A 111,194-nucleotide genomic window follows, 5' to 3' on the forward strand; every position below is an offset into this window, starting at 1 on the left:
AACATGGCCGCGGAGGTCCCGCATTGGGGCGGGGGTTCGCCGCCGCACCCCCCCCCCCCCGCCACCCCCCCCCCGGCGGGGGGGGGGCCCCCCCCCCCCCCCCCCGCTTCGCCGCACAAGGAGCACGATGAGCCCTCGCAAGGCCAACCTCGAATCGTTCATCTACCGCGGCAGCGACGGCTGGTGGCACGGTCGCGTCACGATGGATACCAAGAACGACGGCAGCCCCGACCGGCGCCACCGGCGCGCCAAAACCGAGGCCGAAGTCAAGCGCAAGGTCCGGGAACTGGAGAAGCTGCGCGACGAGGGGCGGGCCCCTGTCGCCGGGCGCAAACCCACCGTCGAACAGTGGATGACCACCTACCTGACCACCATCGCGAGCCTGAAACTCAAGCCTCGCTCCCTGGACGACTACTGGTCCAAGACCCGGAACGACATTGTCCCCGGGCTCGGACAGCACCGGATCGACAAGCTCCAGCCCGAGCACCTGGAACGCTGCTATGCCGAGTTGCTTCGCGCCGGCCATGCCCCGTCTCACGTCCTCAAGGTGCACCGCATCCTCTCCCGCGCCCTGAAGATCGCCCACCGCCGCCGGATGATCGTGGAGAACGTCGCCACCCTCGTCGACCCGCCCACTGTCGACGAGACCGAAGCCAACCCGTTCACCATGGAAGAGGCCAAAGCCTTCCTCCTCGCGGCGGCGAAGCGGCCGACCTTCATGCGCTGGCTCATCGGCGTCGGTATGGGCTTCCGCCAGGGGGAGAGCCTGGGACTCCGGTGGAAGTACGTGGACCTGGAAGCCGAGCTGTTCCACCCGCAGTGGCAGCTCCAGCGCCTCACCTGGCGCCACGGCTGCGCCGACCCGCACCTCTGCGGCGAACGCCTCCACCGCTTCGATCCCTGCCCGGCGGACTGCACCACGCACAAGACCTACAAGCGCGGCTGCCCGAAGCCGTGCCCGAAGGGCTGCGTACGCCACGCAAGCACCTGTCCGGACCGGAAGGGCGGCGGACTCGCCTTCACCCGGCCCAAGACCAAGAAGAGCCGCAACGCCGTCCCCATCCCCGCCCCCTTCATCCCCTATCTCCGCGACCACAAAGAGCAGCAGACCGCCTTACTGGTGGCGGCCGGGGAGGAGTGGCAGGACTTCGACGCGGTTTTCACGCGCCCGGACGGCCGGCCGATCGATCCCCGGGCCGACTGGGAGGAGTTCAAGGAACTGCTTGAAGAGGCCGGGATCAGCGATCGGCGGCTCTACGACGGCAGCCGCCACACCGCCGGCACGATCCTCAACGAATTGGGGGTGGACATGCCGACCATCATGGAGATCCTCCGCCACACCCAGATCAGCCAGACCCGCCGCTACGTGAAGGGGCGCTCAGCCCTCTCCAAGGACGCCATGCTCCGCATGGGCAACGCCTTCGCGCCGGGGGCTTCCACGGGCCCGTCTGAGACCAGAAGTGAGACCCCCGGCAGTCGCGCGGAGCGCTCACGGCGTCGCCGCCGCATCCGCTGAACCAAAGAAGCCCAGCTCAGAGAAGGTCTGAGCTGGGCTTCGGATGGAGCCGCCTTCGGGATTCGAACCCGAGACCTACGCATTACGAGTGCGTTGCTCTGGCCAACTGAGCTAAGGCGGCGCGCCCCGTCGCACTATGGTGCGATCAGCAGCGGAGCCAAGTCTACACAGTTTCCCGGGGTGCTCCGTACACGGTGTCCCCGGGGGCGTTTTCGCTGGTCAGGGGCGGCCGGGCGGGTCGGGGCCGTGGTGCGGGGGTCAGGTGCACTTCTTGTCGTCCGGGGGCGGGGTGCCCTCCAGGAGATACGTGTTGATCGCCGTGTCGACGCAGTCGCTGCCCCGGCCGTACGCCGTGTGCCCGTCTCCCTCGTAGGTGAGCAGGGTGCCGGAGGAGAGCTGGTCGGCGAGGGACTCGGACCACGTGTACGGGGTGGCCGGGTCGCGGGTGGTGCCGACGACGAGGATCGGGGCGGCCCCCTTCGCCTCCGTGGGGTGCGGGGTGCCGGTGGCCTTGGTGGGCCAGTACGCGCAGTTCAGGGAGGCCCAGGCGAAGCCGCGGCCGAAGACCGGGGACGCCTTCTCGAAGTCCGGGACCGCCTTCTGCACCGCGTCGGGGCCGTCGAAGGCGGGCGGCAGGTCAAGGCAGTTCACGGCGGCGTTGGCGAACATCAGGTTCGCGTACTTCCCGTCCGGCTCGCGCTCATAGTAGCTGTCGGCCAGGGACAGCAGACCGGAGCCGTCGCTGCGCTGCGCGCCCGCCAGCGCCTCACGGAGCTGCGGCCAGGCCGCCTCGTCGTACATGGCGGCGATCACCCCGGTGGTGGCCAGTGCCTCGCCCAGCTTCCGGTCGTCACCGGTCGGTACCGGGTTCGCGTCCAGGTCCTTGAACAGCTGCTTCAGGGCGGTCGCAGCGTCCGCGGGGGAGGTGGTGCCAAGCGGGCAGTCCGGCTGCTTCACGCAGTCGGCGGCGAACGACTGGAACGCCCCCTCGAACCCCGCCGTCTGGTCGCGGTTCATCTCGACGGCCTTGAGGGAGGGGTCCATCGCCCCGTCCAGCACGAGGCGTCCGGCCCGCTTCGGGAAGAGGTCCGCGTACGTGGCGCCGAGGAAGGTCCCGTACGACGCCCCGACGTAGTTCAGCTTCTCGTCGCCGAGGAGGGCCCGCAGGACGTCCATGTCGCGGGCCGTGTCGACGGTGGAGACGTGCGGGAGGATCTTCCCGCTCCGCTTCTCGCACCCGGCGGCGAACTTCTCGAACGCGGCCGTGAGCTTCCGGACCTCCGCCGCGTCGTCCGGAGTCTGGTCGACCTGGGTGTAGGCGTCCATCTCCTTGCCCGTGAGGCATTCGACGGGCTCGCTGCGGGCCACGCCGCGCGGGTCGATGGCCACCATGTCGTAGCGGGCCCGCACCGGAGCCGGGTAACCGAGGGCCGCGTACCCCTGGAGGTAGCCGATCGCGGAGCCGCCCGGGCCGCCCGGGTTCACCAGGAGCGAGCCGATCCGCTTGCCGGGCCCGGTGGCCTTCTTGCGGGAGACCGCGAGGTCGATGTCGCCATCATCCGGATGGTCGTAGTCGCGCGGCGCCTTCATCGTCGCGCACTCGAACCCCTCCACGCCGCAGTCGCGCCAGCTCAGCTTCTGCGTGTAGTACGACGAGAGCCCCTCGGGGGCCGCGGTCCCGGTGGCCGAAGCGTTCGGCGAGGAGCCGCTGCCGCTGCAGCCGGAGATGAGGAGGCCGGCAGTGCCGATCCCGATGCCGAAGGTGCGGAGCAGGCGCCTGGTTTCCATTCCGGGAGCGTATCCGGCAGGTGACGAGTCGTCCGATTCCCTGCTCATTCGGGTGAACAGGTACCCGCCGGCGGCCCCCGGTCCACGCCCACCCGCCCTCCCCGGGTGCGCCGCCGGTCAGCCCGCTCTCAGCGCCATCGTCATCGCCTCCACCGCCAGCAGCGGCGCCACATTGCGGTCCATCGCCTCCCGGCAGGCGATCACCGACTCGATCCTGCGCAGGGTCTGCGCGGGCGTGGAGGACTCCGCGAGCCGGTCGAGGGAGTCCTGCACGTCGGTGTTGGCGATCGCCAGCTTCGAACCGAGCTGGAGCGCCAGCACATCGCGGTAGAACCCGGTCAGCTCGGTCAGCGCCAGGTCCAGGCTGTCGCGCTGCGTACGCGTCTTGCGGCGCTTCTGCTTGTCCTCCAGCTCCTTCATCGCCCCCGCCGTGCCCCGGGGCATCCGACCGCCCGCCACCCCGCCGAGCGCCGCCTTGAGGTCCTCGGTCTCCTTGACGTCGACCTCCTCCGCCATCTGCTTGGCGTCCTCGGTGGCCGTGTCGATCAGCTCCTGGGCCGCCTTGAGGCAGCCGCCGACGTCGGCCACCCGCAGCGGAACCTTCAGCACGGCGGCCCGCCGCGCCCGCGCCCGCTCGTCCGTGGCGAGACGGCGGGCCCGCCCGATGTGCCCCTGGGTGGCGCGCGCCGCCGCGTGCGCCCGCTCGGGGTCGACGCCGTCGCGGCGGATCAGAACGTCCGCCACCGCCTCCACCGCCGGGGTGCTCAGGGTCAGGTGCCGACAGCGGGAGCGGATGGTGGGCAGGACGTCTTCGAGCGAAGGGGCGCACAGCATCCAGACCGTGCGCGGCGCGGGCTCCTCGACGGCCTTCAGCAGGACGTTGCCCGCGCCCTCGGTGAGGCGGTCGGCGTCCTCCAGGACGATGACCTGCCACCGCCCGACCGCCGGGGAGAGCTGGGCGCGGCGGACCAGGTCGCGGGTCTCCTTCACACCGATGGAGAGCAGGTCCGTACGGATGACCTCGACGTCGGCGTGCGTACCGATCAGGCTGGTGTGGCAGCCGTCGCAGAAACCGCAGCCCGGCGCGCCGCCCAGCGCCCGGTCCGGGCTCGTGCACTGGAGCGCGGCGGCGAAGGCGCGCGCCGCCGTGGACCGGCCGGAGCCGGGCGGCCCGGTGAACAGCCAGGCGTGCGTCATCTTGGAGCCCTGGTCCAGCGGCACCCCGTCCGATACGGCGGTGACCAGCGCGTCGGCGTCCTGGGCCGCGGCGGCGAGCTGTTCCCGCACCCGGTCCTGGCCGACCAGGTCGTCCCATACGGTCATGGGGCACCGCCCTTCCGGTGGTGTCGTGCGAAAGCCTGTGACGAGGGAGAGCCTGTGACGGGGGAGGCGGACCGTGCCGCTCCCCCTCCGATGCCCCGTCGGATTCCATTGTGGAGGACGCCGCTGACAACACCGGCCCGCCCGCCCCCGGAGGGACGGGCGGGCCGCACGGTCGCCGTGGGGCGGGTCAGCCGCGCGGACGGCGGCCCCGGCCCCCGCGGCCGTCGTCGTCCTGGCCGCCGAGGAGCTCGTCCGCGAGGGTCGGCAGATCGTCCAGCGGGGTCTCCTCCGCCCAGTCCGGGCGGGGGCGCTTGCGCGGGGACTGCTGCTGCCCGCCGACCGCCGGGGCGTTCGGGTCCTCGATCTGCGGCAGCTCGCGAGTGCGCTCGCTCTCGCTCTCCGCCGGGGGGGCCACCGGTTCCTCGTCCCGGAAGTAGCCCCGGGGCACCCGGTCGGAAGGCCGGTCGTCGCGTACCGGCGGCAGCACGGCCGTCTCGTCCGCCTCACGCACCGGCGGCCACGGGTCCGCCTGCCCCGGGTCCGGAACGCGCGGCAGCATCGCCGTCTCGTCGTCCCCGAGCCCGGAACCCGACCCCGTACCGGAACCGGTTCCGGAACCCGGGCCCCGGCCCGAACCGGAAGCGCGGTCGTCCTCCGGGCGGGCGGTCGGGACCGGCTGGGTGATCTCGTTCGGGTTCACGATCGGCGTGGGGACGGTGAGCTCGTTCTCCGGCACCGACGGCTCCGGCCCGGCCCCGGAGGGCGAGGACGGACGCGAGGACGCCTCCGTACGGGACGCCCGCTCCGCCTCAGCCCGTTCCGCCTCAACCCGCTCGGCCTCGGCCCGCGCCGCCACCGTGCGGGCGGCCGCCTCCTCCTCGGCCCGGCGACGGGCCTCCTCGGCGCGCAGCAGGGCTTCTTCGGCCTTCCGCTGCTTCTCCAGCCGCTCGGCCTCGGCCACCTTGCGGAGCCGGGCCTCCTCCTCGGCCCTCTGCCGCAGCCGCTCCTGTTCTGCCTCGCGGGCCCGTTCCTCGGCCTCCAGCCGGCGCCGGTCCTCCTCGGCGCGGCGGCGAGCCTCCTCGGCACGCTGCCGGGCCTCCTCGGCCTGGCGTTCGGCCTCGCGGCGGCGGGCCTCCTCCAGCTCGCGCTGCTTGCGCTCCTCCTCCTCGGCGCGCAGCCGGGCGAGCTGCTCCTGGCGCTCCTTCTCCAGGCGCTCCTCCTCGGCCTTGCGGGCGGCCTCTTCCTCGGCCTTGCGCCGCGCCTCCTCCTCGGCCTTGCGCCGGGCCTCCTCGATGGCCTCGATCTCGGCCTCGGAGAGCGGGAGGAGCTGGTCGAGCCGGTGGCGTACGACCGTGGTGATCGACTCCGGCTCCTGGCCGGCGTCCACCACCAGGTAGCGGGTCGGGTCGGCCGCGGCCAGGGTCAGGAACCCGGACCGCACCCGCTCGTGGAACTCCGCCGGCTCCGACTCCAGCCGGTCCGGCGCCTCCGTGAACCGCTCCCGCGCCGTCGCGGGGTCGACGTCCAGCAGCACCGTCAGGTGCGGTACGAGACCGCTCGTCGCCCACCGCGAGATCCGGGCGATCTCGGTCGGGGCGAGGTCCCGGCCCGCTCCCTGGTAGGCCACGGAGGAGTCGATGTAACGGTCGGAGATGACGATCGCGCCGCGTTCCAGCGCCGGGCGCACCACGGAGTCGACGTGCTCGGCGCGGTCGGCGGCGTACAGCAGGGCCTCGGCGCGGTTGGAGAGGCCGGCGGAGGAGACGTCGAGCAGGATCGACCGCAGCCGCTTGCCGATCGGGGTGGCCCCGGGCTCCCGGGTCACGACGACCTCGTGGCCCTTGGAGCGGATCCATTCGGCGAGCGCCTCGACCTGGGTGGACTTGCCCGCCCCGTCGCCGCCTTCCAGGACGAGGAAGAAGCCGGTGGCGGCGGGTGCGACCGCCGGGTCGTCGCCGCGCAGCGCCTCGCGCAGGTCCCGGCGCAGCGGCACGCCCGCCCGGTCGTCCGCCTTGGCGAGGACGAGCGCGGCGACGGGCAGCAGCAGCGCGCCGAGCAGCATCAGGGTGAAGGCGGCCCCGCCGTGGGCGAAGACGAAGTCCCCGGCGACCAGGCGGTGGCGCCCTGTCGCGGCGGCCAGCAGGGGGCCGGCGACCGCGCCGAGCGCGACGAGCACCCGGACGACGGCCTGGAGGTGCTCGGTGGTCCGGGCCTGCCGGAGCGCCTCGGTCTCCTGGTCGATCAGGGTGTGCCCGGTGTTCGCGGCGACTCCGGCGGAGTACCCCGCGAGCAGGGCGATGGCCAGCCCGGTCGCGGTGTCCGGCACCAGACCGAGCGCGAGGAGCGAGAGGCCGGTGACGGAGACGGCCAGCGCCAGCAGGCGGCGGCGCGACAGGGCCGGCAGCACCTGGCGGGCGGTGCGGATGCCGAGGGCGGTGCCGCCGGTCAGCCCGAGGATCAGCAACGCGAACGTGGCGGGTCCGCCGCCCAGGTCGTACGCGTGCAGGACGGAGACGGCGGCGGCCGCCGCGACGGCTCCGGCGACGGCGGCGCAGACCGCGACCAGCAGCGGGGTCGCGCCGGTGCGGCCCTTGTCGGGCCCGTTGCCGGTGGCGGGACGGCGCAGGCCCTCCAGCGGGGAACGCGGCCGGGGCGTCCGGTCGGCCGGGAACTCGAGGAAGTACAGGACGGAGATGGAGGCGGCGAAGAGGCCGGCCGCGACGTAGGACCCCAGGGCCGCCTGGTGGAAGGAGAACCACTCCAGGCCGGAGCCGAGGAGGTTGCCGATCAGCGTGGCGGCCAGCAGGACCACCGCGGCGGCGGGAACGGCGAGGAAGTTCGTCCGCAGCGAGAGGCGGCGCAGGGCGTCGAGGTGGTCGGGCAGGGGGCGCACGGCCGCGCCCTCGGGGGGCGGGCCCGGCAGCAGCGCCGGAGCGGCGCTCTCCTTGGCCACGGCCCACAGGCGCTCACCCGCGCCCGTCACGAAGACGGTGATGAGGACCATCATGAGCGCCTTGTCCGGCGTCCAGTCGATCCACAGCGGGGCGACGACCAGCAGCGCCAGGCGCAACCCGTCCACCCCGATCATCAGCCATCGTCGGTCCAGTTTTCCGCCGGGCCCCGTGAGGGACGTCAACGGCCCCAGGAGTACGGCTCCGAAGAGGAGGGTGGAAAGGATCCGGGCGCCGAAGACGGCGGCGACGGCGAAGGCCGCCCCGCGGTATCCGGCGCCGAATGAGCCCTCGAGGACCGCCGCTTGCAGCGACAGCAGCACCAGCACGAGAAGGGCGAGTGCATCGCCGATACCGCCGACGAGCTGGGCGCTCCACAACCGCTTCAGCGGGGGGATGCGCAACAGGGCCCGTACGGCGCGCTCGCGTGAGTCTGCGGCAAGTGTGTCGGAGGTGGGGCTCACGACCGTTGGCTGCTCGGCTCGCGTCATCCGCCCAGCCTATCGGCAGCGGTCCGGTGACTGTCGGCCCGTCCGAACATATGGCCGCAGACGCGTTCCGGCCACGCCCTCGCGAGCGCTTCCCGACCCCGTGCCGCCCGCCCGGGCCCGGCACTCCGCCTACTCGGTCCCGGCACTCCGCCCGCCCGGCGCTGGCACTCCCCCTGCCCGACCCCGGCCACTCCGCCCGCCCGGCCCCGACATTTCGGCGCGCGGTCTCCGGCGCCCGGCCCGCCCGGCCGCCGACGCACCACCGCCCGGCGCCGGGATCACGGGGATCGAGGCGCCGGGCGGCGGAGTGCGGTACGGGCGGCGCGGGGGTCAGTCGTCGGTCGGTGCGGAGGAGGCCGAAGCCGTCTTCTTCGCCGCCGTCGTCTTCTTGGCGGCCGTCTTGGTGGCGGTCGCCTTCTTGGCCGTCGTCGTCTTCTTCGCCGCGGTCTTCTTCGCGGCCGTGGTCTTGGCGGCCGTCGTCTTCTTCGCGGCGGTCTTCTTGGCCGTCGCCTTCTTCGCCGGGGCCTTCTTGGCCGTCTTCTTGGCGGGGCCCTTGGCGCGCTTCTCGGCGAGCAGCTCGTAACCGCGCTCCGGCGTGATCTCCTCGACGCTGTCGCCGGACCGCAGGGTCGCGTTGGTCTCGCCGTCGGTGACGTACGGGCCGAAGCGGCCGTCCTTCACCACGACCGGGGCACCGCTGACGGGGTCGGTGCCCAGCTCCTTCAGCGGCGGCTTGGCCGCGGCCCGCCCGCGCTGCTTGGGCTGCGCGTAGATCGCCAGCGCCTCTTCGAGGGTGATGTCGAAGAGCTGGTCCTCGGAGGTCAGCGACCGGGAGTCGGTGCCCTTCTTGAGGTACGGGCCGTAGCGGCCGTTCTGCGCGGTGATCTCGACGCCCTCGGCGTCGGTGCCGACGACGCGCGGCAGCGACATCAGCTTGAGCGCGTCGGCGAGGGTGACCGTCTCCAGGGACATGGACTTGAAGAGCGAGGCGGTCCGCGGCTTCACCGCGTTCTTGCCGGTCTTCGGCGTCCCCTCGGGCAGCACCTCGGTGACGTAGGGGCCGTAACGCCCGTCCTTGGCGATGATCTGGTGGCCGCTGACCGGGTCCGTGCCCAGCTCGAAGTCGCCGCTGGGCTTGGCCAGCAGCTCCTCGGCCAGCTCGACGGTCAGCTCGTCGGGAGCGAGGTCGTCGGGCACGTCGGCGCGCTGGTGGCCCTCGGCGTCCTTCTCACCTCGCTCGATGTACGGGCCGTAGCGGCCGACGCGGAGCTTGATGCCGTTGCCGACGGGGAAGGAGGAGATCTCCCGGGCGTCGATCGCGCCGAGGTCGGTGACCAGTTCCTTCAGGCCGCCGAGGTGGTCGCCGTCGCCGTTGCCCGCGTCGGAGGCGGAACCGGCGCCGGCCGGGTCGTCACCGGAACCGGACGCTCCGAAGTAGAAGCGCCTGAGCCACGGCACGGACTTGGCCTCGCCCCGCGCGATGCGGTCGAGGTCGTCCTCCATGCGGGCGGTGAAGTCGTAGTCGACGAGCCGGCCGAAGTGCTTCTCCAACAGGTTGACCACGGCGAACGAGAGGAAGGACGGGACGAGCGCCGTGCCCTTCTTGAACACGTACCCGCGGTCCAGGATGGTGCCGATGATCGAGGCGTACGTGGAGGGGCGGCCGATCTCGCGCTCCTCCAGCTCCTTGACCAGGGATGCCTCGGTGTACCGGGCCGGGGGCTTGGTGGCGTGGCCGTCGACCGTGATCTCCTCGGCGGAGAGCGCGTCGCCCTCGGCGACCTGCGGCAGTCGGCGCTCGCGGTCGTCCAGCTCGGCGTTGGGGTCGTCGGCGCCCTCGACGTACGCCTTCATGAAGCCGTGGAAGGTGATCGTCTTGCCGGACGCGGAGAACTCGGCGTCGCGCCCGTCGCTCGCCCGGCCGCCGATCTTGACGGTGACCGAGTTGCCGGTCGCGTCCTTCATCTGGGAGGCGACGGTCCGCTTCCAGATCAGCTCGTACAGCCGGAACTGGTCGCCGGTGAGACCGGTCTCGGCAGGGGTGCGGAAGCGGTCGCCGGAGGGGCGGATCGCCTCGTGCGCCTCCTGAGCGTTCTTGACCTTCCCGGCGTACGTACGCGGCTTGTCGGGAAGGTAGCCCGACCCGTACAGCTGCGTGACCTGCGCCCGCGCGGCGGCGATCGCGGTGTCGGAGAGCGTCGTGGAGTCCGTACGCATATAGGTGATGAAGCCGTTCTCGTACAGCTTCTGCGCCACCTGCATGGTCGCCTTGGCCCCGAAGCCCAGCTTGCGGCTCGCCTCCTGCTGGAGGGTCGTGGTCCGGAAGGGGGCGTAGGGGGAGCGGCGGTAGGGCTTCGACTCGACGGAGCGGACCGCGAAGGAGGAGTCGGCGAGCGCGGCGGCCAGCGCGCGGGCGTTCGCCTCGTCCAGGTGGAGGGTCTGGGCGGAGCCGGCCTTGAGCTGCCCGTCGGGGCCGAAGTCGCGGCCCTGGGCGATACGGCGGCCGTCGACCGCGCTGAGGCGGGCGGTGAGGTTCGAGGGGTCGGAGGCGTCACCGGTGCGGCCGGTGGCGAACTTTCCGGTCAGGTCCCAGTACTCGGCGGAGCGGAAGGCGATGCGCTCGCGCTCCCGCTCGACGACGAGCCGGGTGGCGACGGACTGGACGCGGCCCGCCGAGAGCTTCGGCATGACCTTCTTCCACAGGACCGGCGAGACCTCGTAGCCGTAGAGGCGGTCGAGGATGCGGCGGGTCTCCTGGGCGTCGACCATGCGCTGGTTGAGCTCGCGCGGGTTGGCGACGGCGGCCCGGATCGCCTCCTTGGTGATCTCGTGGAAGACCATCCGGTGGACCGGGACCTTGGGCTTGAGCACTTCCTGGAGGTGCCACGCGATGGCTTCGCCCTCGCGGTCCTCATCGGTGGCGAGGAAGAGTTCGTCGGACTCGGCCAGCAGCTGCTTGAGCTTCCTGACCTGGGCCTTCTTGTCGGCGTTGACGACGTAGACGGGCTGGAAGTCGTGTTCGACGTCCACCCCGAGGCGGCGTACCTCGCCGGTGTACTCGTCCGGGACCTCGGCCGCGCCGTTCGGGAGGTCGCGGATGTGCCCGACGCTCGCCTCGACGACGTATCCGGGGCCGAGATAGCCCTTGATCGTCTTCGCCTTGGCAGGCGACTCGACGATGACGAGTCGGCGGCCGCCCTGTGCGGTCTCGCTGGTCGGGGACAACTTCGCTCTTCTCTCCGGTCGACACTCGATGGGCATCCGGGCGGACGTCATGACGCCGCCGAGGTGCTGTCGCTGCGGAGTGTGACGGTACAACCCGCCCCCGTGTCAAACGGCAAAAGCCCGCAACGGCCACTCGAACGGTAACCCGACTTCCGCCATTCCTGCCGCCCGGACCGCCGGGTCCGTGGTGGCCGGGGCTCCGGCCTGGGGCTTTCGGGAGCGGGCGGGTTCTCCGCCGGGCGGCCCTCGGCCATCCCGGCGGGCGGCCGGTCGTCCGGGGCTGTACGCCACCGGGACAGGGGGTCAGACGAGCGTGAGGACCCACACGCCGAGGCCGAGGGAGACTACGCCGAAGATCGTGGTGAGTGCGGTGGAGGCGACGGGGCTCACATCGTGCGCCACCGGCGCGCGGTGCAGGGCTCGCGCCCCTGTCCAGACCAGGAGGGCGGCGCCGAACAGCGACAGGGCCGTGCCGGCGAAGAATGCTGAGACGCTCTCCATGTCGTACCCCTAGCCCGTCGTGCGGCCCGTCGCACGGCCTTTCGTGCGGTCCGCCGTGCGGCCTGTGGAGCGGCCTGCCGGGGCGAGCCGACCGGGGCGGGCCGGAGCGTCGGAGCCGGGCCTCGGCGGCCCGGCACGGGGAGGTTGTCACCCCGGGGCATCGCCCACACGAACCCGGGATGAACAGCACTCCCCCGCCGCCCGACGCAACCCCACCGGGCGCACGCACCGCACCGGGCGCACGCACCGCCCGGCCGCATGCGCCGCACCGTCCGCACGCGCCGGGGTGCACCGCACGGGGTGCATCGCACGGGGTGCACCGCAGCGGGCGGGCCCGGGGGAGGGCGGGGCGGCGGCAAGGGCCCCGGGGGCCGGGAGGGGCGGGGAGGACGAGGACGGGCCCGGCGGGGTGCCATGGTCGCAGTCCGGCGGGGTGCCAGGGGCGCGGCCCGGCGGGACGGGAACACGGATCGCGCCGGGGCCGGACCGCCCCGTGACCGGAATGTGCGGGCCGGGCGCGCCGCAACCCCCACGGCACACGAACACGCTGGCCGACAGGGGCAACGCACCTCGCACGGTGGTCAGAACCCACCGGTACCGGAAGGCACCGGACCCGCCCCGTCCGGCACCCGCCCGGAGAGCCGGGGCCGGCCGCCGGCACCCCCCGCGGTACGACGCCCGGCAGCCGTGCCCGGCCCACGGGGCCAGCCGGCCTGCTCCCCCGCGTCCCCCTCTCCGGCACGGGCTCACTGGGCCCGCCGCACGACGTCCGGTGCCGGGTCACTGAGTCCGCGTTACGACGTCCGACACCAGGCCGATGGCCCCGCCGCACGACATCCGACACCAGGCCGATGGCCCCGCCGCACGACATCCGGCGCCGGGTCACGCGTCCCAGCCCGCCCCGTCCGGCGCAGAGCCCCGTGCGCTCGTCACCGCCTCCGGCGCCGGGGTCACTCGCCCCGCGTCACCGCGTCCGGCGCCGGCTCCAGGAAGCCCTCCTCCACTAGCAGCCGGATCGCCTGCGGGGTGCGGTCGCGCAGGAGCACGGGGTCCTCGGCCATCAGCTGCGCGATGGCGTCCAGGATGCGTCCGGCGGGCAGCGAGCCGTCGCACACGCCCGCGAACCCGGCGGCCACCGCGTCCACCTTGGTCGCCCGCATCATGCCGCGGTGCTGGCGGAGCACCACATGCTCGGGGTCCTCCGCGCCCGGCAGTCCGACCTGCTCCTGCACGACCTCCCCGGCGAGGACGAAGTGGCCCGCGAGCAGCGCCGCGTCGTCCTGGTCGCGGAGGTAGTCCTGGCGGGCGAAGTGCTCCTGAACGGCCTGACCGAGCGGCTGTTGCACCGCGTGCGGCCACTCCTCGACGACGATCGAGGGGTTCCCGGCCGCCGCCGCGGCGGATTTGCGCAGGGTGATCCAGCCGAACCCGACGGCCGTGGTGCCCCGCTCCTCGAACTCGTCGAGCCACGCCTCGTACCGCTCGTCGTACTCGGCGGGGTCGCTGCGGTGGTCGCCGCTGTCCCGCAGCCACAGCTCGGCGTACTGCGTGACGTCCTGGACCTCGCGCTGGACGATCCAGGCGTCGCAGCCGTGCGGCACCCAGGAGCGGAGCCGGTCCTGCCACTCCTCGCCCTCCACGTGCTGCCAGTTGGCGAGGAACTGGGCGTACCCCCCCTCGTTCAGGTGAGCGCCCGCCTGCCGCACCAGCGTCCGGCACAGGTCGTCCCCGCCCATACCGCCGTCCCGGTAGGTGAGGCGGGCGCCGGGCGAGATGACGAAGGGCGGGTTGGAGACGATCAGGTCGAACGTCTCGGAGCCCACCGGCTCGAAGAGGGAGCCCTCGCGCAGGTCGGCGGGGGCGGCGCCGGACAGGGCGAGGGTGAGCCGGGTGAACTCCAGCGCACGGGGGTTGAGGTCGGTGGCGGTGACCCGGGTCGCGTACGGGGCGGCGTGCAGCGCCTGGATGCCGGAACCCGTTCCGAGGTCGAGCGCCGAGGCGACCGGCGTACGCACGGTGATCCCGGCGAGGGTGGTGGAGGCGCCGCCGACGCCCAGGACGACGCCTTCCTCACGCGAGCCGATCCCGCCCGCCCCGCCGACCGCGCAGCCGAGGTCGGACACGATGAACCAGTCCTCGCCGTCGGGTCCCCCGTACGGCCGTACGTCGACGCACGCCCGGACCTCCCCGTCCGCAGCGCCCTCGCGGGACACCCAGCCGTCCGCGACGCACACGGCCAGCGGCAGGGCCGCACGGGCCCGCTCCTCGGCGACGGGGCGCTGCAGAAGGAACAACCGCACCAGCGTGTCGAGCGGGTCGTCGCCCCGAGTGGCCCGCAGGGCGGGGACGGTCTCGCTGCGGGCGAGGGCGGCGTAGGCGGGCGCGCCGAGCCGGTCGAGGAGCCCGTCCGCGGTGAAGTCCGCGGCGAGCAGGGCCTCACGGAGGTCGGCGGCGTGGTCGGGGGCGGGAAGGCTGCTCTTACTCACCCCTCCATTGTGTCCGCTCCCACCGACAACGGCAGCGGCCCGGCCGCCCACCGGGCGCCCGGGCCGCGAGAGCGGTGCTCAGTCCTTCTTCCCGGAGGAGTCCTTGCCGGAGGAGTTCTTGTCGGAGGAGTCCTTCTCCGACGCGTCCTGGTCCGAGGAGTCCTTGCGTGTGGCGTCCTCGGCGTCGGGGGCCGCGCCTTCCGCGGACCCGTCACCGCCGGTCGCCCCGGAACCGGAGGGTCCGGTCGAGGCGGGCTGCTTCTGGCAGCCCTTCTGCTTCGACATCGCGACGCCGACCTTGCCGGACTCCAACTTCTTCATGGCCTGGTTACCGCCGGTGCTGATCCTCTCCAGCTCGTTGGCGATGGTCTTCAGCCCGTCGGAGAACTTGTGCTGGTCCTTGATGTCGACCGCCTCGACCTTGGTCTTCAGCTCGGCGTACTCCTTGGAAGAGGCGTTGAGCTCCTTCATCGCCGCCTTCTGCGTGGCCTCGCCGTCGTCGACCGGCGGCGGGCCGACCTCGCCCACGGCCGTGCCCAGCGCCTTGTACGCGTCGGACATCTGCTGGAAGGCGACCGAGTCGGTCTGCTGGACCTCGGCGGGCGGGTCGTTGTCCTGGGTCTTCTGCCCGATGGCGGCGTTGGCCTTGTCGATCTTCTGGAGTTGCGGCTGGGCCTGGGCACAGAACTTCTTGGCCCAGTCGTTGACCTTGTCGTCGCCGTCGTCGCCACAACCCGACAGCGTCAGTACGAGTACCGCACCGCCGGACAGCGCGGCTGCAAGCTTCTTGTTCACCGGTTTGGTCCCTTCCAAGGCTCTCGGCCCGGAACTTACACGCCGACGGTCCGGGGGCCGGGTGCCGGTCAACCGGTGTGCACCCTTTTGAAGCCATTTGCACCAAGCGAAATGAGGGGGACGCCACTCATACAGAAATGCGTACGCATGGACGGACACCCCTCCGAACGGGGGAAGGGAGCGGACCCGAAAGAAGGAAAGGCGGGCAGGGCGGTCCCCAGGGGTGGACGGCACGTCAGCACGCACCGTCCGCCACCTCCTTGACCTCCTGTCACACCGGTACGGAACCGTCGGCTCCCCTGCACGCACGGATGCGCGTACGAACGTGCGCGGGCAGACGTGTACGAACGCGGTTACGGATCACGGGGCCACCGCGGGTCCGGGTGTGGAAGGCGACGGCCCGCCGCCCGGGGCGTCGTCGTCTCCCACGGTGACGCCCCGCCGCTTGGATACGTACACCGCGCCGACGATGACCCCGATGGCGACGGCGGCCACCAGCGCCCGGACCCAGGGGTTCGCGTCCGTGCCATAGCTGAACTGGACGATCGCGGGGGCGATGAGCAGGGCGACCAGGTTCATCACTTTGAGGAGCGGGTTGATCGCCGGGCCCGCCGTGTCCTTGAACGGATCGCCGACCGTATCGCCGATGACGGTCGCGGCATGGGCCTCGCTCCCCTTGCCGCCGTGGTGGCCGTCCTCCACGAGCTTCTTGGCGTTGTCCCAGGCGCCGCCGGAGTTGGCGAGGAACACCGCCATCAGCGTGCCGGTGCCGATCGCGCCCGCGAGGTACGAGCCGAGCGCGCCGACACCGAGGGTGAAGCCGACCGCGATCGGCGCCAGTACCGCGAGGAGCCCGGGCGTGGCCAGTTCACGCAGGGCGTCACGGGTGCAGATGTCCACGACGCGGCCGTACTCCGGCTTCTCCGAGTAGTCCATGATCCCGGGGTGCTCGCGGAACTGCCGCCTGACCTCATGGACCACGGACCCGGCGGACCGGGACACCGCGTTGATGGCCAGTCCGGAAAAGAGGAAGACGACCGCCGCGCCCAGGATCAGGCCGACGAGGTTGTTGGGCTGGGAGATGTCCAGGCTCAGCCCCAGCTCACCCGCCCCGGCCCCCACGTCCGCGACGGCGGTGGCGATGGCGTCCCGGTAGGAGCCGAAGAGCGCCGCCGCCGCCAGGACGGCGGTGGCGATGGCGATGCCCTTGGTGATGGCCTTGGTCGTGTTGCCGACCGCGTCCAGGTCGGTGAGGACCTGGGCGCCGGCCCCCGTGACGTCCCCGGACATCTCCGCGATGCCCTGGGCGTTGTCGGAGACCGGCCCGAAGGTGTCCATGGCCACGATGACGCCCACCGTGGTCAGCAGCCCCGTACCCGCCAGCGCGACCGCGAAGAGCGCCAGCATGATCGACGTACCGCCCAGCAGGAACGCCCCGTAGACCCCGAGGCCGATCAGCAGCGCCGTGTAGACCGCCGACTCCAGTCCGATGGAGATGCCCGCCAGCACCACGGTGGCCGGGCCGGTGAGCGAGGACTTCCCGATGTCCCGGACGGGACGGCGATCGGTCTCGGTGAAGTAGCCGGTGAGCTGCTGGATGAGCGCGGCCAGGACGATGCCGATGGCCACCGCCACCAGGGCGAAGACCCGTGGATCGCCGCCGTGCGCGGTGATCGCCCCGTCGGTGACCCCGTCCAGCTCGGCGTACGAGGAGGGCAGGTAACCGAAGGCGGCCACGGCCACCAGGGCGAGCGAGATCGCGGCGGAGATGAAGAAGCCTCGGTTGATCGCCGTCATCCCGCCGCGGTCGGAGCGGCGCGGGGCGACCGCGAAGATGCCGATCATCGCGGTGACGACGCCGATCGCCGGGACCATCAGGGGGAAGGCGAGACCGGAGTCGCCGAAGGCGGCCGTGCCCAGGATGAGGGCGGCGACGAGCGTCACGGCGTACGACTCGAAGAGGTCGGCGGCCATGCCCGCGCAGTCGCCGACGTTGTCGCCCACGTTGTCGGCGATGGTGGCGGCGTTGCGGGGATCGTCCTCCGGGATCCCCTGCTCCACCTTGCCCACCAGGTCGGCGCCCACGTCCGCGGCCTTGGTGAAGATGCCGCCGCCGACCCTCATGAACATGGCGATGAGCGCCGCACCGAGGCCGAACCCCTCCAGCACCTTGGGAGCGTCGGCGGCGTAGACGAGCACCACGCAGGACGCCCCGAGCAACCCGAGTCCCACCGTGAACATTCCGACCACGCCGCCGGTACGAAAAGCGATCTTCATCGCTTTGTGCGAGACGGCGGTGAGATCCTTTTCCGCTTCGCCTTCCACCGGGGTCGCCTCACGCGCCGCTGCCGCCACACGCACATTGCTCCGCACGGCGAGCCGCATACCGATGTATCCGGTCGCCGCCGAGAAAAGCGCGCCCACCAGGAAGAAGAGGGAACGCCCCAGCCGCTGCGACCAGGTGTCGGCCGGCAACAGGAACAACAGGAAGAACACGACGACGGAGAAGACGCCGACCGTACGCAGTTGTCGGGCCAGATAGGCGTTCGCGCCCTCCTGGACCGCCGCGGCGATCTCCTTCATGCGCTCGGTGCCCTCCCCGGCTGCCAGAACCTGGCGTACGAGCAGCTGGGCCACGACCAGCGCGGCGACGGCGACCACCGCCACCGCGATCACGATCAGCCGGTTGCCGTCGGTGAGTACCGCCGCGAGAGAGGCCGGCCGGTCGGAAAACACGGATTCTTGCGCCAGTGCCGCCGTGGGGGTGATGAGGAACTCCGCCATACGTCCTCCTTGATGCTCAAAGCTCAAGTCGTGGACGGATTGTAGGGAGCGGAACCCGATCAAAACAGTGGGTGGGAGGAGAATTGACCGCACTCCCCCCGACGCCGAAAGATCAACGGAAGGATTCACCTCGAATGCAGTAATACGGTAGAAGCATTACGCGCACGATCCTCATAAAAAACGACCCTGTTCAGCCACCCCGAAGGCCACAGAAACCTCGTCCCCTACGCGGCGCCCAGGGCGGGGCCCGGGGAGTCGAGGCCCGGGTGCCGGGTGCCGGGGCCGGAGGCCCGGAGGCCCGGAGGCCCGGCCGACATTCCACCCGGGGGAAGGGGCCGCCGGGTCGGGGCCGGGGTGCCGGAACGCCGGGGCAAGGGAACCCGGGGCACGGGAAGCCGGGGCACCGGAACGGCGAAGAATCCGGGAAACCGCAGGGCTGCGGGGACCTCAGGTGGTCGTCGTCGCCCGGAGCCGTGGGGACCACGCCGTCTTCGGCCGCACACGGGCCTCGGAACCGGGTCCGGGCCACCGCGGCTACGACGCGGTGGCTCAGGAGGCCGGCCCCCCACGGGAAGTCAGGGCCCCGGCGCTGCCACCGTGGGCATCACCGCGGGCCACAGGGGTGCGCGGCCAAACCAGCGCTCCACGGCGGGCCCTCTGTCCACGGCGCGTGGCTCCGGGGCCGGCCCTCAGGTCGGTAGCGTGGCGTCAGCGGTGGGCCAGCTCATGCGGATCACTCCGCCGCCCGCGCCTGAGCGGACCTCCATGTCGTCGACGAGGCCGCTGATGACCGCGAGGCCCATCTCGTCCTCGCCCTCGCCGTCCGTCTCGGGTCCGGGCCGGTCCAAGCCCTCCTCGGGGCCGACGGGCTCCGCACCGGGCCCGGGGACGCTGTCCCCGACCTCGATGGAGAACGCCTTCTCCTCCTCGGTCAACGCCACGCTGACCGGCTCGGTGATGCCGTGACTGCGATGCAACCCGACCGCGCGGCTGCACGCCTCGCCGACCGCGAGTCTGACCTCGTCGAGCACCGCCTCGTCCACACCGGCCCTGCGCGCCACGGCGGCCGCCACCAGGCGGGCCGTCCTGACATGTTCAGGCTGGGCGCTGAAACGGAGTTCAACGGTGGCCATGCCATCCCCCCTCGAAGGTTCTCGGGCGTACGACTCAGGGGCCCCGGGCGTGTCGCCCGGCACCCCTGCTCTCCTCCTCCGGAAGCCGACAAAGCCGACAGCCGACCCGAAGGTCGACCGCCTGCCCGTCACGGCCCACGCGCTGCCGCTGCCGGTCCGTTCACTGCCTGCCGGCCGGCCCGCGGGCCGGCCCGCTCCGACCTCAGTCGGTGGCGGCGACAGCCTCGTCGACCGTGGTGTGAATCGGGAACACCTTGGTCAGGCCCGTGATCCGGAAGATCTTGAGAATGCGCTCCTGGTTGCAGACCAGGCGCAGCGAGCCCTCATGAGCCCGGACACGCTTCAGGCCGCCCACGAGCACGCCGAGGCCGGTGGAGTCGAGAAAGTCGACGCCTTCCATGTCGACAACCAGGTGGTAGCTGCCGTCATTCACCAACTCGACCAACTGCTCGCGCAGCTTGGGCGCGGTATACACATCAATCTCGCCACCGACCTCGACGACCGTACGGTCGCCACCAGGTCCGGACACATTGCGAGTCGACAGGGACAGGTCCACGGATCCTCCAGCACCTTGCTATCGAGCGGTCGCCCCTCGGTCTCCCCGACGGAGGCCAGGGGACGGATCGCCAGCCGCGATGGCATTCAATCACTTACCAGCAGCCATGCACGACGCCTTGGGACCATTGTCCGTCACGCCAGTGACACACTCGGTGCCGATGGCCAAGAATCATCGTCCCGGACGACCACCCGAGAGTGGGGACTCGCGCCCCTCTCCCACCATGATCCTCGACCGGCTCGCCGCAGGGGCGGGCCGGGCCGCGCGCATCACTCATACGGAGCACCTGCCCCCGAGACCGGGAACCCATGCCATCTGGCCGGATCGCATCCGGCCAGAAGTGATCTCCGCAATCGAGAAGGCCGGGATCGCCCATCCGTGGGCGCACCAGGCGGCCGCCGCCGAACATGCGCTGGACGGCGCGTCCGTGGTGATCGCCACCGGTACGGCGTCCGGAAAGTCCCTCGCGTACCTCGCGCCGGTCCTCAGCACCCTGCTGGGCGGCTCCGAGGCCCCGAACGGCCGCGGGGCCACCGCCCTGTACCTCGCTCCCACCAAGGCCCTGGCGGCCGACCAGCGCCGCTCGGTGAAAGCGCTCGCCGCCCCGCTCGGCAACGCGTTCCGGCCCGCGGTCTACGACGGCGACACCCCGGTCGAGGAACGCGAGTGGGTCCGCCAGTACGCGAACTACGTCCTGACCAACCCCGACATGCTGCACAGGGGAATCCTGCCCTCCCATCCCCGCTGGGCGGCCTTCCTGCGGGCCCTGCGGTTCGTCGTGATCGACGAATGCCACACCTACCGGGGCGTCTTCGGCTCCCACGTCGCCCAGGTCCTGCGTCGCCTGCGCCGCCTGTGCGCCCGCTACGGAGCCGATCCGGTCTTCCTGCTGGCCTCGGCCACGGCGGCGGACCCCGCGGTCGCAGCCGGTCGCCTGACGGGCCTGCCGGTCGTCGAGGTCTCCGACGACGCCTCTCCGCGCGGCGAACTGGTCTTCGCCCTCTGGGAGCCCCCGCTGACCGAACTGCACGGCGAGAAGGGCGCCCCTGTACGCCGTACCGCGACGGCCGAGACCGCCGACCTCCTCACCGACCTCACCCGGCAGGGCGTCCGCTCGGTCGCCTTCGTACGCTCCCGGCGCGGCGCGGAACTGATCTCGGTGATCGCCAAGGAACGGCTCGCGGAGATCGACCGCTCGCTGCCGAACCGGGTCGCCGCCTACCGCGGGGGTTACCTCCCCGAGGAGCGCCGGGCCCTGGAGCGGGCGCTGCACTCCGGCGAGCTCCTCGGTCTGGCGGCCACCACCGCCCTGGAACTCGGCATCGACGTCTCCGGCCTCGATTCGGTCGTCATCTGCGGCTATCCGGGCACGCGCGCCTCCCTCTGGCAGCAGGCGGGCCGGGCCGGCCGTTCGGGTCAAGGCGCCCTGGCCGTCCTCGTCGCCCGGGACGACCCGCTGGACACGTACCTGGTCCACCACCCCGAGGCGTTGTTCCGGCAGCCCGTCGAGTCGACGGTGCTGGACCCGGACAACCCCTACGTCCTGGCCCCCCACCTCTGCGCGGCCGCCGCCGAGCTGCCCCTCACCGAGCCCGACATCGCGCTCTTCGGTCCGGCGGCACCCGAGCTGTTGCCACAGTTGGAGGCCGCGAAACTACTGCGCAAGCGCCCGTCGGGCTGGCACTGGACCCGCCGCGAACGGGCCGCCGACCTCGCCGACATCCGGGGCGGGGGCGGCCGGCCGGTCCAGATCGTCGAAGAGGGCACCGGCCGCCTGCTCGGCACCGTCGACGCGGCCGCCGCCCACACGGCGGTTCACGAGGGCGCAGTCCACCTCCACCAGGGCCGCACCCACCTGGTCCGCAAACTGGACCTGGAGGACTCCGTGGCCCTGGTCGAACAGGCCGACCCGCCCTACTCGACGGACGCCCGCGACACCACGGCCATCACCGTCCTGGAGACCGACACCGAGATCCCCTGGGGTCAGGGACGGCTCTGCTACGGCTCCGTCGAGGTCACCAACCAGGTCGTCTCCTTCCTCCGCCGGAAACTGATCACCGGGGAGGTCCTGGGCGAGACCAAACTCGACCTGCCTCCCCGCACCCTGCGCACCCGCGCCGTCTGGTGGACGGTCACCGAGGACCAGCTCGACGCGGCCCGGATCAACCCGGAGATCCTCGGCGGCGCGCTCCACGCCGCCGAACACGCGTCGATCGGCCTGCTGCCCCTCTTCGCCACCTGCGACCGCTGGGACATCGGCGGCGTCTCCGTGCCGCTGCACCCGGACACTCTGCTGCCGACGGTCTTCGTGTACGACGGCCACCCGGGCGGCGCCGGATTCGCCGAGCGGGCCTTCCACACCGCCCGCACCTGGCTGACGGCGACCCGGGAGGCCATCGCGTCCTGCGAGTGCGACGCGGGGTGCCCCTCCTGCATCCAGTCCCCCAAGTGCGGCAACGGCAACGAGCCCCTGCACAAACGGGGAGCCGTCCGCCTGCTCACCGAACTCCTCCGGTCCGCGCCCTCTGCTCCGGAACCGGAGGGAGCGTCCGACCCGAAGGCCGACCCGCCCGGCACCCCGCCGTAGGAGAGGCCCCGTCGGCAACGGGCGGGGCACACCAGCCCGCCTCCCGCCGCCCTCAAAGGCTCACCCGCCCCCGACCTGCGTACCCGCCCCGTCTCCATCACCCTCCTCAAGGGGTCGCGCGTCCCCGCCCGGCGTATCCGTGTCGTCGCCCCGCGACCCCTCGCCCACACTCGGGCCGGCCCCAGCCCCAGCCCCCGTCTCAGCCCCAGCCCCCGCCCTCGTCCCGGTCCCCGTCCCAGGGCCGCCCGGGCCGGCCCGTGCTCTGACGGCGGGTGTATACGGGCCGAACCGCGCACGGGCGGTCACATCGGCGATCTCTCCGTCCACCGCGCAGCGGGCGAGTTCGCCGCCCTGCGCCAAGGCCACTCTCCGGGCAGCCTCACATGCCACCACTCCTCCCTCCAGCGCCCGGTCCGCCGCCGCGAGCGCCGCCAGGTCGGCTGCTCCGCCCGCCCGGTGTCGGGCAGCCACGGCTTGCCCCAAGGCGAGCACGAGGGCGAACACAGTGCACAGCACGGTGGCGGTGACGGCAACCCACACCGTCGCCACTCCCCGGTCCACCCCCGGAGCCATCACCCGGACTCCAGCCCGCTCCACGCCCGAAGCCGCGCCACGGCCCACCCGGCCCGCGCCCGAGACCACTCCGCCGCCCGTCCCCCGGCCCACGCCCGAAGCCACCGGCCGGCCCCCGTCCTGAACCGCGCCCCTGCCCCGCTCCTCGGGCGACCTGCGCAAGGGCCCGCCCGGCCATCGGCTCAGGCGCCGCCTCCCCTTCCTTCTCGCCCTCATGGGGCCGCGCCTCCCACCACGTCCTCGGCCAGAGCGGCGGCCTCGGCACTCAGCGTCAAAGCCAGCGCCCCCGGCCCCGGGGTCGGTGCCTCCACCCGGACCCGCCACATGTCGCCCGCCCGCCCCACCTCCACCCGGGCGCCGCGGGGCGCGGCATCACGCACCGCCCCCACCACCGCCTCCTCCGGCTCCGAACGGGCCGCGGCTCGCGCCCCCGCCCGCGCCGCGTCCACGCACCGGATCTGGTCGGAGGCCGCCACGAGCGCCCAGAGCAGCGCCAGGGCGAAGGCCACCAGCACCGGGATCACCACGGCCGCCTCCGCCGTCACCGCCCCCCGGTCCCCGCCGATCAGAGGCCGATCCCGGCGCGCGCCCCGGCGGGCCCCCGGGAGAAGGTCCCGGAAGAGAAACCGGCCCCGGCACCGGAAGGGAAACCGGCGCGTCCGTCCGGACAAGGCCGCCGTGCAGGGCTCGGAGCGGGTCTCAGAACTTCGCATCGAGCGCGTCCTCGACCAGGGACTGCAGTGCCGACAACACCGGCCCGCTGTTCACCACCTTGTAGAGCACCGCCGCGAACGCGCACGCCGCGATGGTTCCCACCGCGTACTCGGAGGTGGTCATCCCCCGATCGGACCGGCCGAACCGGCCCGCCCACCGCGCGGGCCACGGTGCCGAGCGGCCCTGCGTACCTGTGAACAGCCGTCCCCGGCACAGTGCGTGGACGGCCAAGCCCCAGAACGTCGTTTTCATTTCGTCCCCCGATGAGCATCGATGGTGAGCGGGCGTCCGAACGGAACGCCCGTGAGTGGCATGGAGAATCCATGAGCGAGGCGGAACGCCCGTGCTCGACAGCCGAAGTGAAGGGCGGAGAGAACTCCGCCGACCGTGAACCGCGTACGGTCTCACCGGCCTGGGCCCTCGCCCGAGAGCAGGCCGCCGGCCAGGCCGATGATCACCGGTGCCACCCCGACCGCCAGGAAGGCGGGGAGGAAGCAGAGACCGACCGGGGCGGTGATCAGCACCCCGGCTCGTTGCGCCCGCGCGACCGCCGCGGCTGATCGCTCGGCGCGCATCGACTCGGCGAGCCTGGCGACCGGCTCCGCGGCCGGAGCGCCCGTCGAACCCGCCCGGTACAGACAGCGGGCCAGCGGACCGGCGCCCGGCATCTCCGCGAACCGTCCCCACGCCTCGGCCGGTTCACCGCCGAGACGGATCTCGGCAGCCGTGCGGGCGAGCCCGTCACCGACCGGGCCCCCGATCGCCGCACCCACCTCCTCGGCCGCTTCGCCAGGGCCGGCTCCGACCGCGATACAGGCGGCCAGAAGATCCGCAGCCAGAGGGAGCTGCCCGGCGAACACGGCCCGATCCGGCCCGGTGCCCTCAGGACCGCGCCGGAGCCGGGCCCGCTGCCACCGCCACGCCCCGTACGCGGCAGCCGAACCAGCGACGCATCCCAGCACACCGCCGACCAGAATCCATCCGGCCAACCAGGCTCCCGTCGGAGCCGCCCACCGGCGGGCCGGGCCCGAAGACCCCGATCCAACGGCCGGTCGGAGCCGTGCGGCCACCCTGCTCGCCCCCGACCTGCCGGGGTGCGTCCTCGCATCCACCCCCGACAGCAGCACTCCTCGACAGCGAACCGCTCGCCTCCGGTACCGGGCAGCGGTCATGGCCGCCAGCTGCCCCGCCAGGCCCAGCAACGCCACCACCGTCCCCAGGCTGTGGAGAACTCCTCCGCCCGACGCGCTCACGTCGCCTCCCCTCCGCGCACGATGCGGCAGGCCCAGTACAGTCCGGCCGCCTCCAGCGAGGCGCCCACCGCCAGGCACGCCAGCCCCGCCGGGGTGTGGAGCAGGACGCGCAAGGGCTCGGCTCCGAGCGCCGCTCCGAGCCCCAGCCCCGCCACCGGGAGCAGCGCCAGGACCACGACGGTCGACCACGCGCCCGCCAGCTGCGCGCGCAACTCCTCCCGCCTGCGCCGCTCGCCCCGCAGCGTCGCCTCCAGCCGCTCCAACCCTGCCGCCAGCCCGGCCCCGCCGTCGACGGCCACACGCCAGCACGCGGCCATGCCGGAAAGCCCTCCCAGCCCCGGCCCCTTCGCAGCCTTCCGCAACGCACCCGGCACATCGCCGCCGAACCGCGCCGCCGCCAGCACCTCGTCCTCCGCCTTCCCCAGCCGACCGCCGGAACCGGCGGTCCCCAGGGGCGCGCCGCCCTCCGCCGGGCCCTCGCACAACGCGATCAGCAACGCCTGCACCGGCTCACGGCCGGCGCGCAACTCTCCGACCACGGCCCCGCACAACGCCGCCACCGCGGCCTCCCCCCGCTCCGCCTCCTGGGCTCCGGCCCGTCTCCGCAGCCATCGGCGCACCAGCGGGACCGCCATGACTCCCGCGACCAACGGGAGCACCGAACTCCCCACCACAGCGAGCAGCACGGCAGCCGGAACGCACCACCACTCCCGGCGTCCCCGGGCCGCCTCCCCCATCTGCTCCCAGGTCCTGAGCAGCCGGGGCCACCGCCCTGCCGGCCGCTGCGGGCGGGCATCGGCGAACAGCACCCGCGCCCGCCTCGCCCCGGGATCCCGCACCATCGCGAGCCAGGTCGCCGAACCGGCGCAGAGCGCCACCGTGTGGGCCGCGTACACGGACGTCGCCGCCGTCACAGCGCACCCCCGACCAGCGCCCGCAGCCGTTCCCAGCCCCGCTCCGGTACGAAGCCACCGGACCCCCAGCTCAGGGCCGGAACGGTGAAGGCCAGCCCTGCCGCGTCCCGCTCCACCACATGCACCTCGGCGACCCGCCGCTGCCCCGAGCGGTCCCGCACGAGATGCACGACCACCGAGAGAGCCGCCGCCAACTGGCTGTGCAGGGCGACCCGGTCGAGACCGGCCGCGGTGCCCAGCGCCTCCAGCCGGGCCGGGACATGCTCCGCCGCGTTCGCGTGGACGGTGCCACACCCTCCTTCGTGTCCGGTGTTCAGCGCAGCCAGCAATTCCGTGACTTCAGCGCCGCGCACCTCTCCGACCACCAGGCGGTCGGGCCGCATGCGCAGCGCCTGCCGCACCAGGTCCCGCAGCGTCACCCGGCCCGCGCCCTCCTGGTTGGCCGGGCGGGATTCCAGACGGACCACGTGCGGGTGGTCGGGTCGGAGTTCGGCGGAGTCCTCGGCGAGCACGATCCGTTCGTTCCCACCGACCGCGCCGAGCAGGCTGGCGAGAAGCGTCGTCTTGCCCGCTCCCGTGCCGCCGCTGATCACGTAGGAGACCCGCGCTTCCACGAGTGCTCGCAGAATCCGGTCACCGCCCGGCGGTACCGTGCCCGCGTCCACCAGTTCCGTGAGCGAGAAGGCCCTCGGCCGCACCACACGCAGGGAGAGGCAGGCCGAGCCGACGGAGACCGGGGGCAGCACGGCGTGCATCCGGGTGCCGTCGGGCAGCCGGGCGTCCACCCAGGGCCGCGCGTCGTCCAACCGCCTGCCTGCCACCGCGGCAAGACGCTGGGCCAGCCTCCGGACCGCCGCCGCGTCCGAGAACGTGACGGCCGTCAGCTGAAGCCCTCTGCCCCGGTCCACCCACACCCGGTCCGGTGCCGACACCAGCACGTCCGTCACTTCGGGGTCCGCGAGCAACGGCTCCAGCACCCCCGTTCCTACGAGCTCGCCGCGCAGCTCCGCCGCGGCTCCGAGCACCTCGGCATCCCCCAGCAGCCGTCCCTGCGCCCGTAGGGCGGCGGCCACCCCGGCCGGGGTCGGAGCGGTGCCGCTGCGGGCCAGCCGTTGGCGTACGGCATCGAGCAGTTCGTCCGTCATGCCGTCGCTCCCCCGGGCGGGCCGGCGAGGGAGCCGGTGCCGACCGCTGCCTCCGCCTGTCTCCAGAAGGCCGAACAGAACCGGGCCAGAGGGCCCCTCCCGCTGCCACCGGGCGGGGTTCCGTCGTCCTGGGAAGCCAGAAGGCCCGGCTCCCGGGGAAGCTCGCCGACGAACGGGAGACCGATGGCCTGGGCGACCCACTGCCCGTCCAGCCCTGCCGCGTACGGCCCCCGAGGGACCACTCGCAGGTCGTCCAGCACCATGCGGGTCGTGGCCGCGACGCGTTTGGCCGCGGCGACCGCGCGCAGTTCGCCCGGCACCACGAGCAGACCGAGATCGATTTGGGCCAAGGCTTCCGCGACCCCCTCGTCGACCCGGCGCGGGAGGTCCACCACCACTGCTCCGCCGAGTCGGCGCGCGGCGGCGAGCACCGCCCGCATCGCCTGCGGCGGGATTGCCACCTCGTCGTCACGACCCCAGCTCAGCACCCGCAGCCCGTGGAGCGCGGGCAGCGAGTCCTCCAGGGCGCCACCGCCGAGACGCCCCTTCGATTGGGCGAAATCCGGCCACCGCATGCCCTCGACACGCTCACCGCCGAGCAGGACGTCGATGCCGCCGCCCAACGGATCGGCGTCGATCAGCATCGCCCTCCGGCCGGACCTCGCAGCACTGACGGCAAGGGCGCAGGCCAGCGTGGACGCCCCGGCTCCGCCCCGGCCGCCCATCACTCCCACGGTGAGCGCGGGCTTCTCCGCGCCTTCGGCGGCGTTGGCGATCTGGTCGACGAGCCAGCCTTCGGAATCAGGCAGCCGCAGCACGTATTCGGCCCCGATCTCCACCGCCCGGCGCCACACCTCCGGGTCGTCCTGGCCCCGCCCGACCAGCATCACCCCCTTCCTGCGGCCGGCTCCGCGGCACCGCGCGGCGGCATCGTCCCCGACCAGCACCATCGGAGCCCGCTCCCAGCCGCCACGACGCCCCAGCGGCCCGTGATGGACCTCCGGCTCGGCTCCGGCCGCCGCGCACAGCCGCAGCAGGTCGTCGAGCAGCTCCACGTCCTCCGTCACGATCAGCGGGCCTCCGCGCCGCCGCTCGACGACCGCCGCTCCGTCTCCTGCGAGGGATCCAGCCACGATCTCCGCCCCCTTCTCACTGCCCCATCAGTGCGGTTCGCGGTGTTCTCGGAGCGTTTCCGAGGTGCGCGTTCCGGCCGCCGCGGACTTCGCGGGTGGAATCAACGTGGGGCACGACGGAAAAAGATGTGGATCTTGATGAAAAACTGTGGACAACCTCGGGCTTGTGAATAACTCCGTAACCCGAACCAGCGACTTCCGCAGCGCATCACTTCGGCTACACACTGTGACGAGACGAGTCGCACGACACCCGACTCGCAGAAACAGGCCGAGGACGGCCGGAAGGGAGATCGAGGTGGTTTCCACCCCGCAAAACGCGTCCGGACATGCGACGACCCCCGCCGGGGGGGAGAGCGGGGGTCGTCTCCACGGCCGACTCGGGGGGGGAGGAGTCGGGCCGGGTTAGACACGGTCGCGAACGATCCGTGACTTCCATGGTGTACCCGAGGGCCTTCTCAGGCAAACCCACGCGCCGGAGTTTACGCCGAATGGTGGCCCCCTATGCTCAGCGTTGTGGAAAACTGCTTCTCGCCGCGCACAGCAGCCTTCTTTGACCTGGACAAGACGGTCATTGCGAAGTCTTCGACGCTGACCTTCAGCAAGTCCTTCTACCAAGGCGGACTGATCAACCGCCGCGCCGTACTACGTACCGCGTACACCCAGTTCGTGTTCATGGCCGGGGGCGCCGACCACGAGCAGATGGAGAAGATGCGCGCCTACCTCTCCGCACTCTGCAAAGGGTGGAATGTCCAGCAGGTCAGGGAGATCGTCGCCGAGACCCTGCACGACCTGATCGACCCGATCATCTACGACGAGGCCGCCACCCTCATCGAGGAACACCACACGGCGGGGCGTGATGTGGTCATCGTCTCGACCTCGGGCGCCGAAGTCGTGGAGCCCATCGGCGAACTGCTCGGAGCGGACCGCGTCGTCGCCACACGCATGGTCGTCGGCGACGACGGCTGCTTCACGGGCGAGATCGAGTACTACGCCTACGGACCGACCAAGGCCGAGGCCGTGAAGGCCCTCGCGGAATCGGAGGGGTACGACCTTTCGCGCTGTTACGCCTACAGCGACTCGGTGACCGACGTGCCGATGCTGGAGTCGGTCGGACACCCGCACGCGGTCAACCCCGACCGCTCCTTGCGCCGCGAAGCGACCCTTCGCGAGTGGCCGATTCTCGTCTTCGACCGCCCGGTCCGACTCAAGCAGCGCCTGCCCGCTTTCTCCATGCCGCCCCGACCCGCTCTCGTGGCGGCGGCAGCGGTCGGCGCGGCAGCGGTCACCGCTGGACTGGTCTGGTATGCCAGCCGTCGGCGCACCACCGCTTCCGCACTGCCCGGATAGGCACGACGAGCACGAGGAGACGGAGCCGGATGCAGCGAGGGCGGCGGGGACGACAGGGGCCCGCCGCGCATCGGCCATCCAGTCCGATTCGCCCTTGATTGAGCATAAAAGTAAAGAAGTGCGGCCAGGGGTTTCCCTCCCCAGCGTCCTGGAGTACAAAGGAGCTAACGGCCCGCGAGACCAAGGACGTCCGTGAGGATGACCTGTTACGCATGACGGCCCCACGGACCGCGCACGGAAGCCGAGCACCCACGCGACGTCGACCCGTCGATTACGGGCCAGCCGCACCAGGTGACGGGCAAAGCACCCGACCTGATGGGCGAACTCACGAGGACGCTTGGTAACTCGGCAGACGTGCCAGCGGCGGTACCGGACTCCGGTACCGCCGCAACTCCTCCCGCCGCCCCGGCCCGGTTCCGCCCTTCTTCGACCGGCCCGCCAGCCAGGCGGCCCGGGTCATCATCCCCGCAGGCGGCCCCGCCCCTCGCCCTCCACGACAGTCGGCCTCAGCGGCAGTCGATCCCAGCGGACGGCTCTCACCCATCCGGCCCGTCCGACGCCCACCCGTCCGACGCCCGCCCATCCCCCCCGGCCCGCCCGGAAACAGCCTCTCCGGCTCCCACCGCTCAGCGGCCCCGCAGGAGGACACCCGCCCCGGAGGCCTCACGGGAAGGCGCGCCACGGAGAGGCCCGTCGGGAGGACACGCACCCAGGAGGGAGCACGCGCCCCGGGAGAAGCACACCGCGATCGAGGGCGACGCGCCTTCACGGCGGCGGGGAGCCTCAAGCGGCTCAGGCAGCGCCGCGCTGCAGCGCCTCACAGACGGCGGTGGACTCGCGCACGCCGAGCTCGACCGAACGTCCGCAGTGGGCGATCCAGGAGGCCATGCCCTCCGGCGTTCCGGCCGTGTAACCCTCGAACGCCGCCACATAGGCCGCCCGGCCCTGTTCCGCGTGGCCCACCTCGGCCGGACAGATCGACTTGGGGTCCAGGCCGCTGCCGATCAGCACGATGCGCTCGGCCGTCCGGGCCACCAGACCGTTGTGCGAGCCGAACGGACGCAGCGCCAGCAGCTCACCGTGCACCACGGCGGCCGTGACCAGGGCGGGGGCGCTGCCGCCCGCGATGATCAGCCGCGAGAGTCCTTCAAGTCGCCCGGCGACCTCTTCGGCACCGGGAAGCGGCGCCTCGATCAACGGCTCGTCGACCGGTTCGCCCGCCAGCCGAGGGCGCCCCACCGCGTCGTCGGGGGTCGCCCCGCCGGCCGCCACCAGATGCAACCGGGCCAGTACCCGCAGCGGGGACTGCCGCCAGATGGAGAGGAGTTGCCCCGCCTCCGCGGTGAGCCGCAGAGCGGCGCCGACCACCCGCGCCTCGTCCTCACCGCTGAAATCGGTGCGGCGACGGACCTCTTCGAGGTTCCAGTCGGCACCGGCCAGCGCCGCCGACCCGCGGGAGCCCCGCAGTGCGGCCTCGGCCGTGACCTCGTTGCTGCGGCGCCGCATGACGCGATGGCCGTAGACCCGGTCGACGGACTTGCGCACGGAGTCCACGGCATCGGGCACGCCGGGCAGGGAACCGAGCGCGGCAAGCGGGTCTGAGGCAGTCGTACTCATAAGGAGCGAGGCTACGCGCCCGCCTCGTCCGGATGACGCCCAAGTGGCCTTCTTCACGAACCGCGACAGCACAACGCGACGGAACCACTACCCTAGGTGAACATGAAGATCGCTTTCGTCGGGAAGGGCGGCAGCGGAAAGACCACGCTGTCCTCGCTCTTCATCCGCCACCTCGCCGCCAACGAAGCCCACGTGATCGCCGTGGACGCCGACATCAACCAACACCTGGGGGCCGCACTCGGTCTGGACGACGCGGAGGCCGCCGCGCTTCCGGCCATGGGCGCCCATCTCCCCCTCATCAAGGACTACCTGCGGGGCTCCAACCCCCGTATCGCCTCCGCCGAGACGATGATCAAGACGACGCCTCCCGGAGAGGGCTCCCGGCTGCTGCGGGTCCGCGAGGACAACCCGATCTTCGATGCCTGCGCACGCACGGTACGGCTGGACGACGGGGACGTCCGGCTGATGGCGACGGGCCCCTTCACGGAGTCCGACCTCGGGGTGGCCTGCTACCACTCCAAGGTCGGGGCTGTGGAGCTCTGCCTCAACCACCTGGTCGACGGGCCGGAGGAGTACGTGGTGGTCGACATGACGGCGGGCTCGGACTCGTTCGCGTCGGGGATGTTCACACGCTTCGACATGACGTTCCTGGTCGCGGAGCCGACCCGCAAGGGAGTGTCGGTCTACCGCCAGTACAAGGAGTACGCACGCGACTTCGGCGTCGCCCTGAAGGTCGTCGGGAACAAGGTGCAGGGGCCGGACGACCTGGAGTTCCTGCGCGCGGAGGTCGGCGACGACCTGCTGATCGGATTCGGTCACTCCGACTGGGTTCGAGCGATGGAGAAGGGGCGGCCGTCCAGGTTCGAACTGCTGGAGGCCGACAATCGCATGGCTCTGCAGACGTTGCAGGACACCGCCGAGGACTCCTACGAGCTGCGCGACTGGGAGCGCTACACCCGCCAGATGGTGCACTTCCACCTGAAGAACGCCGAAAGCTGGGGCAACGAGAAGACCGGCGCCGATCTGGCCGCCCAGGTCGACCCCGCCTTCGTCCTCGACGAGCGGCGCGCCGAAGTGGGGGCGGCCGCACCCGCCTGACGCGCCGCGGTCGGGCGGAACCCTCGATCACGTGCCCGTGTTCGCCGGCCACCTCTCCTTCCCGGTGACCGGCGAACACCGCGGTGCGTCAGCCCTCACTCCGGCCGAGCGCTCCCGTCGCCCGTTCCGCGCGCTCCGGAGACTTCGCTTCTGCCGCCCCTCCGCGCACCCGGGGACCTACTTCTCCGTGTCCTTCCCCGTCTTCTCCGGGGCATCCGCTCCGGCCTTGTTCCCGGCCTTGCTCCCGGCCTTCTGGGGCGCCGGCCGGTTATCGAGGAAGGACTGCCAGCCGGCCTTGGGGGCCTCGCCCACGCCGAGCTCGGCGAGTTTGGCCAGCGTCTTCGGGTCCTGGGCGTCCAGCCAGTCGGCGAGCTGCCGGAAGGACACGCAACGCACGCCCTCCTTCGGGCACACCTTCGCGATGGTCTCCTCGATGGCGCGCATGTAGGTGCCGCCGTTCCAGGATTCGAAGTGGTTGCCGATGATCAGGGGAGCCCGGTTGCCGTTGTAGGAGCGGTCGAAGGCCTGGAGCAGGCCGTCCCGCATCTGGTTGCCCCAGAACTCGTGCTGGGAGGGGTCTCCCTGGGTGGCCGTGCCGGACTGGTTGACCATGAAGTTGTAGTCCATCGAGAGGGTCTCGAAGGCGCGTCCGGGCATCGGGACGAGCTGGAGCGGAATGTCCCAGACGCCGCCCTTCTTCTTGGGCCAGACCTGGTTCCCGACGCCGCTGGAGTCATAGCGGAAGCCCATGGTCCGCGCTGCGGCGATCATGTTCTTCTGGCCTTCGAGGCAGGGAGTGCGGGCGCCGACCAGTTCCTTGTCGTAGTCGAAGGGGAGCGGGTCTTCGCCCTTCAGCTCCGGAGCGTTGGTCTTCCAGCCCTTGACGAAAGCTTTCGCCTGGCTGATCTCGCTCTTCCACTCCTCGACGGACCAGGTCCCGACCCCACCGTCCTTGCCGCAGAAGTGCCCGTTGAAGTGGGTACCGATCTCGTTGCCGTCCTTCCAGGCGGCACGGACCTCGGCGAGGGTGGCGCGGATGCCCTCGGTGTCGTTGAAGCCGATGTCGGAACGGCCCGGCGCGTGCTGGGGCGGGTTGTAGAGGTCCTTCTTCTCCTCCGGCAGCAGGTACACGCCGCTGAGGAAGTACGTCATCTTGGCGTTGTACTTCTTGCCCACCTCGCGGAAGTGCGAGAAGAGCTTCTGACTGTCCTCCCCGGCGCCGTCCCAGGAGAACACCACGAACTGGGGGGGCTTCTCTCCGGGGGCCAGGCGCTGGACGGCCGGCATGTTCGGCTGGACGCCCGTGTGGGCGGTGGACCCGTCCCCGATGAGTTTGACGGCGCCCTTCGGGGCTGCCGGGGGGTTCTCCTTCGCGCCGTGGGCGCCCTGCTCCGTGTCGTTCGCCCCGGAACCTCCGGAGCAGCCCGCGAGAACGGCGACCAAGGCCGTGGACATGACGCCCAAGGCGATCCTCTTCGTGGCGGCCATCATCCGCCCACCCTCTTCCTTGCAGGTTATTTGCGTTGAAGTGCCGACACGGCGCGGCCAAATTCGCACGCGGTTCCGTACAGCAAGGGCGACATACCGAATGAAAAACTGCTTATTCACCAATAAGAGTTACCGGCTGGCCCGAACGCTTCAGCGCCGCCCCATCCGGGGCCCCCACCCAGGTCCCCCGACCCCCGAGCCGAACCACCCCGCCCGGAGCCCCCATCCGGGGCCCCGCCCCCAAGCCGAACCGCCCCGCCCCGCCCGGCCCCCGAGCCGAACCGCCCGGACGCATTCCGCCTGAACCCGGCGCCCGCCGGGCCCGTGCAACCAGAGGACCGACCGACGGAACCGCCGCCGGACAGAACCACCGACCATCGCCCGCCCCGCCCCGCGCCGTTCCGGGGCCCGAGCTCCCGGCACCCCCTGCGGGGCCACCCGGCACGCCCCACCAGGGCGAAATCGCCGTGCCCCACGCGTCGACCGGCGGCCCTCGCGCGCGGGGCGGGATCATGGCTCCATACACGAAGACACAGGTCTAAACCAATTCCCGGCAGACACTTGTCACCCGGCCTCGCGCCTGATGAGCTATGCCCCGGGACACAACGGACACCCTGGGACTGGGAGAAGTCGTGAGCAACGAAAGCCTGGCCAACCTGCTGCGGGAAGAGCGGAAGTTCGCTCCGCCTGCCGAACTGGCCGCCAACGCCAACGTCACCGCAGAGGCGTACGAGCAGGCCGAGGCGGACCGGCTGGGCTTCTGGGCCGAGCAGGCGCGCCGCCTGACCTGGGCCACCGAACCGACCGAGACCCTCGACTGGAGCAATCCGCCCTTCGCGAAGTGGTTCGCGGACGGCGAGTTGAACGTCGCGTACAACTGCGTGGACCGCCACGTGGAGGCCGGCAACGGCGACCGGGTCGCCATCCACTTCGAGGGCGAGCCGGGCGACAGCCGGGCCATCACCTACGCGGAGCTGAAGGACGAGGTCTCCCGCGCCGCCAACGCGCTGACCGAGCTGGGCGTCGGCCAGGGCGACCGGGTCGCGGTCTACCTCCCGATGATCCCCGAGGCCGCCATCACGATGCTGGCCTGCGCCCGTATCGGCGCCGCGCACTCCGTGGTCTTCGGAGGCTTCTCGGCCGACGCCATCGCCGCCCGCATCAAGGATGCCGACGCCAAGGTCGTCATCACGGCCGACGGCGGCTACCGCCGCGGCAAGCCGTCCGCGCTCAAGCCCGCCGTGGACGACGCCGTCTCCCGGTTCGACACCGTCGAGCACGTCCTCGTCGTCCGCCGTACCGGCCAGGACACCGCGTGGACCGAGGGCCGCGACGTCTGGTGGCACGAGATCATCGGCCGCCAGTCCGCCGAGCACACCCCCCAGGCGTTCGAGGCCGAGCAGCCGCTCTTCATCCTCTACACCTCGGGGACTACGGGTAAGCCGAAGGGCATCCTGCACACCTCCGGCGGCTACCTCACCCAGGCGGCCTACACCCACCACGCGGTCTTCGACCTGAAGCCCGAGGCCGACGTCTACTGGTGCACCGCCGACATCGGCTGGGTGACCGGGCACTCGTACATCGTCTACGGGCCGCTGGCCAACGGCGCGACGCAGGTCATGTACGAGGGCACGCCGGACACCCCGCACCAGGGCCGGTTCTGGGAGATCGTGCAGAAGTACGGCGTCACGATCCTCTACACCGCGCCCACCGCGATCCGTACGTTCATGAAGTGGGGCGACGACATCCCCGCCAAGTTCGACCTGAGCAGCCTCCGCGTCCTCGGTTCGGTCGGTGAGCCGATCAACCCCGAGGCGTGGATGTGGTACCGGAAGAACATCGGCGCCGACAAGTGCCCCATCGTGGACACCTGGTGGCAGACCGAGACCGGCGCCATGATGATCTCGCCGCTGCCCGGTGTGACCGAGACGAAGCCGGGAAGCGCCCAGCGCGCACTGCCGGGCATCGCCGCCACCGTCGTGGACGACGAGGCCAACGAGGTGCCGAACGGCGGAGGCGGCTACCTCGTCCTCACCGAGCCGTGGCCGTCCATGCTCCGCACCATCTGGGGCGACGACCAGCGCTTCATCGACACCTACTGGTCACGCTTCCAGGGCACGTACTTCGCGGGCGACGGCGCCAAGAAGGACGAGGACGGCGACGTCTGGCTGCTGGGCCGGGTCGACGACGTCATGCTCGTCTCCGGCCACAACATCTCGACCACCGAGGTCGAGTCGGCGCTCGTCTCCCACCCTTCGGTCGCCGAGGCCGCCGTGGTCGGCGCGGCCGACGAGACGACCGGCCAGGCCATCGTGGCGTTCGTCATCCTGCGCGGCACGGCGACCGCCTCGGACGAACTGGTCGCGGACCTGCGCAACCACGTCGGCGCGACGCTCGGTCCGATCGCCAAGCCCAAGCGGGTGCTGCCGGTCGCCGAGCTCCCGAAGACCCGGTCCGGCAAGATCATGCGCCGCCTCCTCCGCGACGTCGCGGAGAACCGCGAACTGGGCGACGTCACGACGCTGACCGACTCCTCGGTGATGGACCTCATCACCACTCAGCTCCCGTCCTCGTCGTCCGAGGACTGATCCGAGGACTGATACGGCCCCGTACCGACGTACGGACGCATGGGCAGGGCTCCGATGGGCATCCGGCGACGCGCCGGGTGCCCATCGGGCATTTACTCTGAAGATCGCCCCACCCGAAGATCACCTCATACGGCCCCGCTCCGCACGCCCCCGGTAGAGTGGACGCTTCATCGACAATTTCAGAGAACATCTCCACAGGGGCGCCGGGAAGTCTGGTCGGCACGCCGATCAGTGCTGCCCACAGCCGTCCCGACCCGGAGGTCTCTCTCGTGGCTCCGCCCCACCCGCCCACGGCCGCCCCCACGCCCCCCACCCCGTCCGGCCCCACGCCACCGCCCCGCCGGTCCCTGCTCGGCAGGCTCTCGCTCCCCGAGCGGAACTACGTGGCGGAGGCGCTCCGCACCGAGACGGTCGGGGGAATACTCCTGCTGGTGGCGGCGGTCGCCGCCCTCGTCTGGGCGAACGCCTTCGGCGGCTCGTACGAGACCGTCAGCCACTTCCACTTCGGCCCCGGCGCCCTCGGCCTGGACCTCTCCGTGGCGCACTGGGCGGCGGACGGACTGCTCGCCGTCTTCTTCTTCGTCGCCGGGGTCGAGCTCAAGCGCGAGCTGGTCGCGGGCGAACTCCGCGATCCGAAGGCCGCGGCCCTCCCCGTGGTGGCGGCCCTGTGCGGCATGGCGGTGCCCGCCCTCGTCTACGCCGTCACCGCGGCCGCCGGCGGGGGGACGCTGGACGGCTGGGCGGTCCCCACGGCCACCGACATCGCCTTCGCCCTCGCCGTCCTCGCCGTGATCGGTACCTCCCTGCCGTCCGCGCTGCGGGCCTTCCTGCTCACCCTGGCCGTCGTGGACGACCTCTTCGCGATCCTGATCATCGCGGTGTTCTTCACCTCGGACCTGAACTTCCTGGCCCTCGGCGGAGCCGTCCTCGGCCTGGTCGTCTTCCACCTCCTGCTCCGCTTCGGAGTCCGGGGCTGGTACGTCTACGTTCCGCTCGCCCTGGTCGTCTGGGGCCTGATGTACAACAGCGGCATCCACGCCACCATCGCCGGTGTCGCGATGGGCCTGATGCTGCGCTGCTCCCGGCGCGAGGGCGAGCAGCACTCCCCCGGCGAGCACATCGAGCACCTGGTCCGCCCCTTGTCCGCCGGGATCGCCGTCCCGTTGTTCGCCCTGTTCTCGGCCGGGGTCGCGCTGAACGGCGAGGCGCTGGCGGGCGTCTTCACCCGGCCCGAGACGCTCGGCGTCGTCCTCGGCCTCGTGGTCGGCAAGACCGTCGGCATCTTCGGCGGCACCTACCTGGCCGCCCGCTTCACCAAGGCGGAGCTGAACAAGGACCTGGCCTGGGCCGACGTCTTCGCCGTGGCCTCGCTCGCCGGCATCGGGTTCACCGTCTCGCTGCTCATCGGCGAGCTCGCCTTCGAGGGCGACCCGGAGATGATCAACGAGATCAAGGCCGCCGTCCTGCTCGGCTCCCTCATCGCGGCCACGTTCGCCGGTGTGCTGCTGAGGATCCGGGTACGCAAGTACCGTGCGCTGTACGAGGCCGAGGAGCTGGACGAGGACGCGTCCGGGGTACCGGACGTCTACGAGCAGGGCGACCCGGAGTACCACCTGCGGATGGCCGCCATCCACGAGCGCAAGGCGGCCGAACACCGCCGTATCGCCGAAGAGCGGGCGGGGGCAGCGCGCACCGAGCCGAACAGTCCGGCATGATCTGACATCGGATGTGTCGAAGACGGAGAGGGAGTCAGGGATGAGCGACCCCGGCAACTACGCGGGCAGCACCGACCGCAGTATCGGGCAGCTGGTCGCCGAGGCGACGGCCGAGATGTCCGCGCTGGTGCACGACGAGATCGCCCTGGCCAAGGCGGAGGTCCGGCAGGACGTCAAGCGCGGCGCGATCGGCAGCGCGGCGTTCGTCGCCGCGGGCGTGCTGCTGCTCTTCACGATGCCGATGCTGAGCTTCGCGGCCGCCTACGGGATCCACAACCTGGGGCTGGGGCTGGCCTGGTCCTTCCTGATCGTGGCCGGCGCCTTCATCCTCCTGGCCGCTCTGATCGGCTTCATCGGCCTGCGGAAGTTCAAGAAGATCAAGCCGCCGGAGAAGTCCATCGCCTCCGCGAAGCAGACCGCCGCCGTCCTCCAGAAGGCCAAGCCGCACCCGCGTCCGTCCGTGGAGGCCGCCGCGATCATCGAGCGCTCCGGCAGTTCATTGGCGAAGAAGGGCATCGAGAGCGGCGCCGGTCAGGACAGGGCCTCCGCTGTGGCACGCTCGTCCACATGACGGTTCCCGATTCCAGCGCCTTCCGCCCGACGGGCCCCGTGGACCCGGAAGGCCGGGCCGCCCCGGCCGCCCGGCCCGCCGCCGACGGGGCGGCCCCCGTCGACCAGGCGGATCCGAACGGCACGGCCCCCCGGGACGAACCGGTCGCGCCCCCCGTGGGCCGGGCCGCCGCCGGGGGCCCGGTGCGGCTCGAAGGCCCCTGGACCCACCGCGACGTGGCCGCCAACGGCGCGCGCTTCCACATCGCCGAGGCGGGCGAAGGCCCGCTCGTGCTCCTGCTGCACGGCTTCCCGCAGTTCTGGTGGACCTGGCGCCACCAGCTGACCGCGCTCGCCGACGCGGGTTTCCGGGCGGTCGCGATGGACCTGCGCGGCGTGGGCGGCAGCGACCGCACACCGCGCGGTTACGACCCCGCCAACCTGGCCCTCGACGTCACCGGGGTGATCCGCTCCCTCGGCGAGCCCGACGCGGCCCTGGTCGGCCACGACCTCGGCGGCTACCTCGCCTGGACGGCCGCCGTGATGCGGCCCAAACTGGTCCGCCGGCTCGCCGTCTCCTCCATGCCGCACCCGCGCCGCTGGCGCTCCTCGATGCTGTCCGACTTCGCCCAATCGCGGGCCGGATCGTACGTATGGGGCTTCCAGCGCCCGTGGGTGCCGGAGCGTCAGCTCCAGGCGGACGAGGCCGCCCTGGTCGGAAACCTCATCCAGGAGTGGGCGGGCCCCCGCACCCCGGACTTCCCCGACGAGGAGACCCTGGGCGTCTACCGGCGGGCCATGAGCATCCCCTCCACCGCCCACTGCTCGATCGAGCCGTACCGCTGGATGGTGCGGTCGATGGCGCGTCCCGACGGGATCCAGTTCAACCGGCGGATGAAACGACCGATCCGGGTGCCCACGCTGCACCTGCACGGTTCGCTCGACCCGGCGGTCCGCACGCGTAGTTCGGCGGGGTCCGGACAGTTCGTCGAGGCGCCCTACCGTTGGCGACTTTTCGACGGTGTCGGCCACTTCCCGCACGAGGAGGACCCGATCGGCTTCTCCACCGAACTCATCAACTGGCTCAAGGACCCCGAGCCCGACCGGTAGCCGTGGGGCCGGGGCGGGCCCAGGTGTCCGACGGTTCGCCAATTGCCTGCCGCATAGGCCGATTGGCTGACTCGCACGCGATTACCGACCTTGGGTCACGGGCAGACGTCGGGGTATGGGCTGGACGCACGACTTCACCGACGAAGCACGCAACCGCCGCTCCACCGCGTCAGCCGGTGCGAGCACGCATGAGGGGGGCGGCCCTCGCGGCCGGGTGCACCACGTGCATGACGTTCACCGTTCCCGTCTCGGGATCTCGCGCATTCTCCGCCGCCGGGCCCGCTGGGTCTCGGCACGACTCCGCCACCCCCGCAGCTGACCCGCACCGCCGCCCTCCCCGACACGTCGGAGGGCGGCGGCGGGTCGGCGCGGAGCTAGAGGGCGCAGCCCTGGCTGTCGACCTGCTGGTCGGCCGAGCGGCCGATCTCGATGTCCTCGCGGATCTCGTCGGCCGTCAGCGCGTAGCCGGTGTCCGGGTCGTCGAGCGACTTGGCGAACACCACGCCGTACACCTTCCCGTCCGGAGTGAGCAGCGGACCGCCCGAGTTGCCCTGGCGCACCGTCGCGTAGAGCGAGTACACATCGCGGCGGACCGTGCCCCGGTGGTAGATGTCGGGGCCGTCGGCGTCGATGCGGGCGCGGACGCGGGCCGAGCGCACGTCGTAGGCGCCGTTCTCGGGGAACCCCGCGACGATCGCGCTGTCACCGGTCTCCGCGTCGTCGTCAGGACCGGTGAACCGCAGCGGCGTGGCCCGCAGATCGGGGACGTCCAGGACGGCGATGTCGCGCTGCCAGTCGTAGAGGACGACCTTCGCGTCGTACAGCCGGCCTTCGCCGCCGATCTGGACGGTGGGTTCCTCCACGCCGCCGACCACGTGGGCGTTGGTCATCACCCGGCGCTCGGAGAAGACGAAGCCGGTCCCTTCGAGGACCTTGCCGCAGCTCGGGGCGGTGCCCACGACCTTGACGATCGACTTCTTGGCGCGCGCGGCCACCGGGCTGCCCACCAGAGCCGGGTCCGGGGCCTTGACCTCGGTGATCGGTTCGTCGGCGAACGGGCTGAAGACCTGCGGGAAGCCGTTCTGCGCGAGGACCGAGGAGAAGTCCTGGAACCAGGTGGGCGCCTGCTTCGGCATCACCCGGTCGACCCCGAGCAGCACCGAGGAGGTGCGGACCTCCTTGCCGAGGGTCGGCAGGGAGGTGCCCGCCAGCAGCAGGCCGATCATCCAGGCCACCAACAGCATCGCCACCACGTTGACCAGGGCGCCGCCGGTGGCGTCCAGGGCGCGCGCGGGCGACCACGTGATGTACCGGCGGAGTTTGTTGCCCAGGTGGGTGGTGAACGCCTGGCCGATCGAGGCGCAGACGATCACGACCACGACCGCGCCGATGGCGACCGCCGTGGAGACCTCGGCGTCCTCGGTCACCCGGTCCCAGATGACCGGCAGCAGGTAGACGGCGACGAGGCCGCCCCCGAGAAAGCCGATCACCGACAGGATGCCGACGACGAAACCCTGGCGGTAGCCGATGACCGCGAACCACACGGCAGCCAGCAGCAGCAGGATGTCCAGCACGTTCACCGTCTATAGCCTCGCAGTTTCGTCACCTGGCCCGTCGGGGGTGACGGGGTCCGGGCCGGGCCCGGAGCAGCGCAACAGGACAGCCAGCGTGTCATGCGCGCCAGTCGAGCGGCACCTGTCTGGCCCTGTCCCAGGGGCGTTCCCAGCCCGCGTAGTGCAGGATGCGGTCGATCACTCCGGCCGTGAAGCCCCAGACCAGGGCCGATTCGACCAGGAACGCCGGGCCGCTGTGCCCGCTCGGATGGAGGGCCGTGGCCCGGTTGGCGGGGTCCGTGAGATCCGCCACGGGGACCGTGAAGACCCGGGCCGTCTCGGCCGGATCGACCACCCCGACCGGGCTGGGCGTACGCCACCAGCCGAGCACGGGCGTCACGACGAAGCTGCTGACCGGGATGTACAGCCGGGGCAGCACGCCGAAGATCTGTACGCCCCGGGGGTCGAGCCCGGTCTCCTCCTCGGCCTCGCGCAGCGCCGCGCGCAGGGGCCCGATGGTGGCCTGGTCGCCGTCCTCGGGGTCCAGGGCGCCGCCGGGGAAGGACGGCTGGCCGGGATGCGAGCGCAGGGTCCCGGCACGTTCCATGAGCAGCAGCTCCGGTCCGCGCTCCCCCTCGCCGAACAGGATCAGGACGGCCGACTGCCGGCCCGCCCCGCTCTCGGGCGGCAGGAAGCTGCTGAGCTGCTGCGGCCGGACGGTGCGGGCGGCGTCGGCGACGGGGACGAGCCAGCCGGGCAGGCCGTCGGTGGTGACGGCCGCGGGCAGGCCGGGAACGCGTCCCTCGCCTCCGGCGCGGTCCGGCCCCTCTCCGGGGCCGTTCCCTGCCTGCGCCGTGCCGTGTGTGTACGTGTGCGTCATAGGCACCCCCGTCGATTCACAACGCGTGTCATCGGCCATTTCGTTCCGGCCGTCCCGTCCTGCGGGGTGGAAGTCGGCTGCCGTGCGCGGGGATCGCCCTCATCCGGCCCCCAGCGGAGGCGCGGGCTTGCCCGGGTAGTCGGCGGGCGGGCTGAGCCGCTGGCCCGGGTGGCCGCCCATCTCGTACTTCAACAGCTTCCGGGCCTTCTCCGGATCGGTCTCGCCCTCTCCGTACGAAGGGCAGAGCGGTGCGATGGGGCAGGCCCCGCAGGCGGGCTTGCGGGCGTGGCAGACCCGGCGGCCGTGGAAGATGACGCGGTGCGAGAGCATCGTCCACTCGCTCTTGGGGAAGATGCCGGCGACCACCGCCTCGACCTTCACCGGGTCCTCCTCGTCCGTCCATTTCCAGCGCCGCACCAGACGGCCGAAGTGCGTGTCGACGGTGATCCCGGGGACGCCGAAAGCGTTGCCGAGGACGACGTTGGCGGTCTTGCGGCCGACGCCGGGCAGCTTGACGAGGTCGTCGAGGCGTCCCGGGACCTCGCCGCCGAACTCGTCCCTCAGAGCGGCCGAGAGGCCCAGCAGCGACTTGGTCTTGGCCCGGAAGAACCCGGTGGGCCGGATGAGCTCCTCCATCTCCTCCGGCACGGCCGCCGCCATGTCCTCGGGCGTCGGGTAGGCGGCGAAGAGGGCGGGGGTGGTCTGGTTGACCCGCAGGTCGGTGGTCTGGGCGGAGAGGACCGTGGCCACGAGGAGCTCGAAGGGGTTGCGGAAGTCCAGCTCGGGGTGGGCGTACGGGTAGACCTCGGCGAGTTCGCGGTTGATCCGGCGCGCCCGGCGGACCATCGCGAGACGGGACTCGGCCTTCGGGGCCCTGGCGGCGGCGGCCCTGGGACCGGAGGGGGCCTTCGCCCCGGTGGCGGCCGTCCTGGCGGGCGCCACGGCGTCGGCGGCGGGCGCCGGGACGGGTTCGGCGGACTTGCCGGACTTGCCGGACTTCGACGATGACACTGCGGACCTCCTGGCCGACTTCCGGACCGGCTTCCCCGGCTCTCCGGAGGAACCGGTCGCCCCTCCCGGGGAGCCATTCGCGGCATACTTCGGGCGTGGCCGGGTCTGTTCGCCCACAGCGGAACCGGTGCCCTTCACCACCCGGTCGGCCCCCTCGGCACGTTTTCTCCCCGGCGTTCTGGACACCCGGCCAGCCTAGGGCCCGGCACCGACAACCACGGCTGTCCTGGGATTTCCATCCCCGATCGGACCCCTGCCGTAGGTTCCATGACGTCCGTGCGTCAAACTGGTTTGTGATTGATCGCACTGTTTTACCGTCCGGCATGATGGGGACCACGGTTTCCGGAACAGGCCGACAAGGAGAGAACTCGTGGACGACGTTCTGCGGCGCGCCCCGCTTTTCGCGGCGCTCGATGACGAGCAGGCCGCGGAGCTCCGCGCCTCGATGAGTGAGGTGACCCTCGCCCGCGGAGACGCGCTGTTCCACGAGGGCGACCAGGGCGACCGCCTGTACGTGGTCACCGAGGGCAAGGTGAAGCTCCACCGCACCTCGCCCGACGGGCGCGAGAACATGCTGGCCGTGCTCGGCCCCGGCGAGCTGATCGGGGAGCTGTCGCTCTTCGACCCGGGCCCGCGTACGGCGACCGCCTCCGCGCTGACCGAGGTCAAGCTCCTCGGACTCGGCCACGGCGACCTGCAGCCCTGGCTGAACGTCCGGCCCGAGGTGGCCACCGCGTTGCTGCGCGCGGTCGCCCGGCGGCTGCGCAAGACCAACGACCAGATGTCCGACCTGGTCTTCTCCGACGTGCCGGGCCGTGTCGCCCGCGCCCTCCTGGACCTGTCGCGCCGCTTCGGCGTCCAGTCCGAGGAAGGCATCCACGTGGTGCACGACCTCACCCAGGAGGAGCTGGCCCAGCTGGTCGGCGCCTCCCGCGAGACGGTCAACAAGGCGCTGGCGGACTTCGCGGGCCGCGGCTGGCTGCGCCTGGAGGCCCGCGCGGTCATCCTGCTGGACGTGGAGCGGCTGGCGAAGCGCTCCCGCTGACGCCCGCCTCCGCACGGAGCCGACGCTCCGTGGAACGCGACGCGAAGGGCCCCGCCGACCGGTACGCGCTCCGGTCGGCGGGGCCCTTCGCGCCGGCGCCCGGCAGGCGGCAAGCGGCAGTGTGACGACAGGACCTAGATGAGCCCGTGCTCGGTGAGGTACTCCAGCTGCGCCCGTACCGACAGCTCGGCGGCGGGCCACAGGGAGCGGTCCACGTCCGCGTAGACCGCGGCCACCACCTCGGACACCGTACGGTGCCCGGCCTCCACCGCCGTCTCCACCTGGGCGAGCCGGTGCGCGCGGTGGGCCAGGTAGAACTCCACCGCCCCCTGCGCGTCCTCCAGCACCGGGCCGTGGCCCGGCAGCACCGTGTGGACGCCGTCGTCGACGGTCAGCGACCGCAGCCGCCTGAGCGAGTCCAGGTAGTCGCCGAGCCGCCCGTCCGGGTGCGCGACCATCGTCGTACCGCGGCCGAGGATCGTGTCGCCCGTCAGCACCGCCCGGTCGGCGGGCAGATGGAACGAGAGCGAATCCGCGGTGTGCCCCGGTGTCGGCACCACGCGCAGCTCCAGGCCGCCCGTGGTGATCACGTCGCCCGCCGCGAGGCCCTCGTCGCCCAGCCGCAGCGCCGCGTCCAGGGCCCGCACCCTCGTGCCCGTCAGCTCGGCGAACCGGCCCGCGCCCTCCGCGTGGTCGGGGTGCCCGTGGGTGAGCAGCGTGAGGCCCACGCGCCGCCCGCCCCGCTCCACCGCGTCGACCACGGCCCGCAGGTGCACGTCGTCGAGCGGCCCGGGGTCGATGACGACCGCGAGAGCGGAGTCGGGCTCGGCCACGATCCAGGTGTTCGTCCCGTCGAGGGTCATCGCGGACGGGTTGGGGGCGAGGACGTTGACGGCACGGGCGGTGGCGGGGCCGGAGGCCACCGCTCCGCGCGGCTGTCCGGGCAGGGCGGCCGCGTCGGTCACTTCCCGCCACCCCCCGGCCCCGCCGCCGGCATGTGCCGGGTGAACTCGTCGTACCCCGGCCAGCTCAGCACCAGCTCACCGTCCTCCAGACGGGCCCGCGCGAGGACCGGGGCCATGTCCTGCTCCCCTGCCGCCCGGAGCGCCTCGGCAGCCGTCCGGTACGGCGTGAGGGCCCGCAGCGTGGTCACGGTGGGCGGCATCATCAGCAGTTCGCCCGCGTCGTAGCGGCGAGCGGCTTCGGCGGGGGCGATCCACTCCGTGCGGTCGGCCTCGGTGGACACGTCGCGGGTGCGCTGCCCCTCGGGGAGCGCGGCGACGAAGAACCAGGTGTCGTAGCGGCGCGGTTCGAACTCCGGGGTGATCCAGCGCGCCCAGGCGCCCAGCAGGTCCGAGCGCAGCACCAGGCCGCGCCGCTCCAGGAAGTCCGCGAAGGACAGGTCCCGGGCGACCAGCGCCTTGCGGTCGGCCTCCCAACCGTCCCCGGTCGTGTCGCCGACCACGGCCCCGGGGGCCGGCCCGGCGAGCAGGACGCCCGCCTCCTCGAACGTCTCGCGCACCGCCGCGCAGACGACGGCCTGCGCCTCGGCGGCCGTCGCCACGCCGAGCCGGGCGGCCCACTGCTCCAACGGGGGCCCGGCCCACCCGATCAGCCGGTCGTCGTCGCGCGGATCGACGCCGCCGCCCGGATAGGCGTACATGCCCCCGGCGAACGCCATGGAGGTCCGCCGGCGCAGCATGTGCACGAGGGGGCCCGTCGCGGCACCGCCCGCACCGCCCTCCGTACCCGCGTCGCGCAGCAGCATCACGGTGGCGGCCCGCCGAGGGGCGACGGCCGTCAGCTCACCGGCGGCGAGGGCTCTGATCCGGTCGGGCCATTCCGGGGGGTACCACTGACCTTGGGACATGGCCGGAGGCTATCCGGAACCGCGCCGATGTTCGAGAGGCTCCCGGAAGACGGCGGCGCCCCGGCGCGCCCCGTGCCCGCGCCTCCCCTCCCGTACGCCCGTGCCGGACTCCGCACCCCCGTACACGCGCGATCCCGCCCGGTCGTGGGACCGGGCGGGATCGGCAGGAGGTGCGAACGGGGACTCAGGCGTCGACGAGCTCCACCTGGACCTCGACCTCGACCGGGGCGTCCAGCGGCAGCACGGCGACGCCCACGGCGCTGCGGGCGTGCACGCCCTTGTCGCCCAGGACCTCGCCCAGCAGCTCGCTGGCACCGTTGATCACGGCGGGGTGGCCGGTGAAGTCGGTGGCCGAGGCGACGAAGCCCACGACCTTCACGACGCGCTTGATCCGGTCCAGGTCGCCGGCGACCGACTTCACGGCCGCCAGGGCGTTGAGCGCGCAGGTCTTCGCGAGCTCCTTCGCCTCGTCCGGCGTGACCTCGGCGCCGACCTTGCCGGTGACGGCGAGCTTGCCGTCCACCATCGGCAGCTGGCCGGAGGTGTACACGTACACCCCGCTCTGCACGGCCGGCTGGTACGAGGCCAGCGGCGGCACGACGGCGGGCAGGGTCAGGCCGAGCTCGGCGATGCGCGCTTCGACGGCGCCCGCCACTACGCCTTCTCCCGCTTCAGGTAGGCCACGAGCTGCTCGGGGTTGTTCGGGCCGGGAACGACCTGGACCAGCTCCCAGCCGTCCTCGCCCCAGGTGTCCAGAATCTGCTTGGTCGCGTGCACGAGAAGGGGCACGGTCGCGTATTCCCACTTGGTCATGGGCCCGACTGTAACGCCTGGCACGTACGGTCCCGTGCGTAGGCCGGGGCCTGACTGGTTAGGCTCGAATACGTGAGCAGGTTCCAGGTCGTCAGTGGCAAGGGCGGCACCGGTAAGACCACGGTCGCCGCCGCCCTCGCGCTCGCCCTCGCGACCGAGGGCAGGCGCACCCTCCTCGTCGAGGTCGAGGGCAGGCAGGGCATCGCCCAGCTCTTCGGTTCCGGCGCGCTCCCCTACGAGGAGCGCAAGATCGCCGTCGCGCCGGGCGGCGGGGAGGTGTACGCGCTGGCGATCGACGCCGAGCTCGCCCTCCTCGACTACCTCCAGATGTTCTACAAGCTCGGCGGCGCGGGCCGGGCCCTGAAGAAGCTCGGCGCGATCGACTTCGCCACCACCATCGCGCCCGGCGTCCGGGACGTGCTGCTGACCGGCAAGGCGTGCGAAGCCGTACGCCGCAAGGACAGACAGGGCCGCTTCGTCTACGACCACGTGATCATGGACGCCCCGCCGACCGGCCGGATCACCCGCTTCCTGAACGTCAACGACGAGGTCGCCGGGCTGGCGAAGATCGGCCCGATACACAACCAGGCGCAGGCGGTGATGCGGGTCCTGAAGTCCCCGCAGACCGCGGTGCACCTGGTCACGCTCCTGGAGGAGATGCCGGTCCAGGAGACCGCGGACGGCATCGCCGAGCTGCGCGCCGCCGAACTGCCTGTGGGCAGCGTCTTCGTGAACATGGTCCGCCCGCACCTGCTGGACGAGGACGCCCTGCGCACCGCCGCGGGCGGCCGCCGCGGGGAGATCGCCAAGGCGCTGACCCGGGCCGGAGTGACCCGTTCCGCCGCCCTCGTGCGTCCCCTGGTCGAGCAGGCGGCCGAGCACGCCGAGCGGGTCGGCCTGGAGCGGGAGCAGCGCGCGGTGCTGGCCGGACTCGGCCTGCCGACGGCCGAACTGCCCCTGATCGGCGACGGGGTGGACCTCGGCGCGCTGCACGACCTGGCCACGGAGCTCCGCAAGCAGGGCGCGGGGGAAGAGGGGGACGCATGAGGGCGGACACATCCGGTACGGAGACGGCGGGCGCGGGGCTGGCCGGTCCGGCCCCGGACACCGGCGCCGGCACGCCCCTCGACGTCGACGCGCTGCTGGACGACCCGGGCATCCGGATCGTCGTGTGCTGCGGTTCCGGCGGGGTCGGCAAGACCACGACGGCCGCCGCCCTCGGCGTACGGGCCGCCGAACGCGGCCGGAAGGCCGTCGTCCTCACCATCGATCCGGCCCGCCGGCTCGCCCAGTCGATGGGCATCGACCAGCTGGACAACGTCCCCCGGCAGGTCGACGGCATCACGGGCGACGGCGAACTGCACGCCATGATGCTCGACATGAAGCGGACCTTCGACGAGACCGTCGAGGCGCACGCGGACGCCGAGCGGGCCCGGGCCATCCTGGAGAACCCCTTCTACCAGTCCCTGTCGGCCGGGTTCGCCGGTACGCAGGAGTACATGGCGATGGAGAAGCTGGGGCAGCTGCGGGCGCGCGACGAGTGGGACCTGATCATCGTCGACACCCCGCCCTCGCGCTCCGCGCTGGACTTCCTGGACGCGCCGAAACGCCTGGGGTCCTTCCTGGACGGGAAGTTCATCCGGCTGCTGATGGCGCCCGCGAAGGTGGGCGGCCGGGCCGGGATGAAGTTCCTCAACGTCGGGATGTCGATGATGAGCGGGACGCTGGGCAAGCTGCTCGGCGGTCAGTTCCTGCGGGACGTCCAGACGTTCGTCGCCGCGATGGACACCATGTTCGGCGGCTTCCGCAGCCGCGCGGACGCCACGTACAAGCTGCTCCAGGCCCCCGGCACGGCCTTCCTCGTGGTGGCGACGCCGGAGCGGGACGCGCTGCGCGAGGCCGCCTACTTCGTGGAGCGGCTGGCCGCCGAGGACATGCCGCTGGCCGGTCTGGTCCTCAACCGCGTGCACGGCAGCGAGGCCGCGCGGCTCTCGTCCGAGCAGGCGCTGGCCGCCGCGGAAAATCTTGACGTCGCCCGCATTGTGGATCAGGAGGCCGGGAAAGCTGGCCTTGGCGACCGGGAAGCCCCCGACCCGGCCCCCGCCGCCTCCGGACCGACCGAGCCGCCCCTCTCCCCCGAGGCCGAGCAGGCGTCCGGCCCCGAGCCCGCACCCGAGCACCAGGACACGACGGACACACCCGACGAGATCGACACAGCCGGCGAGACCGACGCCGCCGGCGAGAGCGCCGGCACCGGCTCCGGCATCGGCATCGAGGAACTGACGGCCGGGCTGCTGCGCCTGCACGCCGAGCGCATGCAGGTCGTCGCCCGCGAGGACCGCACCCGCGACCGCTTCACCGCGCTCCACCCCGAGGTGGCGGTGACGGCCGTGGCGGCGCTGCCCGGCGACGTACACGACCTCGACGGCCTCCGGGCCATCGGCGACCGCCTCGCGGGCGGTTCCGCCCCGGCTCCGGCCGGAGCGGCGTAGCAGCGACCGGTGCGTCCGGGCACGGACGGGGCTCCGGCGCGCCGCCGGTGCACGGCCCGCGGACGGCCCGCGCACGGGCCGGACTCGGCGGCGGCGTCCGCGCTCGCCCGCACGCGTCGTGGACCGGGCCCGCGGCTACCCCACCGCGGCGTACGTCTCGTGCAGCTCCTCGTCCTCCAGCCCGATGACTCCGGGCAGGATGCCGGTGGACCGCTCGTACTCGCTGCGCGCGGTCTCCAGCAGTCGGCGCCAGGACGTGACGGTCGGCCGACGGCGCAGCAGCGCGCGGCGCTCCCGCTCCGTCATGCCGCCCCACACGCCGAACTCGACGCGGTTGTCCAGCGCATCGGCCAGGCACTCGGTCCGCACCGGGCATCCGGTGCACACCGCCTTGGCTCTGTTCTGCGCTGCCCCTTGTACGAACAGTTCATCCGGATCGGTAGTGCGGCAGGCTGCCTGCGCACTCCAGTCGGTTACCCAGCCCATGCCGGCGCCGTCCTCTCCCGAATCGAGGCTCCCCCACGGCGGTAGCGGCATATTCACCGCTGCCAGTTGTGGACGTTACGGAAGGTGGGGACAGCACAACACCCCCTTCGGGCCCAATCTTGAATGGTCCGAACGGACTATGCGTATGCGGCAGATCACCCAGGGGAGTGAGCGAAGGACATGCGCGACTAACCCTGCGAAAAACGGACAGTGTACTCAAGTCGCAAAGGACTTCTTCTGGCATACGGGGCGTTTCGGGAGCGCCTCGGTGCCACAACGAAGGGCCATGCAGGGCAATGCGGTTGCTCATCGGTCAGGAGAAGAATGACCAGAAGATGCGCATGGGACGGCAGGGGACTTGATACGTAACCGGACTGCTGTGACAGTTGAGAGCAGCTTAGGCCAACGCCTGCCCGTCTGTCCGGCGAATGCGAACGTAGCCGCCGCACGTCCGCGTGCCCGCGCCGCACACAGGGGCCGCGAGGCGAGGGGCACGCTCCCCGGACGCCGAGGAACCGCAGGCGCGGACGGACCACCCGGCACCGCCCACCGCCACCCCGCGAGGGGCCGCGAAGGGTTCGTCGGCGGTCGGGGGACGGCCGACCGGCCCATCCGGATGTCACGGTCTGGTACGCGAACGCTCCGAGAGGCCCCTGCTCCTACGACACGTTCATCACAACTGGTTAGGCTGCCCCCATGCCAAAAAAGCGCTCGGGCGGGGGTCTCACCACGACCCAGCAGGCCGCCAAGTTCCTCGGTGTCGCCGCGCTCTCCGGAGCTGTCCTGGCAGGCATCGCGCTGCCCGCAGCCGGAGCGCTGGGGCTCGCCGCGAAGGGGACGGTCGAAGGCTTCGACGAGATCCCCTCCAACCTCAAGACGCCGCCGCTCAGCCAGCGGACCACGATCCAGGACCGCGACGGCGGCACCATCGCCACGGTCTACTCCCGTGACCGCACGGTCGTCCCGCTCAAGGACATCTCGCCGTACATGCAGGACGCGATCATCGCGATCGAGGACTCCCGCTTCTACGAGCACGGCGCGGTCGACCTCAAGGGCATCCTGCGGGCGATGAACCGCAACGTACAGGCGGGCGGGACCGCGCAGGGCGCGTCGACCCTCACCCAGCAGTACGTGAAGAACGTCTTCGTCGAGGAGGCGGGCGACGACCCGGAGAAGGTCGCACAGGCCACACAGCAGACGCTCGGCCGCAAGGTCCGCGAACTGAAGTACGCGATCCAGGTCGAGGAGGAGCTCGGCAAGAAGAAGATCCTGGAGAACTACCTCAACATCACGTTCTTCGGGCAGCAGGCGTACGGCGTCGAAGCCGCCTCCCAGCGCTACTTCTCCAAGCGCGCCAAGGACCTCAAGCTGGAGGAGGCCGCCCTGCTCGCCGGCCTCGTCCAGTCGCCGAGCCGCTACGACCCGGTCAACGACACGGAGGAGGCGACCAAGCGCCGCAACACCGTGCTGGCACGGATGGCCGCGGTCGACAGCATCTCGCGGACCGAGGCCGACAAGGCCATGGCGACGCCCATCGAGCTGAAGGTCTCCCGGCCGAAGAACGGCTGCATCACCGCCGTCAGCGGCTCCGGCTTCTTCTGCGACTACGTCCGCAAGACGATCCTCACCGACCCCGCCTTCGGCAAGACCGAGGAGGACCGGGCCAAGCTCTGGAACCTCGGCGGCCTGACCATCCGGACCACGCTGGACCCGCGCGCGCAGAAGGCCGCCAACGAGGCCGCCACCGCGAAGGTCAACAAGACCGACAAGTTCGCGGCGTCCGTGGTGCAGGTCCAGCCGGGCAGCGGCAAGATCCTCTCGATGGGCCAGTCCCGCCCGTACGGCCTGGACCAGAAGCAGAACGAGACCGTGCTGAACCTCGCCGTCAGCAACAAGATGGGCGGCAGCACCTACGGCTTCCAGGTCGGCTCGACGTTCAAGCCGTTCACCGCGGCGGCGGCACTGGAGAAGGGCATCAGCCCGGCGACGTCGTTCTCGACGGACTGGAAGATGACGCTCAAGGAGCGGGACTTCCGCAACTGCTCCGGCTCCCCGGCCGGCTACGCGGACTGGCCCCTGCAGAACGAGCTGGAGTCCGAGAAGGGCACCTGGGACATGACCAGCGCGCTCGGCAAGTCCATCAACACCTACTTCGCGCTGCTGGAGCAGAAGGCCGGCCTCTGCGAGACCGTCGAGATGGCCAAGAAGCTCGGGTACGAGCGCGGTGACGGCAAGAAGGTCGGGGAGTACCCGTCGATCACCCTCGGCGGTGAGGTGAGCACGCCGCTCTCCATGGCCGGCGCGTACGCCGCGTTCGCCAACCGGGGCACGTACTGCACGCCGATCGCCATCGAGTCCATCAAGGACCCGCAGGGCAAGAAGGTCCCGGTGCCGAAGACGTCCTGCTCGCGCGCGATGAGCGAGCGGACCGCGGACACCATCAACCAGATGCTCAAGGGCGTCGTGGAGGACGGCACCGGTACGCAGGCCGGACTCAGCGACCGGGACAACGCCGGCAAGACCGGTACGACCAACGACCGCAAGGACGCCTGGTTCGTCGGGTACACCCCGAACCTCTCCACCGCGGTGTGGGTCGGTGACGACATCGGCGAGAAGAGCTCGATGTTCGGCGTCACCATCGGCGGCCAGTACTACGACAAGGTCTGCGGTGGCTGCCTGCCCGGCCCGATCTGGCGCATCGCGATGACCGGCGCGCTGGACGCCTCCGAGACCCCGGGCTTCAACCCGGTCTCCGTGCCTCGCGGCAAGGAGAAGGAGGACAAGGAGAAGGGCGACCGGAACCCCGGCCGCGGCCGGGGCGACGAGGACCGCGAGGACCGCAAGCCCGGTGACGACGGCAACCGGTTCCCCGGCATCGAGCTCCCGGACGGCGTGATCGGCGGACCGGGCGGCGGGCCCGGCGGCGGCCGGGGCGGCGGCCACGAGGGCCCCTGACCCGTAGGAACGGCGAAGCGGAGAGAGGGCGGGCGCCCCGGTCACGACCGGGGCGCCCGCCCTCTCTCCGTGCCCGGCGACGGCGCTTTCCGGTCTCCGGGCGGCCTCCGGCGGCGGGGCTCTCTTCCCTCCGGCAGCGAGGCCCGGACAGGACCGGCGGCGGCGGCGGTTCAGCCGACGGGCTGCGCTCCACCACCTGCTCAACCGGCGAGAGGTTCCTCATCCGGGGCTCAGCCGACGAGAGGGTTCTCCGTCACGACTCAGCCGCCGAGAGGGCGCTCCACCACCTGCTCAGCCGGCGAGGCGCCGCTTCACCGTGTCCTCAGCCGGCGAGGCGCCGCTTCACCGCGGCGGCGACCCGGCCGCCCTCGGCGAGCCCGGCCACCTTCGGGTTGACGATCTTCATGACGGCGCCCATCGCGCGCGGCCCCTCGGCCCCGGCGGCCTTCGCCTCCTCGACGGCGGAGGCCACGATCGCGTTCAGCTCGTCGTCGGTGAGCTGCTTGGGCAGGTAGCCGTCGAGGAGAAGGCCCTCCGCCTTCTCCCGCTCGGCCTGCTCGGTCCGACCGCCCTGGGCGAACGCCTCGGCCGCCTCACGGCGCTTCTTCGCCTCCTTGGCGATCACCTTCTGCACCTCGTCGTCGGAGAGCTCGCGCGCCGACGTGCCGCTGACCTCTTCCTTGGTGATCGCGGTAAGGGTGAGCCGAAGGGTGGACGAGGTCAGCTCGTCGCGCGCCTTCATGGCGGCGTGGAGGTCTTCCTTGAGCTTGGACTTGAGCGTGGTCATGCCGTGATTGTGACAGGTGCGGGCCCCGGACCGCCCACCGGTTTTCCCGGCCGCACGGCCCGGTCTGCGACGATGGGCACATGCGCGCACGCTACGGAGTCCCCCTGAAAGTCACGGCAGTCGGCGCGGCGGTCGGCGCCGCCGGACTGGCCTACGCCGCCGGGTTCGAGGCCCGCTCGTTCCGCCTGCGGCGGGTCACCATTCCGGTGCTCCCGCACGGGGCACGCCCGCTGCGCGTGCTCCAGGTCTCCGACATCCACATGGTGAGCGGTCAGCGCAAGAAGCGCGCCTGGTTGCAGTCGCTCGCCGGACTGCGTCCCGACTTCGTGGTGAACACCGGCGACAACCTCTCGGACCCGGACGCCGTACCGGAGCTGCTGGACGCGCTGGGCCCGCTGATGGAGTTCCCGGGGGTGTACGTCTTCGGCTCCAACGACTACTACGGCCCGAAGCTGCGCAACCCGGCCCGCTACCTCCTGGAGAAGGCCCAGGGCAAGCACGGCCTGAACGGCAACGCCCCCGCGGTCGGCGTCGTCCACAACCCGTGGGAGCCGATGCGCGACGCCTTCGACGAGGCGGGCTGGCTGAACCTGTCGAACACCCGGGGCCGGCTCAAGCTCGACGGCATGGAGCTGGCGTTCACCGGCCTGGACGACCCGCACATCAAGCGGGACCGGTACGCGGAGGTCCAGGGCGGCCCCACGAGCGGCGCCGACCTCTCCATCGGCGTGGTCCACGCCCCGTACCTGCGCTCCCTGGACGCCTTCACGGCCGACGGCTACCCCCTGATCCTCGCGGGCCACACGCACGGCGGCCAGCTGTGCATCCCGTTCTACGGGGCGCTGGTCACCAACTGCGACCTGGACACGGACCGGGTGAAGGGCCTGTCGAGCCACACGGTCGGCGACCGCCGCGCCTACCTCCACGTCTCCGCCGGCTGCGGCACCAACCGCTACACCCCGGTCCGCTTCGCCTGCCCCCCGGAAGCCACCCTGCTGACGCTCACGCCGAGGGCCTGAGCCCGGGGAAGGGACCGATGTGCGGGGCGTACGGGGGCCCCGGACACCGGGCGTGCGCGAGGCCGGGCAAAACCGGATTTCGCCTCCGGCCGCAGGTGGGCTAAAGTAATCGATGTCGCCGGGAGTCCGGTGGACATCGGGGTGTAGCGCAGCTTGGCAGCGCGCTTCGTTCGGGACGAAGAGGTCGTGGGTTCAAATCCCGCCACCCCGACAGCTGAAGTACCAGGTCAGGGGCCTGATCCACTGAGTGGATCAGGCCCCTGAGTGGTTTCCGGGGTCGGTTTGGGAGCCACTGGGGAGCCAGGAACGGGAGGCGGTTCCCCGGCGGTTCCCAGACGGATGCGGGGAGGGCCACCGCGGAGCGGGGCTGCTATGCCCGAGGCCGCACATGCCCTGCGCTTGGAGCGCTCGAACTAAGCCGCCAGGCGGGCGAGGGTCCGAGTGAATAGTCTCGCCATGGTTGCCGGTCGGCTGCCGGGGCCGACCCCGCTCACCGGGCGGGCTGACTATGGGGGGACTGCGCCGCTCTATGACGCAGGCAGGGCCGACCTGGCCCTGTGAGCGGTATCCAGCAGGGCGTGTCGCGCCCAGTCGGCAACAGATCAGCTGTCAGTGCGCCGGTATGCCACGGGCCTCCCACTCACCTTCACGATGACACCGGCGTCGGCGAGCTCTCGGAGCACCTGGCGTGCCCGCTTCTTCCCGGTCGCCACACCAGTTGGACGGTACCCCGCTCCGAACAGGGCCGCCAAGGCGCGTTCAGCGTCCCAGGCCCCATGGAGGGCGTGGATGGCCTCGCTGAGAATTTCAGCGTGCGTCTGCGTGCTGCTCATATGCCCTTCGAGGCTGCCTGCCAACTCGCCTTACCGTAAGCGCCAGATGGGCAAAGAGGGCGTCCCGACTGCACACTCGTTCGCCACCGTACGAGCGATTGTGGGACCCCCGCCGTCACTGTACGTTTCCGCGTATGGATCGGCTTGGCTCGGAGGGGGCGGGATGCCTGGATACGGCCGTGCAGACAGCGAGTGGGACGTGCTCGTAGACGCCGGACGGGGATTCCTCGTCGAGCGCGCGAAACTTGGCAAGCTCACCTCCTACACGGAGCTCAGCGTCACCCTGGCCAAGCGAACCGGTTGCCGCGCCTTCGACTTCGGGCGGGCTGATGAGCGCGCGGCCGTGGGACATCTGCTCGGATTGATCGTGGAACGGGATCAGGAGATCGCTCCTTCCGACCCTCCTGTCATGCTCTCGGCACTGGTGAACTACCTGGGTGCCAACGACGCCGGATCCGGTTTCTACCAGCTGGCCAAAGACCTCCGGCTTCTGCCTATGAGTGCATCCGCAGACGAGAAGTTCGAGTTCTGGATTACGCAGGTGAAACGGCTCTACGAACGCCATGGGGCGAGTCCGGCCGTAACCTGAGGACTACGGGCCAGTGCAGCAGGTGAGCAGAGCGGCACCCACGTATCCCCCCGCCCTGGTTGAGTCCGAGCCGACATGAACCGGCTGGGCGCTTCCGCGCCCGTACCGTCGGACGAAGCCGCAGTCGGTACGGGCGCCGAAGACGCAGTCAGGCGTCGGATCCGCCGAAGCGCTCCCGGTAGGACTCCAGGTCCTCCTCCGTGATCTTCGCGAAGAGGACCGGCGGGACGGTGAACGGCGTGCCGGCGGGGACGGCGGCCAGGGACTTCGCCTCTTCGGGCGCCACCCAGGTCGCGGTGTCGGCGGTCAGGGCGAAGGCGCCCCGCATGGCGGCGGCCGAGGCCGGGATGAAGGGCTCGGAGACGATCGCGTAGAGGTGGATGAGGTTCATCGCGGTGCGCAGGGTCAGGGCCGCGCCGTCCGGGTTCGTCTTGATCTCCAGCCAGGGGGCCTTCTCCTCCAGGTAGGAGTTGCCCGCCGACCACAGGGCCCTCAGGGCCGCCGCCGCCTTGCGGTACTGGAGGGCGTCCATGTGCTGCTCGTACTCGGCGAGGAGGCGGGCGATCTCCTCGCCCAGGCGCGTCTCCGTCTCGCCCGCCGCGTTGCCTGCGGGGACCTCGTCGCCGAAGCGCTTGCGGGAGAAGGACAGGACGCGGTTGACGAAGTTGCCGAGGGTGTCGGCCAGGTCCTTGTTGACCGTGGCGGCGAAGTGCTCCCAGGTGAAGGAGGAGTCGTCGGACTCGGGGGCGTTGGCGATCAGGAAGTAGCGCCAGTAGTCGGCGGGGAGCGTCTCCAGCGCGGCGTCGGTGAAGATGCCCCTCTTCTGGGAGGTGGAGAACTTGCCGCCGTAGTACGTCAGCCAGTTGAAGCCCTTGACGACGTCGACCTTCTTCCACGGTTCGCGCACGCCCAGCTCGGTGGCGGGGAACATCACCGTGTGGAACGGGACGTTGTCCTTCGCCATGAACTGCGTGTAGCGGACGGTGTCGTCGGCCTCGTACCACCACGACTTCCAGTCGCGGGTCTCGCCGGCCGGGGCCGCGTCCGCCCACTCCTTCGTCGCGCCGATGTACTCGATCGGGGCGTCGAACCACACGTAGAAGACCTTGCCCTCGGCCGCCAGCTCCGGCCAGGTGTCCGCCGGGACCGGGACGCCCCAGTCGAGGTCGCGGGTGATCGACCGGTCGAGCAGGCCCTCGGTCAGCCACTTGCGGGCGATGGAGGAGGACAGATGCGGCCAGTCCGCCTCGTGCCGGGCCACCCACGCCTCGACCTCGTGCTGGAGCTTCGACTGGAGCAGGAAGAGGTGCTTCGTCTCGCGGATCTCCAGCTCCGTGGAGCCGCTGATCGCCGAGCGCGGGTCCAGCAGGTCCGTGGGGTCCAGGACGCGGGTGCAGTTCTCGCACTGGTCGCCGCGCGCCTTGTCGTAACCGCAGTGCGGGCAGGTGCCCTCGACGTACCGGTCGGGGAGGAAACGGCCGTCGACCGGGGAGTACACCTGGCTGATCGCCCGTTCCTCGATGAACCCGTTCTCCCACAGCTTCCGCGCGAAGTGCTGCGTGATCTCGACGTTCTGCTGCGAGGAACTGCGGCCGAAGTAGTCGAAGGCCAGTCGGAAACCGTCGTACACGGCCTTCTGGTCACCGTGCGCCTGCGCGCAGAACTCCGCCACCGAGACCCCGGCCGCCTTGGCCGCCAGCTCGGCCGGTGTGCCGTGCTCGTCGGTCGCGCAGATGTACAGGACGTCGTGACCGCGCTGGCGGAGGTACCGGGAGTACACGTCCGCCGGAAGCATCGACCCCACCATGTTGCCCAGGTGCTTGATCCCGTTGATGTAGGGAAGCGCGCTGGTTACCAGGTGTCGAGCCATCCTCGGATGCTCCATTCGTACGTGTGCGGCGCCGGCGGCCGTGTCGTGGCAGGTCCGGCCGGTGTGTGCAGTCGGCGGCTGCCGTACGCGGGCGCGCGCAACTGCGGAACGCGGCCATCGTAGGGCACCTCCCCACCGTGACGGCGAGCCGTTTACCCCCGGCCGTCCGCGGGCCGGGCGGTCGTACCGGCCCGGCTTCCCCTGCGCACCACCTTCATGGACGAGGGCAGGGCGTCGGCGCCGGAGACCGTCACTCCCCTGGGCACGTAGATCCTGCGCAGCGGCAGTACGGGGGCCATCGGCGCCACGTCCAGGTGGGGCAGGGGGGTCTCGACGGTCAGGGTGCGCAGCTGCGGCAGTTCGCGCAGCCACCGCCACGAGGTGCCGATGTCCGCGGTCAGCCAGAGGTCGGTGATCCGCCTCCTGCGGCAGCCGTTGAGGAAGTCGACGGCCGTGAAGTCGCCGACGATCTGGATGCCGGCGCGTCCTCCGTAGCTGCTGAGCGCGTGCAGTTCGGGCAGGTTGGAGACGGGGAAGTAGAGGTCGTCCTCGTCGAGGTGGGCGATGACCTCCTCGCCGTAGACATCGGTGTCGAAGCGGCTCCAGGCCCGTACGAGTTCGCGGCGCACCCGGAGGTCGTAGTGGCCGCGGTAGCGGGCGAGGACGTCGATGGCCGCGTCGGTCGCGATGCGGGTCGCGGCGAGCACCGTGTAGTGGGCCTCGTCGGCGGCCTCCTCCACGGCCTCGTCCGCCGCCCTCTCCTCGTCCGAGCGGTCGTCGACGGCGGCCTCCTCGATCTGCCGCTTCCTCTCCCACCACTCCTTGCCCGGCGGCTCGTCCGGGGGGTGCGGAAGCAGGTCCAGTACCACCGGGCCGACCTCGACCAGCGCTCGGGCCTGGTCCGGCGTACGGGGCGGGATCAGGGCACCCGCGTACTCCTGCACCTCCGCGCGGACCTCGGGGTCGAGCTCTGTGGCGTGTTCGAGGCAGGCGGCGGCGAGGAGGTGCAGCCGGTTCATCCCGTGCGGTGTGACGTCGGTCCGCCGGACGAGGCCGGTCAGGAGCCGGGTGCGCTCGGTCGGGCGGGAGTGGGCGACGGCCATTCTGATGACGTCCTCCCACTGGTCCAGATGCGCGTGGGCGATGAGGAAGTCGAAGTCGAGCCCTTCTACGGCGGCCTTGGCGCCGAGGTAGTCCTGGAAGGTCCGGTGGATGAAGTCCATCGAGTGGACGCTCGGTTCCCGCAGCAGGCCGCTGCGGATGAGGAGGTGCCGGTAGATCTCCTCCGCCGTGCCCTGCTCCTCCACCTTCGGCATGGTGGGCAGGGTCTGGGCGAGGAGGCCCACCGCGTCGGCGCGGTCCATCTCGGAGCGGCCGTTGCGGATCATCCAGTAGGCCAGCTTCTGGATCAGCTGGATGTGGTGCGCCTCGCCGATGCGGATCGAGCCCGGTTTGTAGACGCCGCGTTCACGGTCGCGCCGGAAGAGCAGCATCGAGAGCGCCGCGTCGTAGATCTCCTTGCGGCCCTCGGGGAGGTAGCCGCGGCGGTCCTGGTGCAGTGCGCAGATCAGGCCGCACATCAAGGGGTTGGTGGCGAGTCGGCCGAGGTCCTGCTTGGCCCGTACGGCGCGTAACAGTTCGCGGGCGTACTGGTCGCTGATCCCGGCCGCCGTGTGCCAGCGGTTCACGAAAGCGGCGATGTTGTCCCTGCTCATCGGTGCGAGGTCCGCTTCGGCGAAGTCGTCCCCGCTCAGCCAGTTCTCCTGGACGGCGGAGGGCCGCGAGGTGACGAGCCAGCGGTTCTCCGGATAGGCGCTGATCAGTTCCTGGAGCCAGCGGCGGGCATCGTTGCGGTCGTCCTCCGGGATCTCGTCGATGCCGTCGATGAGGATGAGACCGCGGCCGGCCCGCAACACCCGGTCGAACCAGCCCACCGGCTGCAGCGCGGCGATCGGGCAGTCCACCGCCGACAGGAACTCGTCGGGAGCCGGCAGTCGGGCGCCGCCCCGGGTGAGCGTGCGCAGGGGCAGGACGAACGGCACCAGCCCGTAGAGATCCAGCTGTTCCCGCCGCGTCGTGGAGACCGCCAGCCACTGGACGAGCGTCGTCTTGCCGGAGCCGGCCACACCGCGCAGCAGGACCCGGTCCCGCGCGGTCAGCACCTGGTCGGCGGAGAGCCGGGTGGGGGCGGCCCCGGTGGCATCGCCCACCGCGTCGAGGCTGAGGTAGGCGACATCCAGCCGCCAGTTCTCCGGCCCCTGGGACAGGTCGAGGCCGAAGATGCTCAACTTGCCGTGCTTGTCCGTGATGTAGCGCGCGTACCGCTCCTCGAAAGGTCCGTCCGCGGGGGACGGTTCCCGGGTGATGAGCAAGTCGATCTTGCGCGTCAGGTCCTCGATGCTTCGGCTCTGCTCCACCAGGGTGCGCGGCACGAACGCCGAGCGCTGGGTGAAGAAGTTCAGGATGTGCAGGCACGCGGTGTTCAGCACGTTCGCATGCAGTTCGACGGCGTCGGCCGACAGTCCCCGCACGGCCGCCCGGCTCATCGACCTCAGCCTCCGGGCCAGGTCCATGTGACCGAGTTTCACGGCCTGTACGTCATCCATGTCGAGGGTGCCCATGGCCCGCAGCGACGAAGCGACGGCGTTGGTGACGGCTCGGACCTCGAAGCTGGGCAGCCGCTCCTCGGTGCCGGTCGACTGGACGGCGCGCTCGACCAGCTCCCCGGCTATCCGGTGCAGCGCGTTGTCGGAGAGCGTCCGCTGCTCCCCGCGGAAGGACACGAGCCGGGAGACCCGGACCGGTTTGTCGACCAGTTCCGCCCCTGGCCCCGGGTTCAGGAACAGCTTCTTGATCAGCGGGGTCACGACGCTGGACGCGAGGCGCGCCCCGATAACCGCGGGTTCCATCTGCTCTCCGAGTGGTGACGCGCGGCGCTCTCGGCCGCCCGGGCCGTCAGGATATGACGATCCGTTGATCAGTGATTACCCTCCGCGGGAAGTCGTGGGCGGGGGCACGGCGGCGGCCGGGTGCCCGCTCACATCGGCGGCCCCGACGGGGCGGTGGGTCCGGGCGTCCCCGTGCCTCGCGCACCCCGCCCCCTGTCAGCCCGCCCCCGAGGACAGCGAGTTGACCCGTAAGGATGAATCCACTGCCCTTCCGACGCCCGAGACCGCCCCTCCCGGGCCGGGAAACGCCACCCTCCCGGCCTCGCCGAGGCGCACGGGATTTCCTCCAACTCACCTGCAAGAACACGCAGTTGAGGGTTTATCTACGCGCGGAGCATGAGTCACCGAACGATCATTCGGGCATATCAGACGACTTCTCGCAGAGGCATTACCCGCTGGTACCGCCAGCTGCTAGAAACTGCATCGCTCCCCCCGAACCCCGTTTCTCCTCACGGCTCACCCCCTCATCCCCCACACCTCGAAGGGCCTGCAGCCATGTCAGTACGCAGAATCCGGGCTTCCCTCATCACGCTCGCCCTCGCCGCCGCGGCCGCTCTCGGGGCCGCCGGGCCGGCCGCCGCGAACGAATCGGCCGCCGCGGGCGGCTATGTCGCACTCGGTGACTCCTACTCCTCGGGCGTCGGCGCCGGGGACTACCTGTCGGGCAGCGGCGACTGCCGGCGCAGCACGAACGCCTACCCCTATCTGTGGCAGGCGGCGAACTCCCCCGCCTCCTTCGACTTCGTCGCCTGCTCGGGAGCGACGACCTCGTCCGTGGCGAGCCGCCAGCTCGGCGCGCTCGACGCGTCCACGACGTTGGTGAGCGTCACCGCCGGAGGCAACGACGTCGGATTCGCCGCCGTCATGCAGGACTGCGTCCTCGGCAGCGAGGCCACCTGCGTCAACAGCGTGGACAACGCCGTGTCGCAGATGAACGGCTCCCTCCCCGGCAGCCTCGACACGCTCTACGACGGCATCCGGGCCCGGGCCCCTCAGGCCCAGGTCGTGGTCCTCGGCTACCCCCGCTTCTACCAGCTCTCCGGCCGCTGCGTCGCCGGGCTCACCGAGGGCGAACGGAGGGCGATCAACAACGCGTCGGACGTGCTGAACGGCGTCATCGCCAAGCGGTCCGCCGACGCCGGGTTCACCTTCTCCAGCGTGGTGGACGAGTTCACCGGGCACGAACTGTGCTCGGGCGACGCCTGGCTGCACAGCGTCACCGTCCCGGTCCACAACTCGTACCACCCCAAGGCGGCGGGGCAGTCGGGCGGCTACCTGCCCGCCTTCCGCTCGGCGGTGTAGGGCCGATCGCACACGGAGAGGCGGTTCGCCGGGCACCCGGTGGGCCGCCTCTCTCAGTGCCGCTCGACCAGGTGCTCGCGGCCGGCCGGGGGCTCGTACGACTCGGGCCAGAAATCCGTCACTCCGGTGATCAGCCCTTCCTCGTCGAACGTGAAGAAGTGGATGGCGTCCAACTCCTGGGACGGCCCGCCCCCCTGCTCCGCCGTCACGGTGAACCCGGTCCGGGCGGCGGCCTGCCGACCCTCCGCGTCGGTGACGATCCGCTCGACCCGGACGTGCCAGTCGCCCGGATACTCCCGGTTGAACCGCACATACCGCTCCCTGCCGCTGATCCGCTCCCGCGTCTGCGGCAGTTCGTACACCACCTCCTCGGCCAGGGTCGCCCCGAACGCGTCCCAGTCGCGCGCCTCGGCCGCCGTCCAGTACGCCTCCACCACCCCGCGCAACGCGGCCGTCGTCGGCCTCGGCACCGTGCTGGAGACCGCTCCCGCCGTCGCCCCGGAAGCCGTCGCGGGCAGGGCTCCGCCCACCGATCCACCTGTCATGTCGGTCATGAGGACGAGTGTGGCCCCCGCCACTGACAACCGGCCGGAGCAGGCCCGGGCGGCGGATCGCCCTCAGCCGTCAGCCCTGGTGCTCCACCGGGCGCGATGCCTTGATCGAGTACATCAGCGGGATGCGCGGCCGCCCCGCCGGGTAGCGGTAGTGGCCGTCCGGATGGCGTTCCAGCGCGTCGAACCGCTGGAAGAGCGAGGAGTCGTGCTCGTGGAGGAACTCGATCCGCAACCCGGCCGAGGCCAGCGCCGTCACCACCCGGCCCACCGGGTGCTGCCACTCGACGCTGCGGTTGTGCACCGTCGGCGCGTCGGCGTCGGCGTACGTGCCCGGCGTCTCGTCCACCCAGGCGTCCCGGCTGAAGTAGTCGTCGGTGACCACCGAACCGGTCTCGGCGTCCATCGCGTCGGTCAGCGGGTGGAACTCCGCGACGTAGAGGAACCCGCCGGGGGCGACCAGTGAGGCGGCGGTCTCGGCCCAGCGCTGGACGTCGGGCAGCCAGTTGAGCGCGCCGAGGCCCGTGTAGACGATGTCGTACGCGGAGTCGGGCACGGCGGACGGCGCGTCGTACACGTCGGCCGCGACGAACGCCGCCCGGTCCGGCCCCAGGCCCAGCTCCTCCGCGAGGCCCCGGGCGGTCTCGACGGCGGGCTCGGAGAAGTCGAGGCCCACCACCTGCCTCGCGCCGTGCCGCGCCCAGGACAGGGTGTCCACGCCTATATGGCACTGGAGGTGCAGCAGCGTCCTGCCCGTGACGTCGCCGACCTCGGCCAGCTCGAAGGCGCGCAACGCGTCCCGGCCCGCCCGGAACGCGTCCAGGCCGTAGAAGTCGCTCGCCACGTGGATCGGCACACGCTCGTCCCAGCGCGCACGGTTGGCGGCGCGCCAGTCGTCAGGAGTCGGGGAGTACATGAGCCGAAAGCTACCCACAGGGCCGACGGGAGGCGACTGGTTATCCACAGCCTGCGGAATATCAGCTGACCTGTGGAGGAGTGGGCGAAGAGGTTATCCACAGGGCGCCCCGCCGGGGTGGCCGATCGGGTTGGATGGAGGGCATGAGCGAAACACAGAACGCCTCGACCACGCCGGAGTGGGAGCAGCGGTTCCGCGCGCCCCGGGTGTCCCTGCCCGACTGGGCCGAGGACGCGCCTGACCGCTCTCTCTTCGTGTCGAACGCCACCGGGACCTACGAGCTGTACGCGTGGGACCGGGCGAGCGGGCGGCAGCGCCAGGTGACCGACCGGCCCAACGGGACCACCGACGGGGTGCTGACGCCGGACGGGGAAGCGATCTGGTGGTTCAGCGACACCGACGGCGACGAGTTCGGCGTGTGGATGCGCCAGCCGTTCGGCGGCGGGGAGGACGAGCCGGCCGTGCCGGGTCTCGCTCCTTCCTACCCGGCGGGCCTGGCCCTCGGGCGCGACGGGTCGGCGGTGGTCGGGCGGTCGACGGACGAGGACGGCACCACCGTCCACCTGGTGCGCGAGCCGGGCGGCGAACCGGTGGAGATCTACCGGCACCGGGAGTCCGCCGGGGTCGGGGACCTCTCCCACGACGGCACCCTGATCGCGCTGGAGCACACCGAGCACGGCGACGCGATGCACTCCGCGCTGCGGGTGGTGCGGCCGGACGGCTCCACGGTGGCCGAGCTGGACGACACCGAGGGCGGCACCAAGGAGCTGGGGCTCTCCGTGCTGGGCTTCGCCCCGGTGGCCGGGGACGCCCGGCTCCTCGTCGGGCACCAGCGCCGGGGCCGCTGGGAGCCGATGATCTGGGACCCGGTCGCGGGCACGGAGACCGCGCTGCCGATCGACCTGCCGGGCGATGTGGGCGCCGAGTGGTATCCGGACGGCTCCGCGCTCCTCATCGAGCACGCATTCGAAGCCCGCAGCGAGCTGTGGCGGTACGAGCCCGGGGCGGCGGAGCCCGTACGGGTGGAGACCCCCGCCGGCACGGTGTCGAGCGCCACCGCCCGTCCCGACGGCACGGTGGAGTACCTGTGGTCCTCGGCCGCCCTGCCGCCCGTGGTGCGGTCCACGAGCGGAGCCGTGGTCCTGGACCCGCCCGGCGCGAAGGCCCCGCCGTCCGTGCCCGTCGAGGACGTGTGGGTGGACGGGCCGGGCGGTCGCATCCACGCCCTCGTGCAGCGGCCCGCGGCCGGGGAGGGCCCCTTCCCCACGGTCTTCGAGATCCACGGCGGGCCGACCTGGCACGACAGCGACGCCTTCGCCTCCGGTCCGGCCGCCTGGGTGGACCACGGCTTCGCGGTCGTCCGGGTCAACTACCGGGGTTCCACGGGGTACGGCCGCGCCTGGACGGACGCGTTGAAGCACCGGGTCGGCCTGATCGAGCTGGAGGACATCGCGGCCGTGCGGGAGTGGTCGGTGGCGTCCGGGCTCGCGGACCCGGAGCGGCTGGTGCTGGCGGGCGGCTCCTGGGGCGGCTATCTCACCCTGCTCGGGCTCGGCACCCAGCCCGACTCCTGGGCGCTGGGGCTGGCCGCGGTGCCGGTCGCGGACTACGTCACGGCGTACCACGACGAGATGGAGGCGCTGAAGGCGATGGACCGCACGCTGCTGGGCGGCACGCCGGAGGAGGTCCCGGAGCGGTTCGAGGCGTCGTCCCCGCTGACGTACGTCGACGCGGTGCGCGCCCCGGTCTACATCTCGGCGGGCGTCAACGATCCGCGCTGCCCCATCCGTCAGGTGGAGAACTACGTGGACCGGCTGGCGGCGCGCGGCGCGGTACACGAGGTCTACCGGTACGACGCCGGGCACGGCTCACTGGTGGTGGAGGAGCGGATCAAGCAGGTGCGGCTGGAGCTGGAGTTCGCCCTGAAACACCTGGGAGGAGGCGCGGGGGCCGGTGCGGCGGGGTGAGCCCCGGCCGGGCGGGCCGGGCACGGGGGCCCGGCTCGGTGGGCGGGCGGCGCTCCCGTGCGGCGGGGCCGGGGGCGGTGAGCGGGGGTTCTCGGGGCCTCGGGCGGGCGTAAGAGGCGGATAAAGGGCGGGCCCCGCTCCGGGGACCCGGGGCGGGGGACCGTACCTTTGAGGGGTGTACCGGTTCCTGCTGACCCCGCGATGGTGGGGGATCAACCTCTTCGTCGTGCTGGCCATCCCGTTCTGCGTGTTCATGGGCACCTGGCAGCTCGGCCGCTTCGAGGACCGCGTGCAGTCGCACGAGCAGGCGGAGAAGCAGCCCGACCCCGGCACCCGGGCCGCGAAACCCCTGGACGAGCTGCTGCCCGTCGACAAGGTGACGTCCGGCCGGCCGGCCGTCGCCACCGGCACGTACGCCGACCAGTTCCTGGTGCCCGGCCGGGAACTCGACGACCGCCAGGGCTTCTACGTCCTGAACATGCTGCGTACGGACAGCGGCAAGGCCCTGCCGGTGGTACGGGGCTGGCTGCCCGGCTCCGCGGGCGACACCCGGGTGCCCGCCGCGCCCCAGGGCGAGGTCACGGTTACCGGGGACCTCCAGGCATCCGAGAACGCCCGCAGCAACGGCGTCGACGTCCGGGGCGGCCTTCCCCGGGGCCAGCTCGGCATGATCAGTGCCGCGACGCTGGTGAACCTCGTCCCGTACGACGTCTACGACGCCTGGGTGACCCTCACCGAGCCCGAGGCGGGCGGTACGGGCGGGGCGATGAAGCCGGTGCCCGCGGCGGCCCCGGAGGGCAGCGGCCTCGATCTGAAGGCTTTCCAGAACCTGGGGTACACGGGCGAGTGGTTCGTCTTCGCCGGGTTCGTGCTCTTCATGTGGTTCCGGTTGGTGCGGAGGGAGGCCGAAGCCACGCGGGACCTCGCCCTCGGCCTCGTCCCGGAGGGATCGGAAGGCCCGGGCACACCGGCCTCGCAGGGCCCGGGCGCCTCGCATGGCCCGGAAGTCGCGGAGGGCTCGGAAGGCCCGGACGCCTCGCGCGGGCCGGATGCCTCGCGAGCCTCGGAGGGCTCGGAGGGCTCGGAAAGCGCGGGGGTCTCGCGGGCCTCGGACCGCGCGGCGGTCACTGACATGTCGCAGACCCCGGACGACGCACCGGCCCCAGAGGGCGCGGAAGCCGCTTCGGGCCGCACAGGGCGCTGACGTCTGCTCCTGGGCTGAACGGGACGAGCGCGGGGCCCTGAACCGCACCGCCGGGCCCGGGAGCCGGACCGCCGGGCCCGGGAGCCGGACCGCCGGGCCCGGGAGCCGGGGCGGGGCTCGGGCCGGGGGCTGCGGTGGCCGGGGGCGGCGCGGGGCGCTGAACGGGTCCGGCTACGACGTGGCGAGGACGCCGGTTCGGTAGATCGTGCCCGAGCAGGCGTTGGGGATGGTGGTCTCCGCCGTGGGCGCCCCCGCCTCCGGGGTGTGCGTCACGGCGATGCTGCCGTCCGCCGTACCGCCGTCCTCGGTCAGGGACTGGGCCGCGTCACCCGACTGGTCCGTACCGTCGCCGACCGATCCCCCCGCGCCGTCCGTCGACGGGGTCGGGCTCGGGGTGGGGCCCGTGGTGGGACAGGTGTCGGCCGGCACCCAGGCGAACCGCACCTCGTACGCCATGGCCGGCTTCAGCAGCACCGTGCCCGGTTCCTGCGAAGGATCGGGCAGGCCGGGGGCCGCGTCGCCCGCCGCGTGCTGGACCACGCCGATCTTGAGCGGGTCCGCCGCGCCGAGGGCGGTGAAGCCCACCGTGCCGTTGCTGCTGACGGTGCAGTCCTTGCCGGACACGTTGGCGATCTTGAACCTGCCGTAGACCGTGCCGTCCGCCCCCGGGGCGTCCGTGCCGGCGGACGCGACGCCGAGCTGGCTCGGTTCGCAGACGGGCAGCGCCGCGATGTCCACGTCGGCCGGGTCGGGCTTCCGGCCCGTCGCCGTGGCATCGGGATCCCTGCCCTCGCCCTGGGTGGGGCTGGGGTCCGGGTCGGCCTCGTCGGTAGGGCCCTCGCTCCGGCGGTCGGTGGGTTCCACGGTCTGCCGTCCGGGCGCATCGGACCCGCTCTCGTCCCCGTTGCCGCCCTGGGCCTGCTCGCCGTGGCCGGCGATGGCGGGACGGGCGGTGGACGCGACGTCCGAGGTCGCGACGTGGAGGAAGGCGGGGACGGCGGTGCCGATCAGCAGCACCGCTGCGGCCGCCCCCACGACGGCCTGCCGCCGCCTGGCCCGGCGGGCGGGGACGGCGCGGTGGAGGTGGTCGAGGGTTCCGTCGGAGGGTTCGAGGTCCCGGACCGCCCCGTGCAGCAGGCGGCGCAGGGCGACCTCGTCCAGTTCCTCGGACGCCGTGGATCTGGGGTCGCCGGACCGGTCGGCTGCTCGGTCGGCGGCGAAGAGGCTGGTCAGCGTGGCGAAAACGTCGTCCCCTTCGTCGCCGGGGGCCGCTCCGTCCCCGGCTTCGGCGGCCTCGCCCGCCGAAGGGCCGGTGTCCGCGGCAGGGGCCGTGCCTCCATCCCCGCTCCGCTCGGCCGCCTCCCCCCGCGCGCTCGGCTTCCGCGCGTCCTCGGGTCGGGCCCGCCCCTCGGGGACCTCGCCCGCCGTGGGGGCGTCGGCGTGGTCGCCCGCCGCCGGATTCTTGTCTGCCACGCGGTCGTCGGCGTGGTCGCCCGCCGCCGGGTTCTCGCCCGCCGCGGGGCCGTCCGCGTGGTCGCCTGTCGCGGGGTGCTCGTCTGCCGCTGGTTCCCCGGGCTCCTCGGGGCCCTCCCCCCCGGGGCCGTCCACCGCGTCCCCGGTCCCGCGCGCGGGCGGTTCCGGTTCCGGGGCACCGCCCGGCCCGGGCGGCACGCTTCCCCCGTGCGGGTGGTCCGGATCGGTGTGCGGAGTCTTCTCCGGCCCGTGGTTCACAATTCCGTTTCCCGTCGGGTCGTTCTCGTGCCTGCGCTCGGGGCCTCCGGGGCCCCCGGAGCCCTCAGGGCTCTGTTCGCGACGCTGTTCCGGCCCGCTCACGTCTGGGCCTCCATCACCACGCGCAGGGCCGCTATGCCCCGGGAACCGTACGCCTTCACCGACCCCAGCGAGATGCCGAGCACCTCGGCGACCTGGGCCTCCGTCATGTCCGCGAAGTAGCGCAGCACCAGCACTTCCCGCTGGCGCCGCTGGAGCCCCTTCATCGCCTTGATCAGCGCGTCCCGCTCCAGCTGGTCGTACGCGCCCTCCTCCGCGCTCGCCATGTCCGGCATCGGCTTGGAGAGCAGCTTCAGCCCGAGGATGCGTCGCCGCAGGGCGGAGCGCGAGAGGTTGACGACGGTCTGACGGAGGTACGCGAGGGTCTTCTCCGGTTCGCGCACCCGGCTGCGCGCGGAGTGCACGCGGATGAACGCCTCCTGCACCACGTCCTCGCACGACGCGGTGTCGTCCAGCAGCAGGGCCGCGAGACCGAGCAGGGAGCGGTAGTGGGCGCGGTAGGTCTCGGTGAGATGGTCGACCGTGGTTCCAGCTGCCACCGCCTCGTCAGCACCCTCGCGCTGCGCGGGCAACGACGCGGGGCGCGCGGCGGGCATGGGCGCGATCACCGGCATGCCGCCGGGTGCGCGGGGCCGCCGGAGCGGACGCACCGAAGCGCCCCGCAACGGACCCACCACTGTGATGTCGAGAACCTCTGCCACGCCTGTTGGACACGCTGCCCCCCGTCAGGGTTGTACGCGGACCACGCCACGTTCGACGCTGTGCGAGATGCCCTCATACGTACCTGCTCTTCCCCAAATGCCCCGTCATCGCGTCCGGCCACGCACAAAGTGACCGCAGAGACGCAGCCCGGCCGAGGTGCGGTTGCAGAGGGCCGGGAGATCATCGTCGGATACGACAACGTCCCAGCTCAAGAGGTTCAGACCAGCGAATTGCTCATAGGGCGTTCACAGATCCTACAAAAGAAGTTCGATCAACTCCGGGGAAATTCGGCGGCGATCGATTCGGCGATCTGAGCCACGTTCAAAGCCGCCCCTTTTCGGAGATTGTCCCCGCAAAGGAACATTTCCAGGGCATGCGGGTCGTCCATGGACCGCCGGACGCGGCCCACCCAGGTGGGGTCGGTGCCGACCACGTCGGACGGGGTGGGGAAGTCCCCGGACGCCGGGTTGTCGAACAGCACCACGCCGGGAGCGGTCGCCAGGATCTCGTGCGCCTTGTCGACGGAGACCTCGTTCTCGAAGCGGGCGTGGACGGACATCGAGTGCGTGGCGACGACGGGGACGTACACACAGGTCGCGGTGGCCTTCAGCTCCGGCAGGCCCAGCACCTTGCGGCACTCCTCGCGGAGGGAGACCTCCTCGGTGGACCAGCCGTCCCCGGCGTCCGTCCCGGCCCAGGGCACCACGTTCAGGGCGACGGGGGCGGCGAACGGGCCCGGCGCGCCGCCGGTGCCGACCGCGCCGCCCGTGATGTCCCCCAGGGCCCGGCGTACGTCGCCGGGCTGGGTGCCCAGCTCCGTACCGGCCACCAGCGACAGCTGCTCGCGCAGGGCCGCGACGCCGTCCCGGCCCGCGCCGCTGACCGCCTGGTAGGAGGAGACGATCAGCTCGCGCAGCCCGAACTCGGCGTGCAGCGCGCCGACCGCGACGATCAGCGACAGCGTGGTGCAGTTCGGGGACGCGACGATGCCGCGCGGCCTCAGCCGCGCGGCATGGGGGTTGATCTCGGGGACGACCAGCGGCACATCGGCGTCGAGCCGGAAGGCCGCCGAGTCGTCGACGACGACGACGCCCCGGGCGGCGGCGATCGGGGCCCAGTGGGCGGACACCTCGTCCGGTACCAGGAAGAGCGCCACGTCGATGCCGTCGAACACGTCCTCGCTCAGCGCGAGGACCTCGCTCTCCTCACCGCGCACGGCCAGCTTGCGGCCGGCCGAGCGCGGTGAGGCGACGAGTCTGACCTCGCCCCAGACGTCCGCGTGCTGCGAGAGGATCCGGAGCATGACACCGCCGATCGCCCCGGTCGCACCGACGACCGCGAGCGAAGGGCGGTGTCCGGTCATCGGCCGGTGCCTCCGTAGACGACGGCCTCGTCGGAGTCGCTGTCGAGCCCGAAGGCGGTGTGCACGGCGCGCACGGCCTCGTTGACGGCGTCGGCACGGGTGACCACCGAGATGCGGATCTCGGAGGTCGAGATCAGCTCGATGTTGACGCCCGCGTCGGAGAGCGCTTCGAAGAAGCCGGCGGTGACGCCCGGGTTGGTCTTCATGCCCGCGCCGACCAGGGAGATCTTGGCGATCTGGTCGTCGTAGCGGAGCGAGTCGAAGCCGATGGCGCCCCTGGTCCGCTCCAGGGCGTCGATGGCCTTGCGACCCTCGGCCTTGGGGAGGGTGAAGGAGATGTCCGTCAGGCCGGTCGTCGCGGCGGAGACGTTCTGCACCACCATGTCGATGTTGACCTCGGCGTCCGCGATGGCACGGAAGATCGCGGCCGCCTCACCCGGCTTGTCCGGTACGCCGACGACGGTGACCTTGGCCTCCGAGACGTCGTGGGCGACTCCGGAGATGATCGCGTGCTCCACCTTCTGGTCCCCTTGCGGCTCGTTGCTGACCCAGGTGCCGCGCAGTCCGGAGAAGGACGAGCGGACGTGGATCGGAATGTTGTAACGGCGTGCGTACTCGACGCAGCGGTGCAGCAGCACCTTGGAGCCGGACGCGGCCAGCTCCAGCATGTCCTCGAAGGAGATCCAGTCGATCTTCTTCGCCTTCTTCACGACCCGGGGGTCCGCGGTGAAGACGCCGTCGACGTCGGTGTAGATCTCGCAGACCTCGGCGTCCAGCGCGGCGGCCAGCGCGACGGCGGTCGTGTCCGATCCGCCGCGGCCGAGGGTGGTGATGTTCTTGCCCTCCTGGCTCACGCCCTGGAACCCGGCGACGATGGCGATGTTGCCCTCGTCGATCGAGGTCCGGATGCGGCCCGGAGTCACGTCGATGATGCGCGCTTTGTTGTGGACCGAGTCGGTGATGACGCCGGCCTGGCTGCCCGTGAACGACTGGGCCTCGTGACCCAGGTTCTTGATCGCCATCGCCAGGAGGGCCATGGAGATCCGCTCACCCGCGGTCAGCAGCATGTCGAATTCCCGGCCGGTAGGCATCGGGGACACCTGCTCGGCGAGATCTATCAACTCGTCCGTCGTGTCGCCCATCGCGGACACCACGACAACCACCTGGTTGCCGTTCCTCTTGGCGTCGACGACTCGCTTGGCAACCCGCTTGATGCCCTCGGCATCGGCTACGGAGGAGCCTCCGTACTTCTGCACGACAAGGCCCACGTGCGCTCCTCGCTCAGTCATTACTGCGGTCGGCTCAGTCTAACGAGCAGCCCGGAATCGACCCGTCCATACCAGATGATGAGATGTCCCGCTCATCACCCGGTACGGCGTGTCGTCCCGAACCGCTCGTAGAGGGCTGTTGCCCAGCCGGACCACCGCCACTCCCGTTTGTGTCCCAGCCCACACGATCGGGGGCGGCCGGGCGAGTCGAAGCGGTCAGTCGGGGTACGCGGTGGGGTCGGCGTACGCGGGCGTACGCAGGCGCACGCGATGGGGTCGGGGTGCCCGGTGCGGTCGGGGCGCGCCCTCAGTCGGCGTACTCCTTGAGCTTCTCGGTGTGGAGCGCGAAGCCGACCGGCTCCGGCAGCTCGACGACCGCGCCGAAGGGCCGGGTGGTGGCGGAGCGGTACGTGCCCTTCTCCGGCTCGGTGAAGACGGTGACCGAACACGCCTCACGGTCGACGAGGAGGTAGACGGGGATACCCGCCGCCGCGTAACCGTCGGGCTTCTCGACCCGGTCGCGCCGGTTGGTGTCGGCGTCGCGGGAGGTGACTTCCACGGTCATCAGGACACCCTCGGGGGCCGCCCACTCCCCCGCGCCCGCGAAGTGCTCGTCGGGCGCGAGAACGCCGTCCGGGCGGGCGCGGCCCTTGCGGTACGCCTCGACGGAGACGCCTTGTTCGGGGTAGAGCCACAGCTCCGGCCGATGCTGCATGCAAAGCTTCTGCAGCCACTTGACGATCTCCGCGTGATTCCCGTTCGGCACGGGCTTGACCTGAACCGTTCCGTGGAGGAACTCCAGTCGCACCAGTTCGGGGGCCCGGCGGGCGAGTTCCTCGAACTCCTCGGTGCTCATCTGGGGCTGGGCGGTGGTCCTGGGGGTCATGACGTCGCCTCCTCGCCTCCATGGTGCCCCGACCGGCAGCTCACGCACGCTCATCGACGCGGCCTCGGGGCCGGGAGGACCGGGCGGACGGCGGCCGAGCGGAGTTCGGCCATGCGGGCGGCGACGTCGACCTCGGAGCGCGGCCGGGCCAGGAACGTGTCCGGTACGTCGCCGGTCAGGCCCAGCGCCTCGTCGCGGGCGATCGCCGCGCGGCAGTCGGCACAGACGCCGTGGTCCAGCGTGGTCGTCGTCTCGTCCTCGTCGCAGAACAGGCACACCATCACGATCGCGGTGATGCGCTCGCTCTGCGGGTCGTTCTCCGGTACGGGGGTGGGCATCGGCGGCATCTTGGTCTCCAGTCGCTTGCGGAGGAAGTGCCCGGCGGAGTGCACGGGCGTCGGCAGACCCGAGGTCAGGGCCCGGACGATCTGTTCGCGGCCGGCGCCGCGCGCCAGCCACTCCCCGACCAGGTGTTCCAGCTCCACGCATTCACCGTCGGAGAGCTGGAGCCGGGGTTCCCGGCCGCCGAGCCCGGCGAGGAGGGCGTACGCCTCCGAGCGCGGGGCGCGCACGCCGGGCTCCGGTTCGGCGCCCGGCCGCGCGCCCGGCACCGCAGCGGGTTCCGCGTTCGGCTCGGTGGCGGCGGGGGCGGCGGGGGCGGCGGATGCACCGGAGGGCGCGGAGCCGGGCGCGGGCGCGGCAGCGGCAGTGGGTGCGGGCGCGGCAGCGGGGGCGGGGGCGGGCGCGGCAGCGGGGGCCGGAGGCTGCCCCGGGGCGTCCACGCCTCGGACGAACCGCACGTGGGCGGCCCACCAGTCGGCGTCGCGGGCGGTGCGGGAGAAGTACGTACGGGTCACCCAGCGCCTCTGGCCGTCGGCCAGGGCGATGTGCATCCTGACGCGGCGGAGGTGCCCGAGCCGGGTCAGCCGGTCCAACCCGCTGCGGCACGCCTGCTGCCCGTAGTCCGGCAGCTCCTCGGCCAGCACCTTGTAGCCGATCGCCGCGCCTTCGGGAAGCCGGTCGATGTACCCGGCGAGGGCCGCCTCACGCGGCTCCAGCCCGGCGAAGTCGTCGGCGCGGCGGGGCGCTTGGTCGGGGGCGTCGCGCTTTCCGTACCCGGCTTTCGCCATGGGATGGGCGGGCGCGCGCAGTACGGCACTAAGGTTGGCGGTAGCCATGGGGATCCAGCCTTTCTAGCAGGCGGTCTCTTACGGTCAGACCCCGGTCGGTGTTGCGAGCACCACCGGGGTTGTCCGTTTTATGGATAGTGGGTTGCTGGTCGTGAACCTAGAGCGCGCCTACGCTCCGGCGCAACTCGGTCACTTGCCGTCATGGGCGATCGAATTCGTGCAGGTCGGCGAGGGGTTCGGAACCTGGCGGGGAAGGGAGGGCGGGTGGGTTGAACCCCACCACCCATTCCTCAGAAGAGGGCTCGGAGCTTGGGGCTCGCGGCTCGGAGCTCGGGGCTTGAGCTTCGGGCGGGCCTGCGGATATGACACCGGATCGGCCCGCCGTCGCCCTCCTCCCTCCCCCCCTGGTGGTGCGTCATCCCGCCGTCAGGGTCTGCGCGTCGAGCACCTGGGTGTTCTGCCCGGCGGCGATACGCCAGACGCCGTCGTCCTTGGCCAGTACGTAGGTCGGAGTGCCGGGGAGCGCCTCGGGGTGGTCGGACATGAGCCCGGAGGGGTCCTCCTGGCCGTGGAAGACCTCGTCCAGGAAGCGGCCGTCGTGGCGGGAGACCGGGCGCTGGCGGATCTTGACCGCCGCGATGTCGGGGCGGATGAAGAGGATCAGGTCCACCGTGTACGTGGCCGTCGCCGGGGAGCCCGCCTGCGGAGGCAGCACCGTGCGGGTGAACGCGCTGATCTCCGGCAGGCCGGTCAGCCTCTTCCCGTGGGCCGTGGTCCAGACGGCGTCCTCGCGGAAACCGTCCAGGAAGTCATCGGGCAGCGCGTTCTGCTGGGCGTGCTCGACCCGCGCGACGAACGCGACGATGGCGTCGACGTCCTCCTGCGGGGCCGGTACGCCGATGACGGTGGGGGCCGGAGCCGGGATCGAAACCGGGGCCGGAGTCGGAGTCGAAACCGGGGACGGGGACGGGGACGGGGACGGGGTCAGGGTGCTCATGCGGAAACTCCTCGGTCGGGCGGCCGTCGCGTCGGCCGTTCACCAGGACCGTGACCCCTCAAGCACGGTTGAGGTCAACCGGCCGAACTCTCGCCCAACGTGCTTGATCTCAAGGCTGGTTGGGGTTCTAGCGTTCCCCTCGTCGAACAGACGGCGACCGGACGGAGGAGTGCTCAACGATGATCGTGGTGACCGGTGCGACCGGGAACGTCGGCCGCGAGCTGGTACGGCAGCTGGACGCGGAAGGCCGCGGGGCCGACGTGCGGGTGCTGAGCCGTGACGCGGCACGGGCCAAGGCGGTGACGCCCGAGGGGGTGGAAGTGGTGGAAGGCGATCTCGGGCGGGCCGCCTCGCTGGAATCCGCGCTGGGAGGGGCGCGTTCGCTGTTCCTCGTCACGGGCGTCGGCGATGACATCGGGGCCCTGGACGCCGCCCGGGACGCGGGCGTGGAGCATGTGGTGCTGGTCTCCTCCATCACCGTCGCGACCCATCCGCACCTCGGACCGGCCCGAACCCATCGCACCGTCGAGCACCGTCTGCGGGAGAGCGGGATGGCGTGGACCGTCCTGCGGCCCACCCAGTTCGCCTCCAACACCCTCTGGTGGGCGGAGTCCGTACGCGAGGAGTCCGCGGTCCGCGTGCCCTACCCGGACACCGGGCTGCCGGCCGTCCACCCCGCCGACATCGCCTCGGTGGCCCGCGCGGCCCTGACCGGGCCGGACCACCGGGGGCGGACCTATCCGCTCACCGGTCCGGGGCCGATCACGCCCCGGCAGCAGATCGGTGAGCTGGGGCGGGTGCTGGGACGGGAGGTGGCCTGCATCGGGATCACCCGGGAGGAGGCCTACGGGCCGATGGCCGCGTCGATGGGGGACGAGGTGGCGAACAGCCTCCTCGACCTGATGGGCGGCGACGTCAACGACGAGCTGCTGGCCGTCCACGACACCGTGGCCCGGGTCACCGGCTCGCCGGCCCGCACCTACCGCCGCTGGGCCGAGGAGAACGCCGACGCGTTCCGCTGACCGCCCGCCCGTCCCGGGAGGGGCCGGGGCGGGGCGCGTCCCTACTTCACCGGCCGCAGCCCCAGGGGGCCCGCGATCTCCTGGAGCATCACGCGGCCCGCCTCCTCCGCGAGGTCGTCGTCGCCCGGGTCCTGGTCGGTGTCCAGACCGTCCAGTTCCGCCAGGGGCTGGCCGAGGCGGATGTGGGCGACCAGGGACTGGAGGGCGCGCAGGGCGGCGGAGGCGGTGGAGCCCCAGTTGGAGAAGTACGAGAACTGCCACCACCACAGCGCCTCGGCGGTGCGGCCGGCCTCGTAGTGCGCGAGGCCGTGGCCGAGGTCGGTGACCAGGTCGGCCAGGTCGTCGGAGATCCGGTGCGGGACCGGGGCCTTGCGGGGCTCGTACGGGTCGAAGACCTCGGAGTAGACGTCGATCGGCTCCAGCAGCGCCGCGAACCGCTCGCGCAGGCCGTCCGCCTCGGGCTCCGCCCCGAGGTCCGGCTCGTAGCGCTCGTCGGGCAGGACGTCCTCGTACGCTCCGAGACGACCGCCCGCGAGCAGGAGCTGCGAGACCTGGAGCAGCAGGACCGGGACGGCCTCCTCCGGCTCCTCGACCTTGGACACCTCCGTGACCGCGACGATGAACGTCTTGATCTGGTCCGCGATCTGGACGGCGAAGTCGCCCGGGTCCTGCGTGACGGAGTTCAGCGTGGCGTCAGACATCGAGGGGACCTCCCGTGGGCGCGGTCACAGACGGTGAAGCAAACGACGATGAAGAGGACGGCGAAGCGGGCGCCGAGACGGACGGCGGAGAGGGCAGCGCGGCGGACGGCGGAGAGGGCAGCGCGGCGGACGGCTGCGCGTGCGGGGGCCGGGAGGGTACGGCGGAGGCGTCAGACATCCAGCAGCCGCCTCCCCTCGAAAGCCCGCCCCAGGGTGACCTCGTCGGCGTACTCCAGATCGCCGCCGACCGGCAGGCCGCTGGCCAGCCGGGTCACCTTCAGCCCCATCGGCTTGACCATCCGCGCCAGGTACGTCGCGGTGGCCTCGCCCTCCAGGTTGGGGTCGGTGGCGAGGATCAGCTCCGTGATGGAGCCGTCCGCGAGCCGCGCCAGCAGCTCACGGATGCGCAGGTCGTCGGGGCCGACGCCCTCGATGGGGCTGATCGCCCCGCCCAGGACGTGATAGCGGCCGCGGAACTCCCGCGTCCGCTCGATCGCCACGACGTCCTTGGGCTCCTCGACCACGCAGATGACGGTCTGGTCGCGGCGCGCGTCCCGGCAGATCCCGCACTGCTCCTGCTGCGCGACGTTGCCGCACACGGAGCAGAACCGGACCTTGTCCTTGACCTCCAGCAGGGCGTGCGCGAGGCGGCGCACGTCCGTGGGCTCGGCCTGGAGGATGTGGAAGGCGATCCGCTGCGCGCTCTTGGGGCCGACGCCGGGCAGCCTGCCCAGTTCGTCGATGAGCTCCTGAACCACGCCTTCGTACAACGGAACGCCTCTCTTCGCTTCCTGCTCCGTACCGTAGTGGGTACGGGTCGGTACCAGTAGGCCCCGGCGGGGCCGCCCGGCTCCGGTGGGGTCAGAACGGCAGACCCGGGATGCCGCCCCCGCCGCCCAGGCCCTGCGCCAGCGGTCCGAGCTTCTCCTGCTGGAGCGCCTGCGCGTTCTCGTTGGCCGCCTGGACGGCCGCGACGACGAGGTCGGCGAGCGTCTCGGTGTCCTCCGGGTCCACCGCCTTCGGATCGATCACCAGGGAACGGAGCTCGCCGGAACCGGTCACGGTGGCCCGCACGAGACCACCGCCCGCCTGTCCGTCGACCTCGGCCCCGGCCAGCTCCTCCTGGGCCGCGGCGAGATCCTGCTGCATCTTCTGGGCCTGCTGGAGCAGCTGCTGCATGTTGGGCTGACCACCACCGGGAATCACGGTCACTCCTGGCAATTCGACGACGAATGTTTCGGTAAGCCGAGCCTACGTGCTCCCCGGGAACGGCGCTCCACCCGCCGGGGAGCAACTCTTTCGGGTGAGATTCGCGGACCGGTGTGAGCGCTCCTATACCTGACCAGCGTCCCCGCACAGGCGGTAATCCCGTGATTTCGACCCCATGGCCCACCATTCGGCGGTAGGAAGGGCATACACATCGACACGCGAGCGTGCCTGTGCGGTGACGCAGAGTTACCCCTCACAGGTTTCAGAAGTTCTCGGTCACGCGGACCGCTCCGCCCCCTCCGGGCCCGGCCAGGTCCGGGGCCGGCCGGGTCCGGCCCCGGCTCCGGGGCCGGGAAGCCCCACGCGTCCGTCCGTCCGTCAGAGTGCAGAGGAGTGCCCCGGTGAGTCAGCCGGATCAGCAGCCCGAGGGGCCGCCCCGCAAGGAGTCCGACGCGGGATCCGGTGAAAACGGAGTTGCGCGTTCCGTGGCCGCTTCCGGCCCCCCCGCCCGGGAAGGCGAGGACGGCCGCACCGGTGGCCGCGCCGGAGGGCGGGACCTGACCGGGCGACCGTTCCCCCTCGGCGACTGGGGCGAGCCGGCCGAGCGGCTCGACGAGCTCTACCGCTGGGTCGAGGCGGGCGCGCTGGAGACCGCCGACTGGTATCTGAAGGACCGCGTCTGGAAGCGGCGGGCCGCCCGGGGGCTGCGGACGGGCACGGCCGCCGGGGTGGTCGCCGGGGCCGCGCTGCCGCTGCTCGACCTGACCGGGACGCTGAGCGGTTCGGCGGGCTGGGGCTACCTGTCGCTGCTGCTGGGGGCCGCCTGCATGGCCTGCGACCGGTACTTCGGCCTCACCTCCGGCTGGATAAGGAACCTCGCCACGGCCCAGGCGGTGCAGCGGCGGCTCCAGGTGCTCCAGTTCGACTGGGCGTCGGAGTGCGTACGGGAGGTGCTGGGGCCGACCGAGGGCACGGCCAGCGAGGCGACCGAGCGGTGCCTGGGGGTGCTGCGGAGGTTCTCCGAGGACGTGACCGACCTGGTGCGGTCGGAGACGGCGGACTGGATGGTGGAGTTCCGGGCCGGGCCCGCGCCGATGGGCATGCAGGCCCTGGCCTCGGGGAGCACCGGAGGGCGGGGGGAGCCGGGGGCGGCGCCGGGGCGCTTCTCCATGCCGTCGGTGGCGGCCCGGCCGAACATGCCGCGGCAGCGGCCGCCGGAGTCGCCCCGGTGAGGGCCGCCGGGGCGGGGGACGGGGCTGCGGGGGCGCCGCCCCGCGGGCCCGCGCCCCTCCCCCGTCGGGCGGGCCGGGGTTCGACGCCCCGGGCCCGCCGGACGGGCCGGAGCTCGACGCCCCGGCCCACGGGCCTCAGCTGAAGATGATCATCGAGCCCTGCGCCAGGCTGCGGGTCGCCGCCGCGTGGAGGCCGAGCCAGACGTGGCGTTCGCGGGCGAACGGGCTGTCGTCGTAGGGGATCGGGGCCGCCGGCTCCTCCAGGGCGGTGGGCCCGGAGGGGGGCTGCGGGGCGGCCGGGGGGTTGGCCGGGTCGATGCCGATGGCCGGGGCGACGAACTCCAGCTCCCGCAGCAGCCCGTGGGCGGAGCCCAGCGGTCCGCCGCCCGCCAGGAGCGCGTCGTCGGAGAGCGGGGCCGGGAAGTCCACCGGCACGTACGCCCCGGCGTGGTCGTAGTGCCAGACCAGGTGCGACTGCTGGGCGCCCTGCTCGAACATCTCCAGCAGCCGCTCGTACTCACCGTCCAGGCCGTCGACGGGGGTGACCGCGAGGCCGCTCAGCTGGAGCAGGTAGGCACGGCGCAGGAAGTGCAGCGCGTCGTAGTCGAAGCCCGCCACGGGGGCGACGTCCCCGTTGAGGCCCGGCATGTAGGCGTAGACGGGGACGGGCGGCAGCCCGGCGTCGTTCAGCGCCTTGTCGTAGAGGGCGATCTCTTCGGCGAACGGATTGTCGGGGCTGTGGCACAGCACGTCGACGAGGGGGACCAGCCACAGGTCACAGGCCACGAAGTCTCGCTCTCCCACGGTTTCGGCGATCGTCGGAACAGCCTAATGCGGGGCGAACCTCACGCACAGTGCCCCGGCGCCCCGGGCGGCTCCGCCTCGGCCTCCCGGGCCTCCTGCGCCTCCAGGCGCTCCGCCCAGGCCAGCGCGTGGCCGTAGTACGCGTGCATCCCGGCCCGGACCCCCTCGCGGTCGCCCCGGCCGATGGCCTCGACCAGCTCCTCGTGGCCGAACCACAGCACGTCCTCGTCCCCGCCGTCGCGGCGCAGCCGGTGCACGGCGAACACCCATGCCTGGACGCGGAGCCGGGTGAGGAAGTCGGCGATGTGCGGGTTGCGGACGAACTGCCCCAGCTCCCGCCAGAACCTCAGGTCGTAGCCGATCAGCACATCGAGGTCGCCGCCCTTCGCGGCGCGGACCGCCTCCGCGGCCCGGCGGCGGATCGGGGCGAGCGCCTCGGGCCGGACGGCGACCTGCTCGGCGGGGTCGCGGAAGAGTCCGTCGACGACGAGGGCGCGGGCCTCGGCCATCGCGCGGTAGTCGGCGACGGTGAACTCGCGCACCTGGAATCCCCGGTGCTGGTCGGAGACGAGCAGCCCCTGCGCGGAGAGGTCGAAGAGCGCCTCGCGGACGGGGGTCGCGGAGACCCCGTACTGCTCGGCGATCTGCTTCACGGTGAACCCCCGGCCCGGTGGGAGCCGTCCCGCGACCACCTCGTCACGCAGCGCGTCGGCGATCTGCCGGCGCAGGGTGTTGCGCGTCACGCCCCCACCCGGCCCCATCCCGGCCCCCATCCGTACGCCCCTGTCCGCCCCTGTCCGCCCCGTTCACCGGCCGTTTCCGGCGGGGGGCACTTCTGGCTCGGGTCACCTTAAGCCAGAGCCCCGCCGTGCCCGATTCCGGGCACGGCGGGACGGGTGCGGCTGCGGACAGGCGGGTACGGCTGCGTACAAGGGCGACTACGCGGAGTGCGGGCCGGGGCGGGCCCGGCGGGCGGTTCCGGAGGGTGATTCCGAGGGGCGGACCCGGCAGGCGGTTCCGGCGGGCCGGGCGTCCTGTGCGCCCGGCCCGGTCGCCCCCGCGCGCGCTACGCGCCCTTGCCGGCCTCCACCGTGTACGTGTCCGCGACGGAGAGGGCGACGTCCAGGGCCGCGAGCCCCTCCTGGACCTCGGCCTCGGAGACGTTGCAGGCGGGGACGGCGTGGGTCCGGTTCATGTTGACGAACGGCCACAGCCCTTCCTTCTTCGCCGCCGCGCCGAAGGCCGCCATCGGGGCGTTGGCCTCGCCCGCGGCGTTGTACGGCACGAGCGGTTCGCGGGTCTCCCGGTCGCGGACCAGGTCCAGCGCCCAGAACGCGCCGAGGCCGCGGACCTCGCCGACCGAGGGGTGGCGGGCGGCGAGGTCGCGCAGGCCGGGGCCGAGGACCGTCTCGCCGATCCGGGCCGCGTGCTCGACGACCTTCTCGTCCTCCATCACGCCGATGGTGGCGACGGCCGCCGCACAGGCCAGCGGGTGGCCGGAGTAGGTGAGGCCGCCGGGGTAGGGGCGGGTCTCGAAGGTGGCGGCGATCTCGGCGCTGATCGCGACGCCGCCGAGCGGTACGTAACCGGAGTTGACGCCCTTGGCGAAGGTCAGCAGGTCCGGCACGACGCCGAAGTGGTCGGCGGCGAACCACGCGCCGGTGCGGCCGAATCCGGCCATCACCTCGTCGAGCACGAAGACGATCCCGTACCGGTCGCAGATCTCGCGCACGCCCGCCAGGTAGCCCGGCGGCGGGGGCATGATGCCGGCGGTGCCCGGGATGGTCTCCAGGATGATCGCGGCGATGGTGGCCGGCCCCTCGAAGGCGAGGGTGTCCTCCAGGTGCTGGAGGGCGCGGGCGCACTCCTCGGCCTCGTCGGCGGCGTGGAACGGGGAGCGGTAGAGGAACGGGGCCCAGAAGCGGACGACGCCCGCCGAGCCGTTGTCGGAGGGCCAGCGGCGCGGGTCGCCGGTGAGGTTGATCGCGGTGGAGGTCCCGCCGTGGTACGAGCGGTAGGCGGAGAGCACCTTGGTGCGCCCGGTGTGCAGCCGGGCCATGCGGACGGCGTTCTCGACGGCCTCCGCCCCGCCGTTGGTGAAGAAGATCTTGTCCAGGTCGCCCGGGGTGCGCTCGGCGATGAGGCGCGCGGCCTCGGAACGCGCCTCGACCGCGAACGCGGGCGCGAAGGTGGCCAGCCTGCCCGCCTGTTCCTGGATCGCGGCGATCACGGTCGGGTGCTGGTAGCCGATGTTGGTGTAGACGAGCCCGCTGGTGAAGTCCAGGTAGCGGTTGCCGTCGTAGTCCCAGAAGTAGGACCCCTCGGCGCCGGCGACGGCGAGCGGATCGATGAGGCCCTGGGCGGACCAGGAGTGGAACACGTGCGCGCGGTCCGCGGCCTTCACGGCCGCACCGGCCGCGGGGTCGGCGTACGGGGCATGAGGGGCATGAGGGGTCATGCGGCCGAGCGTAAGTGCTGGCGGGGGGCGGCCTCCATGGCCACCTTGTACGGCCTGGGCCGGATGGTTCGGCAAGGTGTCGCCTCCCGCCCGCCCTCTCCCATTGACAGCATACTGTCCAAATGACAGCCTTCTGTCATCAAGCCGAGGAGGCCATCATGTCCAGCAGCAGCGCCGGGACCGTGCATCTCGCCGTTTACGACACCTTCGCCGACTGGGAGACGGGGTACACGACCGCCCATCTCACGCAGAACGGCTACACCGTGCGGACCGTGGGGCTCTCCCGGGAGCCGGTGACGACCATGGGCGGCCTGCGCGTCCAGCCCGACCTGGCGCTGGACGAACTACGGGCGCGGGACAGCGCGTTGCTGATCCTGACCGGCGCGTCCGGCTGGGACACGGGCGAGACGCTGACCCCGTTCGCACGGACGGCCCGGGAGTTCCTGGAGGCGGGGACGCCGGTCGCGGCGATCTGCGGGGCGACGGCCGGGCTGGCCCGGGAAGGGCTGCTGGACGACCGGGCGCACACGAGCGCGGTCTCCTTCTACCTCGCGGCGACCGGGTATGCGGGCGGCGGGCGGTACGTGGAGGCGGACGCGGTCACGGACGCCGGGGCGGGCGGGGCCGGGAGCCTGGTCACGGCCGGGCCGACGGAGCCGGTGGCGTTCGCGCGGGAGGTGTTCGGGCTGCTCGGGGTGTACGACGCGAAGAAGCTGGACGCGTGGTACCGGCTGTTCCACGATTCGGACGCGAGCGCGTACGAGGTGTTGCAGGGTGAGTAGCGAGGGTGCGGGGCGCGTTCCGTCCGATCAGGAGTTGCTGAGCCGCGCGGCGCTGACGGTGTTCCGGCTGAACGGCCAGTTCCTGTCGGTGGCCGACGAGTTGGCGCGGCCGGGGGGGCTCACCTCGGCGTGGTGGCAGGTGCTGGGAGCGGTGCTGGTGGAGCCGTCACCGGTGGCGGGGATCGCCCGGACGATGGGCATCACCCGGCAGAGCGTGCAGCGGATCGCGGACCTGCTGGTCGAGCGGGGTCTCGCGGAGTACGCGGAGAACCCGGCCCATCGGCGCGCGAAGCTGTTGCGGGTGACGGAGGCGGGGCGTGACGCGGTGGCCCGGATCGGGCCGCCCCACGCGGAGTTCGCCGCGCGGCTGGCGGGGGAGGTGGGGGCGGAGGACCTGGCCGGGACGGTGACCGCGCTGGAACGCCTGTCGGAGGCCCTGGACGCCTTGACCGCCGCGGACCGGGGCGCTTCCACTCCGTCCGGCGGGTGAGGACGAGCCCTGGCTCCCCGCCCGACCCGGCTGCCACGCGGTGGAGTTGCTCGACGCGGAGGCCCCGGAAACCCCGGAGGGCCTGAACACACCGGAGGCTTCGGGAACCCCGGTGGACCCGGGACGGGCGCGGGACAGGACGGACCCGGGACGAGCGCGGGCCTGATCTACACCGAGGCGGGCTGACGCCGCCGGGCGGCGCCGTGGCCCTCCGGCGGCGCACCACGGCCGCCCGGAGGCGCCGCGGCCGTCCCGCCACGTGTCACGAGCGCCCGCCGGCGCCGCGGTCACTCCTCGGCACCGCGGTCACCGGCCCCTCCTCGCACCCGCGGGCCAGTTCCGCCAGCCGTTCCGCGTCCACGGTGCCCGGTTCGGCGGACCAGAGCACGAGTTGCTGTTCCGGCGCTCCGGCGTAGCGGAAGGTGTCCCAGTCGAGGGTGAGCTCGCCGACCCCGGGGTGGGCGATGCGCTTGTTGCCGAAGTCCTGATGGGCGACGCGGTGTTCGGCCCACCAGACCCGGAAGTGCCGGTCCGCCACGGACAGTTCGCCCACCAGAGCGGTCAGGGCCGGATCGTCCGGGTTGGTGCCGGCCTCCATCCGCAGCACTTCCACGCACGTGCGGGCGACGTCCTCCCACTCCGGGTAGACCTCCCGCATCACCGGGTCGAGGAAGACCATGCGGACGTAGTTGCGCTCGGCCTCCGGCACGGCCCCGAAGTCGCACAGGAGCGCCGCCGCCAGCGGGTTCCACGCGAGGATGTCGAGGCGTGGCCCGAAGACGAGGGCGGGCGTCCCGCCGAGCTGGCCCAGGAGCCGCGCCAGGTGCGGGTGGACCGTGGGCCGGGCCCGTCGGCGCGGCGCGGCGCGGCGGCTCCCCGCGCGGGCGGCCTGGTCGATCAGCCCCTCCGCGTAGGCCCGCTGGTCGCCGTCGAGCCGCAGCGCCCGCACCAGCGCGTCGAGCACCGGCTGCGAGGGCGCGAGACGGCCCTGCTCGATGCGCACGTAGTAGTCGGTGCTGATCGCGGTCAGCTCGGCCACCTCCTCGCGGCGCAGCCCCCGGACGCGGCGCTGGGTGTGGGCGCGTTCGGGCAGCCCCACCTGCGCCGGGGTGAGCTCCCCCCGGCGGTGCTTGAGCAGTTCGCCCAGCTCACGAAGATGCGCGGAACCGGTCATGGACCCAGCATGGCAGTGGTGCCCGCCCTCTGCCTGGGACAGATCCTTCCTAGGAAGCCGCCCGACCTTCTCCCCGCCCCCCGCCCGGCCGGAGAGTGGTTGCAGGCCGCGGATCACCGGCCGCCCCCCACGACCCCGTCAGGAGAACGACATGAGGACCGACGTCCGCTTCCCGACCAACGGCCTCCAGCTCGCAGGCCACCTCTACCTCCCCGAGGACGCCGACGGCCCGCTCGCCGCGATCGTCGTCGGCCACCAGACGACCGGCGTCAAGGAGCAGTCCCCGGCGGTGTACGCCGAGCGGCTGGTCGCCGAGGGGTTCGCCGTCCTGACCTTCGACGCCGCCTTCCAGGGCGAGTCCGAAGGCATGCCCCGCGGCCTGGAGGACCCCTTCCAGCGCGCCGAGGACTTCCGTGCGGCGGTCTCCTACCTCACCACCCGGCCCGAGATCGACGCCGACCGCATCGGTGTGATGGGCGTGTGCGGCTCGGGCGCCTACGTGCCCTACGCCGCCCAGACCGACCACCGCATGAAGGCCGTGGCCGGCGTGTCCGGCACCGATGTGCCCAGCTTCTTCCGCGAGGGCGACCCCGAGGGCTGGCAGCAGATGGTGGCCCGCTCGGGTGAGCTGCGCAGCGCCGAGGCGGCGGGCGAGCCCGCGGTCACCTTCGCGGTGCTGCCGGAGAAGGCCGACGCCGACACCCCGGCGCCGACCGCCGACTTCGTCGACTACTACAAGACGCCGCGTGGTCACCACCCGCGCTCCACGGGTGACGTGGTCGTCCGCAGCGCCGACCTGCTCGACCAGTTCGACTCCTTCGCCGACGTGGCGAAGATCGCCCCCCGTCCGCTGCTCATGATCGCCGGCACCGAGGCGGTGACCCGCGGGTTCTCCGAGAAGGCGGTCGCCGACAGCCCCGGCAACGCCGAGCTGTTCCTGGTCGAGGGCGCCAGCCACGTGGACCTGTACGACCGCGACGCGTACGTCACGCCCGCCGTCGCCAAGCTCACGGAGTTCTTCCGGAAGCACCTCGGCTGACGCCGCCGTTCTCCGCGCCCCCGTCCGCGGCCGGCTCCGCCCTCGCGGCGGGGGCCGGCCGCACGGCCGTACCGGGCTCCGCCCCCGTAACGGCGTCGGGGACGGGCCCCGCAGCCGTACCGGCCGCCGACCGCGCGCCCGCGCCACCGCCCGGAACCGCGCCGTCGTCCACGCCCGCCCCGGGCTTCGGCTCCGGCTCCGGCCCCGGGCCCGCGCCGGGGAGGGCCCCCGCAGCCGCCCCGCTCGCCGGGGTCCGCAGCGCCCCGGTGATCAGCGACGCGCCGCCCAGCAGCACGAGCACCACCACCATCGCGTTCCGCAGGCCCACGTGGTCGGCCAGGAAGCCCAGCGACGGCGGGCCGACCAGGAAAGCCGCGTAACCCGCCGTCGAGACCGCCGCCACCCGGGCCGAAGCGTTCCGCACGCCCTCCCCCGCCGCCGAGACGGTGACCGGGAAGCCCAGCGAGGCGCCCAGCCCCCACAGCACCACCGCCACCCCGGCGAGCAGCGCGCTGGAGGAGAAGACGACCAGGGCCACGCCGACCGCCGCCACCACCGCGCTGGCCCGGACCACGGCCGCGGGCCCGTACCGCACCAGCAACGGCCCGCCCGCGAACCGGCCCGTCGTCATCGCCACCGCGAACAGCATGAACGTCAGCGAACCGGCTGTCGCACTCGTCCCGTGCCCGTCCACCATCAGCAGCGGCAACCAGTCGTTGGCCGAGCCCTCCGCGAAGGCCGTGGCCAGCACGATCAGGCCGATCAGCACCAGCCGCCGGTCCCGCCAGACCGCCGCCTGCGCCCGCAGCCCCCCGCCCCGCCTGCCGCCGTCGCCGGTCTCCGGTTCCTCGCGCCCCGTCCCCGCCGGTAGCGCCCGTACGGTCCACGCCCCGGCCGCCGCGACGGCGAGGGCGACCACCGCCAGGTGCCGGCCGACGGGGAAGCCGACCGCCGTCAGCCCCATCCCCAGCAGCGCGCCGATCACGGTCCCCAGGCTGAAGCAGCCGTGCAGCACCGGCAGGATCGGCCGGCCCACCGCCCGCTCGACGGCCGCGCCCTCGATGTTGAACGCCACCTCCGCCAGGCCCATCCCGGCCCCGAACAGCGCGAGCCCGGCGAACACCCCGCCGGACACCTCCAGCGCCGCGCCCCCGGCGACCACCAGCAGCCCGGCCACCAGCAGCGCCGCTCCGGCGGCGATCACCAGCCGCCCGCCGTGCCGGCGCACCAGGGCGCCGGAGACCAGCACGCCCGCCATCGACCCGACCGAAAGCCCGAACAGCACCAGCCCCATCGCGCCCGTGGACACCTCCAGCGCGTCCCGGACGGCCGGGGTCCGGGCCACCCAGGACGCCATACTCACCCCGGTGGCGAGCATGAAGAGAAAGAGCGCGGCGCGCCAGCGGCGGGTGGTGACGTCGATGACCTGCGGGTTCTTCACGGAGCGGCGCCTCGGCAGACGGGTGGGCACGGGAGCGTGCGGGCGGGAACGGACGTGCAGGCGTACGAGCGTACGCTCCAAAGCGTACGTTCGTACACTCGCCTGCGCCGCTCTATGCTGCGACGAGGACCGAGCCGACCGAGGAGGGCGTCACGTGGCGACCGGGCGCACCGACCCCGAGCGGCGGGACCGCATCATCGACGCCACGCTCGACCTCATCGTCGAGGCGGGCGTCGCGGGCGTCTCGCACCGCAAGGTCGCCGCCCGCGCGGGCGTGCCGCTGGGCTCGATGACGTACCACTTCTCCGGCATGGACGCGTTGCTGCACGAGGCGTTCACCCGGTTCTCCGGCACGATCGTCGCCGTCTTCGAGGAGCGCCTCGGCGCGGCGCACACCCCCGAGGAGGCGCGCGAGGCCGTCGCCGACCTCGTCCACCACCTCTCCGGCGGCAACCAGCGCGAGCTGATCCTCACCCACGAGCTGTACACCCTCGCCGCGCGCCGGCCCGCCTACCGCGAGCTGACCCGCACCTGGATGGGCCGCAGCCGCCGCGCCCTGGAGTGGCATTTCGACCCGGCCACCGCCCGTCAGCTCGACGCGCTCATCGAGGGGCTGTCCATCCACCGCGCCCTGGAGACCGAGCCCCACGAGCGGGCCCTCACGGTCGAGGCGATCGCCCGCATCACCGCCCCGCGCCCGTAGGGCCCGCCCGGGCCGGAAGGCCGCCCCGGACGGGCCCCGCCGACTTCCCGAAGTCGTCGGAGGTCGGCAAGTCGCCATGGGTTGCTGTCCCCCGACGCCCCCGGGCTGTTGCTATGGAGTGGTCGCTTTCCTCTGTGGAGAAGGGAGTTCCGCGGGATGCGGACCACAACACTGGGCAGGGACGGGCCGGTCGTCGGACGGCTCGGACTGGGCGCCATGGGGCTCTCGTACCGCTACGCCCCGGGCCAGCGCGACCGGACCAAGGCGGTCTCGCTGGTCCAGGAGGCGATGGACCTCGGGGTCAACCTGCTGGAGACGGCCGGAGCGTACGCGGCCGGGGACAACGAGCGGCTGATCGGCGAGGCCATCCGCGGCAGGCGGGACGAGGTGGTGCTCTGCACCGGCGGCGGCCTGCTCGGCGACCCGGACGGTGGGCTGCGGCCCGCGGGCGGCCCGCAGGCGCTGCGGGACGCGGTCGACGAGAGCCTGCGCCGGCTGCACGTGGACCACATCGACCTCTACCTGCTGCGCCGCGTCGACCCCGGCGTACCGCTGGAGGAGAGCTGGGGCGCGCTGGCGGAACAGGTCTGGGCGGGCAAGATCCGCATGCTGGGGCTGCCCGTCGTCACCGTGCAGGAGGCGCGCGAGGCCGAAGCCGTGCACGAGGCGGCGGCGATGGCGGCTGAGGTGTCGCTGTTCACCCGCTGCGGTCTCGACGACGTCGTGCCGTACGCGGTGGAGCGCCGGATCGCCCTGCTGGCCGGCGCCCCGCTCGGCCGGGGGCTGCTGGCCGGTGCGCTGTCCCGCCACGACGACCTGCCCCCGGACGACTGGCGGCGCACCCAGCCCCGCTTCGCGCCCCGGGCCATCCGCCACAACCACGCGCTCACCCAGGCCGTCGCCCAGGTGGCCGCCCGGCACGAGGCGACCCCCGCGCAGGTCGCCCTGGCGTGGCTGCTGCGGCTCGGCGACCACGTGGTGCCGCTGCCCGGCACGAGGGCGTCCTACCACCTCGCGGAGAACCTCGGCGGCGACCGGGTCCGGCTGACCGAACAGGACCTGACCGACCTGGAGTTCCTGCCCTACCCGGCGGGTGCGCCGGAGACGTGAACCGGCCCCGGACCGCCCCCGCACCGCTGTTCCCGACCCTCCACCACTTATGGAGTTCCTGACATGACGACCTCTCTGGTACGGCGGGTCCTCCCGAGGCCACGGCCACGGGCGGCGACGGCCGGCGTCCACGGAACCACCGCACCCGGGTTCGCCTCGGTGCGCCACTGCTTCGAACGGGCCTGCCGGGAGTCGGGCCCGCCCGGTTCCCAGGGGGCCGCGCTGGCGGTCGTACGGGAAGGGGAACTGGTCGTCGACCTGTGGCACGGCACCGCCGACCCGGTCACCGGCGCCCCGTGGACCGGCGACACCCTCGAACCGCTGCTGACCGGCTCCCACTCCGTCCTGGCCACGGCGGTCCTGCTCCTCGCCGACATGGGGGCGCTCGCCCTGGACCGGCCCGTCGCGGACTACTGGCCGGAGTTCGCGGTGCGCGGCAAGGGCAAGGTGACGCTGCGGGACGTGCTGACGTTCACCGCCCGGCTGCCGGGCATGGTGGCGGGCCTCGACCAGCGGGACGTCGAGAACCCGCGCATGATGGCCGCGCTGCTCGAACTGCACAGCCTGGAGGAGGACCCCCGGGCCGGCGGGGTGCTGCACGGGCCGTGGACCGCGGGGTGGATCGTCGCCGAGGTGGTCCGCCGGGTCGACGGCCGCGACCTCGACCTGTTCTTCCTGGAGGAGATCGCCGGTCCGCTGGGCCTGGACGTCCACTTCGGCCTGGTCCCCGACCAGCTGCCGCACGCCGCCCGCATCTCGTACGACCCGGACTTCCGCGCCCGCTTCCCGGCGCCGGACGGCGGTCCGGACGGCGGCGCGGCGGACCTGTTCGGGCGGGTGTGGAACAACCCGTCCCCGTTCCCCCCGGACGCCGGGGTCTGGAACGAGACCCGGCGGCGGTACGCGCTCGTCCCCTCGCTCGGGGCGTACGCCTCCGCCCGGGGGCTGGCCCGGCTCCAGGGCGTCCTGGCCGCCGACGCCGTACGGGCCCCGGGCGAGGAGCCGCTGCTGCTGTCGCGGCGCACGCTCGACCAGGCGCGGAGCTTCTGGGTCGAGGGGCTGGACCCGCTGCTCGGCGGGGTCAGCGCGTACGGCGAGGGGGGCCTCCAACTCCTCGACGAGGGCCTCCACCCGGCCGTCCGCGCCGGGGCCTTCGGCCACCAGGGCCCCGGCGGCATCGCCTACCAGGCGTGGCCCCAGGCCAGGACCGGGGCCGCGTGGGTCCGCAGCCGGCTGACGGCGGACCCGGGGGCGCGGGTCCTGGACGAGGTGGCGGACGCGGTGGAGCGGGCGGTACGGGAGGCGCCCTGAGGCCGCCGGGCACCGGCCGGGCGCCGCCCGGACGGTCAGGCCCCGCCCGGTTCCGCCGCCGCCAGGCCGGGCGGGGCGGCCCCCGGGCCGGGGCCGTCCGCGGCGAGGCCGTGCAGGAGGACGTCCCAGACCGAGTCCCACACCACCTCCCGGGTCGTGCCGTTCGCGGCCATCGCCCCCTCCGCGAAGTGCGCCAGCATCGCCACCGCCTCCTCGGGCGCCACGCCGGGGCGCAGTCGGCGGGCGCCGTGGGCCCGGTCGAGCAGGGCGCGGAGCACGGGCAGCCAGGTTTCGGCCAACGGCGGTACGCCCTCGGCTGCGTTGGCCTCCAGCCGGCGCGCGGCGCGGACGAAGGAGTCCTCGCGCGCCACCTGGGCCAGCGTGCCGATCAGGACGCGCAGGTCCCTCAACGGGTCGGTGGATGGCGTGAGTTCGTCGACGCAGCGGGAGAACCGGGCGGACCCGATCGCGCGCACCTCCTCGGCCAGGGCGGTCTTGTTCCGGAAGTGGAACGTCAGAGCGCCGATGGAGGTGGCCGCCCGCCAGGCCACTCCCTGGAGCGAAGCGCCCTCGTACCCGTGCTCGGCGAACTCCTCGGCAGCCGCCTCCAACACGGTCCGACGCGTCCTGGCCGCCCGTTCCTGCATGCGCCTTCTCCTTGGACCTCGGCAAGTAGTCGTTGTCTCCCGTAGAAATATAACGAACATTCTCTATGTTTGTTAGTCTGCTGAGCGACGCTCACCTGGGAGGGACCCGCAGTGACGACGATGCACGAAACGCCCGACATGACGGCGAGCCGGCCACTGGGCGACTTGCCCCGGCTCCTGTTCGGCCATTTGCACCGCTCCGACCAGCAGCGTTGGGGCCAGGTGTACCTGCAGGGGCTCCTGCGCACCCACGGGAAGAAGACCGTGCGCCGCATGGCGGCCGTGGTGACCGGTTCGGAGGCGGCCTCGACGTCCCTGCACCAGTTCGTCAACGCCAGCCCGTGGGAATGGGCCCCGGCGCGCGGCGAGTTGGCCCGCTGGGCCGCCCGTTCCCTGCCCGTGCGCGCCTGGACCCTGGCGCCGGCCGTGCTGCCCAAGCGGGGGGACCGCTCACCCGGGGTGCACCAGCGCTTCCTCCCCGAGTCCGGGCGCACCGTCAACTGCCAGCTGGGCATGGGCCTGTTCCTGGACGTCGGCCGGGCCCACGTCCCGGTCGACTGGCAGCTGTTCCTGCCGCCCCGCTTCACCCACGACGAGGCCGTGCGCGACCGGGCGAAGATCCCCGCCACGACCCGGCCCCAGCCCCTGTGGGACCACGCCCTGTCCCTGGTACGGGAGATGACGTCGTGGTCCGACGGGAACACGGCGCCGGTGGTGGCCGACCTGACCACCCTGTGCGACGTCGACCCGCTGGTGCAGCGGCTCCAGGGCGGCGGGCACCCCTTCCTGCTCGCCGTCCCGGGCCAGACCGCCCTAGGCGGGCCCGAAGTGCCGCCGGGCGAGAAGGAGTCGGCGCGCGGCCTGCTGCTGCGCCGGGGCGTCCGGCACCCGGCGGGGGCGGGCCGGCACGTCGTCTCGCACGGGACGACCGTGCACGGGCTGCGCCCGGACGGCGAGCGCACCCGCGGGCCGGGGCGGCTGATGGCGGAGTGGGACGCGGGCAGCGGCCGGCCGGGGCGGATCTGGCTGACCAACATCCCCGACCGGCATCCGGCCGAACTCCTGGAGCTGGCCCGCTCGCCCCGAGGGGCGTCGGCGGCGGTCCACCGCATGGGCGAGGACTTCGGCCTCCTCGACTTCGAGGGCCGCTCCTTCCCCGGCTGGCACCGGCACATGACGCTCGTCTCCGCCGCCTACGCCTGCTCCACCCTGGAGGGTGCGACCCCCTGACTCTTTTGCTTGCTTATACAAATAAATATCGGCCAGGGCGGCTCCTTGCGCACCCCGACCCTCCCCAGATGATTGCACAGGCATGTATCTTGGTGTCATCGCAGTCGAGAAGGGGAGCTGTTCCATGACGATCAACCAACAGCCACGCGCCGCCTCCGACCAGGTCATGTGGGAGGCCGTCCTCGGCCTGCACACCTTCGTGGAGCGCCAGCTCGCCCACACCCTCCAGCGCCGCTACGGCGTCGGACTGTCCGAGTACCGCGCCCTGGAGACGCTCACCCAGGCCGAGAAGGGCGAATGCCGGATGCAGGAGCTCGCGGACCACATCGGACTGGGCCAGAGCTCGGTGACGCGCCTGGTCGGACGCCTGGAGGGCGCCGGTTACGCCTACAAGGACAGCTGCGCCGACGACAAGCGCGGCGTCTTCGCCGTCATCACCGAAGAAGGCCGCAAGCGCTACCAGGAAGCCCGTGCCACGTACGCCGACGTCCTCAGCTCGGCCCTCAACACCGCGAGCGCCGACGACCAGCTCGCCAGGGCGGTGCAAGCGCTGCGCAGCGCCGCCTGACGAGATCGCGCCAGACGGCGGGAGGCGTCCGGGGTAACCCGGCCTCCCGCCGTCTTTGCATGTTCGGGCCTCCACGACCACCCTCCGGGGCTGTGACCCAGGCCACACGAACGTATGAAGTATTTGCTTGACCATGCAAATGAAGGCCCGTAGATTCTTCCTCGTGGCCGGATCAACCAGCCGGCCCACCCGCCCCACCCGTCAGACCCGTGGAACGAGCCAGACCAGTCAGACCGGCCAGACCGCCATCCACCGAGGGGGGATCCGTTGCCTTCGCCTCGCCTGTTGCAGGCATTCAGCAGACATGTGCAGGAACAGCCCGACAGCACCGCGCTCGTCGCCGCCGGCGCCCGGGTCACCTACGCGGACCTGGAGCGGCTGGTCCGCCGGGCCGCCGCGGACCTCGACGGCGTGGACTTCCCATCCGTCCGCGCCCTGTGCGTACCGGCCCACAAGTCGCCGGAGACCGTCGCGCTGCTGCTGGCGGCCTGGCGCCGGGGGGTCAACACCCTGGTCCCGTCGCCCAGCCTCGGCGCCGCCGCCCTGGCCACGCTCACCGCCCAGGCCCACGGACCGCTCACCGCGCTCGCGGTCCCCGGCGGCGGGGCGACCCTGTCGCGGGAGGAGACCGACCCCGCGCTCGCGGAGGGTTTCAGCGCCCCCGACCCCGAGGAGTCGCTGCTGACCCTCACCACCTCCGGGTCCACCGGCGTCCCCAAGCTCGTGCCCATCCGCACCGACGCCTTCGACCGCTTCGGCGACTGGGCCGCGGAGAAGTTCGGGATCGACACGACCACCCGGGCGCTGAGTTTCTCGCCGCTCAACTTCGACCTGGCCCTCCTCGACGTCTGGACGGTCCTGGGGGCCGGCGGCACCGTGGTCCTGGCCGACGCCGGGGCCAGCGGGGACGCCGCCTACCTGCGGGCGCTGACCCGCGACAACGAGGTGACCCTGGTCCAGGGGGTGCCCCTGCTGCACCGGCTCCTGGCCGCGGACGACGCCCGCTACCCGGCGGTCCGCACGGTCGTGTTCACCGGGGAGTCCGTCTCCGAACAGGGGTTGCGGGACGCGTTCGCCGCCTGCCCGGACGCCCGCTTCCACAACGTCTTCGGCTGCACGGAGACCAACGACAGCTTCATCGAGGACATCGACCCGGACGCCTTCGTGCACCCGCTGCCCATCGGCGCCCCGATCGGGGGCACCGAGGCGGTGCTGCTCATCGACGGGCCCGAGGGCACCGAAGTCCTCCAGGGGCCCGGCACCGGCGAACTGCTGGTCCACACCCCCTTCCAGACCTGCGGATACCTCGAACAGGCCCGGAACGCCCACGCGTTCATGCCCGACCCGCGCGGCGGCGGCGCCATGTTCTACCGCACCGGCGACCTCGTCCACCGCGACGCCGACGGACGCCACTTCCTCCAGGGACGTACCGACTTCCAGGTCAAGGTGCGCGGCGTGCGCACCAACACCCTGGAGGTCGAGACCGTCCTCGGCGGCCACCCGGACGTCGTCGAGGCCTGCGTGGTCGCCCTGCCCTGCCCCGAGGCCGGCACCCGGCTGCACGCCGAAGTGGTGCGCCGGGACGGGACCTCCCTCAGCTCGCTGGGTCTGCGGGCGTACGCGGCGAAGCACCTGCCGCGGCACGCCGTGCCCAGCTCGGTCGCGCTCGCCGGCACCCCGCTGCCGAAGACCCCGACCGGCAAGCCCGACCGCAACTCGATCAAGAAGACCCGACTGAACGGAGACCGCTGATGAGCACCGCCGGCACCGACCCGATCCGCGACTACATCGTCCAGGACTTCCTCTCCGGCGAGGACGCCGAGGACCTGACCGACGACTTCGACCTCATCGAGAGCACCGTCGTGAACAGCCTCGGCCTGGTCCGCCTCATCTCCTGGATATCGGAGACGTACGGCATACCGGTGGACGACATCCCGCTGGAGCCGGCCGCCTACCGCACCCTCGCGGACATCCGCCGCTTCGTCGACGAGGCCGCGCCGGCCACCGTCTGACCGGCGGCCCCGCACCCCCGCACTCCGCGTACCCGTCCCCCCACACGCGGCGCACCGCACCTCTGCACCTCTGCACCTGCACCTGGTCACGTCCGGAACACAACGATGACAGGAGTTCTCCCATGATCGTCCGTTCTCTCTCCGACGTCCCCGCGGTCGAGTGGGGCAGCGGCACCAGCCACCGCCTCCTCACCGAGAAGGACGGGATGGGCTTCACCGTCTGCGAGACGCTGGTCCGCCAGGGCACCTCCAGCGCGCTGCAGTACCTCGGCCACCTGGAGGCCTGCTACTGCATCGGCGGCTCCGGCGAGGTCGTCACCACCGACGGCGTCCGCCACAAGATCATGACCGGGACCATCTACGCCCTGGACAAGAACGACGCCCACCACCTGATCGCCTCCGACGACGAGGACCTCCTGCTCGTCTCGGTCTTCAGCCCGGCGCTGCGCGGCGACGAGAAGCACTCGCTCTCCGACGACGGCTTCTCCCGCTACTGATCCGCACCGCCGGGGGGGGGGGGGCGCCGGGGCGGCCCCCCCCCCCCCCCCCCCCCCCCCCCCCCCCCGGCGGGCGCCCCCCGCCCCCCCCCCCGCGTCGGCGGGTACGCGCCCCGGGGGCGGGGGGCCCCCCCCCCCCCCGCGCCCCCCGCCGCGGGCGCCCCCCCCCCGGCCCCCCCCCCCGGGGGGGGGGGGGGCCCCGCGGGCCCGCCCCCGCCCCCGGCTCCCCCAGCGCCCGCGACCGGTGAAAGGCAAGGCAGAGCACCCATGGCAGCAGAGAAGGACACGGATCCCTACGGCCTCACCGCGCCGTACGCCGACGAGTTGAACGACGACGTCACCCGCTGGGACCGCGCCGGCGAGTTCCCGCACGAGAAGTGGAAACCGCTCCAGCGGTCCGGCCTCTTCACCCTCCCCTTCGCCCCGGAGTACGGCGGCGCGGGCCGGACGCTCACCGAGACCATGGCCGCGCTGGAGGGGCTCGGCCACACCAGCCGGGACGCCGGGCTGAACTTCTCCGCCTCCACGCAGATCGTCAGCGTCGGCATCCCGCTCCAGGCGTTCGGCTCCTCGGACCTGCGCGAGCGCTACCTGCCGCGGGTCACCTCGGGCCAGGCCATCACCGCGCACGCCATCACCGAACCGGGCCACGGTTCGGACGTGATGAACATCCGCACCACGGCCGTCCGCGACGGCGACGACTACGTACTCAACGGCGGCAAGCTGTTCATCACCAACGCCCCGGTCGCCGACCTCTTCCTGCTCTACGTCCGCACCGGCAAACCGGGCGCGTTCGGGCTGAGCACCTTCCTCGCCGAGCGCTCCACCCCGGGCCTGGAGGTCGGTGAACCGCTGGACACGATGGGGCTGCGCACCTCCCCGATCAGCGAGGTCACGCTCACGGACGTCCGGCTGCCCGTCGCCAACCGCCTCGGCAGCGAGGGCGCCGGCTTCCTGATCATGGACCACGTGATGAAGCGGGAGGTCCTCTTCTCCTTCGCGGTCAACCTCGGCGAGATGACCCACCGGCTGAAGCGGGTCGTCGAACACGCCACCACCCGGCAGCAGTTCGGCGCCTCCATCGGCAAGAACCAGGCGGTCGCGCACAAGATCGCGGACATGCGGATCGCGGTCGAGACGGCCCGCAAATGGCTGTACGACACCGGCCGCAAGGTCGAACAGGGCAAGGACGCCTCGCTGGACGTGGCCGCCACCAAGATCGTGGTCAGCGAGGCCAACCAGCTCACCGCCCGGCACGCCATCCAGATCTTCGGGGCCCGCGGCTACCTGACCGAGACGGGCATCGAGCGCGAGCTGCGCAACGCCACCGCCGGCTCCATCTACTCCGGCACCAACGAGATCCAGCGCAACTGCATCGCCGCCCTGATGGGCCTGTGACGAGAGGTACGCCATGACCGAGACCCTGACCGAAGCCGCCCCCGCCTCCGAGCGGCCGACCGCGGACGACCTGGCCCGCCTCACCGCGGCCACCGACTTCCTCGACCACGAGCACCCGACCGTCCGGGCCTTCGTCGACAAGGCCCTCAAGGGCATCGACCGCGACGCCGCCGGCCCGGTCGACCTCGCCGTCACCCTCTACTACGCGGTCCGCGACGGCATCCACTACGAGGTCTACGGCGCCGACCTGTCGCCGCAGGGCCTGCGGGCGTCCAGCATCATCACCGGCGGCAAGGGCTTCTGCCTGCACAAGTCCGTGCTGTACGCCGCCTGCTGCCGCGCGGTCGGCATCCCCGCCCGGCTGCACTACAGCGACGTCCGCAACCACCTCGCCTCCGAACGGCTGCGCTCCTACATCGGCGGCGACGTCTTCTTCCACGGCCTGGCCACCGTGTACCTGGAGGGCCGCTGGCTCCAGGTCACCCCGGTCTTCAACAAGCTCCTGTGCCGGCTCTACGGCATGACCCCGCTGGAGTTCGACGGCCGCAGCGACAGCCTCTACCACCCCTTCGACGCGCAGGGGCGGCAGAGCATGGAGTTCCTCACCGACCACGGCGACTTCGACGACGTCCCGTACGCGTTCGTGATGGAGAACATGCGCCGCAAGCACCCGAAGTTCCTCGACGAGGGCGGCACCGGGACGGTGAGCGGCGGTTCGCTCGCCGACGAGGCGACCGCCTGAGCGCGGGCCCGGCCCGGTCTCCGTACGCGCGCCCGGGCCCGCACACCGGCAGCACCCGCACACCGGCAGGACCCGTACACCGGCACGGCACAGCAGAAGAGCGGCAGAAGAAGCAGAAGAAGCAGAAAGAAGAGGAGAAGCACCCCATGACGCAGTTCCAGGCCCGTGAGGACGGCTGGGGCGCGGTCGCCCGCGTCGGCGTCGTCGTCCCGCACGCGGACGTCGGGCCCGAGTCCGAGCTCCAGGCGATGGCCCCGCGCGACGTCTTCATCCACGGCTCCCGCGTCCACTTCGGGGCGATGCGCCCCGGCGGGGAGATGGACCCCAAGATCCCGCACGACCCGGTGCGCGCCTTCATCGACCCGCCCTTCATCGACGACGCCGTCGAGCTGCTGGCCGCCTCCCCGCTGGACTCCATCGCCCTGGGGTTCACCAGCTCCTCCTACGTCCTGGGCGCCGACGGCGAGCAGAAGCTGTTCGAGCGGCTCGCGGAGCGGACCCGCGGCATCCCGCTGACCGGTACCGCCCACGCCGCCGCGGCCGGCTTCCGCGCGCTGGGCGCCGAGCGGATCGCCCTGGTCAACCCGCCGTGGTTCGACGACGAGCTGTCCGCCCTGGGCGCCTCCTACTTCGGTGAGCGCGGCTTCGACGTCGTCCACCACGCCCCCTGCGGCCTGCCCAGCAACCAGAAGCTGATCACGCCGGAGGCGCTGGTGAAGTGGATCGAGTCCGACGTCGCCCCGCACCGGCCCGACGCGGTCCTGGTCGCCGGGAACGGCATCCGCGCCGTCGGCACCATCGCCGGCCTGGAGGAGACCGTCGGCTTCCCCGTCCTCACCGCGAACCAGGTGCTCTTCTGGCACGCGCTGCACGCCGCCGGCGGCAGCGGGGCCGCCGCGCGGATCACCGACTACGGCGCCCTCTTCGGCGTCCTCCCCGAGACCGGGAGCGTGGCCCGATGAGCCTGCTGCCCGCCTACGGCTACCAGGCCGCCGTGCAGGAGAGCTGCGACACACCGGAGTACCACCTCCCGCTCGTGTGCTGGCGCGACGACGACACCGGGGTGCGCGGCATGGTGCTGTACCGCGGGGCGCTGCGCCCGGCGGAGCAGGTGCCGGGGTTCCGGCGCTACCTCGCCTCCGAGGAACTGGAGCAGTACGCCACGACCGGCCCGTGGCCGCTGCTCGCAGCCACCGTCTGATCCGACCCGTGGCGGGGGCCGGCCGGGCCCCCGCCGCATCAGGAGCCGTATCGACATGACACACGACTTCACCTGGTCCGACGCTCCTCCGGGCGAGGTCCTCGATCCGGTGGGGATCTGGATCGTCCGGGCCCCGGCCGGGCAGCGCCTCCCGCCCGACGGATCCCCGCCCGACTGGCTGGACGAGAAGGAGCGGAGCCGCCTGGCGTCGATACCGCAGCACGCCGGGCGGGAGTCCTACGCCTTCGCCCACTGGGCGCTGCGGAGCGTGCTCGGCTCAACGCTCGGCTGCTCGCCCGGCACCGTCGGTTTCCTGCGGCAGCCCTGCCCCGGCTGCGGCGGGGCGCACGGGCGGCCGGCCATCCGGGAGCCGGCCCCGGTCGGCGAGCCCCTGGAGTTCTCGATGTCGCACAGCGGGGACCACGTCGCCATCGCGGTCGCCGAGGCCACCATCGGCATCGACATCGAGTCCTGGCCGACCCCGGAGTCGGTCGCCGGCTACCTGCCGTTCCTCCACCCCCGGGAGCAGCAGTGGCTGGGGGGCCGCGCGGGCGACGAGCTGGTCCGCGACTTCGCCCGGCTGTGGACCCGCAAGGAGGCCATGGCCAAGGCGACGGGGCAGGGCATGGCCGCCGTCATGAACCGGCTGGACCTCACCGGTCAGCCGCTCGGCTGGCGGGTGCGGCAGCTGCTCGCCCCTCCGGGGTACGAGGCCAGCTTCGCGGTCCCGGCCTCGGTGCACGTCGCGGTGACCGTGTACGAGGAACTGCCGGAGCCCATGCCGCAGTTGGCCCCGGCATGATCGCGCGGCGGGCGGTCCGCGCCCCTCTTCGGGGGGTGCGGGCCGCCCGCCGCGCCATGGCCGGGGCCGGGCCGCCCGGGTCTCCCCGGCGCCCGGCCCCGGCCCGCCGCGGGGGAGGTCAGTGGATGGTCACCTCGGCGGTGAACACCTGGACGCCGTCCTGCTCGACCCGGACGGGTATCCGGCGCCGGTCCGTGCCGACGGGGACCGGCTCGCCGGCCACGACCACGGCGGGGGCGTCGAACTCGACGTACCGCACGAAGTCCGTCCGCATCCCGATGACGGCCGTGCCCGGGCCGCCGACGTCGTGCGCCGCCTGCCGCGCCGCCTCCAGCAGGAGCATCCCGGGCACGTGGTCCACCACGTGGTCGAAGAGCACCGGGTGGGCGGGGTCCACCCGGAGCAGCCAGCGGCCGGGCCGCTCGCCGCCCAGCGCGGGCGACAGGACCACGTCGTCCGGGGAGGTGCGGCCCACCCGCCGCGGGTCCACCGGCGGCCCCACCGGGAGGCAGCCCTCCTGCGCCGCGTCGAGGTCCGCGTAACTCCCCCGCAGGCGACGGTAGACGGCGGCGGGCTGGTTGTTGAAGCGGGTGTGCGCGACCCCCATCAGCCGCTTGCCCAGGTAGACGTCGGTGTCCATCGTCATACCGGCGAACCTGCTGCCGCGCCGCACCACGTCCGAGCAGGACACCACCAGGCGCACCTCGTCCGAGGCGGTGACCAGCGAGGCCGCCGGCTCGACCGTGAAGCTGAACTCCTCCCACGCCTGCTTGTACTCCCGCGGCACGTCGTGCACCGCGTGGGACAGCAGCGGAACGGCCTGGCGCACGGTCTCCGCGAGGAGCAGCGGATCGTACGATCCCTGCGACGGCCGGTAGAAGTCGTGCCCCCGCGGCCAGCGCGCCGTGAGCACGCAGTGGCCCGGGCTCGTCTCTAACCAGGTTCTGAGCAGGACTTCCTCGCCCCGAAGCTTGTGCACCTGCCACTGGTGCACCTGCGACTGCTGGACCGGCTGCACATCACGGCTCAGTACAGAAACAGACAACTTGGCCCCCCAAGGTCGACGGTGTGCGCGGGCGGGCGGTCACGGAAGGATCCGCGATCAGCACTCCCTGCCCTCGCTCCAAAAATAATGTTTCTTTTGTTTTCTCAAGTCAAGGGGGGCTCGTTCTTCGATCTTTCGCGGGATCGTTTCAAGATCAGAGCCAACTCAACTACTGCATAACGGACTTGCCTAGACCACCGCTCACCCGGCTAACATAAGGAGCATTCTTTTTGGGAAGGTGAGTGTCATGGCACAACCGAAACAGGAGCGGGCGGAGCAGACCCGTCGCGCCCTCCTGCACGCCGCCGCAGAGGTCTTCGACGAGTTCGGCTACGCGGGGGCCAGCATCACCCGCATCCTCAAACGGGCCGGTGTGACGGCGGGAGCGCTCTACTTCCACTTCGGCTCCAAGGAGGACCTGGCCAAGGCGGTGATGAACAGCCAGCCGGAGACCCTGGTGCCGCTGCTCGCCGCCGGCGGCCTCCAGCGCCTCATCGACCTCACCCTCGTCTGGTCGTGGCAGCTCCAGCGCGATCCGCTGCTGCGGGCCGGCGTACGACTGACCAACGAGCAGGCGTCCATCGACGGCACCCTCAACGCCGACCCGTACGAGAACTTCCGCGGGATCATGGTCAGCTGCCTGCACGAGGCGATGGAGTCCGGCGAGCTGCAGCCGGGCGTGGACCCGTCCGTGGTCGCGGAGTTCGTGGTGGCCGCCTGTACCGGAATGCAGATGTACTCCAACGTCGTCAGCGGCCGCCGGGACCTTCCCGACCGCACCCAGCAGATGTGGAACCTGATCCTGCCGGGCCTCGCGGTCCCGTCCGTGATCACCCGCGCCGAGACGTCCCCCGCCCGCGGCAGCGCGCTGATGTCCTGACCCGAACGCTCCGCCCCACCGACCGGCCGATGCGTCCGACCGGCCGGTCCCTCCAGCACGCCCGGCTGTCCTGCCCCGCTCCGCCCGTTCCGACGAACCCTACGGAGAAGCATGCTCACCCTGCGCCTGGTCGCCCTGAACATCGACGGTGTCCTGCTCAACGACACCTTCAGCCCGGTGATCCACCACTTCGTCACCGCCCGGGGCGGTACGTACTCCGCCGAGCTGGAGAGGTCCGTCTTCTCCCAGCCGCAGCACATCGCCGGCCGGCTGCTCGCGGCCGCCACCGGCGGCGCCATGAGCGGCGAGGAGGCGCTCGCCGCCTACTTCGAGGACCGCGCCGCCCACCTCGACCGCCACCCGGTCACGGTCACGCCGGGCACCGGTGAACTGCTCCACCGGCTGCGCGGCGCGGGCCTGCGCACGGTCTGCTACGGCGGCCTGGGCAAGGACCACTTCGACCGCCATCTGGGCCGGTACGCCGAGCTGTTCGACGGGCCCGGCTACGTCTGCACCAACGACTTCCGCCCCGGGCTGAGGGAGATCACGCGGGAGGTGTTCGGACTCCGCCCCGAGCAGGCCCTGTTCGTCGACGACGTGGCCCGGGTCGCCGACGCGGCCCGGGAGCTGGGCGCCGGCTTCGTCGGCCGCCCCTCCGCCTTCGTCCACAGCCACCAGCCCGCCCTGATGGCGGAGGCCGGGGTACGCCACCTGATCAGCGGGCTCGACGAGCTCGACGACGCCCTGGTGCGGCGGATCGACCGGGACCTCGCCGCGGGCGCGTTCTGGCGGACCGCGCCGGCCGCCGCCGGGGCCGGAGCCCCGGCGTGACGGCGGGGGGCCCGCTGCTGCCCGGCAAGGTCGCGCTGATCACCGGCGCCTCCAGCGGCATCGGCGCCGCGGCGGCCGGGCACTTCGCCGCCGAGGGGGCGGCCGTCGTCCTCGTGGCCCGCAGGGCGCACCTGGTCGAGGAGGCCGCCGAGCGGATCAGGAAGGGCGGGGGGCGGGCCGTGGCCGTGCCGGGCGACGTCACCCGCCGGGCGGACATGGACCGGGCCGTCGCCACGGCGGTGGACCGGTTCGGCGGGCTCGACTGCGCGTTCAACAACGCCGGGTCCGCCGGCGCCGGAACCCTTCTGCACGAGCTGTCCGAGGACGAGTTCGACCGCACCCTCGACGTCAACCTGCGCGGGGTGTGGAACTGCCTGCGCGCCCAGCTCCCCGCCATGATGGCGACCGGCGGCGGCGCGGTCGTCAACACCTCCAGCGTCGCCGGGGTGCGCGCCACCTCCGCGTCCGCGCCCTACGTGGCCGCGAAACACGCGGTCCTCGGCCTGACCCGCGCGGCCGCCGCCGAGTACGGCGAGCACGGCATCCGCGTCAACGCCCTCGTGGTGGGCGGCACCGACACGGAGATGATGGACGGCGTCCTCGCGGCCGGGCCCGCCGTCCGCGCCGGCTTCGGCGGCAAGGCCATCCAGCGCCGTCTCGCCGATCCGGTGGAGATCGCCCGCGCCGCCGCCTGGCTCTGCTCGGACGCCTCCTCGTTCACCACCGGGGCCGCCCTGGCGGTGGACGGCGGCCGTACGGTTCTGTGACGGGTACGCCCCCGGCGTCCGCCGCCCATTCCGGATGGGGGGCGGACGCCGGGGGCGTACCGTCGCGCGATGCGTCGGGGCGGGAGGCGTCAGACCTGGAGCGCGCCGGGCCGGTCGGTGACCTGCCGCTCGGCCGCCGGGGCCGCGGCCGCCTCGGGCTTCGTGCGGTCGGCGAGCTTGAGCCAGATGACCCCGACGATGATGACGGCCAGCCAGAGGCCCTTGGCCAGGGTGAGGGTCTCGTCGAAGAAGAGCGGGCCGAAGACCGCGGCGCCGACCGCGCCGATGCCCGCCCAGACGGCGTAACCGATGCTCACGTCGATCGTGCGGAGGGCGAGGCTGAGTGCGTAGAGCGTCAGCAGGAAGAACACCACGGCGACCAGGGACCAGGTCAGCCGGGTGAAGCCTTCGCTGCCGCCGACGGCGAGTGCGTAACCGATCTCGAAGACTCCGGCGAGCAGGAGGGAGAGCCAGGCGTTGGTGGAGCTCTTGGCCGCGTTGGACATGGGAGGTGGGTCCTCTCTCAGAGGTGTCGTCAGGGGGTGTGCGGGGTGGGCCGCTTGCGGCGCCGGGGAAGGTGCGCGGGGCTCAGGCGGAGCCGCTGAGCTGCAGGCCGACGACACCGCCGATGACGAGGAGGATGCCGATCGCCTTGTTGACGTTCAGGCGCTGGCCGAAGAACAGGGCGCCCAGGACGGTGATGCCGACGCCCGCGACGGACGTCCACAGGGCGTAGCCGACGCCGACGTCGAAGGTCAGCAGGGCCTTGCTGAGGAAGAAGGTGGCGGCGGCGCCGCTGGCCAGGGTGATCCCGGTCCACTTGCGGTTCTTGAAACCCTCCGCCTTTCCGGCGGCGATGGCGACCGTGATCTCGAAGGCGACGGCGATGGCGAGGTAGAGCCAGTGCATGGGAGGTCCTTCCGTGCGGTGGGTGAGAGGGGTGGAGAGGGGCGAGGAGTGGAGCGGAGTACAGGGGGGACGCGGAGCGCCGTTCGCCGGACGGGGCGTCGGTCCGGCGGCGCTGCGGGTGCGGCGCGTGTGGCGTCGCGGCGCGTCGGGGGGGATGCGCGGCGGGCGGGGCCCCGGTCAGTACCGGGCCCGGTCCATGGTGAGGAAGTCCTGGAAGGGCTGCTCCGCCTCGGGGAGCTGGAGCGCGGTGACCCTGAGGGGCCAGCGCTCGGGGTCCTCGGCGAAGAGGGTGTACGTGCTGGTGTAGTCGAAGCCGTACCGGGCGGCGGTGCGGCGGTCGGCGGCGTGCACGATGTGGCCGATGCCGGCGAACCGCGCCGCCATGTAGCACAGGGCGCAGGGCTCGCCCGAGGCGATCAGGGTGGCCCCCGCCACGGCGCGGATGCCGTGCCGGGTGGTGGCCTCCCGGATGGCGACGACCTCGGCGTGCGCGGTCGGGTCGTTGTCCTCGCGGACCCGGTTGAAACCGGTCCCCAGGATGCGTCCGCCGCCCACGACCACTCCGGAGAACGGGATTCCGCCCTCTGCGACGTGCTCGCGGCTGAGCCGGATCGCCTCGTGGGCGTATCCCATCAGTTCGCTGTCGTGTGTACCCATGAGCAGTTCGTCTCCCGAGTTGCCCTGTAGCGACCGTGCATCTCATGCATTTGCTTGCACAGACAAGCAGATTGCTTCACAGATCTCCGCCGGCGGCGCGACCCGATGACACTAATCTTGCATGTGCATGTAACCGGAGTCAAGCGGGGGCGTGCGTACGCGCGTTGTCCAGGGTCGCCAGCGGCTCCAGCACCCCGGGGTCGAACGGCGTGGGAGCGGTTCCCGCCGCCACCCGGAGCGGCAGGTCGGGGTCGGCCAGCGCGCCCGTCCCGATCGCCAGGAGGTCGGCGTGGCCCTCCTCCAGGACCCGACGCGCCACGGCCTCCCGGTGCAGCGCGCCGTTGGCGACGACGGGGAGCCCGGTCGCCGCCCGGGCGAGCGCGGGAAGCGTCCGCCCCTCGGGGAACCAGTCGCGCCCGCTGCCGGCCAGGTGCAGGTAGTCGGCCCCGGCGTCGGCGGCCGTCGTGAAGACCTCCGCCGCCTCGCCCTCCCCGCCCGGCCAGCGCCAGGCGGGATCGTTGATCTTCCCCTGGGAGAACCGGACGCCGACCGCGAAGCCGGGCCCGGCCGCGGCTCTGACCGCGGCCGTCACCTCCCGGACGAGCCGCAGCCGCCCCGGGAGGCCGCCGCCGTACTCGTCGGTGCGCAGATTGGTGTACGGGGTCAGGAACTGGTCGAGCAGGTAGCCGTTGGCCGCGTGGATCTCCACCCCGTCGAAGCCGGTCTCCCGGGCGCGGACGGCGGAGGCGGCGAAGCCCGCGACGACCTCGGCGATCTGGCGGCGGGTCAACTCCATCGGCACGGGCCAGGGCCCGTCGCCCCGGTACTTGGCCAGCTGCTCGCCCAGCGGCCGTACGGCGGAGGGGGCCGCGGCCCGGTCCCGGAACCGGTTGCCCTGCGAGACGGCCCCGGCGTGCATCAGCTGCAGGACGACGCGCGCGCCCGCGGCGTGCGCCCGGTCGACGACCGGCCGCCAGGCTGCGGCCTGCGCCTCGTCCGTGATGCCGGGCTGGTGCAGGTAGCCCTGGGCGAAGGCCCGGTCGGTGTAGGTCCCCTCGGTGATCAGGAGGCCGAAGCCGCCCTCGGCGAAGGCCGCGTAGTACGCGGCCATCTCCTCGGTGGCCCGGCCGTCCCCGGTCGCCGAGACGCGGGTCATGGGGGCGACGGCGTACCGGTTGCGCAGGTCGAGGCCCGCGAGCCGGAAGGCGGTGAGGGCGGGGTGGGTTCCGGGCACCTCAGCAGCTCCCGTCGATGCCGCAGGCCGCGCCGTAGCCGTCGCCCTCCACCTGCTGCGCCCGGGCGTCGAGGATCGCCTTGCGGAGCTGGGCGGGGCGCGGGACGCCCTCGATCCGGGTGTCGCCGACGAGGATGGTGGGAACGGCCTGCACGCGGTGGGCCGCCGCCTCCCGCAGCGCCTCCTGGTGCCGCTCGCGGTACCTGCCGTCCTCCAGCGCGGCCCGGAAGCCGGCCTCGTCGAGCCCGATCCCGCCGGCCAGGGCGGTGAGGACGTCGAGCTGCCCGAGGTCCTGGCTCTCCTGGAAGAAGGCGCGGAACATCCGCTGGTTGTAGGCGGTACCCAGGCCGTGCTCGGCCGCGTACTGGTAGCCCTCGAAGGCGAGCGCGGTGTACGGCTGGGGCGAGACGTCCGGGAGCTTGATGTCGACGCCCAGGCGGCGGGCCATGGGGTAGACGGCCCGCTCCCAGATGCTCGGCAGGTACTCGTCCTCCGGCCGCAGGGTGGGCTGGGGGTGCGGACGCAGCTCGAACGGCAGCCACTCGACCTCGACGTCGGCGCCCACGTCCTTGATCGCCTCCTCCAGCGGGCCCTCGGCCAGCATGCAGAAGGGGCAGACGTAGTCGGACCAGATCTTGATCTTCACGGGCTCGGCCATGCGCAGACCTCCAGGTCATTGATCGCGCAAGCAACAACATCCGCCGACAGGGCGGCAGGAGTTGACGGACGACCAAAAGGTTGCACGATCATGCACTTTTGTGTCAAGCCGCCCTCCCCGGGGGACGGGGCTCCGGCGGGTGCGCCGTGTCAGCCGGAGGGGGTGGCGGGCGGGAGGCGGAAGCCGCCGAAGAGGTCGTCCATGGCGCGGCGCGCGATGCGGGCCGGGGTGGCGCGGACGGCGAGGTCGCGGGCGGCCACCGCGACGGGGTGGGCGAGGGCGGCGACCCGGCCGGCCCGGCGCGCGCGGACCCGGACGGCGTCGGCGCGCGCGTGGCGGACCCGGTGGTAGGCGGCCAGGGCCTCCGGCACGTCGCCCCCCGCCAGCAGGTGTGCGAGGACGGCCGCGTCCTCGATCGCCTGGCAGCCGCCCTGGCCGAGGTCGGGGGTCATGGCGTGGGCCGCGTCGCCCAGCCAGGCGATACGCCCCAGGTAGCGGCACGGGAGGGGGGCGGCCAGGTCGTACAGGTCGTGCTGGAGCACGTCCGCCGGGTCCGTCCGCGCCAGCAGTTCCGGCACCGGGGAGTGCCAGGCGCCGAACCGGCCGAGGAGTTCGGCGCGCGGGTCCTCGGGCCGGTACCCGCGCTCCACGACGGCGGCGGCGTAGACGTAGACCCTGCCGTCCGCGAGCGGGACCACGCCGAAGCGCTCCCCGCGCCCCCAGGTCTCGGCGGCGTCCAGGCCGGAGAGCCCGTCGGCGGGGAGCACGGTACGCCAGGCGGTCTCCCCGGTGTGGCGCAGACCGGGGTGGCCCGGGAAGTGGCGGCGGCGCAGGGCGCTGTGGATTCCGTCGGCGGCGACCACGACATCGGCGACGAGGCCGCCCTCCGGTGTGCGCACGACGGGCAGGGCCGCCGCCCGGTCGCCGTGGGGGGTCCGGCCGGCGTCCACGGTCGTGACCGGCGTCCCGTACCGGATCGCGCCCTCCGGCAGCGCGGCGGCCAGTCCGGCGACCAGGGCCGGGCGGTACACGGCGAGCGGAGGGCTTCCGTACCGGGCCGCCAACGCGGCGGTGTCGGCGCGTTTCAGCCAGTCGCCGCCGGGCCGTCGCAGCCCCATCGCGGCGGGCACCGCGCCGCCCGTCGCCCGGGTGGCGTCGAAGCCGATCGCGTCGAGGGCGCGCAGGGCGTTGGGGGCCAGCACGATCCCCGCACCGGTCGCGGGCGGCCCGGGGGCCCGCTCGCACACGGTGACCCACCAGCCGCGCCGGTGCAGAGCGACCGCCGCCGCCAGCCCGCCGATCCCCGCCCCCACCACGACCGCATGACGCACGGTTCCCGCCACGGCACACCCCTCCCCCTCCACCGGCCTCTACATCCGTAGAGCCATGGCGGCACTCTACAGTTGTAGAGTGCCGCCATGGCCCCTCCTGAACGCAGAACCCTGATCGCCGACACCGCGATCGACCTCGTGGCGGCCGTCGGGCTGCGGGGGCTGACCCATCGGGCGGTCGACGCGGCGGCCCGGCTCCCGGCGGGCAGCACCTCGTACTACTTCCGTACGCGGACGGCGCTGATCGGCGCCTGCTACCAGCGGCTCGCGGAGCTGGACCTCGCCGACCTGGACGGTCTCGCCGAGCTCTACGGGGGCGACGGTCTCGACGGGAGCGACGGACTCGACGGGGACGGCCCTCCGGCGGCGGACCGGGAGGCGGGATCCGGCCGGGAGGCGGTGGCGGCGGCGCTCGCCGTGCTGCTGCACCGCTGGCTGACCACCGGCCGCGCACGGCAGTTGGCCCGCTTCGAGCTGAGCCTGGAGGCGGCCCGCACCCCCGAGTTGGAGACGGAGCTCCACCGGGCCGGCCTCGGGGCGCGGGTCCGGGCGGCCGAACTCCTCGGCGGGCTCGGGGCGGAGCGGCCCGAGGAGGCCGCGCGCTCCCTGGTGGCGTGGACCGACGGGCTGCTCTACGACCGTCTCGCGGGCGCCCTGGCCGGCTCCGGGCCCGCGCCGGACCTGGCCGAACTGGCCGCCGTGGCCCGCCGCATGGTGGACGCGGCCCTGGCCTGAGGGCCGCCCGCCTCATACCACCGAGGAGGGCCCGCCGCCCGTTCTCGCTCCACCGACGAGAGCCCGCCGCCCGGCCTCACCTCACCGGCGACGGCCCGCCTCCCGGCGATCGGCAGCACAGCGACCGCCCTCACCCCGCGAGCTCCTGGGACCTCAGCGCCAGCCACAGGTCGTACCGCGCGCTCGGCGGCCGGAGCAGCGACCGCTGGAGCATCGTTTCGAGTCGGCTGAGCCGTTTGCGGGCCCCGGGCACGGAGAGGCCCAGTCCGGCGGCGGTCGGTCCGAGGCGGCCCTCGCACCGCAGCCAGGTCCGCAGGGTCTCCTCGAAGCCGAGGGCAGGGGCCAGTTGGCGGTCGGCCCAGTCCCGTACGGCGGGGCGCCGCAGGATGGCGTCGAGGCCCCGGGCCGCCTCCCCCGCGCCCGGTCCGGCGGTCGCGTACGGGGCGGGCCCGGGGGTGCACGCCGGGGCGGGCGTGGCACGGACGCGCAGCGCCAGGTCGAGCGCGGCCTGGTCGGCCAGCCGGTGCAGGTCGAGGCCGAGCAGTTCACCGATGAGTTTCAGCCGGGCGGCCAGGGTGTTGCGGTGGATCTTGAGGTGGTCGGTGGCGTGCGACGAGAACGCCAGCCAGGAGGCGGCCGTGGCCATCAGCTCCTGGCTCCCGGGGTCCTGGGCGCGGCGGGGCGTATGGGTCAGGAGCGGGTTCAGCAGCTCGTTCGCCCACTGCCGGCCGTCCGGCCCGACGACGAGCGCGGGATCCGGCGAGACGCCGAACCGGGCGTGCCGGGCGGGCAGTTCGCGGGCTACGGCCAGGGCGTGGAACGCCTGGCGGTAACCGGTGGCGGTATCGGCGAGCGGCACCGGTTCGCTGACGCCCACCACACACCCCCCGACCCGGGCGGCGACCACCTCGTCGGTCGGGGCCGCCTCCCCGTCCTGTTCCGGCCGGTGCGCGGGCATCACGAGGATGAGGTGGTGGGCGTAGACGGGGCACCGGACGATCCAGGACCGGCCGCCGTCCACGTCCCCGCAGATCCGGGCCACCCGGTCGCGGTCGTCGGCGGAGCACTCCACGACGCACACCCGTACCGGGTCGGGGAGCCGGGGGCGCAGCGCGCCGGCGACCTGCTGGGCGATGGTGAGCTGTCCCGTCATCAGCAGGTGCAGCACCGCTTCGCGGCCCCGGGACTCCGCGAGGTCCACCCGGCGGCGCCGGCGCTCCAGGGTCTCGGCCTGCCGGCAGAGGGACAGCGGCATGACCACGTCGGCCAAGAGGGTGCCGAGCCCTGCGGCCACCGGCCGGGGCGTGACGACGACGAGCACCGGGGAGGCCGGATCGCCCACGCTCAGCGGGAACAGCAGAGCGGTGTGCGCGCCGGTGTCCAGCACGTAGGTCTGGGCCCCGCGCTCGGTGAGGGCGTTGGCTCCCTCCGCCATCAGTCCCGCGATGTCGGGGACCACCGCCCGCTCCGCCCGGGAGGCCGCCCGCAGCACCTTCCCGTCGGGCCCGACCAGCCCCGCCCAGCCCTCGGCCCGCCCGGCGACCCAGCGCAGGATCTCGGCCGTCCCGCCGGTGCGGGCCAGCCGGTTCATCCGCAGCAGATCGTCCGCGCGCCCTTGTGTACGCACCCGTTCCCCCGTTCCCGCCCCGCACACGGCGGCAGCGCAAGGGGACCTCCTCGCCCGACTGTGCGAACCGATACCCTCGCGGCCGCCCCACTGGGCGCTTTGAATCTCCCGTCTCCTTACCCGGCGTTCTATGGTCCGAACCTGATCCGGCACGTCGGGGGACGACGGGGGAACGCCGGAATACGGGGGACGCGGGGAACGCGGCGGCAGCGGCTCACGGGGGTGGTCGCTGTCGCCGGTCCCCGTCCCGCGCCGATCGTCGGTGGTGGCTTTCGTCGCCAAGGAAGACAGTCTCCGGCTCCGGCTCCGCCGCGACCTCAACTTCGCTACTCTGAAATGCAGTTGAGGTTCGGGGGTGTCGTGGAAGAAGAAGAGGACCCGTCCGCGGAGTTCCTTGCCGCCGCCCTGATGGTGTTCAGGCCCCAGCGTGCCGACCGGATCATCGACGAGGCGATCACCGCACTCCAGGTCACCCGGTCCCTCGTCGGGCTGGTCGCGCTCGGATGGATCACCATCGCCTACTGGGGGGCGGCGGACAATCCCGTAGCGGCGAAGTACGAAGATCTCACGCTGGCCGCCATGATGCTCGTCTTCACCGTGCCGGTCGTCCTGGCCGCCTTCGTCCTGGCATCCGGACGCTCCAGCCGGAGTCTCTACCTGAGCCGGACCCGGGGACCACTCAGGGCCGTGGGCGCGCTGGTGGGCACCTACTACCTGATCGTCCTCGTGCTACCCGCCATCGGGCGGGCCACCGGGGAGAACTTCGACTTCACCAAGCTGCTGATCCTGCTGCTGCTCATTCCCGTGTACGCCGCGGCCTGGCTCTACCTCATCCTCGGCGCGGCCTTGGCGGTCACGACCGCCTTCCGCCTCGCCGATGTCCACGAGACCCTGCCTCCACTGGTCTCCCCCTTCCCGGTCTGGGCGCTCCTCGTCATCCAACTCGCCGATCCGCCGATGGCTGCCATCCCCCTTCCGCTCCGCGTACTCTTCCTCGTCGGCCCTCCGGTCTCTGTCACCGCGTTGTCCTACGCGGAACTGCGTCGCCTGCGGCTGTACCACGGGATCACCCTCCGAGCGGCGCTGAACCGCACCTGATGACGGCGCGCACGGTCCGCAGCCGTGTGCGCCGGGCGCGGCCCCGCAGCCGGCGGCTCGACGACAGGCCTGGTCCTGCGGCGGCCTGAGGCCTGTCGGCCCGGCTATCGCGCCGGCCGGGTTCCGGACGCCGGAGCGGGGGGGGGGGGGGGGGGGGGGCGGGCGGGCCCCCCCCCCCGGGGGGGGGGGGGGGAGGGGGGAGACCTCCGGGGCCCCCGGCGGCGGGGGGGGGGGGGCGGCG

At 72.5% G+C, this 111,194-nt stretch carries 97 protein-coding genes and 2 tRNA genes; 42 read left to right on the top strand and 57 right to left on the bottom strand.

Going from position 1 to position 111,194, the window contains the following annotated elements:
* Window positions 1-127 precede the first annotated feature (127 nt).
* Window positions 128-1,516 (top strand): tyrosine-type recombinase/integrase, encoded by a 1,389-nt coding sequence (locus tag ACH4K1_RS28320; protein ID WP_398092419.1) that lies wholly within the window; start codon window positions 128-130, stop codon window positions 1,514-1,516.
* A 44-nt stretch (window positions 1,517-1,560) separates the two neighbouring features.
* Here the strand turns inward: ACH4K1_RS28320 and ACH4K1_RS28325 are convergent.
* The 11 genes from ACH4K1_RS28325 to ACH4K1_RS28375 form a co-directional block, all read right to left on the bottom strand.
* A tRNA-Thr gene (locus ACH4K1_RS28325) sits at window positions 1,561-1,637 on the bottom strand.
* A 137-nt stretch (window positions 1,638-1,774) separates the two neighbouring features.
* A complete protein-coding gene (locus tag ACH4K1_RS28330; RefSeq protein ID WP_398092420.1) occupies window positions 1,775-3,304 on the bottom strand; it encodes an alpha/beta hydrolase in 1,530 nt (509 codons plus the stop codon).
* A gap of 117 nt (window positions 3,305-3,421) precedes the next feature.
* Window positions 3,422-4,627, bottom strand: a complete 1,206-nt coding sequence (locus ACH4K1_RS28335) for a DNA polymerase III subunit delta' (RefSeq protein ID WP_398092421.1) — start codon at window positions 4,625-4,627, stop codon at window positions 3,422-3,424.
* Window positions 4,628-4,814: 187 nt separating this feature from the next.
* Entirely contained in the window at window positions 4,815-8,069 is a 3,255-nt protein-coding gene (gene tmk, locus ACH4K1_RS28340; protein ID WP_398092422.1) for a dTMP kinase, read from the bottom strand.
* 330 nt (window positions 8,070-8,399) lie between these two features.
* Window positions 8,400-11,294: a type I DNA topoisomerase gene (gene topA / locus ACH4K1_RS28345; RefSeq protein WP_398092423.1), complete on the bottom strand. Its 2,895-nt coding sequence runs from the start codon at window positions 11,292-11,294 to the stop codon at window positions 8,400-8,402.
* Window positions 11,295-11,597: 303 nt separating this feature from the next.
* Window positions 11,598-11,795: a hypothetical protein gene (locus ACH4K1_RS28350; RefSeq protein WP_398092424.1), complete on the bottom strand. Its 198-nt coding sequence runs from the start codon at window positions 11,793-11,795 to the stop codon at window positions 11,598-11,600.
* Window positions 11,796-12,745: 950 nt separating this feature from the next.
* Window positions 12,746-14,281 (bottom strand): methyltransferase, encoded by a 1,536-nt coding sequence (locus ACH4K1_RS28355; RefSeq protein WP_398092425.1) that lies wholly within the window; start codon window positions 14,279-14,281, stop codon window positions 12,746-12,748.
* Between the two features lie 78 nt (window positions 14,282-14,359).
* A complete protein-coding gene (locus tag ACH4K1_RS28360) occupies window positions 14,360-15,076 on the bottom strand; it encodes a small secreted protein (protein ID WP_398092426.1) in 717 nt (238 codons plus the stop codon).
* A gap of 360 nt (window positions 15,077-15,436) precedes the next feature.
* Window positions 15,437-17,860: a sodium-translocating pyrophosphatase gene (locus tag ACH4K1_RS28365; RefSeq protein WP_398092427.1), complete on the bottom strand. Its 2,424-nt coding sequence runs from the start codon at window positions 17,858-17,860 to the stop codon at window positions 15,437-15,439.
* Window positions 17,861-18,549: 689 nt separating this feature from the next.
* Window positions 18,550-18,993 (bottom strand): ATP-binding protein, encoded by a 444-nt coding sequence (locus tag ACH4K1_RS28370; RefSeq protein ID WP_398092428.1) that lies wholly within the window; start codon window positions 18,991-18,993, stop codon window positions 18,550-18,552.
* Window positions 18,994-19,195: 202 nt separating this feature from the next.
* Window positions 19,196-19,549 (bottom strand): STAS domain-containing protein, encoded by a 354-nt coding sequence (locus tag ACH4K1_RS28375; RefSeq protein ID WP_003967428.1) that lies wholly within the window; start codon window positions 19,547-19,549, stop codon window positions 19,196-19,198.
* Between the two features lie 79 nt (window positions 19,550-19,628).
* Between ACH4K1_RS28375 and ACH4K1_RS28380 the strand changes: the two genes are divergently transcribed.
* Window positions 19,629-22,136, top strand: a complete 2,508-nt coding sequence (locus ACH4K1_RS28380) for a DEAD/DEAH box helicase (RefSeq protein WP_398092429.1) — start codon at window positions 19,629-19,631, stop codon at window positions 22,134-22,136.
* 60 nt (window positions 22,137-22,196) lie between these two features.
* Here ACH4K1_RS28380 and ACH4K1_RS28385 read toward each other — a convergent pair whose 3' ends face one another.
* From ACH4K1_RS28385 to ssd, 7 genes are all read right to left on the bottom strand, one after another.
* Complete coding sequence (locus tag ACH4K1_RS28385) at window positions 22,197-22,925, bottom strand: Rv3654c family TadE-like protein (protein WP_398092430.1); 729 nt, start codon at window positions 22,923-22,925, stop codon at window positions 22,197-22,199.
* Window positions 22,922-23,236, bottom strand: coding sequence for a TadE family type IV pilus minor pilin (locus tag ACH4K1_RS28390; RefSeq protein ID WP_398092431.1), 315 nt, complete (start codon window positions 23,234-23,236; stop codon window positions 22,922-22,924). Before ACH4K1_RS28390 ends, ACH4K1_RS28385 begins: the two co-directional genes overlap by 4 nt.
* Before the next feature lie 172 nt (window positions 23,237-23,408).
* On the bottom strand, window positions 23,409-23,675 hold the full coding sequence (locus ACH4K1_RS28395) for a DUF4244 domain-containing protein (protein WP_398092432.1): 267 nt from the start codon (window positions 23,673-23,675) through the stop codon (window positions 23,409-23,411).
* Window positions 23,676-23,827: 152 nt separating this feature from the next.
* On the bottom strand, window positions 23,828-24,676 hold the full coding sequence (locus ACH4K1_RS28400; RefSeq protein WP_398092433.1) for a type II secretion system F family protein: 849 nt from the start codon (window positions 24,674-24,676) through the stop codon (window positions 23,828-23,830).
* Window positions 24,673-25,590, bottom strand: coding sequence for a type II secretion system F family protein (locus ACH4K1_RS28405; RefSeq protein ID WP_398092434.1), 918 nt, complete (start codon window positions 25,588-25,590; stop codon window positions 24,673-24,675). The genes ACH4K1_RS28400 and ACH4K1_RS28405 overlap by 4 nt, the downstream gene beginning before the upstream one ends.
* Window positions 25,587-26,735 carry a TadA family conjugal transfer-associated ATPase gene (locus ACH4K1_RS28410; RefSeq protein WP_398092435.1) on the bottom strand — a complete coding sequence of 383 codons (1,149 nt, stop codon included), beginning with the start codon at window positions 26,733-26,735 and terminating at the stop codon, window positions 25,587-25,589. The genes ACH4K1_RS28405 and ACH4K1_RS28410 overlap by 4 nt, the downstream gene beginning before the upstream one ends.
* Complete coding sequence (gene ssd / locus ACH4K1_RS28415) at window positions 26,732-27,868, bottom strand: septum site-determining protein Ssd (RefSeq protein ID WP_398092436.1); 1,137 nt, start codon at window positions 27,866-27,868, stop codon at window positions 26,732-26,734. The genes ACH4K1_RS28410 and ssd overlap by 4 nt, the downstream gene beginning before the upstream one ends.
* A 501-nt stretch (window positions 27,869-28,369) precedes the next feature.
* On the opposite strand from ssd, the gene ACH4K1_RS28420 reads away from it, so the two are divergent.
* Complete coding sequence (locus ACH4K1_RS28420) at window positions 28,370-29,215, top strand: HAD family hydrolase (RefSeq protein WP_398092437.1); 846 nt, start codon at window positions 28,370-28,372, stop codon at window positions 29,213-29,215.
* Window positions 29,216-30,007: 792 nt separating this feature from the next.
* Here ACH4K1_RS28420 and ACH4K1_RS28425 read toward each other — a convergent pair.
* On the bottom strand, window positions 30,008-30,832 hold the full coding sequence (locus tag ACH4K1_RS28425; protein ID WP_398092438.1) for an oxidoreductase: 825 nt from the start codon (window positions 30,830-30,832) through the stop codon (window positions 30,008-30,010).
* Between the two features lie 102 nt (window positions 30,833-30,934).
* Here ACH4K1_RS28425 and ACH4K1_RS28430 point away from each other — a divergent pair, with 102 nt between their 5' ends.
* Window positions 30,935-31,930, top strand: a complete 996-nt coding sequence (locus ACH4K1_RS28430; RefSeq protein ID WP_398092439.1) for an ATP-binding protein — start codon at window positions 30,935-30,937, stop codon at window positions 31,928-31,930.
* A 177-nt stretch (window positions 31,931-32,107) separates the two neighbouring features.
* Here the strand turns inward: ACH4K1_RS28430 and ACH4K1_RS28435 are convergent, their stop codons facing one another.
* Window positions 32,108-33,421 (bottom strand): hypothetical protein, encoded by a 1,314-nt coding sequence (locus ACH4K1_RS28435; RefSeq protein ID WP_398092440.1) that lies wholly within the window; start codon window positions 33,419-33,421, stop codon window positions 32,108-32,110.
* Between the two features lie 587 nt (window positions 33,422-34,008).
* Between ACH4K1_RS28435 and acs the strand changes: the two genes are divergently transcribed.
* From acs to ACH4K1_RS28460, 5 genes are all read left to right on the top strand, one after another.
* Window positions 34,009-36,006, top strand: a complete 1,998-nt coding sequence (acs, locus tag ACH4K1_RS28440; RefSeq protein ID WP_398092441.1) for an acetate--CoA ligase — start codon at window positions 34,009-34,011, stop codon at window positions 36,004-36,006.
* A gap of 269 nt (window positions 36,007-36,275) precedes the next feature.
* Window positions 36,276-37,721, top strand: a complete 1,446-nt coding sequence (gene nhaA / locus ACH4K1_RS28445) for a Na+/H+ antiporter NhaA (RefSeq protein ID WP_398092442.1) — start codon at window positions 36,276-36,278, stop codon at window positions 37,719-37,721.
* A gap of 40 nt (window positions 37,722-37,761) precedes the next feature.
* Complete coding sequence (locus tag ACH4K1_RS28450; RefSeq protein ID WP_398092443.1) at window positions 37,762-38,292, top strand: phage holin family protein; 531 nt, start codon at window positions 37,762-37,764, stop codon at window positions 38,290-38,292.
* Entirely contained in the window at window positions 38,289-39,380 is a 1,092-nt protein-coding gene (locus ACH4K1_RS28455; protein WP_398092444.1) for an alpha/beta fold hydrolase, read from the top strand. The genes ACH4K1_RS28450 and ACH4K1_RS28455 overlap by 4 nt, the downstream gene beginning before the upstream one ends.
* A gap of 115 nt (window positions 39,381-39,495) precedes the next feature.
* Window positions 39,496-39,699, top strand: coding sequence for a hypothetical protein (locus tag ACH4K1_RS28460; RefSeq protein ID WP_228995159.1), 204 nt, complete (start codon window positions 39,496-39,498; stop codon window positions 39,697-39,699).
* Between the two features lie 55 nt (window positions 39,700-39,754).
* Here ACH4K1_RS28460 and ACH4K1_RS28465 read toward each other — a convergent pair whose 3' ends face one another.
* From ACH4K1_RS28465 to nth, 3 genes are all read right to left on the bottom strand, one after another.
* A complete protein-coding gene (locus ACH4K1_RS28465; protein ID WP_398092445.1) occupies window positions 39,755-40,960 on the bottom strand; it encodes a MarP family serine protease in 1,206 nt (401 codons plus the stop codon).
* Between the two features lie 91 nt (window positions 40,961-41,051).
* The gene (locus ACH4K1_RS28470) at window positions 41,052-41,813 is read right to left on the bottom strand and encodes an NUDIX hydrolase (protein ID WP_398092446.1); all 762 of its coding nucleotides are present in this window, start codon (window positions 41,811-41,813) and stop codon (window positions 41,052-41,054) included.
* A 99-nt stretch (window positions 41,814-41,912) separates the two neighbouring features.
* A complete protein-coding gene (gene nth / locus ACH4K1_RS28475; RefSeq protein WP_398092447.1) occupies window positions 41,913-42,824 on the bottom strand; it encodes an endonuclease III in 912 nt (303 codons plus the stop codon).
* A gap of 370 nt (window positions 42,825-43,194) precedes the next feature.
* Here nth and ACH4K1_RS28480 point away from each other — a divergent pair, with 370 nt between their 5' ends.
* Entirely contained in the window at window positions 43,195-43,869 is a 675-nt protein-coding gene (locus ACH4K1_RS28480) for a Crp/Fnr family transcriptional regulator (protein ID WP_018958851.1), read from the top strand.
* A 134-nt stretch (window positions 43,870-44,003) separates the two neighbouring features.
* Here the strand turns inward: ACH4K1_RS28480 and ACH4K1_RS28485 are convergent, their stop codons facing one another.
* The 4 genes from ACH4K1_RS28485 to ACH4K1_RS28500 form a co-directional block, all read right to left on the bottom strand.
* The gene (locus ACH4K1_RS28485; protein WP_398092448.1) at window positions 44,004-44,834 is read right to left on the bottom strand and encodes an MBL fold metallo-hydrolase; all 831 of its coding nucleotides are present in this window, start codon (window positions 44,832-44,834) and stop codon (window positions 44,004-44,006) included.
* Window positions 44,831-45,739: an NUDIX hydrolase gene (locus ACH4K1_RS28490; RefSeq protein ID WP_398092449.1), complete on the bottom strand. Its 909-nt coding sequence runs from the start codon at window positions 45,737-45,739 to the stop codon at window positions 44,831-44,833. The genes ACH4K1_RS28485 and ACH4K1_RS28490 overlap by 4 nt, the downstream gene beginning before the upstream one ends.
* Before the next feature lie 184 nt (window positions 45,740-45,923).
* Entirely contained in the window at window positions 45,924-46,394 is a 471-nt protein-coding gene (locus tag ACH4K1_RS28495; protein ID WP_398092450.1) for a RidA family protein, read from the bottom strand.
* On the bottom strand, window positions 46,394-46,552 hold the full coding sequence (locus ACH4K1_RS28500) for a DUF4177 domain-containing protein (RefSeq protein WP_003967454.1): 159 nt from the start codon (window positions 46,550-46,552) through the stop codon (window positions 46,394-46,396). Before ACH4K1_RS28500 ends, ACH4K1_RS28495 begins: the two co-directional genes overlap by 1 nt.
* Before the next feature lie 72 nt (window positions 46,553-46,624).
* Here ACH4K1_RS28500 and ACH4K1_RS28505 point away from each other — a divergent pair, with 72 nt between their 5' ends.
* Entirely contained in the window at window positions 46,625-47,599 is a 975-nt protein-coding gene (locus tag ACH4K1_RS28505) for an ArsA family ATPase (RefSeq protein WP_398092451.1), read from the top strand.
* On the top strand, window positions 47,596-49,044 hold the full coding sequence (locus ACH4K1_RS28510; RefSeq protein ID WP_398092452.1) for an ArsA-related P-loop ATPase: 1,449 nt from the start codon (window positions 47,596-47,598) through the stop codon (window positions 49,042-49,044). Before ACH4K1_RS28505 ends, ACH4K1_RS28510 begins: the two co-directional genes overlap by 4 nt.
* A gap of 135 nt (window positions 49,045-49,179) precedes the next feature.
* Here ACH4K1_RS28510 and ACH4K1_RS28515 read toward each other — a convergent pair whose 3' ends face one another.
* Window positions 49,180-49,530 carry a WhiB family transcriptional regulator gene (locus ACH4K1_RS28515; RefSeq protein WP_006126397.1) on the bottom strand — a complete coding sequence of 117 codons (351 nt, stop codon included), beginning with the start codon at window positions 49,528-49,530 and terminating at the stop codon, window positions 49,180-49,182.
* Window positions 49,531-50,226: 696 nt separating this feature from the next.
* Here ACH4K1_RS28515 and ACH4K1_RS28520 point away from each other — a divergent pair.
* Complete coding sequence (locus ACH4K1_RS28520; RefSeq protein ID WP_398092453.1) at window positions 50,227-52,485, top strand: transglycosylase domain-containing protein; 2,259 nt, start codon at window positions 50,227-50,229, stop codon at window positions 52,483-52,485.
* Window positions 52,486-52,807: 322 nt separating this feature from the next.
* On the opposite strand, the gene ACH4K1_RS28525 is transcribed toward ACH4K1_RS28520, so the two are convergent.
* Window positions 52,808-53,272, bottom strand: a complete 465-nt coding sequence (locus tag ACH4K1_RS28525) for a GatB/YqeY domain-containing protein (protein ID WP_228994534.1) — start codon at window positions 53,270-53,272, stop codon at window positions 52,808-52,810.
* A gap of 80 nt (window positions 53,273-53,352) precedes the next feature.
* Between ACH4K1_RS28525 and ACH4K1_RS28530 the strand changes: the two genes are divergently transcribed.
* The 3 genes from ACH4K1_RS28530 (at window position 53,353) to ACH4K1_RS28540 (ending at window position 55,713) form a co-directional block, all read left to right on the top strand.
* The gene (locus tag ACH4K1_RS28530; protein WP_398092454.1) at window positions 53,353-54,291 is read left to right on the top strand and encodes a metallophosphoesterase; all 939 of its coding nucleotides are present in this window, start codon (window positions 53,353-53,355) and stop codon (window positions 54,289-54,291) included.
* Window positions 54,292-54,428: 137 nt separating this feature from the next.
* Window positions 54,429-54,502, top strand: a tRNA-Pro gene (locus ACH4K1_RS28535).
* A gap of 785 nt (window positions 54,503-55,287) precedes the next feature.
* Window positions 55,288-55,713 (top strand): hypothetical protein, encoded by a 426-nt coding sequence (locus ACH4K1_RS28540; protein WP_398092455.1) that lies wholly within the window; start codon window positions 55,288-55,290, stop codon window positions 55,711-55,713.
* A 148-nt stretch (window positions 55,714-55,861) separates the two neighbouring features.
* On the opposite strand, the gene metG is transcribed toward ACH4K1_RS28540, so the two are convergent.
* Window positions 55,862-57,583 carry a methionine--tRNA ligase gene (gene metG / locus ACH4K1_RS28545; protein ID WP_398092456.1) on the bottom strand — a complete coding sequence of 574 codons (1,722 nt, stop codon included), beginning with the start codon at window positions 57,581-57,583 and terminating at the stop codon, window positions 55,862-55,864.
* A gap of 152 nt (window positions 57,584-57,735) precedes the next feature.
* Window positions 57,736-60,492, bottom strand: a complete 2,757-nt coding sequence (locus ACH4K1_RS28550) for an NACHT domain-containing protein (RefSeq protein ID WP_398092457.1) — start codon at window positions 60,490-60,492, stop codon at window positions 57,736-57,738.
* Between the two features lie 534 nt (window positions 60,493-61,026).
* Between ACH4K1_RS28550 and ACH4K1_RS28555 the strand changes: the two genes are divergently transcribed.
* A complete protein-coding gene (locus ACH4K1_RS28555; protein ID WP_398092458.1) occupies window positions 61,027-61,833 on the top strand; it encodes an SGNH/GDSL hydrolase family protein in 807 nt (268 codons plus the stop codon).
* 53 nt (window positions 61,834-61,886) lie between these two features.
* Here ACH4K1_RS28555 and ACH4K1_RS28560 read toward each other — a convergent pair whose 3' ends face one another.
* Both ACH4K1_RS28560 and ACH4K1_RS28565 read right to left on the bottom strand, forming a co-directional pair.
* Window positions 61,887-62,267: a nuclear transport factor 2 family protein gene (locus ACH4K1_RS28560; protein WP_398092499.1), complete on the bottom strand. Its 381-nt coding sequence runs from the start codon at window positions 62,265-62,267 to the stop codon at window positions 61,887-61,889.
* 190 nt (window positions 62,268-62,457) lie between these two features.
* A complete protein-coding gene (locus ACH4K1_RS28565) occupies window positions 62,458-63,300 on the bottom strand; it encodes a class I SAM-dependent methyltransferase (protein WP_398092459.1) in 843 nt (280 codons plus the stop codon).
* Between the two features lie 134 nt (window positions 63,301-63,434).
* Between ACH4K1_RS28565 and ACH4K1_RS28570 the strand changes: the two genes are divergently transcribed.
* Together ACH4K1_RS28570 and ACH4K1_RS28575 are read left to right on the top strand one after the other, a co-directional pair.
* A complete protein-coding gene (locus ACH4K1_RS28570; protein WP_398092460.1) occupies window positions 63,435-65,267 on the top strand; it encodes a prolyl oligopeptidase family serine peptidase in 1,833 nt (610 codons plus the stop codon).
* A 175-nt stretch (window positions 65,268-65,442) separates the two neighbouring features.
* Window positions 65,443-66,471 (top strand): SURF1 family protein, encoded by a 1,029-nt coding sequence (locus ACH4K1_RS28575; protein ID WP_398092461.1) that lies wholly within the window; start codon window positions 65,443-65,445, stop codon window positions 66,469-66,471.
* Between the two features lie 171 nt (window positions 66,472-66,642).
* Here ACH4K1_RS28575 and ACH4K1_RS28580 read toward each other — a convergent pair whose 3' ends face one another.
* From ACH4K1_RS28580 to ACH4K1_RS28610, 7 genes are all read right to left on the bottom strand, one after another.
* Window positions 66,643-68,079, bottom strand: coding sequence for a hypothetical protein (locus ACH4K1_RS28580; RefSeq protein ID WP_398092462.1), 1,437 nt, complete (start codon window positions 68,077-68,079; stop codon window positions 66,643-66,645).
* Window positions 68,080-68,300: 221 nt separating this feature from the next.
* Window positions 68,301-68,963, bottom strand: coding sequence for a SigE family RNA polymerase sigma factor (locus ACH4K1_RS28585; protein ID WP_398092463.1), 663 nt, complete (start codon window positions 68,961-68,963; stop codon window positions 68,301-68,303).
* Between the two features lie 272 nt (window positions 68,964-69,235).
* Complete coding sequence (locus ACH4K1_RS28590) at window positions 69,236-70,327, bottom strand: aspartate-semialdehyde dehydrogenase (protein WP_398092464.1); 1,092 nt, start codon at window positions 70,325-70,327, stop codon at window positions 69,236-69,238.
* Complete coding sequence (locus ACH4K1_RS28595) at window positions 70,324-71,595, bottom strand: aspartate kinase (protein ID WP_398092465.1); 1,272 nt, start codon at window positions 71,593-71,595, stop codon at window positions 70,324-70,326. The genes ACH4K1_RS28590 and ACH4K1_RS28595 overlap by 4 nt, the downstream gene beginning before the upstream one ends.
* Window positions 71,596-71,902: 307 nt before the next feature.
* Window positions 71,903-72,481: a Uma2 family endonuclease gene (locus ACH4K1_RS28600; RefSeq protein ID WP_398092466.1), complete on the bottom strand. Its 579-nt coding sequence runs from the start codon at window positions 72,479-72,481 to the stop codon at window positions 71,903-71,905.
* Window positions 72,482-72,531: 50 nt separating this feature from the next.
* Window positions 72,532-73,659: a hypothetical protein gene (locus tag ACH4K1_RS28605; protein ID WP_398092467.1), complete on the bottom strand. Its 1,128-nt coding sequence runs from the start codon at window positions 73,657-73,659 to the stop codon at window positions 72,532-72,534.
* A 367-nt stretch (window positions 73,660-74,026) separates the two neighbouring features.
* Window positions 74,027-74,608 (bottom strand): SgcJ/EcaC family oxidoreductase, encoded by a 582-nt coding sequence (locus ACH4K1_RS28610; RefSeq protein WP_398092468.1) that lies wholly within the window; start codon window positions 74,606-74,608, stop codon window positions 74,027-74,029.
* Window positions 74,609-74,787: 179 nt separating this feature from the next.
* Here ACH4K1_RS28610 and ACH4K1_RS28615 point away from each other — a divergent pair, with 179 nt between their 5' ends.
* Window positions 74,788-75,630: an NAD(P)H-binding protein gene (locus tag ACH4K1_RS28615; RefSeq protein WP_398092469.1), complete on the top strand. Its 843-nt coding sequence runs from the start codon at window positions 74,788-74,790 to the stop codon at window positions 75,628-75,630.
* A 41-nt stretch (window positions 75,631-75,671) separates the two neighbouring features.
* Here ACH4K1_RS28615 and ACH4K1_RS28620 read toward each other — a convergent pair whose 3' ends face one another.
* From ACH4K1_RS28620 to ACH4K1_RS28630, 3 genes are all read right to left on the bottom strand, one after another.
* The gene (locus tag ACH4K1_RS28620) at window positions 75,672-76,331 is read right to left on the bottom strand and encodes a DUF5063 domain-containing protein (protein WP_073768624.1); all 660 of its coding nucleotides are present in this window, start codon (window positions 76,329-76,331) and stop codon (window positions 75,672-75,674) included.
* A 170-nt stretch (window positions 76,332-76,501) separates the two neighbouring features.
* Entirely contained in the window at window positions 76,502-77,101 is a 600-nt protein-coding gene (gene recR, locus ACH4K1_RS28625; protein WP_398092470.1) for a recombination mediator RecR, read from the bottom strand.
* A 91-nt stretch (window positions 77,102-77,192) separates the two neighbouring features.
* Window positions 77,193-77,537, bottom strand: a complete 345-nt coding sequence (locus tag ACH4K1_RS28630) for a YbaB/EbfC family nucleoid-associated protein (RefSeq protein ID WP_398092500.1) — start codon at window positions 77,535-77,537, stop codon at window positions 77,193-77,195.
* Between the two features lie 404 nt (window positions 77,538-77,941).
* Here ACH4K1_RS28630 and ACH4K1_RS28635 point away from each other — a divergent pair, with 404 nt between their 5' ends.
* Window positions 77,942-78,772, top strand: a complete 831-nt coding sequence (locus ACH4K1_RS28635) for an SLATT domain-containing protein (protein ID WP_228994506.1) — start codon at window positions 77,942-77,944, stop codon at window positions 78,770-78,772.
* Between the two features lie 135 nt (window positions 78,773-78,907).
* On the opposite strand, the gene ACH4K1_RS28640 is transcribed toward ACH4K1_RS28635, so the two are convergent.
* The 3 genes from ACH4K1_RS28640 to ACH4K1_RS28650 all read right to left on the bottom strand — a co-directional run bounded on the left by ACH4K1_RS28640 (window position 78,908) and on the right by ACH4K1_RS28650 (window position 82,034).
* Window positions 78,908-79,558, bottom strand: coding sequence for a hypothetical protein (locus ACH4K1_RS28640; protein ID WP_398092501.1), 651 nt, complete (start codon window positions 79,556-79,558; stop codon window positions 78,908-78,910).
* Window positions 79,559-79,617: 59 nt separating this feature from the next.
* Window positions 79,618-80,337 (bottom strand): GntR family transcriptional regulator, encoded by a 720-nt coding sequence (locus tag ACH4K1_RS28645; RefSeq protein WP_398092471.1) that lies wholly within the window; start codon window positions 80,335-80,337, stop codon window positions 79,618-79,620.
* 305 nt (window positions 80,338-80,642) lie between these two features.
* The gene (locus ACH4K1_RS28650) at window positions 80,643-82,034 is read right to left on the bottom strand and encodes an aspartate aminotransferase family protein (protein ID WP_398092472.1); all 1,392 of its coding nucleotides are present in this window, start codon (window positions 82,032-82,034) and stop codon (window positions 80,643-80,645) included.
* 158 nt (window positions 82,035-82,192) lie between these two features.
* Between ACH4K1_RS28650 and ACH4K1_RS28655 the strand changes: the two genes are divergently transcribed.
* Together ACH4K1_RS28655 and ACH4K1_RS28660 are read left to right on the top strand one after the other, a co-directional pair.
* On the top strand, window positions 82,193-82,816 hold the full coding sequence (locus ACH4K1_RS28655; RefSeq protein ID WP_398092473.1) for a DJ-1/PfpI family protein: 624 nt from the start codon (window positions 82,193-82,195) through the stop codon (window positions 82,814-82,816).
* Window positions 82,809-83,306, top strand: a complete 498-nt coding sequence (locus ACH4K1_RS28660) for a MarR family winged helix-turn-helix transcriptional regulator (RefSeq protein ID WP_398092474.1) — start codon at window positions 82,809-82,811, stop codon at window positions 83,304-83,306. The genes ACH4K1_RS28655 and ACH4K1_RS28660 overlap by 8 nt, the downstream gene beginning before the upstream one ends.
* A 262-nt stretch (window positions 83,307-83,568) precedes the next feature.
* On the opposite strand, the gene ACH4K1_RS28665 is transcribed toward ACH4K1_RS28660, so the two are convergent.
* The gene (locus ACH4K1_RS28665) at window positions 83,569-84,480 is read right to left on the bottom strand and encodes a helix-turn-helix domain-containing protein (RefSeq protein WP_398092475.1); all 912 of its coding nucleotides are present in this window, start codon (window positions 84,478-84,480) and stop codon (window positions 83,569-83,571) included.
* A 151-nt stretch (window positions 84,481-84,631) separates the two neighbouring features.
* Here ACH4K1_RS28665 and ACH4K1_RS28670 point away from each other — a divergent pair, with 151 nt between their 5' ends.
* The gene (locus ACH4K1_RS28670) at window positions 84,632-85,519 is read left to right on the top strand and encodes an alpha/beta hydrolase (protein WP_398092476.1); all 888 of its coding nucleotides are present in this window, start codon (window positions 84,632-84,634) and stop codon (window positions 85,517-85,519) included.
* On the opposite strand, the gene ACH4K1_RS28675 is transcribed toward ACH4K1_RS28670, so the two are convergent.
* Window positions 85,488-86,960, bottom strand: coding sequence for an MFS transporter (locus ACH4K1_RS28675; protein WP_398092477.1), 1,473 nt, complete (start codon window positions 86,958-86,960; stop codon window positions 85,488-85,490). The two genes, ACH4K1_RS28670 and ACH4K1_RS28675, sit on opposite strands and share 32 nt — an antisense overlap.
* A gap of 154 nt (window positions 86,961-87,114) precedes the next feature.
* Between ACH4K1_RS28675 and ACH4K1_RS28680 the strand changes: the two genes are divergently transcribed.
* The 3 genes from ACH4K1_RS28680 to ACH4K1_RS28690 all read left to right on the top strand — a co-directional run bounded on the left by ACH4K1_RS28680 (window position 87,115) and on the right by ACH4K1_RS28690 (window position 90,084).
* Complete coding sequence (locus tag ACH4K1_RS28680; protein ID WP_398092478.1) at window positions 87,115-87,663, top strand: TetR/AcrR family transcriptional regulator; 549 nt, start codon at window positions 87,115-87,117, stop codon at window positions 87,661-87,663.
* 156 nt (window positions 87,664-87,819) lie between these two features.
* Complete coding sequence (locus ACH4K1_RS28685) at window positions 87,820-88,773, top strand: aldo/keto reductase (protein WP_398092479.1); 954 nt, start codon at window positions 87,820-87,822, stop codon at window positions 88,771-88,773.
* A gap of 63 nt (window positions 88,774-88,836) precedes the next feature.
* Complete coding sequence (locus tag ACH4K1_RS28690; protein ID WP_398092480.1) at window positions 88,837-90,084, top strand: serine hydrolase domain-containing protein; 1,248 nt, start codon at window positions 88,837-88,839, stop codon at window positions 90,082-90,084.
* A 35-nt stretch (window positions 90,085-90,119) separates the two neighbouring features.
* On the opposite strand, the gene ACH4K1_RS28695 is transcribed toward ACH4K1_RS28690, so the two are convergent.
* The gene (locus ACH4K1_RS28695; protein WP_398092481.1) at window positions 90,120-90,731 is read right to left on the bottom strand and encodes a TetR family transcriptional regulator; all 612 of its coding nucleotides are present in this window, start codon (window positions 90,729-90,731) and stop codon (window positions 90,120-90,122) included.
* Window positions 90,732-90,851: 120 nt separating this feature from the next.
* Here ACH4K1_RS28695 and ACH4K1_RS28700 point away from each other — a divergent pair, with 120 nt between their 5' ends.
* From ACH4K1_RS28700 to ACH4K1_RS28745, 10 genes are all read left to right on the top strand, one after another.
* A complete protein-coding gene (locus ACH4K1_RS28700) occupies window positions 90,852-91,961 on the top strand; it encodes an IS701 family transposase (protein WP_398092502.1) in 1,110 nt (369 codons plus the stop codon).
* A gap of 124 nt (window positions 91,962-92,085) precedes the next feature.
* A complete protein-coding gene (locus tag ACH4K1_RS28705; RefSeq protein ID WP_228994494.1) occupies window positions 92,086-92,529 on the top strand; it encodes a MarR family winged helix-turn-helix transcriptional regulator in 444 nt (147 codons plus the stop codon).
* A gap of 267 nt (window positions 92,530-92,796) precedes the next feature.
* On the top strand, window positions 92,797-94,281 hold the full coding sequence (locus tag ACH4K1_RS28710; RefSeq protein ID WP_398092482.1) for an AMP-binding protein: 1,485 nt from the start codon (window positions 92,797-92,799) through the stop codon (window positions 94,279-94,281).
* Window positions 94,281-94,541: a phosphopantetheine-binding protein gene (locus tag ACH4K1_RS28715; protein ID WP_398092483.1), complete on the top strand. Its 261-nt coding sequence runs from the start codon at window positions 94,281-94,283 to the stop codon at window positions 94,539-94,541. Before ACH4K1_RS28710 ends, ACH4K1_RS28715 begins: the two co-directional genes overlap by 1 nt.
* A gap of 122 nt (window positions 94,542-94,663) precedes the next feature.
* The gene (locus ACH4K1_RS28720; RefSeq protein WP_398092484.1) at window positions 94,664-95,038 is read left to right on the top strand and encodes an ectoine synthase; all 375 of its coding nucleotides are present in this window, start codon (window positions 94,664-94,666) and stop codon (window positions 95,036-95,038) included.
* A gap of 267 nt (window positions 95,039-95,305) precedes the next feature.
* Window positions 95,306-96,436 carry an acyl-CoA dehydrogenase family protein gene (locus tag ACH4K1_RS28725; protein WP_228994491.1) on the top strand — a complete coding sequence of 377 codons (1,131 nt, stop codon included), beginning with the start codon at window positions 95,306-95,308 and terminating at the stop codon, window positions 96,434-96,436.
* A gap of 13 nt (window positions 96,437-96,449) precedes the next feature.
* Window positions 96,450-97,178, top strand: a complete 729-nt coding sequence (locus ACH4K1_RS28730; RefSeq protein ID WP_398092485.1) for a transglutaminase family protein — start codon at window positions 96,450-96,452, stop codon at window positions 97,176-97,178.
* A 146-nt stretch (window positions 97,179-97,324) separates the two neighbouring features.
* On the top strand, window positions 97,325-98,140 hold the full coding sequence (locus ACH4K1_RS28735; RefSeq protein WP_398092486.1) for a maleate cis-trans isomerase: 816 nt from the start codon (window positions 97,325-97,327) through the stop codon (window positions 98,138-98,140).
* A complete protein-coding gene (locus ACH4K1_RS28740) occupies window positions 98,137-98,379 on the top strand; it encodes a DUF6253 family protein (RefSeq protein WP_398092487.1) in 243 nt (80 codons plus the stop codon). Before ACH4K1_RS28735 ends, ACH4K1_RS28740 begins: the two co-directional genes overlap by 4 nt.
* Before the next feature lie 55 nt (window positions 98,380-98,434).
* Window positions 98,435-99,181 carry a 4'-phosphopantetheinyl transferase family protein gene (locus tag ACH4K1_RS28745; RefSeq protein ID WP_398092488.1) on the top strand — a complete coding sequence of 249 codons (747 nt, stop codon included), beginning with the start codon at window positions 98,435-98,437 and terminating at the stop codon, window positions 99,179-99,181.
* A 118-nt stretch (window positions 99,182-99,299) separates the two neighbouring features.
* Here ACH4K1_RS28745 and ACH4K1_RS28750 read toward each other — a convergent pair whose 3' ends face one another.
* A complete protein-coding gene (locus tag ACH4K1_RS28750; RefSeq protein ID WP_398092489.1) occupies window positions 99,300-100,226 on the bottom strand; it encodes a ScbA/BarX family gamma-butyrolactone biosynthesis protein in 927 nt (308 codons plus the stop codon).
* 247 nt (window positions 100,227-100,473) lie between these two features.
* Between ACH4K1_RS28750 and ACH4K1_RS28755 the strand changes: the two genes are divergently transcribed.
* The 3 genes from ACH4K1_RS28755 to ACH4K1_RS28765 all read left to right on the top strand — a co-directional run bounded on the left by ACH4K1_RS28755 (window position 100,474) and on the right by ACH4K1_RS28765 (window position 102,704).
* Window positions 100,474-101,106 carry a ScbR family autoregulator-binding transcription factor gene (locus ACH4K1_RS28755; RefSeq protein ID WP_398092490.1) on the top strand — a complete coding sequence of 211 codons (633 nt, stop codon included), beginning with the start codon at window positions 100,474-100,476 and terminating at the stop codon, window positions 101,104-101,106.
* 111 nt (window positions 101,107-101,217) lie between these two features.
* A complete protein-coding gene (locus ACH4K1_RS28760) occupies window positions 101,218-101,937 on the top strand; it encodes an HAD family phosphatase (RefSeq protein ID WP_398092491.1) in 720 nt (239 codons plus the stop codon).
* Complete coding sequence (locus tag ACH4K1_RS28765; RefSeq protein ID WP_398092492.1) at window positions 101,934-102,704, top strand: SDR family NAD(P)-dependent oxidoreductase; 771 nt, start codon at window positions 101,934-101,936, stop codon at window positions 102,702-102,704. Before ACH4K1_RS28760 ends, ACH4K1_RS28765 begins: the two co-directional genes overlap by 4 nt.
* Window positions 102,705-102,793: 89 nt before the next feature.
* On the opposite strand, the gene ACH4K1_RS28770 is transcribed toward ACH4K1_RS28765, so the two are convergent.
* From ACH4K1_RS28770 to ACH4K1_RS28795, 6 genes are all read right to left on the bottom strand, one after another.
* The gene (locus tag ACH4K1_RS28770; RefSeq protein ID WP_228994482.1) at window positions 102,794-103,210 is read right to left on the bottom strand and encodes a multidrug efflux SMR transporter; all 417 of its coding nucleotides are present in this window, start codon (window positions 103,208-103,210) and stop codon (window positions 102,794-102,796) included.
* Window positions 103,211-103,292: 82 nt separating this feature from the next.
* Window positions 103,293-103,613 carry a multidrug efflux SMR transporter gene (locus ACH4K1_RS28775; protein ID WP_228994481.1) on the bottom strand — a complete coding sequence of 107 codons (321 nt, stop codon included), beginning with the start codon at window positions 103,611-103,613 and terminating at the stop codon, window positions 103,293-103,295.
* A gap of 177 nt (window positions 103,614-103,790) precedes the next feature.
* Window positions 103,791-104,270: a nucleoside deaminase gene (locus tag ACH4K1_RS28780; protein WP_398092493.1), complete on the bottom strand. Its 480-nt coding sequence runs from the start codon at window positions 104,268-104,270 to the stop codon at window positions 103,791-103,793.
* Window positions 104,271-104,409: 139 nt separating this feature from the next.
* Complete coding sequence (locus ACH4K1_RS28785; protein ID WP_398092494.1) at window positions 104,410-105,504, bottom strand: NADH:flavin oxidoreductase; 1,095 nt, start codon at window positions 105,502-105,504, stop codon at window positions 104,410-104,412.
* A 1-nt stretch (window position 105,505) separates the two neighbouring features.
* Window positions 105,506-106,162 (bottom strand): DsbA family protein, encoded by a 657-nt coding sequence (locus tag ACH4K1_RS28790; RefSeq protein ID WP_398092495.1) that lies wholly within the window; start codon window positions 106,160-106,162, stop codon window positions 105,506-105,508.
* 149 nt (window positions 106,163-106,311) lie between these two features.
* The gene (locus ACH4K1_RS28795) at window positions 106,312-107,505 is read right to left on the bottom strand and encodes an FAD-dependent monooxygenase (protein ID WP_398092496.1); all 1,194 of its coding nucleotides are present in this window, start codon (window positions 107,503-107,505) and stop codon (window positions 106,312-106,314) included.
* Between the two features lie 75 nt (window positions 107,506-107,580).
* Here ACH4K1_RS28795 and ACH4K1_RS28800 point away from each other — a divergent pair, with 75 nt between their 5' ends.
* Complete coding sequence (locus tag ACH4K1_RS28800; RefSeq protein ID WP_398092497.1) at window positions 107,581-108,228, top strand: TetR/AcrR family transcriptional regulator; 648 nt, start codon at window positions 107,581-107,583, stop codon at window positions 108,226-108,228.
* A 130-nt stretch (window positions 108,229-108,358) separates the two neighbouring features.
* Here ACH4K1_RS28800 and ACH4K1_RS28805 read toward each other — a convergent pair whose 3' ends face one another.
* The gene (locus tag ACH4K1_RS28805; RefSeq protein ID WP_398092503.1) at window positions 108,359-109,819 is read right to left on the bottom strand and encodes a helix-turn-helix domain-containing protein; all 1,461 of its coding nucleotides are present in this window, start codon (window positions 109,817-109,819) and stop codon (window positions 108,359-108,361) included.
* Between the two features lie 396 nt (window positions 109,820-110,215).
* On the opposite strand from ACH4K1_RS28805, the gene ACH4K1_RS28810 reads away from it, so the two are divergent.
* The gene (locus tag ACH4K1_RS28810; protein WP_398092498.1) at window positions 110,216-110,953 is read left to right on the top strand and encodes a hypothetical protein; all 738 of its coding nucleotides are present in this window, start codon (window positions 110,216-110,218) and stop codon (window positions 110,951-110,953) included.
* The last annotated feature ends 241 nt before the right edge of the window (window positions 110,954-111,194 follow it).

It is taken from the genome of Streptomyces sp. NPDC017448, from assembly GCF_044330565.1.
Lineage (GTDB): Bacteria > Actinomycetota > Actinomycetes > Streptomycetales > Streptomycetaceae > Streptomyces.

Coding starts and splice junctions, on each gene's coding strand:
- ACH4K1_RS28555 (WP_398092458.1), top strand. CDS start 61,027: ATGTCAGTACGCAGAATCCGGGCTTCCCTCATCACGCTCGCCCTCGCC.
- ACH4K1_RS28745 (WP_398092488.1), top strand. CDS start 98,435: ATGACACACGACTTCACCTGGTCCGACGCTCCTCCGGGCGAGGTCCTC.
- ACH4K1_RS28715 (WP_398092483.1), top strand. CDS start 94,281: ATGAGCACCGCCGGCACCGACCCGATCCGCGACTACATCGTCCAGGAC.
- ACH4K1_RS28590 (WP_398092464.1), bottom strand. CDS start 70,327: ATGACCGGACACCGCCCTTCGCTCGCGGTCGTCGGTGCGACCGGGGCG.
- ACH4K1_RS28800 (WP_398092497.1), top strand. CDS start 107,581: ATGGCCCCTCCTGAACGCAGAACCCTGATCGCCGACACCGCGATCGAC.
- ACH4K1_RS28525 (WP_228994534.1), bottom strand. CDS start 53,272: ATGACCACGCTCAAGTCCAAGCTCAAGGAAGACCTCCACGCCGCCATG.
- ACH4K1_RS28335 (WP_398092421.1), bottom strand. CDS start 4,627: ATGACCGTATGGGACGACCTGGTCGGCCAGGACCGGGTGCGGGAACAG.
- ACH4K1_RS28450 (WP_398092443.1), top strand. CDS start 37,762: ATGAGCGACCCCGGCAACTACGCGGGCAGCACCGACCGCAGTATCGGG.
- ACH4K1_RS28510 (WP_398092452.1), top strand. CDS start 47,596: ATGAGGGCGGACACATCCGGTACGGAGACGGCGGGCGCGGGGCTGGCC.
- ACH4K1_RS28530 (WP_398092454.1), top strand. CDS start 53,353: ATGCGCGCACGCTACGGAGTCCCCCTGAAAGTCACGGCAGTCGGCGCG.
- ACH4K1_RS28570 (WP_398092460.1), top strand. CDS start 63,435: ATGGAGGGCATGAGCGAAACACAGAACGCCTCGACCACGCCGGAGTGG.
- ACH4K1_RS28380 (WP_398092429.1), top strand. CDS start 19,629: ATGGCATTCAATCACTTACCAGCAGCCATGCACGACGCCTTGGGACCA.
- ACH4K1_RS28605 (WP_398092467.1), bottom strand. CDS start 73,659: ATGGCTACCGCCAACCTTAGTGCCGTACTGCGCGCGCCCGCCCATCCC.
- ACH4K1_RS28600 (WP_398092466.1), bottom strand. CDS start 72,481: ATGACCCCCAGGACCACCGCCCAGCCCCAGATGAGCACCGAGGAGTTC.
- ACH4K1_RS28770 (WP_228994482.1), bottom strand. CDS start 103,210: ATGTCCAACGCGGCCAAGAGCTCCACCAACGCCTGGCTCTCCCTCCTG.
- ACH4K1_RS28435 (WP_398092440.1), bottom strand. CDS start 33,421: ATGATGGCCGCCACGAAGAGGATCGCCTTGGGCGTCATGTCCACGGCC.
- ACH4K1_RS28645 (WP_398092471.1), bottom strand. CDS start 80,337: ATGGGGCCGGGTGGGGGCGTGACGCGCAACACCCTGCGCCGGCAGATC.
- ACH4K1_RS28620 (WP_073768624.1), bottom strand. CDS start 76,331: ATGTCTGACGCCACGCTGAACTCCGTCACGCAGGACCCGGGCGACTTC.
- ACH4K1_RS28550 (WP_398092457.1), bottom strand. CDS start 60,492: ATGGAACCCGCGGTTATCGGGGCGCGCCTCGCGTCCAGCGTCGTGACC.
- ACH4K1_RS28700 (WP_398092502.1), top strand. CDS start 90,852: ATGCACGAAACGCCCGACATGACGGCGAGCCGGCCACTGGGCGACTTG.
- ACH4K1_RS28520 (WP_398092453.1), top strand. CDS start 50,227: ATGCCAAAAAAGCGCTCGGGCGGGGGTCTCACCACGACCCAGCAGGCC.
- ACH4K1_RS28725 (WP_228994491.1), top strand. CDS start 95,306: ATGGCAGCAGAGAAGGACACGGATCCCTACGGCCTCACCGCGCCGTAC.
- ACH4K1_RS28775 (WP_228994481.1), bottom strand. CDS start 103,613: ATGCACTGGCTCTACCTCGCCATCGCCGTCGCCTTCGAGATCACGGTC.
- ACH4K1_RS28670 (WP_398092476.1), top strand. CDS start 84,632: ATGAGGACCGACGTCCGCTTCCCGACCAACGGCCTCCAGCTCGCAGGC.
- ACH4K1_RS28650 (WP_398092472.1), bottom strand. CDS start 82,034: ATGACCCCTCATGCCCCTCATGCCCCGTACGCCGACCCCGCGGCCGGT.
- ACH4K1_RS28330 (WP_398092420.1), bottom strand. CDS start 3,304: ATGGAAACCAGGCGCCTGCTCCGCACCTTCGGCATCGGGATCGGCACT.
- ACH4K1_RS28370 (WP_398092428.1), bottom strand. CDS start 18,993: ATGGCCACCGTTGAACTCCGTTTCAGCGCCCAGCCTGAACATGTCAGG.
- ACH4K1_RS28615 (WP_398092469.1), top strand. CDS start 74,788: ATGATCGTGGTGACCGGTGCGACCGGGAACGTCGGCCGCGAGCTGGTA.
- ACH4K1_RS28470 (WP_398092446.1), bottom strand. CDS start 41,813: ATGACGCACACGTACACACACGGCACGGCGCAGGCAGGGAACGGCCCC.
- ACH4K1_RS28780 (WP_398092493.1), bottom strand. CDS start 104,270: ATGGGTACACACGACAGCGAACTGATGGGATACGCCCACGAGGCGATC.
- ACH4K1_RS28655 (WP_398092473.1), top strand. CDS start 82,193: ATGTCCAGCAGCAGCGCCGGGACCGTGCATCTCGCCGTTTACGACACC.
- metG (WP_398092456.1), bottom strand. CDS start 57,583: ATGGCTCGACACCTGGTAACCAGCGCGCTTCCCTACATCAACGGGATC.
- ACH4K1_RS28410 (WP_398092435.1), bottom strand. CDS start 26,735: ATGACGGACGAACTGCTCGATGCCGTACGCCAACGGCTGGCCCGCAGC.
- ACH4K1_RS28705 (WP_228994494.1), top strand. CDS start 92,086: ATGACGATCAACCAACAGCCACGCGCCGCCTCCGACCAGGTCATGTGG.
- ACH4K1_RS28350 (WP_398092424.1), bottom strand. CDS start 11,795: ATGGAGAGCGTCTCAGCATTCTTCGCCGGCACGGCCCTGTCGCTGTTC.
- ACH4K1_RS28500 (WP_003967454.1), bottom strand. CDS start 46,552: ATGACCAAGTGGGAATACGCGACCGTGCCCCTTCTCGTGCACGCGACC.
- ACH4K1_RS28395 (WP_398092432.1), bottom strand. CDS start 23,675: ATGAAAACGACGTTCTGGGGCTTGGCCGTCCACGCACTGTGCCGGGGA.
- ACH4K1_RS28760 (WP_398092491.1), top strand. CDS start 101,218: ATGCTCACCCTGCGCCTGGTCGCCCTGAACATCGACGGTGTCCTGCTC.
- ACH4K1_RS28430 (WP_398092439.1), top strand. CDS start 30,935: ATGAAGATCGCTTTCGTCGGGAAGGGCGGCAGCGGAAAGACCACGCTG.
- ACH4K1_RS28740 (WP_398092487.1), top strand. CDS start 98,137: ATGAGCCTGCTGCCCGCCTACGGCTACCAGGCCGCCGTGCAGGAGAGC.
- ACH4K1_RS28385 (WP_398092430.1), bottom strand. CDS start 22,925: ATGAGGGCGAGAAGGAAGGGGAGGCGGCGCCTGAGCCGATGGCCGGGC.
- ACH4K1_RS28695 (WP_398092481.1), bottom strand. CDS start 90,731: ATGCAGGAACGGGCGGCCAGGACGCGTCGGACCGTGTTGGAGGCGGCT.
- ACH4K1_RS28515 (WP_006126397.1), bottom strand. CDS start 49,530: ATGGGCTGGGTAACCGACTGGAGTGCGCAGGCAGCCTGCCGCACTACC.
- ACH4K1_RS28490 (WP_398092449.1), bottom strand. CDS start 45,739: ATGTCCCAAGGTCAGTGGTACCCCCCGGAATGGCCCGACCGGATCAGA.
- acs (WP_398092441.1), top strand. CDS start 34,009: ATGCCCCGGGACACAACGGACACCCTGGGACTGGGAGAAGTCGTGAGC.
- ACH4K1_RS28730 (WP_398092485.1), top strand. CDS start 96,450: ATGACCGAGACCCTGACCGAAGCCGCCCCCGCCTCCGAGCGGCCGACC.
- ACH4K1_RS28685 (WP_398092479.1), top strand. CDS start 87,820: ATGCGGACCACAACACTGGGCAGGGACGGGCCGGTCGTCGGACGGCTC.
- ACH4K1_RS28805 (WP_398092503.1), bottom strand. CDS start 109,819: ATGAACCGGCTGGCCCGCACCGGCGGGACGGCCGAGATCCTGCGCTGG.
- ACH4K1_RS28455 (WP_398092444.1), top strand. CDS start 38,289: ATGACGGTTCCCGATTCCAGCGCCTTCCGCCCGACGGGCCCCGTGGAC.
- ACH4K1_RS28565 (WP_398092459.1), bottom strand. CDS start 63,300: ATGTACTCCCCGACTCCTGACGACTGGCGCGCCGCCAACCGTGCGCGC.
- ACH4K1_RS28320 (WP_398092419.1), top strand. CDS start 128: ATGAGCCCTCGCAAGGCCAACCTCGAATCGTTCATCTACCGCGGCAGC.
- ACH4K1_RS28365 (WP_398092427.1), bottom strand. CDS start 17,860: ATGGCGGAGTTCCTCATCACCCCCACGGCGGCACTGGCGCAAGAATCC.
- ACH4K1_RS28755 (WP_398092490.1), top strand. CDS start 100,474: ATGGCACAACCGAAACAGGAGCGGGCGGAGCAGACCCGTCGCGCCCTC.
- ACH4K1_RS28540 (WP_398092455.1), top strand. CDS start 55,288: ATGCCTGGATACGGCCGTGCAGACAGCGAGTGGGACGTGCTCGTAGAC.
- ACH4K1_RS28460 (WP_228995159.1), top strand. CDS start 39,496: ATGGGCTGGACGCACGACTTCACCGACGAAGCACGCAACCGCCGCTCC.
- ACH4K1_RS28735 (WP_398092486.1), top strand. CDS start 97,325: ATGACGCAGTTCCAGGCCCGTGAGGACGGCTGGGGCGCGGTCGCCCGC.
- ACH4K1_RS28690 (WP_398092480.1), top strand. CDS start 88,837: ATGACGACCTCTCTGGTACGGCGGGTCCTCCCGAGGCCACGGCCACGG.
- ACH4K1_RS28610 (WP_398092468.1), bottom strand. CDS start 74,608: ATGAGCACCCTGACCCCGTCCCCGTCCCCGTCCCCGTCCCCGGTTTCG.
- ACH4K1_RS28790 (WP_398092495.1), bottom strand. CDS start 106,162: ATGGCCGAGCCCGTGAAGATCAAGATCTGGTCCGACTACGTCTGCCCC.
- ACH4K1_RS28420 (WP_398092437.1), top strand. CDS start 28,370: ATGCTCAGCGTTGTGGAAAACTGCTTCTCGCCGCGCACAGCAGCCTTC.
- tmk (WP_398092422.1), bottom strand. CDS start 8,069: ATGACGCGAGCCGAGCAGCCAACGGTCGTGAGCCCCACCTCCGACACA.
- ACH4K1_RS28425 (WP_398092438.1), bottom strand. CDS start 30,832: ATGAGTACGACTGCCTCAGACCCGCTTGCCGCGCTCGGTTCCCTGCCC.
- ACH4K1_RS28720 (WP_398092484.1), top strand. CDS start 94,664: ATGATCGTCCGTTCTCTCTCCGACGTCCCCGCGGTCGAGTGGGGCAGC.
- ACH4K1_RS28665 (WP_398092475.1), bottom strand. CDS start 84,480: ATGACCGGTTCCGCGCATCTTCGTGAGCTGGGCGAACTGCTCAAGCAC.